We start from the raw sequence: 115,343 nt of genomic DNA, 5'->3' as shown, positions 1-115,343 counted from the left end.
CTGTCCGTTTCTAAGCCCGGACAATATCCCTTCACCACTTAAACCGTGGCTATACACAAAGGTAGAAGGATCGCCATATAACGACGGTTCATTAGCTTTTGGGTTTCGCTCATGAGGCTGTAAGTGGCTGTCACTGCCACCCACTGCGGTAATTCGATGGCCGCAATTCCACATTTGCGTTAGCACCAGTAGCGCATCGTCGGTCGCTTTGGCTGAGGTAGACCAAGTGGGATCGCAACACACTTCAAAGGTAGAGACTTGCGCTAGGGCAATATCTTGATACTGCCAATGCCAAGGCTTCATCATGGGATGATTTAGACTTATCGAGCTATGCCCTTGGGTGGCGATATCCAAACCCGCCTGTAGGGTGGCAACACTGCTGTGTTCAATCGCCCTTAAATCTAATGAGCTAGTCGGCCCATGCACATTAAAATGCCCCAGATCGGTAGTGACTTCGATTGCAGGTAAAAAGAGGCACTGCTTAGATATAGGCAGTTTCGGCTGACAAATGTTGTGTTCAGTGAAAAAGAAGAAATCAAGACCTTGCGCTTCGACAATATCGTTCGCCGCTTGCAAGCTATTGTGCCCGTCCGAAAGTTGAGTATGGGCATGCAAATCACCTCGATACCAGCGTGACTCAGAACAAAGCAGATTTGAATAATCAAAATCAATGTCGTGCGCTGACGTCACAACAGAAGCCAGTTGTAAATGTTCGGCATAGCCTTGTGCTTGGGCGGCATAGCTCGTGGTATCGGTATCGGTATCGGTATTTTCAGCATCACTAATACACTGCACCGCTACCTGATATTGCATGGCACGTTCAGAGCGAAATTCGCCCTCTAAGTTATACAATTCCAAATACCATTCGCCTGCGCTGATCTCACCATCAATTGCGCCGAAACCTGAGTTTTGGGATTGGATAAGCAAAGATTTGTGCGATTTTTCAAACAACACTTTGCCACGAAAAGCATGCTTTGCATCGTACACCGCAGCGTATAAGAATCCCTTAGTCACCGTGGTACCGGTAATTCTTACCAAATCAGTGTCAACAGGCACGTCAAAAAGCATGCGCTGTCTGCCAAATGTGACTTCACCTGTAAATAAGGTCATTATGTTCACCAAGTTCATCTAGGTTAAATAAAGGGCAATTAAAAATGGCCCACCCTAAAGTGGACCACTTCTGTATGCTAAATCTATGTGCTCAGTACGTTAGACGCACATAGATAATTAAGCCGTGACTAAGAGCGGTTGGCTCTATCTAGTGCACGTTGTGCTCTCTTAGCCGCTTGCTGCAGTGCTTTTTCCGCAGGCACGTTTTGGATTTGCACCTGATCGGCGGCCAACTTCAATGCGTCCATGATCTGGCCGTTGGTTGGGTCTAAGAAGTCTTTAGTTGCCGTGTTCGCCTGCTTCAAAGGAATCAAAGCTTGCGGGTTTTGCTGAGTAAACTCTTGGTATTCTGATACTTCAGAAACGCTGTTACGCACTGGAATGTAACCAGTGAACATTGACCAAGCCGCCGTGTTTTTCGCATTGGTGTAGAACTCAACAAATTCAAACGCCCCTTTTGCCGCTAGGTCGTCAGTGCCTTTTGGCATTACGTACACCAAAGCACCTGCTTGTGGCGCAGCTGGATGTGAACCCCAACCTGGCTGAGTTGTTGCGCTGAGCTTAGTAAAATCAAGGTCACCCTGATCGCCTGATGAACCGGTATAACCCAGAGCTTTGTCTTTCATGACGTCATCAATGGTTTTGTACCAGTATTCCCAGCCTTGACCACCGTAATGAATGCGCATGATTTGATCGTCATGAATCCATTTGCGGAAGCTATCCCACACTTCAACCCACTGCGCAGAATCAATCAGCACGGTTTTGCCATCGTCACTGATGATCTTCGCGCCATTTGAAAATGCAGCATCAATTAGGTTGTCAGCGCCCCACATTGGCTCCCAGCCGTAAAACGTCACGTCACCTTTCGCATCACGCTGAGTGACTTTTTCTGCGACTTTTGCCACGCCTTGCCACGTGCTGAGATCTTTTTCAGTAAAACCGTTATCAGCCAATACTTGCTTGTTGTAGTAAAACACTTGCGTAGTGCCGTATGCAGGCAAACCAATCACAGAGCCATCTTCTGCGGTAACTTGATCTTTAAATGCGCCAATGAAGTCAGAGAAATTAAATTCTGCATCCATAAAGCTAGTCAAATCACGGCTCAGACCACGGTTATGCATTGCCACCGCGCGACCAGAATCTAGCAGTACCAACTCTGGCGCCGTTTTAGAGGCTAAACCTGCTTGTAGTTTTTGGTACGTTTCTGAATAGTTACCCTGCAACGCCCCTTTAACCACATACTGGTCTTGGCTCGCATTAAACTCTGCAATTAACTCATTCATCATCTTCTGTGGTTTAGTACCACCTGAGTACCAGAAGTTAACTTCTGTAGCAGCCAGAACATTGCTAGAAAACATTGCAACGGTTGCTGCGCTTGCGCACACGAGTGCTAAGGTTTTTAGTTTCATTTCTATTTACTCTTTTACGCCGTTATCGGCGATACCTGAAAGAATCGTCTTTTGACAAATGACGAATAAAATTAACAAAGGCAATACGGCTATGGTGCTGGCGGCCATAATTTGCGACCAGTTCAAGCCGTAGTTACCCTCGGCAATAAAGTAGTGACGAATCCCGGTGGCAATCAGGTTTAATTCCTGAGAGGTAATCACCAAGCTTGGCCACATATAACTGTTGTAGTTAGTAATAAAAGTGATCAGAAACAGCGTTGCCACTGCCGCTTTACATTGCGGTAAGATGATTGCCCATAAAATTTTAAGCTCACCTGCACCATCAATTCTTGCCGCCTCAATTAAAGACGGATGAACTTTGATAAACACTTGTCGTAGATAAAACACGCCAAATACTGAGGCGGCGTTAGAGGCAATCAAGCCCAAGTGCGAATCAATCAAACCCAATTTTGCCAAAGTGATGTATGACGGAATGTAAGTCACTGCGCCGGGCAGCATGTAACAGCCCATCACCACAAAATAGAGCACGGTTTTGCTGCGAAACTTTAGCTGTGTCAGCGCATAGGCAAACATCGCTGAGTTGACAATCACCAACAAAGTGGTGAACAGCGCCACGCTAAAACTGTTAAAAATATACAAACCAAACGGCGCACTATGGAACGTCTCGACAAAGGTTTCCCAGCGAAACTGCGCCGGAATTAAATCCAACGGATTGGCAAAGATTTCGTCATTGGTTTTTAACGAACCCGATAGCATCCACAAAAACGGGAACACCATAATGGTTCCGCATACCAACAAGAACAGATGCTTGGCTAACGCCAGAAACGACAGACGCTGTGCCTGCAATGCCCACCCTTGAGTTGTACCCATCCATAACGACTTTATTCTTTTGTTGAGTGCGATGTGACGGAGCTCTTCACTTGCCTCTAACACTTGCGTGCTCATAATTTCGTCCTCAAAAATTGTTTAGTAATACACCCAGCGTTTACCGATATAGGTATTCGCCAGTGCCAGTAATCCAGTAATCAAGAAGATGACTAATGACGTTGCCGCCGCAGGCCCCATTTCATATCGCTCAAACGCTTGTTGATAGAACAAATACAGCAGTGTTCTGGTTTCGCCGCCCGGGCCGCCTTGAGTCAGTATTTGAAACTGATCAAACGCCTGCATGGCAGTGATGATGTTAACCACCACCAAAAAGAACGTGGTCGGTGATATCAGTGGCAACGTGATTTTTAAGAAACGCGTCAAACTGCTGCACCCATCAATCAAAGACGCTTCATATAAAGAATGCGGGATCTTGTTCAGGGCGCTGATATAGAACAGCATGGTCCAACCTATCGCCTGCCATACTGTCACGATAATGACCGCCACCAACGCTGTATTGCCGTTTTCTAACCACGGAATGGCGCTAAATCCCATCGACTCTAAAAGATGATTTGCCAGCCCTGATTTGGTCTCAAACACCCATGACCAAACAATCGATACCGCCACAGTTGGCGTGATCCAAGGAGAAAAGATCACCGCGCGATAGAACTGACTACCATGAAAATTTTTGTGTAGTAACAGCGCAAAAACCAAACCTAAAATGATGGTCGGAATCACGACACCAAGGGAAAACCAAAAGGTATTCAGCGCCGCTTGCACAAACTCAAAATCCTCGACCATGTACTCATAGTTTTCTAAACCAATGAATGAGTAGTTAGGCGAAATGTAGTCCCAATCAGTGAAGCTGATATAAATTGAATACCCAAATGGCATCAGCCAAAAAGTAAACAATGGCACCAGCAATGGCGCAGTAAATAACAGCACCTTTAAGCGATTTTTCAGTGGTTCAGAGAAAGCACTCATGGTGACCTCGTTCTTGTTTCGTATGCATACAAATTACATTTTGTTTGTGACAACTTCGTAGAAGCGCCTTTCATTTTTTTTATGGGTATCCATAAGAAAATCTTTACTCGGCCTCTCCCTCTTGCATTTGGTGATACAGCCAATCACAGAAGAAATTTACTTTGGCATTACGGCGGTTTTTGGTGATTAAGTAGTGGGCAGACTCAGCGGGCATGCTTGAATCACAGGCCAGCACTAGCTCACCTTTATCGAGCAATTGCGATACCACCAGCGAGCGCACCAATAACATGCCAATGCCGTGCTTGACCGCTTCTAAGGCATGCAAAGAATTGCTCACCTCTAACAGAACCTTCGGCATCGTCATTTCAAATTGATTGTGGCTTAGCCATTGCAGCCAGTTTTCTCGATAGCCCTTCACCTGCACGGTGGCCAGTGAGGAAAAGTCATGCTGACTCAACTGCTGCTGATGTTGCGCTTTAAAAGCAGGACTGCACACCAACTGCCAATGCTCTTGAAACAAGCGTTCGCAATGGGTGTCTTCACTTTCGACTTTGCCATTGGTCAATTCAATATCAACGCTCTGGCAAGGCGTTGTTGAAGGCCAGTCAACTTGCTGAATATCTAAACGAATAAACGGATACTTTTTATAAAAAGAAGGTAAGCGAGGCAGCAGCCAGCTATGACAAAAGGTATGGTTGACGCGCAAACTCAGGACATCCGTTTCTTTTTCGCCAAACAGTATTTGAGTTTGTAATTTAAGATGGGCAAGTGACCCCGACACAATCGGCTGATATTGCTGCGCCGATGAGGTCAGCTTTACCCCTTTTGAACTGCGTTCAAATAAGGTTGTATCTAGAAAGGCTTCTAAACTTTTAAGTTGCTGACTGACGGCGGCTTGAGTGACGCAAAGTTCACGAGCAGCAGCGCCAATAGAGCCAAGACGGGCAACCGCATCAAATGCGACCAAAGCGCGCAGTGGAGGTAACATAGCTTTACCTAATCGAAATAAAAGAAGAAATTACTTCAATTAGGTTGCATAAATTTGCCACTTTAATGACAGAAAGATGAATGGTACGGTTAAGTAAGGTGTATCCAGCAAGGCAAAGCCGCCATTGCTAGCACTTAAAAAAGCGTTTTATCAATGAGTGACCGAGTTAGAGAACACATTGATGATCACGGTTCCCGTTAATATAAAACCAATACCCACTACCGCATAAATATCTAATTTTTGCCCGTAAAACATCCATGCGATAGAAGCCACTAATACCATGCCTGAGCCACACCAAATCGCATACGCAACACCAAGTGACATGCTTTTGACGGTCAAAGACAACAAATAAAAGGCACAGCCGTAACTGCCCAAGACCGCTAGCGTAGTGGGTAGAGAAGTGAATTGGTTGGTTTTCGGTAATAAAGAAGTGGCAACCACCTCTAATACAATAGCCAAAGACAAAGCAAATAAAGGAGGGAGAGAGGACAGCATTGGGTTTCCATGAAATAAAAAACTGGGACGCACTTAACTTACACTAGCTTTATGTCGAAATGATGCCACAGGTAATTAGAGAATATTATTACTCTCTATAGATTTCATAATTCATCAAGCATCTGCAATTTCAATCTAGCCATAACCGTCTCGATTTCACCCTTCCCCCCCCTTACCCTTTCCCTTACAATGAGCTCATTAATGGACTGAGTTGTATAAAATAACGTTATGAATTACTTCACCAATTTCCTCAAAGGGTTGGCTATGGGTGCAGCCGATGTTGTACCTGGTGTTTCCGGTGGTACGGTTGCCTTTATTACTGGCATTTATGAGACCTTGTTAGAGAGCATCCGACGCGTCAATCCTTCACTGATTGGCGTATTGCGCTCGAAGGGAATAAAAGGCGCCTTTGAACATATCAACGGCCTGTTCTTAATCTCTCTATTCGCAGGCATTCTCACTAGCGTATTAACGCTGGCAAAATTGATCTCATGGCTACTGGTCACTCACCCAGTGCCTCTTTGGTCATTCTTCTTTGGCCTTATCTTAGTTTCTGTTTGGCATATTATGCGCCAGATACATTCTTTTGAGCTCAGTCGATGGATTGGGTTTATATTGGGTGTGGGCTTGGCATACGCCATGACGGTACTGAATCCTCTGCATCTTGAACCTACAGCCATCAACATTGTCTTGTCGGGTGCCGTGGCTATTTGTGCGATGATTTTACCGGGCATCTCGGGCAGCTTTATTTTGCTATTGATCGGTATGTACAGCCCTGTTTTAGGAGCGTTAAAAGGTCTAGATATTGGCTTTTTGGCGTTGTTTATTGGAGGCTGTCTATGCGGTTTACTAAGCTTTTCACACCTCCTTTCTTGGCTATTAAACCGCTTTCGAGACATTACCTTAATGTTTCTGATGGGATTGATGGTCGGCACCTTGCCAAAAATTTGGCCTTGGAAACAAACGCTTAGCTGGCGTGTGAATTCCAGTGGTGAACAGGTTCCCCTGTTACAAAAAAACCTAATGCCTCACAGTTTTGAGTCGATAACGGGGACTTCGTCACAACTTGTACTCGCAGTTATCATGATGTTGCTCGCGATTGGTTTAGTATTGGCTTTGGAGAAATTTGCCGAAGACAAGTAATGAACAAATTATTAAAAAGCCTAGCGGTGCTGTTGGCGCTTGGACTAGGCTTTTTTTCTCAAGATATCTACCGTTCGATCCAATCAATGGTCGCTGACTCAGACCACTTTGCTAATCACCAAGCTAGTCACCTAGACATTCACAATATCTGTCCACTCTCTAGCGCCCCTTGCGTCGTCAATGACGTCAGCATAATACTTGGGAAAGACGTGGTCTCGCCCATGCAACCGACCACACTAGAAGTGAATTGGCCCCACAATACTGAACCTCAATTGCTGGTCGAGTTAGAAGGCAAAGAAATGTCGATGGGCGTGGCAAAATTTGTACTGACTAATCAAGGTGACGGCATATTTAGCGGTACATTATTACTGCCAGTTTGCCACAGCGATGCAATGACGTGGATTGGCTCTATTCAATCAGAAACAGAACAACTTCCCATCTCAGTAAGGATGCAAAGATGAACCGGAATTGGCTACTGACTCTCATTATCGCTGCCGCGCTGGGGTTTGCAGTGAAAAGCTACCTTGATGCACAAACGCAAAAACAAGCACGGCTACTCAGTGAGCAAACCAGCAATCCGTTAGTGACCGGAAAAGAGAATAAACAAACGCACTTATTTCACCCAACCGACCCGCGTATTAATGTCATCTACTTTGGCTTTACCCGTTGCCCTGATGTCTGTCCGACGTCATTGGCGATGCTCAGCGCTGCCCTTAATCAGGTCTCAGCCCAAGCGCGCAATAAAATCCGTCCAATTTTAATTACTCTAGATCCCGAGCGAGATACCGGTGACGACGTTGCACAATACGCCCAGTATTTTCACAAAAATTTTGAAGGCTATAGAGTCGAGCCTGATATCCTGGACGCACTGGCCCAAAAGTACGGTGTTATTCATATAAAAACCGAACTGGAAGGCTCAGCCCTTGAATATACCGTCGATCACAGTTCTTATTTTTATTTTCTCGCTCCTGATGGCACAGAAATAACCAAAGTGCCTCATACCCTAACCCCAGCACCACTGATTAAAGTCATCAACGACATCACAACGGAGACACAACCATGATTGCCAGAATTTCTACTTTTATCCTATTGCTACTTTCACCATTAGTGTATGCGCACAATACCATCACAGTGTCCGATGCGTATGTCAAAGAAATACCACCAACATCAACGACCAGTGCCATCTTCTTAACAATTGATAATCCCACCAGTGAAGACCGTGCGCTGGTTTCAGCAAGTACGCCAGCGGCTAAGGTGACAGAGTTGCACACTCACGCCATGGTTGACGGTGTCATGAAGATGCGTCAACTTGAGCGTATTCAGCTTCCAGCAAAAACTGAAACGGTATTAAAACCACACAGCCTGCACATTATGCTGTTTAATATTACAGAGCCACTTAAAGAAGGCACTGTCATTCCTCTAACATTAACCTTTGATAGCGGACGTACTTTGAACCTATCAGTGCCGGTTAAAAAAATGAAAATGATGAAACACTAATGAATCTACAAACTCTCGGCTGGCAGCCATTTTTTCAGCAACAATTGACCCTAGATGATTACGACACGTCGGTTGTTGCTAGGGTAAGTGCCCACCATCGCTCGGGGTATCAATTACTCACTGAAGACAGAGAAGTGACTCTTGCGGTGCACGACTCATTGCCTTCGATGACGGTGGGAGATTGGGTGGTCCTCGATAAGCAGATGCAGTTTAAACGCTGTCTTGATAGAAGCTCACAGTTTTCTCGTAAAGCAGCAGGTTCTAAATTAGCCGAGCAGAAAATAGCCGCCAATATCGACACGGTTTTTATTGTGATGTCTTTAAACGATGACTTTAATTTAAGTCGTGTTGAGCGCTACTTAGCTTTAACGAATGAGGCTCAAGTGGAGGCAGTGATTGTATTGACCAAAGCCGATCTTTGCGAGGACAGCTACGCCTTGGCACAGCAAGTACAATCGCTTGATGCCATGCTAATGGTCGAAACGGTCAATGCATTAGACCCTAGCAGTGTTCAAGCACTGGCCCCTTGGTGCAAAACAGGAAAAACCGTGGCCTTTCTTGGTTCATCGGGCGTCGGTAAATCCACTTTAGTGAATACGCTACTGCAAGATGACACTCAAGAAACCGGTGGTATTCGCGAAGACGACAGTAAAGGTCGTCACACCACGACAGGGCGTACCCTACACACAATGCCCAGTGGCGGGGTCTTACTCGACACTCCGGGAATGCGAGAACTGCAATTAGCGAATGTCTCTCAAGGACTCAGTGATACCTTTGCAGAAATTGAAGCGCTTGCCGCTCAATGCCGTTTTTCTGATTGCTCTCATCAAAATGAACCGGGCTGCGCCATTCAAAAAGCGCTACAGCAAGGCCAATTAGATGAAAGACGATTAAATAACTACCTCAAGTTACAACGGGAACAAGCGAGAAATAGCGCATCACTCGCCCAACTACGTTCTCAAGACAAACAGCTAGGTAAGATGATCCGCTCTGTACAAAGTGAAAACCGAGCACGTAAAAATAAGTAGCGCTAGACAAGTGAATGCCACAATCGCATTCACTTGTTTTTCTTCCTATCACAATATCAAAGGAGGCTACGGCGCCACAAAGCAGCAATACCCTTTTGCTGGCACAGAAAACGTCAATTGACCATCAATAAGATCGCACCCTTGCTGACTCACTAAATCAAACATTGGTTTATCCCAACGTAGGGTAACCTGTTTTTCCTTTGCCGATTTATTAATCGCCACTAAACCGCGCTCACCACGACAAAACACAATATGGTCATCACTAGCCTCTAGTACCACCATAGAGAGACTATGGACATAATTGTGGAAATCAATCAGCACTTTCATTCGCGGATCTTGCCATGCATTCATCCAGCGCGGATGCCCCGCTCTATCTAAAATACCGCTGGTATTTAAATCGGTATACACCAAGGGGACGCCCCCGTCACGGCACAAAATATAGCAATAGCCTAACCACTCATCGTCCTCGTCCATGACCAAATCTCGAAACACATCATTGTTTGGAATGTCATGGGTGATAACAAAAGTAATCGCTCTCTGTCGCTTTAACGCTTCGCCATAGTTATAGGGGTCTATTAACGTCGACATGCGCCCTTGCCCCTGCAACGCATGATTGAGAGTATTAAACAAAGGGAAATCGTAAGCGCCCAGTTTGGTTTTATTTAAATAAGGCTTAAGAAACAGCTCATACTCTTGCTTTGTGGAGCCGCCATCTGTGATGATTTCACCAAAAATATGTACGCCTTCGGTGATCTCTTTAGTCCACACTTTACGTAGCTGCTCAATGGAGATGTGCTTTGCCGCATCAATGCGAAACCCTTTCACGCCGAGCGCTTTCATCGCCAGTAAGTACGCACGCTGCTGCAAAATAACATGCTCACAATCGCGAAGCGTCGGCAAGCCCGCATCATGGGGGCCTCCGGTAATCCGGCCATTTTGCACTTGCCATTTATCACGCCAATCTTCAATGCCAAAAGCTTCAACAAAATCATCTTCAGTAAACAACGCACAACTGAGATCGCCAAACAATTTCAGTGATTCATAATAATCTGAATGTTGCGCATAACTCTCTAGCTCTTGCTGACTAGGGTATTGCAAATCGGAGCGTAGATAGGCTTCATTTGCCATATGGTTGAATACCACATCCACATAGACGCGAATACCGCAATCCTTCAAACGGGCCATCATAGACTTAAAATCCAGTGTATTACCCAGTTCATTATCGATGATGCGGTAATCTTGTGGCTGATAACGCTGCCACCAAGCTGTGCCACTGTCATGCTTCAGCGATTTCATTGGAGGAGACACCAACACAGTCTTATAACCCAGTTGACGAATTTGCTCCGCACAACTCGCAATCTTGCTATAGGGCCAATCAAACGCGTGCAAAATAACGTCTGTAGCCTGCGTGGCATTGTTATTCAAAGTCAGGGGGTTCAACATAAAACACCTTTTACAACTTAAGCGATTTGCAACCAATCACTATACCCTACTCGATGCATGCCATCTCGAAAATCATCCTAAATTCATTCTTGTTAGGGAGGAAGAGTGGCGATAAGGGGGGTAGGAGAAACGCGCAGATTTATGACAAGAACCGATTTATAGGGCTGAGTTAGGATATTAATCCTTAAATTCTCTCATTTTAAGTGAGACTACTACGTTCGTTCACTACAAATCAGAGCATAATATCACGGGGAAACTGTCGTGTTTTAACACCCTATTACCAAAGCTTATGATGATAAAGTGCAATTTTGTCATTACTATTAACGCCACGGAGCTTTTAAGGTGGGTTTTTTATTACTCGGCGCACTGGCAGGTTTTCCCCCTAGCTTTAATCCTAAATAATACATGTGTGCGGTCAACTCATTCACGCCGTCATCAATGCAAATTTGTTGAAACACTTTATCAGCCGCGTCTTTTTCCTCTGCGGGTAAATACTGGCAACGTAATAGTTGATATAGCGCATCATGAATTAATGAAGCACGCATATTTTGTGTCGTATCCACAACAGGGCCAGAAGGGCCATCCCACGCATATCCGGAACGAATAGTCAGCCAACCATCGACACTTAAGCGAATAAACTCCATTTCTATCGGTTGCGGAGGAAAGATCGCTAATTTAAACACACACTCTTCCGCTAATTGATACTTATAACCAGCACGATACAAAATATGATCTGACATGAAATTCATCCACTTTTATAAATACTGTATTAAATCTAGTGTATTTATTTGTATCTATCTTACTTCGATAGTCACTCTTTATATTCTGTTATACCAAGTACACTAAGTAATTCATCAGAATTAGCACAGGAATAATGCTCCAGAACAAAGCTGAATTTTTCGATAAGTCGTTATTTTACAATCAAAAATTCTAACGCCGTTATCGAGTATTTTAACACGCTAGAATGGCCCGTTATTTAGTACGATTGGTATTGTTTAATCCGTGATACAGATCAACATGCTTATTTCCGTCTATACTGGGAACACGAGATACAAAGGAGAAGCCTCATGATTCGTCTTGTTTGCCTGCTATTTTGTACCCTTAGTTTTAGCGTTTCTGCTAATGATTTACTCAAGCTGTATGAATCTGAAAATGAACTAGAATACAATGACTTAGTTATTAATATTAAAGGGTATAAAGTGCCTACCCGCGCCGCATTTAGAGGCTGGATGTTAATGAACGGGGCAGAAGATAGAGTAAAAGAAATCGCTCAGCACCTTAAAGACGCGGGCATTACCGAAGTTCCCCTAAAAACAATGCCAATGCACCTTATTCTTTTACAAGGTACCAATTGGGCGATGAATGGCACCTCAGTATTTACCATTCCTGATCGAAAACTAGTCCCTAATATGGTTCGTACGGTTAAGTTTATTCAACAGCACATTGAACCCATCACAGGCCCTTTAGTTCCCGTATCTGGCGATAGAACTCAGTATTATAATCAAACTTCAGGGGGGGCAACCAAAAGCAAGCACTTAAGCTTTTGCGCCTTAGATTTAGTGCCTATCAACAATATTAGTCGTGAAGAACTGCATAAAAAGCTATGGGGAATATACAAAAGCGAAGGTAAAAACAACAATATGGGGATGGGGCTTTATTCTGGTGTTCGTTTTCACATTGATACTTGCGGGTATCGACACTGGTAAGGCGTTAAGGTTAGTAAAACGTTAATCGTGATAACAAGTAGTCTGGATTTACGCGACCAAACATAAAGGCGGGTTCTTAATTTTAGAATCCGCCTTTAAGCGTTTAAGCAATGTTCAAATACTTATGAGTTTGCACAGATAAACGCCAATTGTTCTCGATACAAGTATCAATGCACAGCTTGGTTGCTCTCGGCTTTTGACTGATCGGCTGAAGCAACACCTCAGTCGCAGGCGAAAGTGGATGTGCAGCCAGTAGTGCCTTTAGCTCGTCAATATCAGACTCTTTTCCCACTGGGTGCTTGATTTCATTTGCTCTAGACATAGCGCTGGCTGCAATGGGTAATTTACCTTTCATGCCAATTTTAGGTGACACCGTTACCCAAGTCTCTGCTGTAGCCTGAACTTCAAACGTACCGCTGGTTTCAATCTGACAACGATAACCCTTTGCTTCTAGCTCTGATGTCAAAGGCAGCAAATCATACTGGCACGGTTCACCCCCAGTAATCACCACATGCTTAGCGCTGTAGTGAGCGATACAATAATCGACCAAATCCTTCGCCGAAGACTGACACCAGTACTCGTCATCCCCCGATTTAACAATGATAGTGCCAAAGTCGGTTTCTTTTTCTTCTAGTACATCCCAAGTTTGCTTGGTGTCACACCAAGCACAACCTACAGGACAACCTTGTAAGCGGATAAAAATAGACGGTACACCAGTGAAGAAGCCTTCACCTTGGATAGTTTCAAAAATCTCATTAACTTTGAACACGTTATTCGCCCGTATAAATACAGCCAGCAGTACAAGTTTCTTTGATTTCGACCTTAGTGAGCAATGGCAGTAAAGGCTTTGTTTGCTCGTAGACCCATTTTGCTAGAACTTCACTGGTTGGGTTTTCTAAACCTTCGATATCGTTTAGGTAATGGTGGTCAAGACGATCATAAATCGGCTTAAAGCTCTCTTTGACATCCCCAAAATCAATGATCCAACCGGTATGCTGATCCACCTCACCCGCTAGATAAAGGCGAACTAAAAATGAATGTCCATGCAAACGTCCACATTTGTGCCCTTCAGGAACGTGAGGTAATTTGTGGGCTGCTTCAAACATAAATTCTTTGTAGATTTCAGTAGTCATTTGGGTCTTCTGTGCGTTGGGTCAATATGACCAAAAAGAGAAAGGCGCGGATTATACCAAAATTTGTTAAAACTCCCAATGGAAATTAACATTATGCAAGGCGCTGTAAATCAAAAATAGTGTGCCAAAAGAAAAGGCAGAGCCAATAAGCCCTGCCTTGGTTAGTGTTCTAAAAAAAAGAGTTATAGATAGTATCGAACACCAATCGCATAGCGATCATCATCATTTGAAACATCATCACCTAAATCAATTTGATAGGCGCCATATCCGACGAAAGTGGGCGTAAAGTTATACTCTACTTGCAATGCCATTTCGCTCTTCTCTGTTTCATTGCTGTCATCGTTTTCAACATTTTCGTAGTTCACCGAAAAGTTTAAACTATTTGCCAGCGCGTAAGCGATGATGGCTTCGGTATTGGTTGTATCAAAATCACCATAAAACTTACTGCCCATTTCGTACACGGCCGCTACGTATAAACCATCACCATAGCTACCGTATTTTGCAGAAAATAAGTTAGCCATCGCATCATCATTTTGTCCGGTTTTAGAGCCTGTACTAAAGCCATAACCTAACATGAATTTGTCAAAGCTCACCGATGCGGTTAACTGAGCACGGTCACCATAATTACCGTTCTCGCCCTGCCAACCAGCACCAAAGTCTAAGCCAAAGGAATCAAAATCAAAGCCTTTACGATACGAGAGCATTTTCTCAGCACGCGCCGTACCTAAGTTACCGCCATCAATGTACAAAAAGTCATTGGCAAACGCTATTGGCATATCGGCAACGCCACCCACATCATAATAAGGTGACCACTGCGTACCACCCACCATGCGGCCCCACATATCGTGTGAAACGCCGATGTAACCCAGTCTTGTACTAAAGGAATTGTCTCCGCCATCAAGCATATTCAATGTCCACTCACCTTTAGCATCTGCGGTAAATCCGCCACCAAGGTCTTGAGTTGCATTAAAGTTGATACGAGGTGATAAAGACTCTACCGCCAAATCATCGTCTGTGACATAAGGGTCATCGTCTTTGTCTGGGTTACCCAGCCCAACGGATACGTGACCGCCTATTGAGAAAGTAGTACCACTATTATTATACAATTCTACAGCGAAAGCTTGGCCGCTAAATGCGATGCCTGCAATAACACTTGCTAATACTGTCTTTTTCATAATGTCTTTCCGTTTACCTATGTGTATAAAATACGTATATAAAGTACGTGTATAAATAAGCTGTTCTAAAAATACTGTTATTATTAAAAGCTCAATCAATTAATTATTAGGTGCAAATCGTGAGTAAATCACTTGCATTTAGCCATTTATCGAAAAAGGGTAAATACCCGTTCACCTCCTTTAATATTGAATACATTTATATAACTCACATCTATATAACACTTGGAATTACAGATTTCCTTTTGTAATAGCGTAGTAATGATTTTTTAATAAACCAAATAAAAAGTGGGCATAGATCACATATTGTATAAATTACCAGAGTAGCCACTTCTTTAATTTGTGTAAGCGTTTCTATTAAAATTTAACTGTAAATAAAATAGAGATGGGTTAGAAAAGACTATTTAAGCGGATAAAATAGAAATATCAGCAATGTCATAAAGAGATAATGATAAAAATAATAACTATGAAAGAGTAATATTTATAAAGAAAAATACGTCTGATTTTATAAGGGAGTTTTTATCGATTGTAGGAAGCTAATATGAAAAATAGATATATTAATCATATGTTTATCTCAATGAATATCTAGAAGGCTTGTAGCATAAAAAGAGGAATAGGACTTACTATCTTCATAATCTATTGAGATAGAAGCCCTTAATTTGCAAGTTTACTTGTAGGCTACGCCCATAAGTACAGGTCTTGATGATCCATCAGCCATTTTAATCTCAAATGGGATAGAGATTTCAATATCGCAAAAACCTGCGCTATGCAGCATGCTGTGCGCCGACTCTTGAGTCAGTCCGTCGTCTGTATCGTCACTTAGCCAATCCCAGTGAACAAATATACCTTGCTCATCCAGTAGAGAATAAATAATGGTCGCAGTTTCTTGAAAACTTGCCACAAAACCACACACAGAAGAGGCAACAACAAGATCAAATTGTTTTCTAAAAGCAGGATGCTGTGCCACTAAACCGCGCGTTAAATGGTCGACCACAGGCTCGACGTTCGCTAATGTTTTCTTGTCTAACTCTTCAATCATTGCCTCAGATGCATCAAGAGCGACAATGCTACGAGCTAACGGAGCTATCTTTTGACTTAGTAAGCCAGTACCACAACCAAAGTCTAATACGTTTGCGCCCTTCAACGAGTGAAGCGCTTGTAACTCAGTAAATACTAGGTCTGAAAATTGAGCGGTGGCCGGGTTTGCTTCCCACTCAGTAGCATAATCATCCCAATTAAGCACCATGTGATTATCCATCCTTAAAACTGTTCTCTATGTTGAGTAAAGCAAATCTTGATAAAAAAAGATACCAAATTACCTTTAATACAAAGAGATATCAGCTTTAGATCATGCCTTGCTTGATTTTTCAGCGCTCAATCAGGTAGTTTGAATACTGATCAATTAACCGGCGAACTTTCATGAACCTTTCTCACATTGAAGCCTTTGTTCAAGTGGCGCAGCACGGCTCAGTCTCTGAAGCCGCTCGACAGCTAAACTGTAATCGAACCAAGTTAAGTATGGCGATTAAAGCCCTTGAGAAAGAGCTCGATACGCCACTCTTTGTACGCAGTGGCAATAACCTTGAGCTGTCAGAAGCAGGCAAAGCCGTCTTTAAAGATTGTGAATCTCTGTTGATCACCGCATCCCGCATTCAACAAACCTGCCAACATATTCGTGGCGATTTCACCGCGGAGGTTTGGATTGCCCGTGATGACGCTATTCCGGATGAAACTTGGCAACAACTTTCCCATCGTTTAAACAATAAATACCCAGCGACCACCTTTAATATTGTATTAGCATCCAGTGGCGATCTGTCTAATCTGGTTGAAACAAAGCAAGTGGATTTTGCATTCGGTATTGACTATGAGCGTGTTGATGATCCTAGAATCGAATTTACCCCGATAGCAAAGATACGCATGATGTCGGTGTGCAATGCCAATCACCCTTTAGGCCAGTTACGCCGAGTATCAGACGATAAACTGCGCAACGCAATGCAAGTCACCCTCGCCTACCTCAACGAAAAAGATAACCCTGAGCTATTGCCCTTTTCACTCAAACATATTGGCTTTTCAAGTTTCGACTATATCCTCAGCACCATACGCACTGAAGCAGCATGGGGAGTGCTGCCTGAACCACTGATCCGCCACCTACTCCGAGACGAAACACTGTCAGTGATTAAACACACCTACGGCCTAACCCAAGAAGAGTATTGCATGTTTTCCTCATCGGGTATGGAAGCACACCCCGGCATGCTTTGGCTATGCGATAAACTCAGTGACTATTTGTTCGACTTCTAACCACAGCAGTCACCGTCAATTTTACTGACACCAATAATGTCATTTAACTCATTGATATTAAAGAGGTTAATTGATTTACTATTCTAAGTATCAATAACCTAACGATTAGCACGTTGAAAATCCACGCTCGCTAACAAACAATGCTCACAACGGATTAACAAAAAGGTTCATTATGAGCAGTAAGAACACCCGCGCTGAACGTCGTATTCTTATCTATTCAGCCTTGTTAACCCTTGCTTTCGCAGTCGGAGGCATTGCCCTTGGGCACTGGGTAGGTTCAATGGTCATCCTCTTTGACGGTGCCTACTCTCTCATTAGCTTAGTGTTAACTTTATTGTCACTGCTTGCAGCAACCTTAATTGCACGCCCTTCATCACAACGCTTTCCTCGCGGTTTGGCAGCACTGGAACCCATAGTCATCGCCATTAAAGCCACTGTCATTCTTGGCTTAGTGTGTATTTCTATTTATTCTGCAATCATGGCTATATTGGATGGTGGTCGAGAGATTAATACTTTTGTCGCGACGCTCTTTGGCCTCATTAATGTCATTGGCTGCGCGTTTGGATGGGCACTGATCGCCAAGAAAAACCAGACCGTCGGCTCTGGACTCATTCAGGCTGAAGTACTGCAATGGCAAATGGATACCTTGATCAGCATTGCGGTGTTATTAGGCTTTATCAGTGCATGGGTACTCATACAAACACCACTAGCCGCATTTGCCGTATACGCCGATCCTGTGATGATGCTATTAATGGCTGGCTATTTTCTAAAAGTGCCGGTGTTGATGCTTAAGCAGGCTTTATCTGAATTACTTAACATGACCGCCGATCATTCGTTGTGCTCGCAAGTTCATCAGTGTGTCACCGAACTGCCTGCACACAAAGACGTTGACCTTACCGTTGCCGCGGTGACTAAAGTGGGCAGTGAACTGCGTATTGATATCGATATGCGTTTAGAACAGCAGCAGCTTATTGCGCCAAAAGACATCGAACAAACCCGAACTCAGTTAAATAAAAAGCTCAACCACCTGCCTTACAAATGTCAGCTACACCTCAGTTTAGTGGGCTAAAGCACAACTATACTTGCATTGTCTGCCACTCTATTTTAAAGTTGCATTAAATTTACACCTTTAAGGTTTTAGCATGTTAAACATTACCGACAAAGCAAAAGAAGAAGCAATCACCCCATTGCTAAGACTAGGGTTTCGTCCATTTTTTCTACTGGGCGCATTGTACGCCTTTATCGCTATCCCGGTTTGGATTTACGCGTATCAAAACGGACAGCCCGACGCACTTGCAGCGCCCGCGCTGTGGTGGCATGCCCACGAAATGCTGTTTGGATTCTCTATGGCGATAGTAGCTGGGTTCGTCCTTACTGCGGTACAAAACTGGACAGGCATCAACGGCACCAAAAGCACGCGCTTAGGGCTGATTGTGGCGTTGTGGTTGGCGCCGCGTATCTTGTTTTGGACGCCTACTCCGCTTTGGCTAATCTCGATTATTGAAAGTCTATTTTTACTTGCTGTTGCCTATGAAATCGCAATTCGTGTTGTAAAATCAAAAGGTTGGCGAAATCTATTCTTTGTGCCTCTCTTCATATTGGCGATCGTGGCAAACTTTGCCAGCTACGCCACTATTAAAGGCGTCGTCCCCTTTAGTGCCAGCGCGGTATGGCAAGCCATGTTATGGTGGTTTATGTTATTGCTGTCGGTAATGGGCGGACGTGTTATTCCTTTCTTTACTGCCCGCCGTTTGCAGTTTGATAAACCGCAACCGATATTTTGGCTAGAGATCGCCGCTAATCTGCCGCTTGTGCTGCTGTTTGTGCTGAGTTTCTTCCCTATTACTCTTAGTCAGCTAGAAACACCACTGTTCATTTGGGCAGGTCTATTACAACTGGTTAAAGTACTACGCTGGAAACCATGGACCACATTCGGTGAACCTCTTGTGTGGTCACTGCACGCCTCATATGCGTGTATTCCAGCCTATCTATTATTAAAAGGCTTCACCACAAACCCTTGGCTAGCACATACCTCACTGCACTTATTCGCCATCGGTGCACTTGCTGGTCTGATTCTGGCGATGATTACTCGCGTCACTATGGGGCATACTGGTAGAAATATTTATGAAGGCCCACAAATGCGCATTGCTTTTGCCTCATTGGTTTTATCGGCGCTGATCAGAAGCGTCGGTGTGGGACTATTCCCTCAATATATGATGCAATTGCTCGATGTCGCCACGGTTTTATGGATGCTAAGCTTTGGTATGTACCTATTCAAATTTGCCAAAATGCTCGCAACACCTCGTAAAGATGGGCACCCAGGATAAATCCAATAAAAAAGCACTGAACCCGCATTATGCTGATTCAGTGCTTTATCGCCATCACTCTAAAAGTACACCCGTACGAAAAGTGCCTAATGCTTAGTAATAACAATCAAAAGTTCTAACGCCGTTATAGAGTACAATTACTCTTGCACTTGGATAGACTTAAAAACCCCTCTTTCACGGGATCACTTTTCATAATTCGACCATGACCTAATCCTGTTGTTGCTACCAGCGTAACCTTTGGCGACTCCTCAGAAATACGCTTTGATACCACAAACGGAGTAAAACGATCGTCTTCGTCGTGCACAATGAGTGTCGGTGTCGACCTTGCTTTTAGTTTTGCATAAGGGTCAATCGTTGCAATAGGGTAATGGTATTGGGCACTCACCTCTTCAACCACTTCCTCAAACAGTTTCATTGAGTAGCCAGAACGTTTAACACTGCTAAACAAGTTATCCAAATATTCAAGTACAGGTGCAATCAATAGCAAAGGGCAATTCATCGCTTTTATGTGTTTACATTCTATGGTTGAGGCTGTCCCCATGCTGTGCGCAATAATGCCAGCCACCTCATCCACACTGTCTAAAATGGCGTCTAAACCTTCAACAAATGCAGGAATATGCCCATAAGCACCACCGCTACTACCATGAGCGGGTTGGTCGTATGCCAGAGCGGTAAAGCCAGACTGTGCCATAAACTCCATCAAAGGAAAAAACTGGTTCGCAGTACCCGACCAGCCATGGTTTAACACCCACAACGGACCTGTGCCTAACGTATAGGTAGTGAGATCTCCATGTGCAGATTTCACGATGCCCTTAACCATTGCCGGTGGCTGCGGGTTGTTGGGTTTACTGCGTACTGGCGTGAGCAGCAACTGTCTTGCAATCTGGCGAGCATGATTGGGGGCAACTCGATGATGAATACGCGTTCCAACATTAATTAAAGAGCGGCGCAGATTAAATTTTGCAGAAGTATTGAAGTAGATTTTGTCGCTCATAGTTGCTCATAATTTACAGACATAGTTTGTTCACTCTAACATAGACAGCAGTCACTCAGTGAACTTTAGCCACCTGACACAAAGGCTATTCAAACTCCCTATTTCTTTGCAAATCTCGAGCTAAAATCAGCGCCAAACCAAAGATTTGTAGAAATAGCGCGATATTTTTATAACGCGCTATTTTATGATCATTCAATGACATCTGTTCCATGAGATGCAGATTGTCTAAATAGTGTTTATCAATCCGGTTTCGTTGCTGAGTTTGCGCTTGATCCAGCATTGATGAAAGTGTGCTCAAATTCGCCAAAGAAAGCTCAGGAATGGGTTTTCCAAGCCAAACGGTGATTTGTTTGTTCAATTCAGCCAGCCGTGCCTGTTCAGCATCAAGATCAGAGCGATCTCTACCTGCCAATACCAGAAGTAGCAGCTCTTTTTTCCTTTCTATATTTTCAACTTTGTTCCATGCTTGTTGTATCAAGCGCAAATGGGCGTTTTGTCTGTCTTGCAACGCATTATTACTTTGCGAAAGTTCATCAAGCACCTGACTCGACAAGATTATCGCCAATACATTGAGCAGTAGACCTAAGAGCACTAATAGCCACGCAGGCGGCCATGTTATCTTCATCTTCTACTCCTCAAATCTTATCGGCTCACGCTTTACCCACCACGAAACCTACGCGACAGTCGCGCAAAGCACTTGAAATACATTCAATATCGCCAGTATTACAATGCTACTAAAAGTGGCAATCATGCCATACTTACGGCCTGGCATTACGCCATTTAATACCGCAAAACCATGCACCAATCGCCCCGCAACAAACACCACACCTAGCACATGAATAAGCCACATTGGCCCACCATTAAATTCAGCTAACATCAATAATAATAGACCGATTGGAATGTATTCGGTGGCATTGCTATGCGCACTGCGTGCAATAGTAAGATCTTCTATTTGCCCATCCGAATGGGAAACTTGATGTTTGCGACGCTGCTTAATAACTTGCACGGATAAATAGCAGATCCAGATAGCCAAGATGGCTGCATATAGGGAAGTGATCATAAGACTCCATTCTCAAAAAACACTGTATTGGGTGCGGATAAAAGACAACACCTGAACTGATAAGTTATTGCTAATCCTAATAGGAGTACTCTGTTACACCTCAAATAAAGGTTTTGTAAAAAGAACCCGCGATTAACAATTTACTCACACAATACTATCCTTTAAGAAACAATGAAATCAACCACATAATCGCCAATCGATAGAAAAATCATCGTCTTTATCCTGTATATAGACGAAAAAAATCTCGGATATTCACCTTGAATACCCGAGATTATAAACGAACCTTACATGCTCTCATCCGTGCTCAACAGCCAGAGCACAAAAAGCAAGAAAAGCGATGTGTTGCTATAGCCCGCTTGCCAACTTTATACCGTTTTCTTTTTATAAAAAACGGTCGCAAGTGGTGGCAGTACCATAGGAATGGATTGCGCTAAGCCTTGGCTTTGTACTTTTTCCGTTTTAATGCTCGTCGGCACTGCAACGTTCGCCCCGTGATATTTAGCATCATCGGTATTTAACAACAGCTCATAGCGAGACTCATCAGGAATGCCTAAACGGAAATCATGATGAGGTACTGGCGTAAAGTTAGAGACCACCAGCACGCGTTCGCCATTTTCATCAATACGCTCGTGTGCCAATACACTGGCTTCGGCTTCATCTTGCAGGCGCCACTCAAACCCTTTTGGATCAAAGTCTAATGCGTGCAAAGCCGCTTCTTGCTTGTAGAGCTTGTTCAAATCACGAGTAAGATTGAGTACGCCTTGATGACGTTCATAATCCAGTAAGAACCACTGCAATTGATCGTCATGGTTCCATTCGGCGGTTTGACCAAATTCAGCGCCCATGAAGTTCAGCTTTTTGCCCGGCTGAGCGTACATGTACCCCATATAAGCACGTAAATTCGCGGTTTTTTGCCACTCATCACCCGGCATTTTGTCGTGAATCGCGCCTTTGCCGTACACCACTTCATCATGCGACAACGACAATACGTAATTCTCGCTGTGTGCATACATCAGCGGGAAGGTTAGCGTGTTGTGATGATATTTGCGGTGAATAGGATCTTGCTGAATATAAGACAAGCTGTCGTGCATCCAGCCCATATTCCACTTAAAGCCGAAACCCAAACCGCCCAAGAAGGTCGGTGCTGATACCCCAGGGAAAGCCGTTGATTCTTCGGCGATGGTCATGGCATTCGGGAAGTGTTTGTACACTTCTTCGTTCATCCACTTCAAGGTCGCAATCGCATCGTAGTTCTCGTTACCACCGTCTTGGTTAGGTAGCCATTGATCGTGACTGCGTGAGTAATCCAAGTACAACATCGACGCCACTGCGTCCACTCGAATACCATCAATATGATAATGCTCAAACCAAAATAGTGCATTGGACACCATAAAGCGGCGTACATGTTCACGACCTAAATCATAAATGTACGAATTCCAATCTTGGTGCCAACCGCGACGCGGATCAGGATCATGATACAAAGGTGTACCGTCAAAGTTCGCCAAACCGTGATCATCGGATGGGAAGTGTGCCGGAACCCAGTCCAGTACCACACCTAAGCCTGCTTGGTGACACTGGTCGACAAAGTATTTGAAATCATCTGGCGTACCAAAACGGCTGGTCGGTGCAAATAGCCCGATAGGTTGGTAGCCCCAAGAACCGTAGAATGGATGTTCAGAAATCGGCATAAGTTCAACATGTGAATAGCCCAGATCCACCAAGTACGGAATCAACTGCTCAGCCAATTGACGGTAATTTAAAAACTCGCCATTTTCGCCGCGTTTCCAAGAGCCAGCATGCAGCTCATAAAAAGAAAGCGCTTCTTTACGTTTCTCCGTCACCGGACGTGTCTGCCACGCATCATCTTGCCATTGATACTTAGTTTGATCGTAAGTGACCGAGGCAAACGAAGGATGTTGTTCGTGCTGGAATCCCCACGGGTCTTGTTTATGAGGTAAGCCTTCCCCATTTGGACCTTTCATCTCAAACTTATATTGAGAACCTTCTGCCAGTTCAGGGACGAATAATCCCCAAATGCCATAATCAAGACGCTGCATTGGATGACGGCGTCCATCCCACAGGTTAAATCCACCAATTAGGCTGACGGCTTGAGCGTGAGGGGCGTATACAAGAAAGCGAGTACCAGAAATGCTTTTACCATCGCGCTCTAGCGTGATGAATTGAGCACCCATATATTTGTACATCTCTTTTGGAGTGTGCAAATGCTCAAACTCTTCATACAAAGCGTGATACTGATAGGGATCGTCAATGATCTGCTCAGCATCTCCCCAATCAACGGCCAATTTATAGTGAGTAAAAGTAAGATCGCGCGCTTGTGTCAACACAAACGCATCCATCTCATCACGAACTAACTCTATGCGTTCGTCACCAATAATCACTTCGACTCGATGAGCGCCCGGCATCCACACCGTTAAATAACGGCCTTCTTCCCTAATAAACGGGCCCAACAATGAAAAAGGGTCAGTTAATGCTGCCTGACTCAATTTCTGATAAGCACTTTTGATTTTATCTTGAGGCTTGTCCACGCCCAATCTCCTTCGATAATTTAATTCTATTTATAATTTTTGTAGAGAGAGCAGCCCGCCCTCATCCTAGCCATTTTTTATCCATCTTAACGATACTATGGTCACTAAGCTATATTCTTAACAAAAACATACACTTTAAAAACATTTGATGGATATTTATACCAATCGTACCAAAAAATTAGGCATTCTAGCTTGTTAAAATGCTTGATAACTGCGTTAGAATTTTTGATCGTAAAATAACGACTTATCGAAAAGTTCAGCCTTATTCTAGAACCTTGTGCTCAAGCATTTTTCCTGCGCAATTTCTGAATGCTTACTTAGTGTGATTGGTGGTATCCATTGCATATTGGCGACTTTTAGCCAAGCCACTCACTATGTGAGCCAAACCGTCGTGATTAAATGTGCAGAAACACAAAAATGCCCGCTGAAGTGCGGGCATTTCAGATAACTTGAAACAGTAACAAAATAACAAAAATGAAAGATTGAGCAGTGCGTAACTTTGAGCAATCAATGCTCATTCATTCGCCATCAGGCCCATTTTCAGCGGTTATCTAATTACTTTATGGACGCTTCATCACGAACTTCAGTCAGGCGTTTTGCGATATGATTCACATCGTCTCTACCAAACATTTCATCCAGATTCACCGATAGTTTGCGTCGCCAGTTAGGGTACTCGTCCACCGTTCCAGGAATGTTCACCGGTTTATCCATCTCTAGCCAGTCTTCCAACTGCACGCTCAGCAATGAAGATGAACCCGCCGCCACATGCAGCTGCATAGCTTGGGCAAGGAAACTATCCATTGGCACCCACGCAGCATTCTCACCAATACCAGAAGACAAAAACTGCGGGTTATTTTGACGAATCGTATTTAAGATGCCTTGTTTGCACGCCAGACGCTCATCAAACAAACGTGCTAATTGCTCATCGCTCGGATACAAGCCCAGCTCTTTGCCCAGCTTGAGGTCATCACAATGCCAGAAACCGCGCAAGGTAGGCATATCATGGGTGCACAATGCAGACATGGATTGCTCTGGGTATTGGGTCGGCTCAATAAAGTGCCCAGCATCGTTATCTTCAAAGAAGAATATTTTATACGAGTGCACGCCGGCATCACGCAAAATTGCCACAATTTCATCTGGCACAGTGCCTAAGTCTTCACCGATCACCGAACACTGGTAGCGATGAGATTCCAGAGCCAAAATCGCTAGCATGTCTTCGACTGGGTAGTAGACATACGCACCTTTAGTGGCATCCTCACCCTTTGGAATCCACCACAGACGCAATAGGCCCAATACATGGTCAATACGCAATGCGCCGCAATGCTTCATGTTGGCGCGAAGCAACTTAATAAAGGCATCATAGCCACTGGCTTGCAGCGTTTGTGGATTTAAAGGAGGCAATCCCCAGTTTTGTCCCAACGGGCCCAAAATATCTGGCGGCGCACCAATGCTGGCATCCAATATCAAGTTGCCATCATCAGCCCAAGTTTCAGAGCCTGAATCGGCAACGCCTACCGCTAAATCGCGATAAAGACCTAACGTCATACCCTTTTCTTGTGCGAGTGCTTGTGCTTCATTGATTTGCGTATCCGCAATCCACTGCAAGTACATGTAAAGATCCACAAGATCTTTGTGCTCTTTGATAAACCTTTGCGTACCGGCGCTACTAAAACGGCGATATTTTTCAGGGAATGCAGGCCAGCCCCACATTTGATCGTCTGAATCGTGTAAGGTTTTATGCACCGCATCAAAGGTCGCTTGATGCATCAAGCTTTCACCGCCCTCTTCAACAAAGCTCAAAAACGCTTGCGCGCGCTCAGTGTTGTTATCAAGGTGGCGCTGCTTAAACTCAGCAAACAGCAGCGGCAATACGCTCATTTTAAGTGCGCTGACTTCGCTGTAGTTTACGTGTTGTACTTCACGCGCTTTTTGCAAGCGCTGTTGAAACTCTGCACTGCCTACTTTTTGCTGTGCTTGTACGCTTAATGCAAACTCAGAGACTGAGCTCACATCAATGTACATAATGTTTAACCAACGACGTGAAGATGGGCTGTATGGACTTGCCCCTTCAGGGTTGGCTGGAAATAAAGAATGAATAGGGTTGAGCCCTACAAAATCACCGCCACGGGCAGCAATGTTACCCACTAACTGCTTAAGATCGCCAAAATCACCGATGCCCCAGTTGTGCGGAGTGCGCAGAGTGTAAAGCTGGATACTTGGACCCCACAGCTTTTTGCCTTGCTCAATGTCTGTTTGTTTAAAACACGCTTTAGGCGTAATGATCAAAGTCATCTCATAAGGTGCTTTGCGACGCTTACGTGTCACGAGCAATTTGTGATAACCCCATTGAATGTTTGCAGGTAACGCAAAGACCAGTGGACCACCGTTTTTACGCTCATCCCGTACAATTTGTGATTGCAAGTAACCCTCAAGGACTTCGCCTTGCTCAGTCTCTAAGCGCCATGCAAATTCACTTTCGCGAGCACTGACACCCAAATTTAGTTCCACTTCTACTGATTCGTCATCGCGAACCACCAGCACTGGCGCCAAAACGTCTTTTTTATGTTTTTTTTCTGCGGATTTAAGCAGAGCTTCGTCACTACTCGTATCGTAACCAAAAGCGGCAAGTAAGCGCTCAATAGTTTCATCTTCAACGCTGGCAGGTTCTCCCCACGCGCTGACATAGTGGTCGGCAATACGAGCCATTTCGGCGACTTTTTTTAATGCAGATTGTGTTTTCATCGCTCTCTCCGAAGACGAAACGCGCCTTCAAACATGTATATGTGTGGTTGAACATTACCGCACTCAGTCAGGCTGATAGCCTATGCTCAATGCGGTAATTTGTCCTAACTCAGCAAGTCACGATTGTGAGCTTGCCGAGCCAGAACGCGGATAGCAATTAACGGTGAACAGGCTCTAGTTTCCAGATATTGTTCACGTAATCACGAATTGAACGGTCTGAGCTGAACTTACCGACCAATGCGGTGTTCAATATCGCTTTTTTCGCCCAACCCGACTGGTCTTTATACTGCTCGCCCATCTCTTCGTGCGCTTTCACATAAGACGCGAAATCCGCAAGACATAAGTAAGGGTCACCGCCGTCAAGAAGGCTATCGAACGTGGCGCGCAACTTGCCAGGCTCACCCGGAGTAAACTCTTCACCCAGTAGCAGATCCATAGAAGCTTTGAGTAGGTGATCTGAGTTGTAGTAGTCAAACGGGTTGTAGCCCCGAGCACGAATGTCATTCACGCCGTCCACATCCAAACCGAAGATATAAATATTTTCATCACCGACTTCTTCACGGATTTCAACGTTTGCGCCATCCATCGTACCGATAGTCAGAGCACCGTTCAGCGCCATCTTCATGTTGCCCGTGCCCGATGCTTCTTTACCGGCAGTAGAGATTTGCTCAGACACGTCCGATGCTGGGATGATGATTTCAGCAAGGCTTACGCGGTAATCCGGCATAAACACCACTTTAAGTTTGTTGCCAATGCGAGCATCGTTATTGATCTTCTCAGCAATCTTGTTGATGGCGTAGATGATTTCTTTTGCTAGGTGGTAACCCGGCGCCGCTTTCGCTGCAAAGAACACCACGCGTGGCGCCATATCAAAATCAGGTTCGTTCAATAAACGATGGTACAAAGACAAGATGTGCAGCATGTTTAGGTGCTGACGCTTGTATTCGTGCAGACGCTTGATTTGCACATCAAAGATGGCATTGGTATCAAGCTCGATGTCCATGTTCTCTTTCACCCAAGTTGCAAGACGCTGTTTGTTCTCTTTCTTCACCGCCATATATTGCTTTTGGAAGGCTTTATCGTCTGCAAAACCTGAGATATCCGACAGCTGCTCTAAATGAGCAGGCCACTGATCGCCAATCTTTTCAGTGATCAAAGCTGATAGACCTGGGTTACAGAACTTCAACCAGCGACGCGGTGTGACACCGTTAGTCACATTGTGTAGACGCGTTGGATAGAGTTCATCAAACTCAGGGAACAAGTCTTTCTTAACCAAGCTTGAGTGCAATGCCGCTACGCCGTTGACTGCGTACGAACCGACAACACAGAGGTTTGCCATGCGAACCATGCGGTGGAAACCTTCTTGGATAATAGAAAGTTTACGTTGTTTCTCTACATCGCCCGGCCATTTCGCGCGCACTTCCATTAGGAATTCATGGTTAATGCGGTAGATGATTTCCATATGACGAGGAAGCAGACGTTGAATAAGTGACTCAGACCAAGTCTCTAGTGCTTCTGGAAGTAAGGTGTGGTTGGTGTAAGCAAACGTCTTGGTAGAGATAGACCATGCTTTGTCCCAACCAAACCCTTTCTCATCCACTAAAATGCGCATCAATTCAGGGATAGCGATAGTTGGGTGCGTATCGTTTAGCTGAACGGTTTCGTATTTAGGAAGATCAACCAGTGCGTGACCCGCTGCTTCGTGACGACGTAAAATATCGCGAATAGAGGCCGCTGAGTGGAAGTACTGCTGCATTAGACGCAGAGTTTTACCTTTCTCGTGGTTGTCGTTCGGGTACAGCACTTTAGTAATGTTGCCCGCATCAATCAGCGAGTGCTGAGCTTCAAAGTAATCACCGTTGTTAAAGCTTTCTAGAGAGAAAGGTGCGATAGCTTGGCATTCCCACAAGCGAAGTGGGTAAACCGTGTTTGATTCGTAACCCACGATTGGCAGATCCCAAGGCATAGCTTTAACCGTCATGCCCGGCACCCAGCGGCGTTTTTCTTCGCCGTTTTCCATCACCACTTCTACGTGACCGTAAAAACCAATCTCTTGTGCGATCTCAGGACGGACTAGTTCCCACGGATAACCTTCAATGCCACGCCACGCATCCGGCGCTTCTTGTTGAGCCCCCTCTTTAAACGATTGCTTGAATAGACCGTATTCATAGTGCAGACCGTAGCCCACCGTTGGGAATTCTTGAGCCGCACATGAATCCATGAAACAAGCGGCTAAACGACCTAAACCGCCATTACCTAGCGATGGGTCACGCTCTTCTTCAAGAAGATCAGTCAGGTTAAAGCCAAGCTCAGCCATGGCGTCCGTTACGTTTTCGTAAAGGCCCATGCTGATCAAGTTATTGCCCGTTAAACGGCCAATGAGGAATTCTAACGATAAGTAGTTAACGCTTTTTGCGTCCGTAATTTTCTTATCCGTTTCTGTTTGCAGAAGATCAAGAGTCGTAAATTCAGCAAGGGCTTGGCCCATCGCTAAATACCATTGACGAGTTGATGCGTTTTCTTCTGTTGTTGCGTAGGTCGCCGTCAGGTGTTTCTTGACGTTTGCTTGAAATTGCTTTTTATCAAATTTTTTTTGTTGAGCTGGCTTCATAAAGGAACTCTCATTGTTTTAGTAATTTCCGTCTGTAACCATCATCCTTTAACACCTGCAAGGCTTCATCCTCCTATTACAAGGAGGATAAGGAGGAGTATCAGGGGCGTAGAGGAGGAGAGAAAAATGACTTCTTGAGCAAGATCTCAATAGCAAGGGTCGATACCATACACAACAAGACGAGCATCACATATATCGTGCAAACAATACGCAATAGACAGCACCGATATGAGATCTTATGCATTTCAAGGATTAATAAAAATGAGACTCAAATCACACAGTGATTTTTAAATAACCTTCTTTTTATAAAATCTTGTGCAAGTTGAGCAATTCAGAAAGGCAAAAACAGGCCTAGATTCGATCTTCATCACAAATCTGAGGCGTAGAACGCAGAAATTAAGGAATCATGAACAAATAAGTAGCAGGATCGGCACATCAGGTTAATTTGTCGATATTAAAAGGTACGTAAACATGTGGATTCCATCGAAGCTCACTCGCCCCGGTCGCCTACACAATGCGATTGTTCGTCCGCGTGTTTTGGATTTACTGCAACAAGCCCCTTTTTATAAACTGGTCTTGCTTCGCTCTCCAGCAGGTTATGGCAAAACCACCATGGCCGCACAATGGTTGTCCGATAAAAACCATGTTGGTTGGTACAATCTTGATGAGAGCGATAATGACAGCAACCGCTTTATTAACTACTTCATCTTAGCCTTAAATAAAGCCACAAATAACGCTTGCAGCAACTCACAAGCATTGATCGAAAAACGACAATATTCATCGTTACACAGCTTATTTGGCGAGATCTTCGCCGAACTGACCAACAACCTACACGAATCTTATCTGGTGTTTGACGATTATCACTTAATCACCAATGAAGAAATCCACGAAGCCATGCGCTTTTTTATCAAGCACATGCCCGACAATCTCACCGTCGTCGTCACCAGTCGCTCTAACCCACCACTGGGCACCGCCAATTTACGCGTGCGCGATTTAATGATTGAAATTAACGACGATTTATTGGCGTTTGATTTAGAAGAGACCACCCGCTTTTTCAACTTGCGCATGAAAGAAGAGATTGACGAAACCACCGCTAACGAAGTGCGCACTTATGCCGAAGGTTGGCCCTCTGCCATGCAGTTAATTGCGGTACAAGCCTTACAGCAAAACAAGCCCATTCAGCAATCACTGGGGGGAATCAGCGAGTTCAACCACACCCATTTGTGGGATTACCTTGCCGAAGAAGTGTTTGATTTTGTTGATAGCGCCACCAAAGAGTTTTTAATGCAATGCTCAGTGCTCAATCACTTTAACGACGAGCTGATCATCAACGTCACCCAAAGAGATGATGCACTAGCTATGTTAAACAGCCTCAATAAGTTTGGGCTGTTTTTGACCACCTCATCGACGGAAAACAACTGGTATCGTTTTCATAATTTATTCAGTGAATTTCTCACCAATCAACGCCTAACACATATGCCGCAACGTGAAGTGCAGTTGCAAACCTTAGCCGCTCAATCTTGGCTCAAAATAGGCCGGCCAACCGAAGCGCTAGTGCATGCACAAAGAGCTAAAGACTCCACCTTGTGTTCCAACATCATGCAAGAGCACGGCTGGCGAATGTTCAACAATGGTGAACTCAGCACATTAGAAAAAGCCATTGCCGAACTCGATACCGAACAGCTATACAATACTGCGAAGCTGCCGCTATTGCGGGCTTGGCTTGCACAAAGCCAGCACCGATTTGCCATTGTGGGGGATTTGCTCTCAGAAGCAAAACAAGAACTGGCAAAACGTAACATAGAACTGTCCGTTAAAGACAAAGGGCAAGTCAACGCACTACGCGCGCAAGTGGCCATCAACAAAGGCAACCCCGAAGAAGCATTACAACTGGCTGAATTAGCCCTCAGCCAAATTGACAACAACGACTTTAGAAGCCGAATTGTTGGTACTTCGGTCATCGGTGAAGTCAACCATGTATTAGGACGCTTAGATCGCGCCCTACCTATGATGCAACAAACCGAAAAGCTAGCGCGTCAATATCAAGTCTATCACCATGTACTATGGGCACTGATTCAGCAAAGCGAGATTTTAACCGCGCAAGGTTACATCCAAGCCTCATTTGAGCTTCAAGACCAAGCCTTTAAAGTCATTGAAGAGCACCATTTTCAGCAAGTACCTTTACACGAACACCTATTACGAACCCGCGCTCATATTCTATGGTGTTGGAACCGACTTGATGAAGCCGAGCTATGTGCTTATAAAGGTATTGACGTCCTTGCAAATCAGCAAACACGTCACCTGCACAATTACGCCATCTTAACTCGCATCGCGCTAGGCAGAGGCGAGCTTGATAAAGCAGGACGCTTTGTAAAAAACATAGAAGAGCTGCTTGCCGAGTCCAACTACCACGTTGATTGGTCAGCCAGTGCGTCTTTTTCCCAACTGTTGTACTGGCAAGCATGTAACGACCGCGAAGCCATCGGAAACTGGCTAGCACAAACGGAACATCCGCAAAGTGCCAGCAACCACTTCAATCAACTACAGCTACGCAATATCGCACGCGCACAAATAGCCTGCGAGCGACTCGATGAAGCAAGCCGCACCATTGCGCGCCTACATCAACAAGCCCGCGAGCACCACTTAGTCACTGATACCAACCGCAACCTCATTGTCGAAGCGGTACTGAATATCAAGCAAAAAAACGAAGCACAAGCGTGCGATAACCTACAACAAGCCCTAAGCATGACCAATCAAACCGGCATGCTAGCCAACTTCATCATCGATGGCGCCTCCATAGGCAAACTGTTAGAAAAACTGGTCAACAAAGGCCACCTCGCCGATCTAGAACGCCACCGCGCTCTACAATTACTCAAAGAAATCGGCAACAAACAGCGCAGCCGCGCCGTGCACTTTGATGAAGACTTCGTCAACCAATTGGTCAACCACCCCAACATCCCTGAGCTGATCCGCACCAGCCCCCTCACCCAACGTGAATGGCAAGTGCTAAACTTAATCTATTCAGGCTTTAGTAATGAACAAATTGCTCAAGAGCTAGACGTAGCAGGGACGACGATTAAGACCCATATTCGGAATTTGTACCAGAAGTTGAATATTGCCAATAGGAAGGAAGCGATTGAGACGGCTGAGAATTTGTTGCGGTTAATGGGGTATTGAGTGGCTTCTAATCACACAGCCAAGTGAATATGAATTCATAGAATAGCCGCATAATATTCATGTAATCTTAGTCTGATAAGGAGTTGTTACATTCAAGCGATTGATAATTAACCACTGATCTGCAGACAACTGTAACGATAAACGTTAAGATAAACATTGGATTGTCATAAGATGCGCCTCAATGTTCAAACTTAAAACTATTTGGGATTTACCACGAGTCACTAAACGCACCATTAGTGTCGTAATTGACTCAATTTTCATTATCACTGCCTACTACGCCGCTCACTGGGCACGTTTGGGCGATTTGATGTGGCTTCCCAAATATGACAATCACAACGTACTGCTAGGTACGTTGGTCATTACTATTTTTGCATTTACTAAATTAGGGCTATACCGTGCTGTGCTAAGGTACCTTACCTTCCATGCTCTGTATGTCGTTAGTTTAGGAACGCTGATCTCTACCTTCTCTATAGGTTTACTTGCCTATTACTTCAATTCAGATGTACCACGTTCAGTCCCTGTTATTTACGGTGCGTTTCTCGCGCTATCATGTGGTGGTAGCCGATTAATTATTCGTGTTTTAGTTAGTCAGTCATTTGATAAAAACCGTAAAAATGTTCTTATTTACGGCGCAGGCTCTGCAGGCCGTCAACTAGCACTTGCCCTTCGCACATCCGAAACTCATAAAGTAGTGGGTTTTATCGATCAAGATAAAACCTTAGACAACACTATTTTGATGGGGCTTAAAGTACTTAAAACTGCACAAATTGAAAAACATATTGATCGACACAACGTCAAACAAATCCTATTAGCGATACCTAGTGCTTCTCGATCTCGCCGTAAACAAATCATTGATGAATTAGTTAACCTACCTGCCGAAGTCCTCACTATTCCAGACATGGGCGATATCGTGTCAGGCAAAGCGAAAATCGATGAGCTAAAAGACGTCGCCATCGAAGACTTACTTGGAAGAGACCCCGTTGCGCCTCAACAATCTTTAATGGAAGCAAACATTAAAGACAAGATTGTGATGGTTACTGGTGCAGGCGGTTCAATAGGCTCGGAGCTTTGCCGTCAAATATTAAAACAAAGACCCAAATCTATTATTTTATTTGAACTCTCTGAGTTCGGTCTTTATCAAATCGATAGAGAACTGCAACTACTCTGCAAAGAAAATGATTTAAACGTCGAGATAATCCCGCTTTTAGGATCAGTACAACGCATTAATCGCCTATCTGTGGTAATGCGAACCTTCAATATCCAAACGGTTTATCACGCAGCAGCCTACAAACACGTACCTTTAGTGGAATACAATACTGTAGAAGGCGTAAGAAACAACGTCTTTGGCACATACAACACCGCTAAAGCCGCAATTGAAGCCAAAGTAGAATCATTTGTGTTGATCTCTACAGACAAAGCCGTGCGCCCAACCAATACCATGGGTGCAAGCAAACGAATGGCAGAACTCTCTTTACAAGCCTTAGCGGCTGAATCCTCACATAACACCCGCTTCTGTATGGTGAGATTTGGTAACGTACTTGGTTCGTCCGGCTCAGTTATCCCGCTATTTAAAAAACAAATTGCAGCAGGTGGCCCAGTAACGGTTACCCACCCAGATATCATCCGCTACTTTATGACGATTCCCGAGGCCGCCCAACTGGTAATCCAAGCAGGCTCGATGGGCAAAGGGGGGGACGTATTTGTTTTGGATATGGGTGAACCCGTACGTATTGCTGACTTAGCTGAGAATTTAATTAACCTCTCAGGGTTAGAAGTTAAAAACGCAGAAAACCCACTGGGTGACATCGAAATTAATTACTCAGGCCTTAGACCTGGTGAAAAACTCTATGAAGAATTGCTCATTGGAGACAATGTAGGAAAAACCGCTCACGAAAGGATTATGACTGCAAACGAAGATTATTTAGCCCTAACTGAATATGATGCATTAGCGAAAATACTTGATAAGGCATGTCATGATTTTGACCATCAATCGATACGTCAAATTTTGTTAGATGCACCTACGCAGTTTAATCCTACTGATGGTATTGAAGATCTTGTTTGGAAATCCAAACAAATCATTTAGCATTATATTGAAGTTAAAACCCGTTACACCAATAAAGGTATTCAAGTGTATAAATATTTAGTCACTGGCGCTAACGGTTTTGTTGGTTCAGCTCTTATGGAGCGCCTATCTGATCAAGCAGTAGCGGCAGTTAGAACAGCCAGCAATTCAAAATTTATTAATACTAAACACATAGATGATATAAACTCAAACACTGACTGGAGCAACTGCCTAGAAGGTATTGACGTCGTAGTTCATTTAGCCGGTATTGCGAGCAAAAGTGGCTATTCGAGCGATGAATACAACGAGATCAATAATCTAGGAACAGTTAAATTAGCAAAAGATGCAGCAGAAAACGGTGTAAAAAGATTTATCTTTGTCAGTACTATTGCTGTCATGGGCCTAACAGGCACATTTACTGAAGAATCTGAGGTGAACCCTCAAAATGACTACGCAAAATCCAAATTAGCGGCGGAACAGGGGCTTCAACAATTAGCATCTGAAACTAACATGGAAATAGTCATTCTTAGACCCACCTTAGTTTATGGCGCCGGAGCAAAAGGTAATTTCGTTGTATTGCAAAAACTAACGGAGCGCCTACCTGTCTTGCCTTTCGCAATGACTAAGAATAAACGTAGCTTTATCTCACGTGAGAATCTCGTTGATTTAATCATAACCTGCGCGACAAAAGATGAAGCCGCAGGACAAACATTTTTAGCCTCTGAAGGGCCAGCACTCTCAACGAAAGAATTTACCAATGCAATCGCAAAAGGATTAAATTCTCGAGTGACTCAACTCCCCTTCCCTGGATCTATTGCTAAAATCTTATTTAAACTGATTAATCGTCCAACAATGTACAGTCAGCTATTTGAAGATCTAGAAGTAAAATCGACCAAATTAAAAGACATCCTTAACTGGACAGCACCAAAATCAATTGCGCAAAACATGGCAGAATTAAAAGAGACAAAACAATGATAAGAATATTCGACTTCCTATTTTCATTCTTTGGCCTGATATGCTTATCGCCAGTGCTAGCCATAGTGACTATCGCGGGTTACTTTGACACAGGTTCCCCAATTTTTATGCAAACTAGAATGGGCAAACACAAAAAGCCATTTACCTTAATAAAATTTCGCACCATGAATGTAGAGACGAAATCAGTCGCTAGCCATCTTGCAAGCAGCAGTTCCATTACAAAGTTTGGGCAGTTTTTAAGAAAAACCAAACTCGATGAACTACCACAATTAATCAATGTATTGAAAGGTGAAATGAGCCTGGTTGGCCCTAGACCAAATCTTATGACACAAGACGACCTTATCCAAGAAAGAGAGTCTAGAGGTGTTTATTTAACGCTTCCTGGTGTTACAGGGCTTGCACAGGTAAATAATATTGATATGTCTACGCCTCAACACTTAGCTGAGACAGACAAGAAAATGATTGAGGAAATGACAGTAAATAATTACTTTAAGTTTATTATTATGACGGCTACAGGTAAAGGAACGGGCGATGCTATTAAATAAACTATACCTACCACTGAAACCAAACAAATATCGCCATCACACGAGGTTTCCAAATAAGGCTTTAACAACTGTCATTTAGTGAATGTTCTTTTTGAGATGTCTCTAAACTCGATAAAAAATTGACTCATAGCCAGACGACAGCAATAAATGGACCTTATCCATTTATTGCTGTCGTCTTTGATTACTAGAGAAACCATTTCGTTGCGGCCTGATCGTTTGATAAGATCTTCCGCTTCTGTAGTGTCCTGCGAATTATACTGTTAAGAGAATCAATGCTATGATTATACACTCATCAAAGCTCGCGTTCTGCAAATAGGAGGTATCCACCACCAAAAATTGCGAATTAAATTCTCAGATTATATCCAGGTTGTTAATAGGAAAATTATCTAACTATTATTATTCCTAAATTATGACAGTAAATTTCTATAAAACTCGTTATTCTGGCAAATAATTGAATCATTAGTAAATCGGTCTAAAACCAGATTTCTCCCTTCTAATCCATAACTATATGCAACGTCATCATTTGATATAATAGTCTCTATAGCATTAGCTAAAGATGAAATATCACCTGGCCTACAAGTATTACCGTTCAAGTTATCTATACAGATATCTTTACAACCACCAAGGCTAGTGGTAACAATAGGACGACCACATGATGCAGCTTCGATCAATATACGTGGAACTCCCTCACCATAAGTCGTTGGAAGCGCTACGAGTGTGGACCTTTGAATCAGATTTGGTATATCATCTCTTTTTCCAAGCCATACAATATCTCCACGTTCACCTAATTTTTCTATCTCAGCTTTGGAGTAACCTGTTCGAGAGCCCTCATCCAGTATACCTGCGACGTGTAACTCTAATTTATACCCTTTTTGTAATAGCATATTTTTTGCTTGGATAAGTTCGGATAAGCCTTTATCTTTTAAAAGCCTAGCCGCAAATAAAATAATCTTAGGACCAACTTCAGAGGGAGGATGGTAAATATACCGGTCTATATCGACACCTGCACCATACACTCGTACTGCCTTACTACTTGTCACAACACTATCATTAACCAATCGATCCAAGTCATCTTGACTTTCAAATAAAGCTAAATATCCCTTGGTTTTTGATCTTATTTTTATCAATCTTTTCAGTATATCAAAATAAATACGATACTTGATATCAGTACTAGTACTCAACATCCCAAGACCAGCAAAACTTGAAACTAGTGGTATATTAAGGAATCTTGAAATTAGGCCGACGTAAACGTTTGGCTTGATAGTTACAGAGTGTAATAAGTTCGGTTCAATTTGTTTAATAACTTTATATATTTGATAAAAAGAAACTATTTCATTTTTTATAGAAACTGAACTTCTTGATAGAGAAATACTGTGATATATCAATCCACTATTTATTATCTCCTCTTTATACTTATCATCGGTAGATGATAGAATTACGTGGACTTCAAATTCGTCCAAAGCAGATATAGCACGATCAAGCCAATGTAATGAAAAGTACCAATCGACATTACATACGAATACTAATTTATTTTTTTTCATAAGACTTAAAAACCCTTATCTTCAAAAATTCAATAAAAGACCTTGGTATAAACAATAAATTAATCGTTTTAAATAAACCAAAGTAGCTATATAAAGATAAATAATCAAAATTAACACACTGAGCTTTTAAAACTGATTTAAGTTGCAATTTTCGGTTTGTTAATGATAGACCTTCAAATCTAACTAAACACTTAGTTACGATAGCATCAACATTTCCTGTTGGAAAAAATTTTGTTACTCTTAAAAAGAGTTCATAATCTTCTGCATGTTGATATTTACTTGAATAAAGAAAATCTAATTTCAATTTTCCTAAGTCAAGTAAAACTGTAGGATGAACAAAACAAGTGCGATACTTTTGTTTTGCCGCTATTTCGTCGGATACTAATGGCGGTCTTAAAAACAACTTTTCTGATTTATCTTCACTGAAATATTCCACTCCTCCACCAACTAAAGCAAGGTCTAGTGACTGCAGAAGGTTTAGTTGTTTCTCGAATCTGCCTTTAACATTAATATCGCATGCATCGAGACGAAATACAAACCGTATCCCTTCAGTATAGGAGAACTTCAGACCAGTATTTAATGCTTTGATAATTCCTTGGTTTTCATGCAACGTAATCACTACTATATTCTGTGAAAAACTATGAGATGACAATAGATCTACGACAGGTTGTTTACTACCATCATCAACTATCAAAACGTTGAGTTCTATTTCATCATTTAGACTTTCTAACGTAGCAACTAATCCTTTATTATCATTATAGCTAGGAATTAACACTACTGAATCAATGCTTCTATCTAGCGTTCCAAATATTGATCTCATCTTATATATTTCACCATTTATATGAAAAGTAAAAATTAAATTATTATAAACAATGTTAGTTAATAATATAGCTTATAACAAGCTGAAGTAATATATACCACAATTAAATGGACGACTAACATTCTTACAATAAGAATATAAACTACTATCTAATTTATAAAAATGACGTAGCTAAATCTAAATACTGTATTCTATATCCCCAAAAATCTAATAAAAACCTAATGATGATTACTAGTATTAAAAACCACTCAGTAAACGTCCCTTTTAACTTTCCATTCCACTTAACTACAACCAACGAAAACATAAAGTATAATGCTAATGGTTCAAAGCGGTCTGACAACTGCCCAAAACATGCAGTCACTGCGAGATAAAGCAAAAATAAAACAACGAACCGATCTAATAGATGTCGATAGTTTAGCTTAAAGTTTACTATGAAAGCTAAAAATGCAGTATATGTAAGAATTTTTTTAATTAAATAAGCACTTTTACCACTGAAGGGTAAACGTGCATAGTACCCACTTCCCCAATCCCCAAAGAAATAAACCTCATAGTGAGAACCAATCAAACGTTCAACGCCAAGATGTTGTACGAAAAATATTAATTTATCTTGAAAGTAAGGAGTGATAAAAGACAGCGTTAATAACAAACAAAATAATAATGTCGCTATGTTTCTTTTAATAACAAGATAGTTAGCTAACAAAAGAATAAATATTGGAATTATAAATGTTACATGAACAATTATTGAACAAAAGAATAAAATAATTGACTTTATTTTGTTCGCATAAATTAATTGATAACAACCAAAAATAAAAAAAGCGGTAGATATACCGAACCTTACTCCACTAACTAAAATAAAATAGGGTAAAATAATCAAGGATATGAAAACCAAGAATAGTGATGATAGCTTCTTGATTTGGATATATCTAGTAGCAATAGATGACATCGACAAAATTACCAGGAAACTAGTTAGGACTGCTAATATTTGTTTAGGTAAACCAAGAGTAACAAATGAATAAATTAATAATGATAACCCCTTATACTCTGCCAAATAATTGAAGTCATTTGTTGATGCAAAAGCTTCGTATCGCCAATAGTGTCTAAACAAGTCTTCAGCAGAACCAGGATCATAACTAAAAAACGGTAAGGAGATCAGAAGAGCCAGAAGAACAAATACACTATATTTTTTTGAAATTTTCATTATAAAAATCTTTTTATGACTTCTAGATATTCTGTTCTAGCCTTAGATTCGGAAAAACGAGTTGTCGCATCCATCCAAATAAGATCGCGATCATAAGAATACTCTTTAAATCTGACTAAATTTTGGACAAGCTCGTCAGTATCTCTAAAAACCCTTCCATTAGTATCATTAATTATTTCATTTACACCGCCTTTGCAATCTACACTCCATACAGGTACACCATATGACAAAGTCTCAATCATTGCATTAGGAAACCCCTCATGTAACGATGACAAAATAAATAAATCATATTCATTGATAATACTCATTACTTTATCGTCGTAACCTTTAAAGTTTACCCTATATCCACAATTTAGATCTTTAGCCAATTTTTCTAAGCTCTCACTTTCAGAACCAGTACCATAAATATCTAATTTTAATTCAAATCCGCTATAAAAATTTTGAATAGATTTTATTAATCTATCAAATCCTTTCTGTTTTTCTAATCTACCAATACAGATCAAATTTAATGTATCTAACTCTTTCTTTTTCATTTTAGGTCGATCAACTACCGAATCTACGCAATTATTTATAATTTTATAATTGTCTAGATTACTGACCTTAATAGCGTCTTCCAACATATCAATAGACTGGAATACCTTAAAATCAGATACTTTCAATGATAGTTTATACAACCACAAATAATAAAAAGGGTAATTATTAGTTTTGAATTCTTCTGTGATAACATTTGTTTCTCTACTAATTAAAACAAAGTTTTTAGAAACTAACTTAATTAATGATAACATTATATTAAGTTGTGTAATCGTACTGAAGACTATATCGGGCTTATAGTCTTTTATATATCTCTTTACTTTAATAATTGAACGAAAAATACTTTTAATATCTAATACGTCAATATGAATATGCGGCCTAATTTTACTGTAATTGATTCCTTTACTACTAATTAATAATACCCTAATATCAACATCAACAAAGTGCTCATCAACCCAGTTGACTACTTTAATGAACATCCTTTCAGCTCCACCCCCACCTAGTGATGGAATAATGAACAGAATCTTTTTCATATTAATAAACCCAATATTTACCTAACCAAAAATCATACTCTCGATGATTAAATTTCTCTAAACCACTTCCATGAGCAAAGGTAATTTCTCCAAAAATTATTTCTCCATCAATATTATAAAAATCAACTCTAACGTAGTCAAAATCTAAAGAGAGTTGGCGTGCAAGTTTCAACATTTCATCAAAATTACGAGGTTTTGCAATATCTGTCTTTACAATTGGATATTCAGTTGTAAAAGGTATCCATCGAAAATTTTCATCATAGAAAGAACGACTATGATGAGTATTTCGTTCAAAATCAACTTGTACAAATGTTTTCACTTTACCTTTATTTCTGAATACGTGAAATTTATAATCAAGTATGTCATTATTATTTTTATCTACGAGTTTCTTCTCTAGTAATATTTTTCTTTCTATTTTTGAATACCAACGCTCTTGGTTTATACTTCCAAAATCAATATTCATTTGCTTATTGATACTATCAACTATAATTTCTAACTCTCTGTCTGTAGTGTGCTCACCAATACCAAATACTGGACCAGAGTTATGATTAGCCTTTATAAACATATCACCAAAACTATCAATTTTTGATTTGAGCTCTTTTACAGTGATATTTTCATATACGGCTATATTTTTATTTACGTACTCCTCTCCAATGAGATCTGCCACATACTCCTTTACCTTAACTTTATCACTAAGCTCTACATATCTCTGATCTGACCAATGCATTTTTCTATACATTAATTTTTCGCTGAAAGATGAAGGGTTTTTCGTATTAAATTTATAACCATGATATTTAAAGAAAATCATCTTCATATATAGCTTTGGAAAAAGTTTGCGAATTGCAGTTTTTATAAACACGATTATTACCTTTAAATTAATCAGAATTTTCATCTACATAAAAAATATCTAATGAAACTACCATACATGTAGTTAGGATCAAACATTCGACTTCATATTAAATAATTCGCCAATTTCTTTGATTCTATGTGAAATAAGATGTCTATCGAGAATTAATTGTCTTCCATTTTCTCTTACCTTAAGGTACTTTTCAGGATTATGTCTATACTCTTCAATTATTTTATTAAAATTGGCTTTCTCAAAAATAACCATGTTTGAACTATTGAAACCAAGGCTATCAAGGTCTTTACAACTCTGCCCAATAAGCAACGAACCAACAGCAGCTATCTCAAGATATTTTGGAGTTACTAAATCATATTGAGGATCTGTCGATCCAGCGGCAATAACGGCATCATACTGACTAATCCACTGAAAGAACTCTTCATCAGAAAACTTTTTATTCTCAACGCCTGAGTTTTCAAAGCTAGTAATGTTTTTTTGATCTCTACACCAGTTTCGAACATCATAAGCTGGAGATTTTTTTCCTCCAAATATGATGACTTCGTTACCAACACATTTAATATTCCCTTCATAAATAAACTCATCAGGTACAGCCCAAGGATAATGAATAAATTTATTTTTAGGAAATTTAGGAAAATGATAGAAGAAAGGAGCATTATATTGAGACAATACATATGTAACATTATTATCAATTACATATTTTTCTAACCATTTTTTTTTGCTGTGAGGATCACTAAGAAAAAATGCTATTTTATGCTCAAGACTATTATCGTAATTTATTTTTGGTGCAGCCCATCCTGGCTCCATAGAAACTATATACTTTATTTTTTTCTTAAGCAGATTATACTCTAGTTGTGAACTTATTATAATTGGATTATATTCTCTTATAAAGGCATTTACATAATATGGAGCAAATATACTAACCCATTTATTTTTTTGATGAAAACTCCAGTTCAACACTAGAGCAATTTCACTTGTATTTTTTAAGTTACTTCTAAATTTTTCAAACATATTTTACCTATTTTTTAATAACCTAGCCATAGAAAACACAATATTAAGAGACCTAAGTTTCATAATGAATATCTCTCTAGTTTCTTTAAAAATTGCATCATAAAAAAATCCAGTAACCGCATAAGAAATTAAAGTGCTGTATGCAGCACCTATTATTCCCATTCTTTCAATCAAATAAATATTTAAAATCACATTAACTACCGCACCTAATGCATATCTATACATAGAATGCATAGTCAAATTTTCGACTAATAACCATTTTCCACTTACAGCAGTCATTCCAACAAATATTCCAGCCCAAATATGTATAACTAAAACAGATGAAGAGGTAGAAAACGCGTCTCCATATAATAGAGCTATGATTCTATCAGAAACTAATACTGTAAATATAGAAACAATAAAACCTAATACTACCATTACGTCGAATAGCTTTTGAATTAATTTTAAGTATTTATCTTCAGATATATCTTTCGCCTTCATTATTAGAGGAAAAATTGACGACGTTATGATTAACGGTACAAAATACCAAGACTCACTTAATCTTGCCGCAGCAGCATAATTACCAACGGCATCTAAACTCAACATTTCTTTGATCATAACTTGATCAACTTTCATGTAGATTGAATAGGCAATCCCACTAAGTATTAAAGGCCATGAGTCCTTTAGTAATCTACGTGCAACTGTAGGATCAAATTTGAATTTTGAAAAATTAAGATTATTTTTACTTGTGACAAAAAAGTAGATAAAGCCTAACGATAAAACGAAGCTATCAACAACTAATACATAAATAAAATAGCTTAAATTCCCTGACGACATAATTAAGTATATTTTTAAAATACTACTAATAAATAACATAATTAAGTTCGCATACACAGAATATCTCGACAAAACATGAGCTTGGAAATAAAGATCTGGTACTGTAAAAGCATGAAATAAAACAGATATTCCCGCAATAAATATTAAACTTTTGACATACGGGTCACTAGATGTAAATTGTATAGCAATAGCTATCATAACTAACACGAAGAATGAAGCAACTATTTTTAGTGTAAAACTAGTTCCAACTATTACTTCATTTGATTTGTCATTTTTAACAAGCTCTCGAATGACTACTCCATCAAGCCCCAAGGTTGCTATGACAGTAAATAAACCAATAAAACTTTGCGCATATGAATATGTCCCAAAGTCTTTAGGCCCCAAATACCTGGCAATCCAAATACCTATAAAAAGTGCAACAACTAGTCTGAGAATTTTTTCGACAAGAAGCCACATGGTATTCTTCACATATTTTAAGGTAGCTTCATTTTTAGCTATTTTCATTATTCACTCAATCCAATAGATTTAAAAATCTAATGTCATATACTTTAATATATAAAGGTTATTATAATAAGTTAACGTATTACAGTTATAAATTAACATAAATATTACTAATATAAACAAATTTCATCGCTGCTTTCCTAACATGTTAGTTAAGTAATTTTAATCCATCATACACGTCATTCGTTTTCTATTAATATTAACCTTGAATCTGTTCTACTTACTTCAATTTAAAAAAGTTTGCCTAGTTTTTACTAATGACTATAACCGAACATCCATTCTTTACCAAGGCAAGCACCCTATCTAAAGTTCATAAATAGTTAAGACATATTATAAATCCAAGCTTTAGATAACTATGAAATAAAACATAAAATAATCGTAAATTCTTATTCTTTTATTTAACTATACCAAAACAAAGTCCAAAAAATACAAGGCTAGTCTTATGTTTATCTAAACTCTTTAAATAAGAGCATCTTTGTGCTACTCGCCTAACACGCTACCGCCCAGAGGATTATTCGAAATTCCACTATTCGTTCATGTTCTATTAATTAAATTTTTAAATAAGTATGTTAGTTATAAACATTGAACATCAAATTGTTACATAGCAATCAAGATTTGATAAGGAAACAATAGAAATCTTTATAGCTCCTTTTGTAACCAGACTTTTCCAATTGTACATGACTTACATCACAAATAGAAATACCTTATAAGGGTTCTATCTACCAAGAACTCAATGTACCACGAACCGGCCACAGCTAGGCCTTGATCGAAAAGCCCTTTTCGTTCGTTAACGCACCTTGTTTGGGGGGGGGGGTACAATCTGATTTAAGAAAAAAAGCCCTCAAAGAATCAATTCTTTGAGGGCTTTTAAACGTTCAACAAAAACCAAATACAACTTAGTTATCACCAAATGTCATTTTCAAGGCCTGACCCCACTTTTCCACTTTCTAACTATCTTCGCCATCTGAAACGAGTGTGTCATCCAGTAGGTATGGAATAAGAAGCAACCGACAATGGTGTAGAACATCACGTATTCTGGTACGTAGAAGTATTCGCCAAGTAAGCCTATGGCTGAGTAGATTATTTGAGTGACGCAGATCACGACTAACGCTTCGCGTGGGGTGAAACCGATGCGCTGCATAATATGGTGAAAGTGCTCACGGTCAGGGTGAAACGGTGAGTGTCCCTTGCGGATACGGCGGATCATAATGGCCATCATATCAATCAATGGAACCGCTATAAGCCAAAGTGCAGTTACCGGCCGAATCACATAGTGACCGACGTCACCTTGCGTTCCACCAATCAAGATCCAAATTACAGTGAAGCCGATCATCATACTACCAGCATCCCCCATAAAAACTTTACGTACTTTACCGAAATAACCTAGATTAAATAAAATAAAAGGAATCAAAATAACAATAAATACAACGCAGAAATAGGCAGCTTTAGTAAGACCGTGGCTATAAAAGACAATACTAAGTGATGCAAACACGACGGTGGTTAACCCACCCAACAAACCGTCAATTCCATCGACCATATTAAAGGCATTAATAGCTCCAATTACGGCAAACATGGTCACAACAATGTCAACATAAGGAGGAAACTGCCACGTACCAAATCCGAGAGCATTACCAATATGCGACAATGTGATACCGGTGTAATGAATCATCACTAGAGTAAGTATTGCTTGAATTCCCATACGCAATTTATAACTAATATCAAAGCGATCATCCAACACCCCAATAATCACCAAAAGGGTCAAACAGGTTGCGAAGATACCCGGGTGTTGCAATTCATCAGCATTGACATACAAGAAATACAGCACGGTAATACTAATTGAAACTCCACCGACTAAAGGGACAACCCCCTGGTGAAGCTTACGTGCATTTGGTTTATCAACTAAGCCTATTAGATATCCCACTTTGCGCATGCAATAAAGCACCGCAAGTGATAAAAAGAAGAACATCGAGAGTTCGATGATGTACTCAAAAACTGACATGACAGAAGGCCTATCTTGAATGATTAAAAAGAGGTAAAAAAGATTTTTTGTAAACTTAAAGGTGTAGAGATTTAGCTTATGCGGTGTCAAAAAACAGAGGGATTATCCTTCATTTAGCGACAAAAAATGGGGGTAAAACAACAAATAAAACCAATGCAAAGCTATGATGACCAAAATACATGCTAAGAAAGCAGATAATGCCCCAAGTAAACATTCACTGCTAAACATAAATATTATTAAGGGCTTATTTAGCAAGAATAAAGCGATAAGCCCTTGCAACAAGAAAATCTTATCTTAAACTTTCTTGGTAGAAGAGCGGTCGATTTTCACTTTACTGCCTTTTAAATAAACATTCTGATAGCAATAGTTAGTAGCTTCGATATAACCTTCCACACTTCCGCAGTCAAAACGCTTACCTTTAAACTTATACGCAATCACGCAGCCACTTTTCGCTTGCTCTAGCAATGCATCGGTGATCTGGATCTCACCACCTTTACCGGGCTTAGTATCTTGCAAAATATCAAAGATATCAGGAGTTAAAATATAGCGACCAATAATAGCCAGATTACTTGGCGCTGTACCTTGTTCTGGTTTTTCAACCATGTCGGTAATACGAATTAAGTCATCACTTAAATGCTCACCTGCAATCACACCGTATTTATGTGTTTCTGATTCAGGCACTTCTTCAACCGCAACAATAGAACAGCGGAACTGACGATATAACGCAGCCATTTGTGCTAAAACACCTTCCTGCTCACTGATACACAAGTCATCAGCCAAAACCACCGCAAAAGGATTATCGCCCACCAATTCTTTGCCGGTTAAGATTGCATGCCCTAACCCTTTCATCTCGCGTTGGCGGATAAATGTATACTGCGCAGAATCAATCAAAGAACGAATATCATCTAATAGGGGTTCTTTGTTGGTACCTTGAATTTGATGCTCTAATTCATAATTCTTATCGAAGTGATCCATCAATGAGCTTTTACCACGGCCTGTAACCACCGCCATGCTAGACATACCCGCTTGAATCGCCTCATCAACACCGTATTCAATAAGTGGTTTATTGACGATAGGCATCATTTCTTTTGGCATTGATTTTGTGGCAGGTAAAAAACGTGTGCCGTAGCCAGCGGCAGGGAATAAACAGTGTTTAATCATGTTTGTTATCTTTCTATGACGTTGAGGAAGTGTTAGTTAAAAGCTCTAGCGACTTGGCCTTTGGATTTTAATGTGTAGGCATTTGCGTAAGCTGGGATGAAAAGAGATTCACCTTTATTTAGGGTGATAGATTCACCTGAAGAGTGAATCACTGTTGCTTGGCAATCTATGGCAAACAATATTTCTGCACTATTAACCGGCACGCTTTCGTTTTCAGGTTTTATAAAGCAATTGAATTTAAAATCAGGCACAGGGACAGCATAACTCTGTTTGTTGCCTTGGATGTTTGGCTCAAGTAACAAGGTGTTTTTGTTCTTTTCTTCAAATAAAGTGCAACTGGCTAATTCTTTAATATCAATATGCTTCGGCGTTAACCCTGCTCGTAGTACATTGTCAGAATTGGCCATAATCTCCAATGCTGTTCCTTTCAAATATGCATGCGGAGTACGAGCATCGAGGTACATTACCTCACCAGGTTGTAAGGTTAATACGTTTAGCATCAATGGAGCAAACAAGCCGATATCATTGGAATAACTTTTAGAAAGTTCAATAATAAGTGCAGGTAAGTCGTTAGGTATCTCTACGTTTTGATTAGCCTCACAATAACGTAGCAATTGCTCAAGTGAGCGATATTTTTCTTCACTTTCAAGCGATAGAACACCTAGAAAGAAACACTCTAAGCCATCTGAATCTGGATTAGCGATAAACTCAGCAAGTAGTGTTTCAATTACAGGAATATCAATGCTATGAACCAATTCTGAAAATAGCTCGATGATATTATCAAAAGCTCGGAAGCCATTCATGGCTTGGTATGGTGTTAAAGCATACACTAACTCAGGCTTATGATTAGAATCCCGATAATTTCTAGTAGGGCATTTTTTTTCAATACCTTCAGCGTTCTCACGGGCAAAGCCAACTTCAGCTTCGTGTTTATTTGGATGAACCTGAATAGAAAGTCCCTTTCCTGCTGCCAATACTTTAAATAAATAAGGCAATTCACCAAACTTTTCAGCTGTAACTGGTGAAAGAATCGACTTTGGATTTGAAGCAATAAACTCTGACAGTAGCGTCACTTGTTCATCGACCACTATTTTTGAACACCCATTAGCGTGAGCACCCATCCAAATTTCTGCTTGTGGTTCTTGTCGTGGGTTATCGATATCAAATAACTCTTGAATCGACGTTTTACTTCCCCACGGATAGTTTTGAATCACATTGGATAGCTTAAATAGGTATTTTGACATAAATCTAATCCTGACATTGCTTAGTACAATCAACCAAACAATGTCTTATATTTCTCATCTACAGCTTTTGAACTGCTGCAAGCACTTTTGTTACAAGGTCTGAAGCATGTTTCGTGTCACTGGCTTCAGTATAACAACGCAACTCAGGTGCATTACCTGAAGGACGTAAATGTACAATGGTATTATCAGATAGCGTCAGCCTCAAACCATCAACAGTGTTAACATCAACGACAGATAAACCATCTAAATTTAGTTTATTGATGAGCTGTTGAGGATTTAGTTTACCATCCTCTAAAATACCGACACTCTTAGCGGTAGCAAAGTTCTGAATACGATCACTATGAGTAAAACGCTTTGGCAATGCGTCCACAAGAGAAACAATACTTGAACACTTACTAGCCGATAACAGCATAATAGCCGGCAATACTGCATCACGAGTTGGTAACGCTTTCAGTGTTTGTGCATTGATTTCAATATCACTACCAAGCAAAAAACCACCGTTTGCTTCAAAGCCAGCCACACTTGAGTAATGACTATTAAGCTCTGCAAATTCCGCAACCACATACGGAGAACCAATTTTAGTTTTTGATACACTCTTAAAGCTCTTAGACTGCTCAATAATAGTATTACAACTAACTGGTATAGCTAATGCTTCTACATTCATCGCTTCAGCGCATAGTAAACCAAGAATATCACCTCTTAACCATACACCATTTTCATCCGCAACAAGTGGGCGGTCACCATCACCATCGGTTGAAAAAATAAAGTCTAAGTTATACTGACTTGACCAATTTTTCGCTTTTACTTTATCAACTTCGGCAACTGCTTCAGTATCGATAGGCACAAACTCATCGGTACGTTCCAATGAAATTACATCTGCGCCCAATGCTTCGAACAATCCTTGGTACAAATCTCGCCCAGCACTAGAATGCTCATAAATACCAATGCGTTTACCTAGTAGTAGGTCTGACTTAAATAAATCAGTATAACGAGCTACATACTGCTCAGCCGCTTTATTTGAAACTGTTAACGGCTTAAAAGTAGGCTCTTCGAACCCGACTTCTGCATTAATGATCGACTGTTCATCAGCTTTAGTGATTTCGCCATCTGGTCGGTAAAACTTAATTCCATTTCTATCAAAAGGAATGTGACTACCAGTGATCATGATACAAGGGATATCTTCCTGCATTGCCGAATAAGCAAGTGCCGGAGTTGGAACTACGCCATAATATATTGGCTCTAAGCCCATTGATTCTATGGCCGAAATTGTAGCTTGCGCCATAGCAGGGCTACTAGGTCGATTATCAATGGCAACCGCAACCTTACGAAAACTAAACGAATCTTGAATACCATTTAAAAAGGCGTGTGCAAACGCCGCACATACACTGGGAGTAAACTGCTCAACCAAGCCACGTGCACCACTAGTGCCAAATTGAATTCCAGATTCAGCGATTACTTTGTTAGAAACAAACATAGGTTACCTTTTAAAAAACTGAGGGATTTTTGAAATATTCTTAATTACTAATGCTGTTGGCCAAAATAATTGGTTGTTTTTTAGCGCTTGAATATCTTCTTTAGTTTTCTCAAAAATGTTTTTAAGACTGCGATTACTCGCACCACCAACGCGCATTTTAGTGACCACTTTAGGTAAATAAGTAGCCTTGATTTTATTACTCCAAAGGTAACGAAGCAAAGAATCATAATCAGCAGCAATCTTCAAACTTAAATCAAACTGGCCATGCTTTAGATACAATTCTTTTTTCATAAAGAAAGTAGGATGTGGTGGCATCCACCCAAAGCGCAATTTCTGTTGATCATACTCACCCGAAACCCATTTACGAATGACCTTAGTAGTATCATCCTTAGATACATACTCCAAATCTGCATAAACAGCCTGAGCATTGTTTCTCACCAAAGTATCGACTAAATCTTTAACCGCGTCGGGATAAGCAAACAAATCATCCGAATGTAAAAAACCAACAACATCGCCTGAAGCGTTCGCAATACCTTTGTTTAGAGCATCATAAATCCCATTATCAGGTTCAGACACAATAGTAGTAACACGCGCACAATTCTGTTGAATCACAGATACAGTATCATCTGAAGATCCACCATCAATGACTATATATTCAATATCCTCATAGGTTTGTTCATCTAGTGACTTGAGTGTATCAAGCACTGTCGCACTGCTGTTATACGTTGCAGTTACAATTGAAACCTTCACTAGTAACCTACTCCGTACTCTTCTAAGCGAACAATATCATCTTCTTCTAAGTAATTACCTGAGCGAACTTCAATGAGATGAAGCATCATCTTACCTGGGTTCTCTATTCTATGTGGAGAGCCTAACGGAATATAGGTCGATTCGTTCTCGCTTAATAAATAAGATTTTTCACCGTTAGTCACTTTAGCCGTACCTTGTACTACTACCCAGTGTTCAGCACGATGATGATGCAATTGAAGTGCCGTTTTTTCACCCGGTTTAACCCTTAAGTGCTTCACATGATAGCGATTACCTTGCGCTATCTCGTCGTGAGAGCCCCAAGGACGATATACCTCTCGATGCTGTTTAGCTTCGCAACGTCCGTTAGCTTTCAACGCATTCACTATACTCTTTACATCTTGTACTTTATCTTTATCCGCAACAAGAACCGCATCTTTAGTTTCAATAACGACTAAATTATTAACGCCCACAGTAGACACTAATTTATTTTGCGAATAGATATAACTATTTTCAGTTTGTTCAGTAAGGACATCGCCAGTAGTCACATTACCTTGTGCATTTTTTTCAGAGACTTCCCAGAGCGCACTAAAAGATCCTACGTCACTCCAACCAGCGTCCATAGGCACAACCAATGCATCCGAAGTCTGCTCCATTACCGCATAGTCAACAGACTCATCAGGACATGCTAAAAACGCTTGTTCATCAAGACGGATAAAGTCTAAATCGTTGCGCGAACCCTTCATAGCAGCTTCACATGCACTTAAAATGTCAGGACGATATTTTTTCAGCTCTTCAATGTATCGAGATGCTTGGAATAAAAACATACCACTATTCCAATAATACTCACCACTTTCTAAATAAGTATTAGCTGTAGCTAAGTCTGGCTTTTCTACAAACTGCGCAACTTGATAGGCATCCCCTTCGGCATCACCTTGTTTAATATACCCATAGCCTGTTTCTGGCTTGGTTGGTACTATACCAAAAGTGACAAGCTTACCTGATTTTGCTGACTTAACAGCGGTTTGTACTGATGCCACAAAGGCTGACGTATCTTGAATAACATGATCAGCAGCAAGTACCAATAACAAAGGGTCATTGCCATCTTTAACCGCTTCAAGCGCAGCTAAAGCTATCGCAGGCGCCGTATTTCGTCCTGTAGGTTCTAAAATAATGCCATTAGATTCAACCGCTTGCTGACGCAACTGTTCCGCCACCAAGAATCGATGTTCTTCGTTGCAAATCAGCATAGGATTGCTATGTTCAAGCCCATCGAGGCGTTGCATAGTTTCTTGCAGCATAGTCAAGTCACTGGCTAAACTAATAAACTGTTTTGGGAATAAGCTGCGCGAAAGTGGCCATAAGCGACTGCCTGAGCCACCTGCCATGATTACAGGTAAAATCATTATTAAAACCTAACTGAAATTTTTATTTATAGTTATATGATAAACGAAATTGGGCTCGATGTGGTTAAACTTAAAATGCATAAGGCAAATAGATTATGCAGAGGCACATCAATGCGGGGACAACTTGAAATGTTCTACTTTTTTAGAAAATAGTCTTTGGTGTTTTGATGTACCTTATCTGATTTTAATAAGGCCTCAACACTCCACCATTGGTATGCTTGATGCTGATCTCTCGGCAGTGCTTCTATAGCAACATCCAAAATCACTTCATACCCAAGAACAACGTAATGAGTAGAAAATTCATCCTCAGAAAAATTGTCAGTATAATGATGTTCATAAGGCCCTAAAAACCGAGCGTCTGACAACATCAGTTCTACCCCAAGCTCTGCATGGGTCAAACGTTTAAATGCGGCATCAAACGTTTCGTCTTTAAGGATTCGACCGCCAGGTACAAACCAATAGCCTTGAGCTGGCCGATTGGTGCGCTCACCAAGCAAAACATCCCCACTGGCATTTCGCACTACCAAATCCATAGAGATAAGCGGTGTAGCAGCAACGACCGTTTTAAAAGTAGTAATATCTAATCGAGTATTTTCCATAGTGTGTTCGGAACAATAATGCTCTGACAATTCAGAGCATTATTCCTTACCCTCTAAAACTGTCTTGGTTCTCTAAGAACCATTGATAGGTAACAGATAAACCTTCTTCTAGGCTCACCTGATACTGCCAACCTAAATCAGCTAATCGCGACACATCCATCAACTTGCGTGGTGTACCATCAGGTTTGGTAGTATCAAAGGCAATATCACCTTCAAAACCTACCACTTTGGCCATGGTTTCTGCCATCTCTCGAATTGTGCAATCTAAACCCGTTCCCACATTGATATGTGACAGCATAGGTTGAGTGTTAACTTGATAGGTCTCATCATCGAGTTCCATTACATGTACACTAGCCGCAGCCATATCATCTACATACAAGAACTCGCGCATTGGCGTGCCCGTACCCCACACCACTACTTCTTTATCACCATTAAGCTTCGCCTCATGGAAGCGGCGCATAATAGCTGGGATAACATGCGAATTTGCAGGGTGGAAGTTGTCATTCATTCCATACAAATTGGTTGGCATCACAGAGCGATAGTTACGACCGTATTGACGGTTGTACGACTCACATAACTTAATTCCAGCAATTTTTGAAATTGCGTACGGCTCATTAGTTTCTTCCAAAAGACCTGTAAGTAAAGCAGATTCTGTCATCGGCTGCTCTGCAAGCTTTGGATAGATACAAGATGAACCTAAGAAAAGAAGGTTTTGAACACCATTTACATGCGCGGCATGGATAATGTTGCTTTCAATCATTAAGTTTTGATAAATGAATTCTGCTGGATACGTATTATTGGCATGAATACCGCCAACCTTAGCTGCCGCTAAATAGACTTCGTCAATACCCTGCTCTGCAAAAAACTCGCCGACCGCCTTCTGATTGGTTAAATCAAGCTCCGAAGAAGTGCGCATCACCAACTCAATGTCATCACGATTTTCTAATTGACGCACAATTGCAGAGCCGACCATCCCTCGATGGCCAGCAACAAAAACACGTTTTTGTTTAGTTACAGACATAATAATTAGCTCTCAACCGAAATAGACACATCAAAACCATTCGCTTTCAGTAGCGCATGTTGTTTTGCTTTATTCAAATCTGATTGGACCATTTCAGCGCACATCTCTTCAACCGTAATTTCAGGAACCCAGCCCAGTTTCTCTTTAGCTTTAGTTGGGTCACCAAGTAGCGTCTCAACTTCTGCAGGGCGGAAGAATTTCGGATTTACTTTCACAATCACGTCACCCACAGAGACCGCTGGTGCTTTGTCTGAGTCAACCGCAACAACAGTCGCAATTTCTTCCACACCTTCGCCAGTGAACTCAAGTTCAATACCCGCTTCTTGCGCTGACATACGTACAAACTCACGTACAGAAATTTGTTTGCCCGTAGCAATGACAAAGTCATCAGCAACATCTTGTTGCAGCATCATCCACTGCATACGAACGTAGTCTTTCGCATGGCCCCAGTCACGCAGTGCGTCCATGTTACCCAGTTGCAACGCAGACTCTAGGCCTTGTGAAATGTTTGCAATCGTGCGAGTAATCTTGCGTGTTACAAACGTCTCGCCACGGCGAGGAGATTCGTGGTTAAACAAAATACCATTACACGCGTACATGCCGTAGGACTCACGGTAGTTCACCGTAATCCAATACGCATACATCTTAGCCACTGCATAAGGAGAACGAGGATAAAAAGGAGTCGTTTCACGTTGTGGGATTTCGCGTACTTCACCGTAAAGCTCTGACGTTGATGCTTGGTAGAAACGGGTCTTCTTTTCTAGACCGTTAATGCGAATAGCCTCAAGCAAACGAATGGTGCCCATCGCATCCACGTCTGCCGCGTATTCAGGCGACTCAAACGACACTGCTACATGAGACATTGCCCCTAAGTTATAAATTTCGTCAGGCTGGATTTCTTTAACAAGACGGATAAGGTTTGAACTGTCTGTCAAATCGCCATAATGAAGGTGGATGTTGTCACTGCCTTCGATAGCACCATCAATACGTTCGGTATTAAACGAAGAAGCGCGACGGATAAGACCATGTACCTCATAGCCTTTTTCTACTAATAGTTCGGCTAAATAAGAGCCATCTTGGCCTGTAATACCTGTAATAAACGCTTTTTTCATGAAATAACTCTCTCTTTTATTTTTATTGCTGGATTACCTTGATAAATACCAAGCTGATCCAAATTTTTTGTGGCTATAGAACCGACAGTAAGAATCGCCCCTCGACCTAAAGTAACCCCAGGGCAAACGACTGATTGAGCACCGACCCATGCTTCATTCTGAATATCAATCTTATCAATCATAAGATCAAAATTCTGTGTGGTAAAATCATGGTTCCCGGTGAGCAAATAACAACCTTGAGATAAACAACAGTTATCACCCACTTTGACAATATCGAGGTTGTCAATCCATACACCTTCACCGACCCAAGTATTATTACCTAATACAAGGTTCCATGGATATTTGATATTAACGTTTGGTTTAATTATCACACCATCGCCTATCTTTGCACCAAACACTCTCAGGATGATTAATTTAACCGGTATAGGTATGGGTAATAATGTGCGGAAAAAAATTGCATTGACGAATATCCAGAGAGCAATCTTAGTTTTATTCCCCGGCTGAAACCAACTATTATCATAATTCTTTAATGATACTTTACTCAAAATTCAATCCCATAGTCTTCTTTAAGAACCCTTTGAATATTGTACTTTTCTTTGCCAGCCTTCAAATATATCTCATTTATTTTCGCGTCAACCAAAAACCTATACCAGAAACCTTGTAAAAAATGCCATATCAACCCTTTTTTGCCATCTAAAAAACCAAGCTTAATAAAGTAACGAAAAATGAAATAGATAAAAGGTCTCAAGAACAAAGGCATTCCTGCATATAAGTGCTTAAGCTTTCGTTTACGTTGCTCCTGAGTCCCAAACAAGTTGGGTTTGACTTCATCATAGTTTTTAAAGCTATATATAGTATTCAGTATATCTACGGCTTCTTTGGTGGAATAGTTATTATGTTTTGTTGTCCACCACGTAAGGTCATTTTTATTATCATCAACAATATCATTTTGAAACTGGATCGTATTGCCAGAAGTAAGCTTAATATGTTCGTCCATCCAACGTTGTTCCATAACACCATCTTTGTATCGCCATATTCTAAGCAACCATGTCGGATAATAGCCACCATGCTTAATCCAACGCCCCATAAAGTTCACACGGCGCTTAATATAGATCCCTGAGCTTTCTGTTTCAATAAGTGAAATTCGTGAGTTAATTTCATCAGCTAATTCTGGCAAAATGAATTCGTCAGCATCCATTTTCATAACCCATTCAGTATCAACTGGACAATGTTCTAGCCCCCATTGAAATTGTTTAGCGTGGTTACCAGGCCAGGGGTTCTGATAAACCCTAGCACCAAGAGACTCTGCAATCTGTACTGTTGCATCTGTAGAAAATGAATCTACAATGAAAATATCACTGGTAATTGGGAGTAAAGATTTAATACAACGCTCAATGTGCTTTTCTTCATTAAAGGTTAAAATAATTACAGATATGCTTTTTTTCATTATAAACCAACCATATTTTCATATACTTTTTTGAATTGTACCGCGACATTCTTCCAATCATACTTTTCTGCCAAAGTTTTAGCGTTTCTTCTCATAGTTTCGCGATCTTTACTTAGCATCTTCATCATTGCATGCGATGTTTCTTTAATGCTATTTGGCACCCATTTCCCACAGTCGGCATCTTCAACCTCACACCACGGAGTGTTGGTACTTGCAACTATCGGAGTTCCTACCGCTAAGCTTTCAACATATACATTGCCAAAATTCTCATTATGGGAAGGTAAAACAAACAAATCAGCGTTAGATAAAAAGTCAATCTTATCCTGACCTGAAATAGGTCCAATGAAAAAAACGAATTCAGTTAACTTAAGGTTATTGACAAGAGATAAGAGTTTAGTTAACTCACCTTCATTTTCACCTGCTATTAACAATTTAGATTCAGGATATTCATTCAAAACATCGACAAATGAATTAATCAAAATATCGAACCCTTTTTTTTTCTGGATTCGACCCATTGAGACCACTATTTTTTCGGCGTCAGCATCCAAATTTAAAAACTTTTCAATGTATTGTTTCGAGGTTAATGGATTGTAATTTTGAAACTTTCCATACTCTATTCCATTAGGGATTATTTCAACTCTTGCTGTTGGAAATATTTTAAGTATCTCGTTCTTTTCTTGCTGTGCAGTCGAATGCCAAATAACATCATTCAAAAATGGGGCAATTGCATATTTCAACCAGTATGATTTGAATCTATTACCATTTTCCAAACACCACTCACCGAGGGATCCCCTTGGAGATAATATGACTTTTTTCTTGAGTATTTTTGCGTAAATTAATGAAATAGGTGTTGGAGTATTGAAAATGGATTGAATGTGCACTAAATCTGCTTGTTTAATATCTCTCCAGACATTAAAAGCGAGTGATAACGAAAATTTGTCAATGATTGTTTCGTTATAATACTTGACTCGGAAGTTTTTTAAATACAACCATTTATTAGTCTCCACATTTAACTTAGATCTCATATTTGTATTGGTAGTAGAGACTTGAATATCAATATCATGTAACATTGCCAATTCACTACATGTATGGTATGTTGAAAAAATGGGGCCACCATATACGACCGCGGGATAGAAAGATGGTATTATCAGAGATACTCTCATCGCGTCAATAATCCTTTAATTATTCTCCTAATATACATACCAATAAAAAATGGAGTATAACACAGATATTTTCTAGGTCCGAATAACTCTAAAAAAACCTTTCTATATTCTTGTTGATTTAATTTATTGCGCTGAGCACTCAAACCGCCAAGGGAATAATTCACCACAGGAAAACCAAGTTTGTATGGTTTAAATATAGATTTTCTTGATATTTCTACCAAATGCTTCCATTCTGCTTTCAACACTAGCGACTCGTCATATGGATGAAGAATATTCTTATGATAAAAAATTGCTTGATGACAAACTTTCATACCTTTTACAATACTTTTGTCACCTGTAAAGTCGACAGCTTTTATCATTCTCTTTTTTCCGCTCTCTTCTTTGGCGTATATATCACCATATATCAGGTTATATTCATTCAAATCTCTATTAAATATTTTACTAATAGTATCCGAATCCGCAAATGTATCACCAGCATTTAGGAAGTTAACATAGTCTCCTGTAGCTAACTTTATCCCCTTGTTCATCGCGTTGTAAATCCCAGTATCAGGACCGGATATTAAGTTGTTTACAGAGTTTTTAAATCTAGAAATAATCGACATCGTATTGTCATTAGATTGACCATCAACGACAATATACTGAATATTTGTATAACTTTGAGAAGATACACTTTTTAGCGTCTCTTCTATAAACTCTTCGCCGTTGTAAACAACCGTTATAACAGATACTAATGGGCTTTCATGCATAGAGCTAACATCCTTTAATAGAATTTGAGTATTTTAAACAAAACAAATTAAATGCCAATATTACTTGAAACAAATACACTTCCAACACATTTGTAGAAAGCATAGTCAAAATAACCAACAAAAATATAACAACAGCTAGCCTTCCTATTTTAATACAGGTAAACAAAAAGAAAGTTGTTAATAGAAAAAGAATAACTAAACCAACTAGACCTTGCCTAAGAAGAAAATATTGAATTGTACCATCAGTCCAAAGGTAAAATGGATTCATTCCAGATTCATAGTACATTGAAATAAAGGGAGAACTACCATAACCTAATCCTTTACCAAATAATAGTGGTATCATCCCATCATTCAGTAGTGAATTATATAATCCAATTAACACCGATATCCGTCCACCATGAGATTGGTCTAGCACATCACCTCTACCACTGACATCACTGACGAAGTTTAAAGAAATATATACAACTAGAGCAAGAAAGAACAAAGAACAAAAGTAAATTGCTAACCTCTTCTCTCTCGCTATGTTTTTTATAAGACTTATGGTTATGATTAAGACAAAGAAAAGAATACAACCAAATAAAGCAGTACGCGTACCACTGAGAAAGATGGCAATTATTATTATTGACGATAAAAATACTACTTGTGTACGACTAAATAAACTATAAACACTCCAACCAGTATAAAGAGTCACGAGCGATGCCAACATTATATAACCATTCATTTGAGAGTTCGTGAACATACCCATTAGTCGCACATTCATATTAAACCCTAAAAAATAAAACTGAAAAATAGTTACAACTGCGCTTATACAAGATAGAAAAACTATTAACTTTAAAGTTAAATGTTGATAGTAATCAACATCGTAGTTTGACTCCATATCTAACAGTGCATATATTCCAACAAATGACAGAATAGATAACAACACTCTAATATCAAAAATAACCAAAAATACAGAAAACAACTCTAAATTAGTTATAGAGCCAATAATCATGTATATTATTAAGCACGATAATAGTATCGTCACCCATCGGCATTTAGCTTTAAGTCTGTATATCCAATACATATTCCAGACAATCATCATTACATCTCGAAAGTATAACAATGGTGAAGACGATATTATTTTTATGACATGGTATGGGAATGTGCGATTGACTAGGAAGTATTCTGTCACAATCACCGCATCTCTTAAATAACAACTAAGAATAAATAGCATTAATATAACATAGGTTACTTTATACGTTCTATAATTTAATCTCATTCTATGCAACAACTACATCCAATATTTCACTCAACTGATTGTTGTAATGTTCAAGATTAAACTTATCCCGAACAAAAGCACTATTATAGTCATACATATCTATCAATTTATCATCGTCAAGCGAAACAATACTCAATAAATTTTCTTTTATATCGTTAACTTTGTAACTATGAAGAGTAAATTTTTTGATGCCATGTGGGATACCACAAGATATGGTAGTTATCGGTATAAGGCCTGACTTTATCCCTGTGAGCACTCCTGTAGCTACGCCTTCAGAACAAGAAGCTAATGCAATAAAATCACAATCATCCAAAATCCCTTCGAAATAGCTACTATTTACATCAACTAAACCATGTACAATAATTTTTTCACTAATCTGACAAATTTTCTTTAGTTCTTTTTTATTTACACCACACACATGAAGATTCACACTATTATGTGAGCTATTTACAGCTTCTATTAGAACGTCTAAACCTTTATGTACAAGACCATTAGAACCTAGCCAAAGTATATTTCTTTTTCCAGAAAATTTACTCTTAACTTTACCCTGAATAGCAGTCGGTGTTATATCAAAAAGTCTATTACGCGGTATATTGAGATTATCAATTATATACTCTTGATTATGGGACCCCATACAAACACAGTAGTCCGCGATAAGGTAATCACTTGCCGAATAATATATCCCGCTTCTAACTATATTGACTTTTTTATTGTGCCTATCTTTATAATAATTAACTCTTTCGAGTTCATTTATTAACGATGCTTCAGGGTGGCCTTCTGTACAATATAGGACTCTCTTTCCTATTTTCTTTAACTTAGCATTTCTGTAACCTGCTCCAAAGCCAAACACAAGGTCATATTCTTCATTTGATTCAAAATTATCATTACAAGAAACAATATCAACGATGAAACCATATTCTAAGAATTTATTTACTATAGACATACATTCAAGTCTGTTTGTGTTATATTTAAATGATGTGCTTTTTGCATAAAAGGCATCTGTTAAATAACATATCAAAGCCCTGGGTTTATCTGTACCATCACAACCAACATTGAATATGCTTGCACTTTTTTTTGGCATATACTTTTTAATTAACTTTTTCATTAACTTTTTCATAAAGCATTCTTTTGATAGATTGTATTTTCTTCATTATATAATTCAATGAAATGTAGTTATTGATTTTTAGAAAGATAACATATTTTAGACTAGCTGGTTTGGTGTAATTTTTATCGATGGTTTCACCCTCTAAAAGAACAGTAAACAAATACTTATTAATTAGGCATCTAAGTAAGTTCTGGTCTTTTGGTAGGAAAAATCTGACCATATCTATTCTCATACGAATTGAAGATAAATAAAACTCCAAGTTCTTATCTTTGTTGTTGCTATGAGAAGCTGAGTTCTCAAAAACTCGATATACAGCTGTTGTACGGCTAATTGAACTCGATCTACCTCTCAACAGAAGGAACAACCATAAAGGATAGTCCCCCATCCTCCATTTATTTGAGCCTGGTATCAGTTTATATTTACTATAAAACTCATCAATATATTTAGACCTAAGCATCACAGTTAATGTCGCTATATAATTATTTTTTATCAGTGTCTCAAAATTTATATCAATATTTGTATTATCAACTAATTTGTAGGAATCTGAGTCAACATGATAATAATTACATGCCGTATATACTAGCGAAACATCGCTATTTCTAAGTAGTACTTCATATTGATCATTTAATTTGTAGGGATCTACCCAAAAATCATCGCCTTCACAAAAAGATATACATTCACCACAGGCAAATCTAGAAGCATACATTAACGGCCTGAATCCACCTTTAGAGTATTGGTTTTCTTTCTGAATAATTACTCTGATTAAAGATGGATACTTCGTCTCAAAGTCTTTTATTATTTCTGTTGTTCGGTCCGTCGATGCATCGTCATGTATAATAATTTCAAATCTATAGTCTGTTATCTGTTCGAGAAAGCTGTTAATTGCGTCTGAGATATATAACTCTTGATTATATGTCGTACACACTACTGAAATATATACTTTATCAGCATATCTCCAAGATTCAGTAATTTCATTTTCAGATTTTTCACACAATGATTTACTAAGCATCATTTACCTTTAGAAACTTGGCCGGTACACCAACATGAATATGATTGTCGGGGATATCTTTAGTAACTATCGATCCAGCACCAACTATACAGTCTTTGCCTACTTTTATGTCTGGCAGTATAACTGCACCCGCACCAACTTGGCTAAAATCACCGATTTCACACCTACCCATAATTTTTGCTCCAGGTGATATTTCCACGAATTTGCCTATTTTTACATCATGACTTATCGTTACCCCTTTATTAATTAGTGTGCCATTCCCAATGCTTACACTAATTGTAATTTCACTACCAGATAAGATTACAGCGCTCTTTGAAATCTTATTATCCAACTTACCTATATGTGCTCTATTTGATATAAATCCGAAGGGCGTAAAGTCATTAAGCTCAAGAAAATTATAAATTTTCCCCCGATTTCTTGGCCCTCCAACTGCAATAATAACTTCACTTTTTCTAAACTCTTCTAGTTCGTTATTTGTTTTTAGTATTCTAAAATTGTCTGATATAAACTCGTCATGCACTTTAGAAATATTGTCAAAGAAAACGACATTATAACATTGATAATCGTGATCAATATGATTGAGTAGTTCCTTTGCTAATCCTTTTGCGCCATACAATATGAACTTTTTCATAGTATATCTCTTAGCTCTAATAGAACCTTTTTAATATCAACTTTTTGTAAATGAGCATGCATTGGCAAACACAAAATTCGTTCTGATGCCGAAGTGCTGTTTTTAGAACCATAATTATGGCTGTCTACGAAGATTTTATCTAGCGACGGTTCAAAGTAGTGCCTTGATTGTATATTTCGCTCCAATAATCCTTTTGTTACTACACTCAATTCCTCTTTGCTTTGTAGGAGTATTGGCATGTAAGCTCCATTTGCATTAGCCTCTGGGTGCCACAAGGGCAGATCTACTATATCTTTTAAGCCTTCGCAGTACATGTGGAAAAGCTCAGCGCGATGGGACAGTATATTGTCAATTTCTTCCAAGTTTACTAAGCCAACTGCAGCTTGATATTCGTTCATTTTAGCGTTAATTCCGACATCCACCACGCCACGCCCCGGACGAATTCCAAAATTAATTATTTCTTCAGCTTTTTCAAAGTTGCTTCTGTCTTTAAAAACTATGGCACCACCTTCAACTGTATGAAATATCTTCGTCGCGTGAAAACTCAATGTACTAGCGTCTCCATATTTCAATACAGAATCGTTACCTAACTTAATACCAAAAGCATGCGCAGCGTCATAAATGATTTGAAAATTGTTTTCCTCACTAAGTTTATCCAAAGCCTCGACATCACAAGGGTTGCCGTATACATGAGTCGCTACCAATGTATCCGCTTTACATCCCTTCCGATACGCAAGCCGCACAGACTCTGGTGAGAGATTTAACGATTGTTTATCAACATCGGCAAAAGCAAGCTCGTCTTTTTGCCATTTAAAAGCACTTACTGTCGCAACGAAACTAAATGGTGTTGAAAGTATAGAGTTTGACCCAATAGCATGAGCCGCCACTTGAAGTGCTGAGGTGCCATTATTTGTCAAAAGTAAATTTTTGACACCCAAGTAATCTTCAAGCTTTTCAGTTAGTTCTTGGTGAAGTGGTCCAAAATTTGTGTACCAACCGTTTTCGTTAATCTGCTCAAGTAGATTGGCTAGTTTCTTTAGATTAGGTTTGACTGGACTGTTTAAGGCAATCATTTATGCACCCTTCAATAATGTTCTTACTTCGATGATTAGTGACTTTTGAAAAGTCACCATTAATATTGCATAACACAATAATTCAGCGGTTAGCATAGTGATAATCGATAACCAGTTCTCCATTATACCCGCCCCAAACTGATAGCCTATAACAGCCGAAATGGTTGTGATTATAACAATTGGTAACAATGTCGAAAGTTGCATAAACTGAGTGATAGTTGACAACTTTGCCGTGTAGTAGGTGTTAATAATCAATGCAAAGTATGAAGTCAATACCATCCCAATACAGATTGCTTTTATACCTATTGGTACAGTGATAAATAACATCATCGTCACGTTAATTTTTTTTATTATTTCAAGTTTAAGAAAAAGATCAGAACGGCCTTTTACTTGTAGCATATTTAGATTAATTACTTGAATTGGATATAGTACGAATCCTAAAGTTAAAATGCTTATTAGTGGTGCAGTTTCCTGCCATTTTTCTCCCAACAAAAGACTGATCAATGGTTCAGCACTTATACAAAGTCCAAACATTATAGGAAAAATAATCAGGCAAGAAATTTGAAGTGATTTTAAGTATGCGTTATCTAATTTAGCGCTATCTCCTTGCATAGCACTCAGCATTGGGAAAGTTACCTTTTGAATAACACTAGTAATGGTCCCGGCGGGTAATAAGGATAACGTTTTTGCTTGGTTGAAAACACCCAACTGCGACGCACTAAACAACTTACCAATAATTAGTCCGTATATGTTGTTATATATGGTATCAAGTAGTCCGGATAGCAATAATTTATAACCAAAACCAAACAAATCTATAAATGATTCCTTGCAAGCCTTTTCCACTGGACGCCAAGGAGACAACAAATTCAACATGAATACGCTTATCGTTGCGGATACTATTTGCTGTGAGACCAAAGCCCATACACCAAATCCACTGAACGCCATTACCAAGCCTACGCCACCACTACAAATAAGTGCTGTCACATTTGCCTTAGCTTGGCTTTTAAAATTGAGCGCTACCGTTAGTTTAGTCCTCGGTATAATAGCAAACGTGTTGATAATGATAGTTAGAGCTATCACTCTCGTTAAACTTACTAACCCTGATTGCTGGTAAAAGTTAGCAATCAGCGGCGCAGATATAAATAACAAACCATAACAGATAAACGATATGACCAAAGAAAAGTAAAAAGTGGTTGAATAATCTTTCTCGGTTCTATCTACCTTGCGGATTAACGCCGCGTTGAATCCACTATTCACAAATACACCAGCAACAGCAATAAAAATGGCTAGCATCGCCACTAAACCATAGTCTGTCGGTCCTAGTATATTCGCTAGAGTTAAGCTGATAACGACACCGATGGCCTGATTACCAAAATTATCTATCGCGCTCCAAAAAAAGCCTGACTTAACTTGTTGCTTACTGTGACTCATCTATTTTCCACAAGGTCTAATAAATACCGGCCATACTCGTTCTTACACATAGGTTGTGCAAGTTCTGCAACTTGCTCTGAAGTCAACCAACCATTACGCCAAGCTATCTCTTCCAAACTTGCAATCTTTAACCCTTGAACATGTTGAATAGTTTGTACAAAGTTCGAGGCTTCGTTAAGGCTCTCATGAGTGCCAGTGTCTAACCAAGCAAATCCACGACCTAAAAGCTCAACATTCAATGTGTTTTCATTCAAATACATCTGATTAATGCTCGTTATTTCTAACTCACCTCTCTCAGAAGGCTGTACTTTTTTAGCTTTACTGACCACAGAGTTGTCATAAAAATACAAACCTGTCACTGCATAATTTGATTTTGGAGTTTCAGGCTTTTCTTCAATCGAGAGTGCTCGCTTTTGTTTATCAAATTCAACTACTCCAAACCGCTCTGGGTCTTTCACGTGGTAGCCAAATACCGTCGCACCTTGCTTACGAGCGATATCACCTGCATTTGTTAAAATTTCAGGAAATCCTTGCCCGTAAAATATGTTATCTCCTAAAACCAAGCACACCGGTGAGCCATCAATGAACTCTTCACCAATAATAAATGCTTGAGCTAATCCTTCAGGGCTCGGTTGCACCGCAAAGCTTAGGTTAATACCAAAATCACTCCCATCACCCAAAATACGCTTAAAACCTTGTTGATCTTCTGGCGTAGTGATGATCAGAATGTCTCGTATGCCTGCAAGCATCAAGGTTGATATTGGGTAATACACCATTGGTTTATCGTAAAGCGGCAGCAACTGCTTAGACACACCGCGAGTAATTGGGTACAGACGTGTGCCTGAACCTCCTGCAAGAACAATACCTTTCATGTTATTTGTTCACTCCTAAACGCTCGCCCGCGTATGAGCCATCAAGCACTCGGCTCCACCACTCTTTGTTGTTTAAGTACCATTCGACGGTTTTACGAATGCCCGATTCAAATGTCTCTTCTGGCGTCCAGCCTAACTCACGCTCAATTTTAGAAGCGTCTATCGCGTAGCGCGCATCGTGTCCTGGACGGTCGGTTACGTAGGTGATCAGAGATTCGAACCCACCAAGATTCCCGCCTGCGCGGGAATGACAATTGGTCGGTACTAGTTCTTCTAAAAGTGAACAAATGGTTTTCACTACTTCAATGTTGGCTTTTTCGTTATGACCGCCGATGTTGTAAGTTTCACCTACCACACCTTCCGTAACCACTTTGTATAGCGCTCTCGCATGATCTTCAACAAACAACCAATCACGGATTTGCATGCCATCGCCATAAACCGGCAAGGCTTTGCCATCTAACGCATTTAGAATCATTAGAGGAATGAGTTTTTCTGGGAAGTGATACGGACCGTAGTTATTCGAGCAGTTCGTTACGATTGTCGGCAGTCCATAAGTACGAAGCCAAGCACGAACTAAATGATCACTCGAAGCTTTTGATGCCGAGTAAGGACTTGATGGTTCATAAGAGGTAGTTTCTGTGAACAAGTCATCAGTACCTTCTAAATCACCGTACACTTCATCGGTTGAGATGTGGTGGAAGCGAAATGCTGTTTTGTCTGCTTCATCTAATCCATTCCAATAAGCACGAGTGGCTTCAAGCAAGGTGTAGGTGCCCACAATGTTGGTTTCGATAAATGCCGCTGGACCATCAATTGAACGGTCGACATGAGACTCGGCGGCAAGGTGCATCACCGCATCCGGTTTGTGCTCGGCGAACACTCGATCCAATTGTGAGCGATCACAAATGTTCACTTGTTCAAAAGCGTAACGCTCATTGGAATCGACGTCCTGAAGTGACTCTAGATTACCTGCGTAAGTGAGGCTGTCTACGTTGATCACGCTGTCAGACGTGTTTTGAATGATGTGGCGAACCACGGCGGATCCAATAAAGCCAGCACCGCCAGTGACGAGTATTTTCATGGAATTTCTCTTATGATTGTATTTTTTGACCATCGCCACGAGCGTGGCGATAGGTTAAATAGTGGGTTTTTTCTGACGAAAGTGTCTCAGTTATTTTAATGCCACTGAGACACTTTTTATCCATTTTGAGACAGCCGATTTTACGCTAGCCCTTGCAAACCCTAGATTTCACTTACTTTATGAAACTAGCCCCAATAGGTCCCTGTAAATATCTATAGTGATATGCGTCTGAGTTTTTAGTAGGCTACAAACTATCTAGCCAACTCGTTACACTTCACCGTATTAAGGGGTCTCACCGTATTAAGGGGTCGTTGCCACTAAGATCCCGGATAATTGCTACGCAACTTCCGGGATGACAGCTTGTATAAAGTCGAGCGTAAATATCTATATCAACTAGAATATAACGTTACTATGCCGAGGGTTTAAATACTTGGTATTATGCGTCACTCTTGTACGCATAGTTGTAATACCCATACGTGTAGTAACTTGACGCAGTTTTCTCAACAGCATTCAAAATAACACCTTTAGTTTCAACACCTGCTTGCTCTAAGCGATCAGCTGCTACTTCAAGTTCTTTAGTCGATGTAATACCAAATCGAGACACCATCAAAGTTGTACCACTATGGCGGCCCACAATTGCAGCATCCGTTACAGCAAGTACAGGCGGTGTATCAATAAGAACGATATCGTAGTTCTCGCTTGCCCACTCTACTAATTCAGTAAATCTACCGTGCATTAGCAGCTCTGATGGATTTGGTGGTGTTTTACCTTTTGTAATAAGGTCAAGATTATCCGCGATACCGTAGTGAATCACGTCTTCAATTTTATGTGTATTCGCTAGGCAGCCTGAAAGACCGTGGGTATGTTCTAAAGCAACGCTATATCCGATGTGGCCTTTTCGTAAGTCAGCATCGATAATAAGTACCTTTTGACCACTGCTAGCGATAACAGCAGCGAAATTACTAGCAACGAATGATTTACCTATACCTGGTGATGGGCCGGTGATCATGATTACGTTGTTTTTTGCTTCCATCATTGCAAAGTGCAAACTAGTGCGCAGGGAGCGCAGGGCTTCGATTGATAAATCAGCCGGGTTTACCAGTGATAAAAAGGCTTGTTCAGCACTGCGTTTTTTACCTGATTTTCTTAGTTTTCGATAAGACTTATCAATTTTATCTTGTTGTTCTGATTTTGGAATGGTGGCATAAACCGACATACCAATTTCTTCAATTTGGTCTGGGCTTTCTACGCCGCGGTGGAATGCAGCGCGAAGTAATACAAATGCTACGCTTAACATGCCGCCAAGAAGAGTGGCTAATACTGCAATTAGTGGTTTCTTCGGTTTAACCGCTAAGCCATTTGAAGCGGCTTTATCAAGAATGCGCACGTTGCCTACAGTACTTGCTTTAACAATGGCAAGTTCTTGAGATTTGTTAAGCAACTGGACATAAATTTCTTGGTTTACTTGCACGTCACGAGTTAAACGCAGTACTTCACGCTGGGTTTTTGGAAGCTTTTTGATTTTTGCTTCTAGCTGATGTTTTTGTTTAAGCAACGTTTGACGTTTTTCTAGTACCGCAACATAAGCAGGGTGTTGTTTGGTAAAGCGCTGTGCTAGTTCACTTTCTTTGAATGTCAGTTCATTAAGTTGTGATTCTAGTTCAACCATCACTTTTAAGGTTGATTGCGCTTCTAGGCCTAAATCTACAGATTCGTTGTCTTGGCGATATTTATTTAGCGCATCTTCATTAATGGTTAGTTGCTGTTTAATTTCAGGCAGTTTCGTTTTTAGGAACTTGAGGCTGTTTTCAGCTTCGGCTGCGTTTCTATCTACGTTTTGTAGGAAATAATTAGTTGCAACGTCATTTAGTAGATCAATGTTTTGTTGAGAGTCAGGGCCTTCAAAGCCAAAGGATAAAATACCAGATTGTTTACCGCGTTCAGACACTGACAAATTAGACGCTAGCCAATTAATAGCAGTGAGTTTAGAGCGTTGTGATAAGTTGAAAACCTGACCTTGTTTACCAGAAAGGTATGAAACAAAGATAGAGAATGCGGCTTGATCGCCTGTTGCTGAGACTTGAGAAGATTTAGCTAACTCCCCTACTTTCCCTTTTAGAATCAGTTTTTCGTTAGCATCGACTAGTGAATACTCACCAGTTTGTGCATTATCGAGGGTAAGTTGATAGCCGCCCGTTTCAGCATATTCAGGGATGTTAAATCGTTCTACTTTTATGTAGGCTTCTTTACCTAAGCGCATAGCTAAGCCTTTACCAATAACTGGTAAGTAATCAGGCTTTGCAACCGTAGTTAGGTTAAATTTATCTACAGTTTTGCTCAAAACCATACGAGATTTGATAATCTCAATTTCAGTGGCAGCGTTAGACTCTTGAGCAAACATGTCGCTCAAGCCTTCGCTCAGGGCTGGCATACCGCTGTTTTTCTGTTCTACTTGAATTAATGCGTCTGCTTTATAAATTGGGGTCGCCAATAGCGCATAGGTCACGCCTAATGCAGCAAAGATGAAAGTAGTAACAATGATGATCCACTTACCATCAAGCAACAGGCCAAGCAATTTACCAAGATCGATTACGTCAGGTTGTGGAGTTTGTTGTGAACGATTTGCACGAGTGTTTTGGGTCATGAGAAATAGGTTCTAGCTCAGGTAAGTAAATTAGTAAATTTAGGTTTGAGTGGCGTGCGTTACAGGCGTTTTATCCACTCTTTTGCTGACTTATCAATTAAGCCATACACGTGTTCAAATGCTTCTCGACTTTGCTTGTAAGGATCAGGGATTTCTTTGTTTATCCAATGTCCATAAAGCATGGTTTTTCCGCGAGCAGCTGGGGCTAATTTGGTAATGGCATCAATGTGACCTTTTTCCATAACTAAAATAAGGTCGTTGTCTGCAATCATTTTAGTCGTTATTTGGCGCGCAACATGGTTAGTTAAGTCTAAATCGTTGTTTGCTGATACTGTGACAGAGTTTTCATCAGCTGGTTTATCAACCAATGCACCCAATCCAGCCGAAGTGACCTTTTTTGCTGGCAATGCCTGCTTTAGAATCTCTTCGCCAATGGGGCTACGGCAAATGTTACCAATGCACACTACCAATATGTTGTTGAACATGAATTTAGTCCTGTTGCGCTGATTTATTACCAGTTATGAATTCTGACTGCTAGCTCAGTTAGGTCATTTAAACCGCTGATGGTAGGCAACAATTGACTAACCACACGGTTGTATTGCACGATTGGCGCCGCCGTTACATACACCACATCATAGGGCTCAAGCTCAAATTCTGTGCCTGTCACCAATGCGGTTGCGTCACTGATATCCAATTGGTATACGTTTGCGACGATATGTTCAGGTCTTGATTGTTTACCTTGCTCAGCAAGTTGTTGATTTTTTGCTTCAAGGTCGCGCTTTTCTTCATCAGTTAAAGCTTGATCACGAACTTGCGCAAGATACGCTTCGTGCGCTTTATCGCGCTGGCCACTACGCACAACAAATACGCCTGTTGCGTTAGCCGCTAGTTCATTAATGCCACCCACTTCACTAAGTGCTTCAGTCAGTGTCATACCAGAACGATCAATTTTAAGCAGTTTAGGATCTTTTACTTCGCCAAGCACGAATACCTTCTGCGCATCGTTACGAGGCACATGAATAATATCGCCTTTTCTTAACAAACGGTTTTGGGTTAAATCGCCATTTTGCATTAGATCATGCAAAGACAGTGTTTCTGATTTACCTTGACGCGTTAAGGTGACGTTGCGCCAATCTGCCTCGCCGGTTAAACCACCCGCTTGGTTGATTGCATCCAAGAAAGTTAATGGGATATTGGTAATTGGCTGATAACCAGGAGTGTCAACTTCACCTGTTACATACGCTTTTTGCGAGCGGAATGCTGCAATGTTAACTTCAATTTGAGGGCTTTCGATATATTTAGCAATGCGCTTAGTGATGTCTTTGCGCACTTGTGAGGTAGTTTTACCTGCTACTTCTACGAAACCAATATAAGGATAGAAGATTGTGCCATCGGCACGAACCCAGTGCCCTGCTTCTTCTGCACTTCGGTATGAGCCTGATGGGATCGTTAATTCTGGATGATCCCAAACTGTGATATTTAGAATATCGCCACGGCCAATAATGTACTCATAATTAGCTGCTTCTGCATCTAACACAGGGTTGCTAAGAGAATGAGCTTCCACGGCAGCAAACGACGCGTAACGATTCACAAAAGAGGGAGATAAAGGATATACGTTAACGACGTTGACTGGTGTTTGTGCCAGCTCTTGCTCAGACATGTTTGATTCGTCTGGCGTAGTGTTAATTACTTGCTTATTGTCTAAATCGACAGTTGAGCCCGGCATAGTACAGCCTGAGATGGCTAGCAATGTTGCCAAAGGCAAGACTGTTTTAAAGATTGGTTTCATAATTAATGGCTTACAGGCAGATAAGTCTATTTCGGGTTGCGATATAGTACAGGAAAAATGACAGTTTGGGTACGCTACCGCCCGGAGGATTATTCGAAATTCCACGATTCGGTAGTGTTATTAAATTGTTGTATTAACTACTTGATTTTTTGTATGGCCATTGCTTTAGCTATTTGTAACACAAATAAGCCAAATACCCACACAGTTGCATAAACGCTATTTTATGCGATTAAGAATAAACACGAAGTTCATCTCAACACTATAAACAAAAATATATGCGCCAGTAACGAATAATTATTCGTAAGTGGCTTTTCATCAAGCTTAGGTCTCTTCCATATGAGACTTTTCATGCTTATATTGGCATGAACTCTTTAGAATAGGTCTCATTGCTTCAATAAATATTCAATAGTCAACATTTCATTTAAGCGCGGAATTCTACGAAAAGGATGTGACAAAAAAATGACGGCATCACAATTAGTAATACTTATTAGGTAGCAGTCTACCTCTAAAACAACGTCCATTTCAACAAAACTCGTAAAGTTACAAAAAAGCCCACAAGAAATTGATTTGTAGATCACAAAATGCAACATTCACAACAACGATCCCCTAATCATACCGAGTATCTACTTGTCTTTTTAAGAGTAAATTTTTATTACAAATCTCATTTTTTATGAAACTCAATAGCAATTATCTCGGCTCAACCGCTACCTTGGCATAACGATTTGCCAAAATGGCACAGTAAAAGATTTGCAAAGGGTGATAGAGCATTATGGGCAATAGAATCATGCCTAGGTTGGGGTTATGAGCAAAAATCACTTTTGCCATCGGAATACCTGCGGCGAGGGTTTTCTTTGAACCACAAAATACCGCGGTCACTTCATCTTGATGATGAAAGCCGACTTTTTTAGCGCCCCATTGTATGCTGTGCACCATAACCACCAGCACGAGAAAACAAAGCACAATCGAAGCGATTAGCAGGGGAAGCGAGAAGTCACTCCATATCCCGTGTTCAATGGAGTCACAAAATGCACTATAGACGATAGTAAGGATGACATACTTATCTAGCTTGTTGACCACGCTTTTATGCTTTTGTGTCCACTCTAACAACCAAGGGCGTAGCAGTTGGCCTAAGATCATAGGTAACAGCAGCATCTTAGAAATTGAGATAACGGAATCTAATAGGTTTAGGTCTGCCCCTTCCATTCCCATAAAAGCTTGAATAAGCAAGGGCGTGATAAATACGCCTAAGATGCTAGACAACGAAGCATTAAAGATGGCGCCGGGGAGATTGCCTTTACCTATCGCGGTCATGGCAACGGAAGAGGAAATGGTGCTCGGTAGTACAAATAGATAGCAAAAGCCGAAAGCTAATGCTGCGGGCATGTAAGCTAGCATTTCTTTGCCGAACACTAACCATAACAATGGATAAGCGACAAAGGTGGAGCACTGCACATAGATATGAAGCTTCCAATTGCTGACACCATCAGCTATCGCTTTTGGTGATAAGCCTAAGCCATGCAAAAAGAACACTAGCGCAATGCCTAGAACGGTAAGGGTATCAAGGTGCAGCACTCCGCCGCTTTTTCCCCAGTTAGGTGTCAGTATCGCTAGCGCGATGGCCAACACCATACCCACTAAAAACCACTCTTTCTTAAGCTTGCTCAGTAAGTCCATTTTGCACATCTCAATTTGCTGATTGTATGAAGACGTACAAGATGCTAACTATTTTTATAGGGTTAAGCTACACATAGTAGCAAAATTATTGAGTGCTCAGATGCCAGGTTACACACCAACGCGGTGTTCGTATTCCACCACCACTTGGTTACCGTCTACATACACATTGCGAATGTCACCATCTACCGACATTCTTGAGCATAAAGTAATGACGCTGTTTTCTACGGTCACGTTCGCACGCAGTGAAGGAATCGCATAAGCGGCATCCACTTTTAAATATTCGCAAAAACGAGTGACAAACGGATAAGACAGCGGCGCTCTTCCACGCAGTAATTGTCCAAATTCGGCCTGTGATACCCCTAGCTTTCTTGAAATATCCATTTGTGTGAGGCGCATTTTGGCTTTTTGCGACATCCAAGTGTCATAGAGGGCGGTGCGGTCTTGTTCGGTAAATTCCATGGCATTGTTCAGAGTCTAGTTCAGTTAGCAGTAGTGTCTCTTATGCACAAAGTTGATTGTCAAATCAGCGTTAGCTTAGTGTAAGGGGAAACCAAGAGATGATTTGATTTGTTTTAATTTGATAGAAGAATAGAAAGTGGATTCTGGAAAACAGAACACATTACCCAGAATCCATCTCAAAGCTATAAAAGACGCTTAGATTTTCGTCTTTTTCTCTTGATACGCTGCCATCACTTGCGTCGCATTCTGTTGATAATCCGTCAACCCTTTGGCTCTCAGATCGCAAGCCGGACAATCCCCACAACCCGAACCGACAATGCCGTTGTAGCAAGTTAGAGTGTGGTCTCGCACCAGTTCAAGTGCATTGTAGCTATCGGCCATCGCCCAAGTTTCAGCTTTGTTCAGCCACATCAGTGGCGTATTAACCTGTAACGGGTAATCCATACCTTGCGCCAACGCTGAGTTCATGGTTTTTACAAACTCATCTCGGCAATCTGGGTAGCCCGAAAAATCGGTTTCACAAACGCCAGTAATGAGCGTTTTCGCGCCCACTTGATAGGCGTAGATACCCGCCAAAGTCAAAAACAGAATATTGCGTCCCGGTACAAATGAGTTTGGCAGGCCATTTTCAGCCAGTTCATGAGACACAGGAATATCATCGCGCGTTAATGAACTCACAGCCAGTTCGTTAAGTAGGGTGACGTCCATAACCTTATGCGCTTTCACCCCTAACTGTTTTGCTAGGCATTTCGCCACTTCAATTTCTTGACGGTGACGCTGGCCGTAGTCGTAAGTAATGGCATGCACTTCATCATATTGAGTTAAGGCTTGCACTAGGCACGTGGTTGAGTCTTGGCCTCCACTGAAAATTACGACGGCTTTGTTCATGATCTGTTTTCCTGCTGATATTGTGTCAATCGCGCACAATCTAACAAATTTGTGTGATAAAACAAATTTATACTTCTACCTCACAATGTCAATCCGACTAATGGTAGACTCTAATTAAAATAATAAACATTAGGTAACGACACCATGGAAAAAACAACCCGCACCATGAACAAGCGAAAGCAGGTTGCGCTTGTGGCTCACGACCACTACAAACAAGAGCTGCTACAGTGGACTATTGAAAACAAAGAAAAATTAACCAAGCATTCATTGTACGCGACGGGGACTACTGGCAATTTGTTACACCGCGAAACGGGGCTTGAAATCCAAAGTTTAATGAGTGGCCCTATGGGTGGCGATCAACAGTTGGGCGCATTAATTGCCGAAGGTAACATTGATGTCATGATCTTTTTCTGGGACCCACTAAACGCCGCTCCCCATGATCCTGATGTGAAAGCTCTGCTACGTATTGCCAGTGTTTGGAATATCCCTGTTGCCACAAACCGCGCCACGGCTCGCTTCTTGTTTGACTCGTCTTTGATTGACGAAGAAGTTGAGATTAAGATCCCGGATTACCAAAGCTATTTGGCAAAACGTACTTAAGCGAAACACCCTTCAGCTCTAGTACGCGACAGTTCAAATCAGAAAATAAAAAACCTCGGAAATGACTCCATTATTAAGGAAGCGATTTTCGAGGTTATTTTTTTGCTTTGTTCGCCTTTGTTTTACTCACAGCATCTAAACAGTGGGTCTTATCCCTAAAAGCTGTCCTTACTACTCAACAAAAATATTGGCATCAATTTCTGTATCTTCTTCATAAGGTTCAGGCACTGATTTTTTGCGTCTTTTATCGTTACTGGTACCTGCGCGATTTTCGGCTATTTCGGTGCTAAAGGTGCCAATCACGAAGCTTTTAAACGCGTACATTGAAGACAAATGACCGCGATAGCCCAAGTAAGCAATGCCAAGGGCTACCGAGAGCAGCAGTATCACTTTTAGATTCATCGTTTCCTCCGAACTACACTCCGGTTGCTGTTACACCTTATAGTGTAGTCTTTGGTGGCCATTAACCGAAATCATGGACTGGATAGCGAATCTAGAGACTAAAGGTTACTTTTTCTTTACTGCGTAGTTTCCTTCTAGCAGTTCCGTCGCAAACACCGACGGCTGTAAATCGTAACTCACGATCACTTCTTGCTTAGCACGAGTTAATGCCACGTAGAATAAACGGCGCTCTTCGGCAAATGGGAAACTATCGTTGCTGGATTTCAGCGCAACATCCAAATGCGGAGCTCGTTCTTTTTGTGGAAAGTTGTTTTCATTTACGCCCATGATCAACACTACGTCCGCTTCTTTACCTTTACTGGCGTGACAGGTTATGAAAGTGAGTTGTAAGTTGTCGTAGTGACTCTGCCACTGTTCAAGTAATGCCGGCTGGTCTTTATGCGTACGCCCAAGCACTAACACCGACAAAGGTTTGTGTGTGTTGTTGATGCGTTGCAGCGTTTTCTCAAGCTTAGATTCGGCAATCACCGACACCGCTTTTTGTTTTTGTTGTTTGTGCGCGGTTAATGTTTTAGGTAACTGCTGTGGATTTTGCGCAATAAACTCACCCGCGACATCGGCGATCTGTGAGTTAAAACGATAAGTGGTATCCAAGAAATGGGTACTGGCGTGTGGGAAACGTTCCATAAAGCGCGTGGTTAAATTAACGTCTGATCCGGCAAATTGATAAATCGACTGCCAGTCATCCCCTACCGCAAATAATGAACGTCGCTCATCGTTGTCACAAGGCTGATTCACAATCGCTTCAATAAGGGCCAAACGCGCAGGTGAAATATCTTGATATTCGTCCACCATCAAATAACGCCACGGCGCTTTAAAGCGGTTTTTGCTCACATAGCCCGTGGCCTTTTCAATCATCGAGTGAAAATCAAGCTCACCTTGGTCTTTCAAATATTGCTTCCACGCTTGATAGCACGGCCACGCCAGTTGCAACTCGCTGTTTAGGCGCGAATATTCTGGGTGCTCCACCAGCTGTTGCTGAATGGTTTTCTTAGTCACGCTCATCGCGCACAATTGATCCACTTGCTGATCAAGCCAAGCAATCAATTTTGGATTTTCAAACTGATCATGCAGATCGACATCGCCCTTTAAAAAGGCAATCGGCCATAGGGATAAATGTTTTTTCCAGCGATTAAAGTTGGTGCTGTTGGTCCAGTGCTCTTTTAGCCACATCGCGCACCACTGCTGTTTTTGATTGGCTTCATAGGCCAAAGACGTCACTTTAGCGGGCTGCCCATCCACTTGTTCAATGATTTGCAGCGCCATTTTATGGAAGGTACTGACATTGACCTTTTGTGAGGTGACGCCAATCTTATCGGACAAACGCTCGGAAATTTCTGTCGCAGCGTCTTTGCCAAAGGCCAGCAAGGCAATTTCTTCAGCTTGAGCTTGGTGACTTTGCAATAAATACGCCACTCTGGCCATTAATACACTGGTTTTACCGGTGCCTGCGCCCGCTAATACTAGGTTATGATCGTTGTTCAGCAATACTGAAATTTGTTGTGATTGGTTGAGTGGCGCACTTTCGATTTGATTAAACAGCACTTGCCAATTTTTCACTTCATTCACTAACCAGTGCTGATTGCGCTCTTTGACCACCTCACCATCCGGTGCTAGCCATGCATTGATCTCTTGCATGCCATCGGCCATACGTTGCGTCGCATCCGTTAAGCTGATGTCCATTTCCACTAAATCGTTACGCACCATCTCTTGCCAAGCTAGCCACTGAGAATTGGCTAAATAAGCGGGTTGTTTTAATAGCAGTTGCAGCTTTTGATGCCACTTAGGCAAATATAGGTTTAATTGGCGACATTGCAGGCGGTGCCATTTTTCATAATATTGCACTGCGGTACGACCAAACGCTTTTGCTTTCCCCCAAGGTAAGCCTTGGATTTGCCAGGCGTTTTGCCAAGTGTCACCGTTCTCATCTTCTTGCTCGTGACCAAAGAAGGTAAGGCTGCCCAATATCACACTGCGTTTCATTGCGGTTTTACCGCTCCACTCAGAAAAAGGGATAGATGTTTGATTCTCTTTAGATGTCAGGATCAACTGATCTTTTTCTAGTTTGATATCAAAATATTCATCTTGTAGAAAAAACTGAGCTGATGGGGTCGCTTGCAACTGCATGTGAACTTTCTTGTCCTTGAGAGTGTGTTGAACCGCTCCAGTTTACTATGTTTCTGTGATATTTATCCAGAGAGATACTAGATTGCAAATTAGGTTGTAATATCTGGTAGCCCATACTTTAGTCAATGGCTGGCCTCAAGAGACAAAAACCTGCCTAAGCGAACCTATTTGTTGAAGTCATAGCGAGGCGACTGCTGAACTTATCAGCAAGGTGCTTTTTCAAGACGGTTGGCTGGCTATTTGTAATGACTTAGTCATAGCGATTAGATAAAGTATGTCTACATAACAAAAGGTTAGCCTTAATGCCAACACAGACACTACGCACATTCCGCCAAGTTTGGGCGAGTAAAACCATCAATTACAGCTTACTGATTCTAGTAACAATGCTGGGGGTGGTCGTGCCTTGTTGGTATATGCAGCAATATACCGCCATCACCCCTTTGGTATTAGGGGTCATTGCCGCAGCGCTAGCAGAAACCGATGACAACTTTTGGGGACGCTTTAAAGCCTTACTGTTAACCTTTATTTGCTTTGCCATTGCCAGTCTCTCTATTGAGATTTTATACCCCTACCCTTGGCTGTTTGCCATTGGCCTATTTTGCTCCACTTTTGGTTTTATTATGTTGGGCGCGATTGGCCCTCGCTATGCCAGCATTGCATTTGGGTCGTTACTGATTGCGATTTACACCATGCTGGGTGCCAGTGAAAGTACTCATATTTTGACTCAGCCGATATTGCTGCTAAGTGGCGCGGCTTGGTATTATTTGCTGTCGTTAATTTGGCAAAGCCTATGGCCAATGCAGCCGATGCAATTGAGTTTGGCGCAAACCTTTCAGCAACTTTCATTTTACTTAGAAGCCAAAAGCAGCCGTTTTCATCCTTCTATTGGCAATCACTCTCAATCCATGCGCCTTGAAGAAGCAAGGCTCAACGCCAATATCGTTGAGGCTTTAGAGCTGTGCCGAAATACCTTTATCAAACGCTCTAAAAAAGGGCAGGTCAACGGCGCTAACGATCGTTTTTTACGTATCTATTTTCTGGCGCAAGATATCCATGAAAGACTGACCTCTAGCCACTACCGTTATCACGATTTGGCCTCCCATTTTGAGCGCTCGGATGTGCTGTTTCGATTTAAACATTTACTGCAAACGTACGCCCAAGAGTGCCAAGATATTGCCAATGCTACTCGCTTAAATCAGCCATATGTGCGACGTGAAAATGCCGTGTTTGCGCTTGATGAACTGCAAGGGGCAATGACCCACCTCAAACAACAAAATAACCCAAAATGGCAACAGCCATTGCGCCAACTGCAATACCTATTTGATAACTTGTGCACTGTTGATCGACTGCTAAACAACATCAATAATCCAGAGGCACAATTAAGCGACAATGTACTGGACGACAAAACCGCACACACCGCCAAGCAAATGTGGCGACGAGTCCGTGACAATTTGTCACCCTCTTCAATCTTGTTTCGTCACGCAACGCGAATGTCGATTGCCCTAACCTTGGGTTACAGCATTATTGAGCTATTTTCTATTGAACACGGCTTTTGGATTCTGCTCACCACCTTATTTGTCTGTCAGCCCAATTTTCGCTCTACTAAACAAAAACTGTTCCACCGTATCAGCGGTACTTTTGCGGGGTTAATCATTGGCGTGATCATGCTGACCTTAATACCCGACGTACAAGGTCAGTTATTTGTTATCGTGCTCTCCAGTGTGCTGTTTTTTGCCTTTCGACTGCAAAATTACGCTTATGCGACCGCCGTTATTACCGTTTTAGTGCTGTTTTTGTTTTCCCAGCTCGGCGCAGGCTACGCGGTGATTTTACCGCGCCTGATTGATACGTTAATCGGTAGTGTTCTGGCGGTAGGTGCGGTGTATTTTATTTTGCCCGATTGGCAAGCAAAGAAAATCCCATCACTCATGGCAAACTCAGTTGCGGCCAATAATCACTATCTTGGGCAAATTATTGCTCAGTATCGAGTAGGCAAAACCGACGACCTTAGCTATCGCATTGCACGGCGCGCAGCCCACAGCCACGATGCAAGCCTTAGCGCAGCCATCAGTAATATGCTGGCCGAACCGGGGAAATATCGATACGCCGTGGACGAAAGCTTTCGCTTTTTGACCCTCAGTCATGCCTTGCTCAGCTATGTTTCAGCTCTTGGCGCGCATCGCACCTTAATCAACGATGCCACTACCCATAAACTGGTTATAGATGCATATCAGGAGATTCATGTTAAGCTCGATGCGATTGATAAAGCACTGCGCGGCGAAACGTATAACCCACAAGTGTTCGAAACCAATCACATTCAACATAAATTGTCGCAATGGCGTGAGAGCGACGGCACATCTGCACAGATGATCTTGCAACAATTGCATTTGATCCACAGAATGTTGCCAGAGATAAAAACTCTCAGCCAAACATTTTCAAAATCCAAATAGGTTTGATACCTAAAAACTATAGAGAAGCTCTATGTACAAGAAAATTTTGCTAACTGGACTAGCACTATCATTTACAGCTCCTGTGCTAGCAGACGTTAAAATCGCCCTACCAGAGCACGTAGATTTACTGCTGGTCAATGGCGCCGAGCCAAATGTAGATGGTGGATTTTTCTCGTCGAGCTCTACTGCTGTTTTGCCTGACGGCGAGAACCAAATTGTATTTCGTTACGAGCCGACCTTCAAAAAAGGTCAAGAGTTTGAAAAAATGAGTTCAGACGTCATCGTGGCCAAATTTACTGCCAAAGACCAACAGCTGACATTTCAATTTCCAAAATATCGCAACCTTCGTGAAGCAAGACAATTCGATAAACACCCAGATTGGGCACTCATTGATAAGTCAGGCAATAAAGTGGCCTATGCTCAAGACAAGCTGATTCACCATGGCGTGCAGTTTGGTCGTGATTATCAAGCAGAAGTAATGAAGTTTAATACCACGGGCAGTGCCGCTGCGATTGAAACAAACAGCGCCTTAGCTTACGCCGCAGTGACCGCAGCACAAGCCGCTGGTACAGAAGTGGCAGTGGTTCCAGTGAGCCCATCAGCAACAGACAATGCTGCGTCAAATAACAGCGCTAACACTAGCGCCAATGCCACAACCGCAGAAGAAATGCTGATGTTTTGGTACAACAAAGCCGACGACGCCACCAAAGCGCGCTTCAAAGCATACGTAAACAGCCAAAAATAGAGACCTTTCTCGCACTTCTAGGCGAAATTTTACTCAATGGTTAAATTTCGCCTTATACACCTTCTTTCATACTATTGAAATATCTTAAGATTATCTTAATACTCGCGCCGTCGAATCTATGTAGGCGCATGATTTTCTAGGATAAAACGAATGAACTCAACCAATACCGCTGCCAATACTGAGGCACTAGAATCCCTGCCTATTCTCGATATTATTATTGTCGGTGGTGGCATCAATGGTGTCGGTATTGCCGCCGATGCGGTCTCTAGAGGCTTGTCTACTGCGCTGTTTGAAGCCAAAGATTTTGCCAGTGCCACCTCATCAGCCAGCTCAAAGCTCATTCATGGCGGACTTCGTTACCTAGAACATTATGAATTTCGACTGGTTTCAGAAGCCCTTGCTGAGCGGGAAGTCATTTTAAAAAAAGCACCACATATCGCCAAACCGATGCGCTTTCGTCTGCCACATCGCCCATATCTTCGTCCAGCATGGATGATACGTGCAGGTATGTATCTTTATGATTCTCTTGGGAAGCGAAACTCACTGCCCGCCTCACATAAAATCTCTTTTCGCGATGAACACGTGCTGCATGAGCAGTTTAAAGTAGGATTTGAGTATTCAGATTGTTGGGTCGACGATGCAAGGCTAGTAGTGCTGAATGCGATGCAAGCACAGCAATCTGGCGCTGAAATTAACAACTATTGCACGGTTGTTTGTGCCTCACAAAGTGACGGTATTTGGACGGTGAAAGTACAAGATAGCCGAACTGGGCAGACATTGATTCGCCGCAGCCGAGCCTTGGTGAACGCATGTGGACCTTGGGTTAAATCATTTATTACCGACACCGTACAAAGCGCTTCGCCAATGGGCATTCGCTTGATCAAGGGCTCACATATCATCGTGCCGCAAATCTATCCTCAAGATCATGCTTACATATTGCAAAATCAAGATGATCGTATTGTGTTCACCATACCCTATTTAGACAAATACTCTCTAATAGGTACGACCGATGAGGAATACCACGGCAACCCGCGACACGTGGCCATTACCAATGCCGAAATAGAGTATTTATTAAATGTCGTAAAAGAGCATTTCATTGAAGCGCCCAACAAGCAAGATATCGTCGCGACCTTTAGTGGTGTAAGGCCGCTGTGTGATGATGAGTCCGATTCGCCGCAAGCCATTACCCGTGACTACACGTTAACCTTGCAACCCAACGCTCCCCAGCCAACCAAAAACACCGCAAATGCCCCGTTATTGTCGGTATTTGGCGGCAAGCTCACTACCTATCGCAAACTGGCAAATGCCGCGCTAGAAAAACTCACCCCTTTTCTGCCAACAATGTCACAGAGCACCACCCAAACCAGCCTACTTCCTGGCGCTGAATCTTTTGACCCATCGCTACTGTTGCGCCAGCTACAAAAAAAATGGCCTTTAGCACCAAAACAAATGTTACAGCGTTGGTTAAGTGCCTATGGTTCACGCGCTCTTATGATTGGCGACTCGTCCCCCGATCTCGGACAACGCTTTTCCAAGCAACTATTTGCGGTTGAAGTGGACTACCTCATTAAGCACGAATTTGCTTATTGCAGTGACGATATCCTGTATCGCCGCAGTAAGTTATATCTTGAAATGACGCCCAACGAGATAAAAGCGCTCGAAGATTATCTAAGCTATACATAAAAATTCAACTGTTCTATCGCTGGGTTTTCACACGATTAAGTAAACGAAATAGCCCAGCCTTCCCTTCTTGAAATTATGCTAATACCCGCCATGATTCTACGATAGTGCGAAGCATCAATGAGCCACACACACTTTCGCTTTCCATCAATAAAATTACTTTAATCATCAGAGACTAAGCAATAATTCTAAGAGTGACTATTATTGTGTAAGGTTGCGCACCGTTCATGCTTATAGTCAAGGTCCCGAGACGCTAATTTCTGGTGCAGAAATTAAAAGTAAGTGTGCACATTTTCGCATATGAAACATGAAAACTAGAGCTTATAGTCTAACCTCTAAAATTCTCATCGATATTTAACACTATTGAACTGGATGGTCATGAAGAAATATATCAAAGGTTATATTACCGCTATCATTTTACTTGCTGTTGCAGGTGGGCTTGCATATTACTGGCATTACAGCGATCTTCACCCGTCTACTGACAACGCCTACGTACACGGAAAAACCGTTTCTATTGCCCCTCTTGTACAAGGCCGCATCACCAAAATTTCAGTGGATGACTTTCAATTTGTTCACACCGGTGATCACTTAATTTCGGTTGATTCACAGCCTTATCAAATTGCAGTAAAAGAAGCGCAAGCCGCTTACCAATCGGCCCTGCAACAAAATAAATCGCAAGAATCAGGCGTTAACGCTGCCATTGCTCAACTTAATGAAGCAAAAGCGAATCTACTGAACGCCCAAAAAACCTATAAACGTACTCAAGTTTTAGTGCAAAAACGCTTAGTGCCGGTTCAACAAGCCGACACTGACCGAACTAAACTTGCCGACGCTCAAGCTCGATTGCACGCCGCTCAAGCCTCATTACAACAAGCGATTGATACCCAAGGCGGAAAAGGCGAAGCATCCGCTGTAGTACAACAAGCGGCCGCTCGCTTAGCAAAAGCCGAACTTGACTTAAGCTACACCGAGATTAGCGCTCCTTTTGATGGCTATGTGGGTGATGTGAAAATTCACTTAGGCACCTTTGTCTCTACTGGACAGCCACTGTTTCCAGTTGTGAAGCAATACAGCCAATGGGTGCAAGCTAACTTTAAAGAATCTCAAATGCCTCGCCTTGTAGAAGGTCAGCCTGTTGAGATTACGGTAGATATGTACCCTGATGAAGTTTGGCATGGCAAGCTGGTAAAAATCTCTCCAGCGAGTGGTACAAGCTTCTCTCTACTTCCTCCAGAAAATGCCACCGGTAACTGGGTGAAAATAGGTCAACGCTTCCCCGTTAAAATTGAAATTACCGATGACTTAACCAACAAACCTATCTTAAGAATTGGTTCTAGTACCCAAGTTACTGTGGATACAACGACTGGAGAATAGTCGTGGAGAATATCACGCCCTTTAAACGCACTATGATCGTGATTGCGGTAATGACTTCCGCAATCATGGTATTGCTGGATATGACCATTGCCAACGTTGCCTTGCCACAAATGCAAGGCGCACTTGGCGCAACCTCAGACACCATCACTTGGGTGCTGACTGCCTACACCATGGCAGAGGCGATTTTTATTCCCTTAACCAGCTATTTTTCTAGCAAACTGGGTGAGCGTCGCCTAATGCTAGTGGCCGTATCGGGCTTTATGGTCTCCTCCATTTTGTGTGGTCAAGCACAATCGATCGAAGCTATGGTATTTTTCCGCATCATCCAAGGTATGTTTGGTGCAGTCGTGATTCCTATGTCTCAGTCATTGCTGATTGCAGTTTTTTCTGAGAAAGAGCGCGGCAAAGCCATGTCGATCTTTAGTATTGGTATTTTACTTGGCCCAATCTTAGGCCCTACCTTAGGTGGTTTAATTACACAAAATATGAGCTGGCGCTGGGTATTTTATGTCAACGTGCCAGTCGGTCTATTTTGTTTAACCATGATTTACCTGTTTGTAAAAACATCCAACAAACGTACCACTGTCATTGATTGGCCAACCATGCTCTCAATGGCGATTGGTATTGGCATGCTGCAAATGGTGTTAGACCAAGGTAACCAATTAGACTGGTTTGAGTCACGCACGATTCAAGCCAGCTTGATCCTCGCTTTCGTCGGATTGGCGTTCTTTGTCCATCGCAGTTTTAAAACCCGTAGTCCGGTTGCGCCCATTTGGATACTCAGCAATCGCAACTTGGCGTTAGGCTCTTTAATGATGGCCATTTTTGCCAGTGCGCTATTTGGCTTAACGGCTCAACTGCCAATGATGCTAGAAGGGGTACTGAATTACCCAGTAGACACGACGGGGTTATTAATGGCTCCGCGAGGCATCGCTGCGGCAATCACCTTGATTGCGACGGCTAAATTTATGACCAATAGCCGTTTAAAATGGATGGTAGGTACAGGGGCACTATTGTGTGGTATTGCTGGGCTTATCATGTCGCAATATTCAGAAAACATTGATTTTTATTGGTTAATTCTGCCAGCACTGATCCAAGGTTGTGGGATGGGTTTAGTCTTTTCTAGCCTTTCTGCCATAGCTTATACCACTCTCAAGCCTGAACACGGGGTTGCTGGGGCCAGTATTTTCAACCTATTTAGAACCATAGGTAGCTCTTTTGGTATTTCGATTGCGACCACCTATCAATTTAGAAGCTCGCAAGAAGAGTGGAACTCATTGGGTCAGGCTGTTAACCCATACAACCCTAACCTCCAGCAATGGCTATCGGATACGGGGCAAACACTCTCCGACCCAACCACACAAACCATCTTACAAGAACAGGTGCAGAAACAGGCCGAGATCATCGCCTTTATCCATACCTTTACCTTTATTACGGCGTTGTTTGTGTTGATCATACCTTTGCTGTTTTTGCTTAAGATCCCTAAGCAAAGCACCAATACCGCCAGTGGAGCACCAGCGCACTAAGGGTTTTGCGAACGAATACAAAACCTGTGAACGCTTAATCTATCCACGCGCTTATAGACTATTGATGTTGATAAACAGCCTTGAAAAGCGATAAAAGCCCCTTTAATGGGGCTTTTTTGTTACACAGTCTGCTACCATGGCAACCGTCATTATTTGATTCCTACAATCGTAAAGGTCTCTATGAAAGAATCTATCTTAATCACAGGTTGCAGTAGTGGTATTGGTTATCATTGCGCGGTGCAGCTGCATCAAGCGGGTTATAAGGTTATAGCAAGTTGTCGCCATCTTGCCGATGTAGAGCGTTTACAAGCGCAGGGGCTGCACTGCGTACAACTTGATGTGACCGACAGTGTGTCTATTCATCAAGCGATAGAGCAGGCATTATTACTGGGTGATGGCAAAATTGATGTGCTGTTTAATAACGCAGCCTATGGTCAATGTGGCGCGCTGGAAGATTTGCCAACTCATGCACTGCGTGCGCAACTGGAAACCAATCTGTTTGGCTGGCATGAATTAACCAAAGCGATTATTCCGCTAATGCTTGGCCAAGGCAGAGGGAAAATCATCCAAAACAGCTCTGTGCTCGGTTTGGTCGCAATGAAATATCGCGGCGCTTATAACACCAGCAAATTTGCCTTAGAAGGTTATACCGATACTCTGCGTTTAGAATTGATGGATACGCCGATTTCTGTGAGTTTGATAGAGCCGGGGCCAATTGTCAGTAAATTTCGAGAAAATGCGTTGCATGCTTTTGAAAATACAATTGATATTGCCCACTCTCGCCATCAGAAAAGCTATCAAAATACCATTGATAGATTGGGCAAAGCATCGCCGAGCAATCGCTTTACTCTACCGCCAGAGGCGGTGCTTAAACCGGTACAAAAAATACTAAACAGTGCGAAGCCAAAGGCGCGCTATTACGTCACTCAGCCCACCTATATATTTGGTTTTCTGCGCCGCATTTTACCCGCAGCATGGCTCGATAAACTATTGGTGAAAAGCGACTGATTACAACTCGAGCGAGTTATTCGCCCAACCATAACTGCTGATTAGGATCGTCTTGCTCACACCAGTTAACGTCTTGCCTTGCTTCTAAATACAGTTGCACTCCATGATAAAGCTGAAAGGCAAGTACGCCGCCTAGATGTTCATGCTCATCAAAAAACGCATCTTCGCATTGTTGCAACTGAGCAAGAGTGCGAATATTGCGATTCATCAGCCATGCAATCGCCTCTGGCTGTGCGGTTTCACCATTGATCTCCACTTTGCTGATGCGCTCAGTGGGTACTTGCAAACTCCCTTCCAATGGTGCCCTTTGGTGATTGTCGTGCAAAATACGCTCTCTGTCGGATTGTTGCTGGCCTATTTCCGCGAGTATTTGCTCAGCTTTGCGCTTACTCACTGACGGGTACAAACGGGCAATACGTAACGCATACGCCAATTGACTCTGACCTAACAGCGCCACAAGTTCGTCTAACAGATATTTATTTAATGATTCCGACTTTTGGTAAAAATCGACCGCAGTCTGAAAATTAATGAAGCGCGCCCCGTCAAATTCAAACCCATAACTGTCATCGATAATATCAAGGGGCAGTCCATGAATAGCCAAAGGCCAGCCCGTAAACTCCACTCGCCCTTTGGCAATCTCATACATCATCCAAGCGCTCTCGGTAAAACCTTTAAAAGCGGTGCCTTCTAACTGAGTTTCAGCCAACTCTTGCTCAGTCCAATTGACGCCTATACCTAGATGCTTTGCGTAGCGCTTCATCAGTGCATTTGTCACTTGCAGTCGTAAATCCCAAATAGAATCGGTGACACAAGTATTGGCGATCGTTTTACATTCTTGGCATGTTGGCAGCTGCAATGGTGGGTGCACAAATACCGCAGAAGCTTTCCTTGGAAAATTCACCGTCACATGGCTTGGTTCGCCGCAAAACCAACACTGATGTCGGTAATTAAATGGGATGTCGATAGCCTGGTAATCTAGCATGACCTTGTTTCCATAACCTGTTGTAATACTTGTAAAAACTTATCTTCTAAGATCGGCTTAACCAATACGGCATTCGCACCTGCCGCAATAAATGCCTGCTCAGTCGATTGGTAACCATCGGCGGTACATGCCACGATGGGTGTGGTGAGTTTTAATTCCTCACGCAGTATTTTCGTCACGTCAATACCATCCATTTTTGGCATTTGATTGTCCATCAAAATCACATCGTAATCGTGAGACTTCACCTTAGCAATGGCTTGCAGCCCATCAGTCACCCAATCAAAGTACAGTCCATGCTTTTTGCCTAGCGCTTGAATCACAAAGGCATTGGTTTTGTTGTCCTCCACCAGCAATACTCGTAAGTTTTGCATCCATTGCGAAGGCTTGCTGTCCTCAATCTGAGTATTCTCGGGTACAGAGGCAGACGGGTCGGCTTTTATTGACAATGCGTCAATAGACAATGCTTCAGCAGGCAGTATCTCAATCGGTAAGACCACAGAAAAACAGCTGCCGTTACCCAGCTGACTGTCCACTTTGATAGTGCCATTAAGATGCCCTACTAAGCTTTTAACAATACTCAGCCCTAGCCCACTACCCCCATATTCTCGACTGATGTTGACGTCAGCTTGAGTAAAAGATGAAAATACGCTTTCTAAATGATTTTGTGCAATGCCAATTCCGGTATCTGTGACGGAAAAGTACAACAAGGCTCTGCTCTCTAAGCGATTGCGTAACTCGACATCCACGACCACGGCACCTTTGGCGGTAAACTTAATAGCATTGGTCAGCAGGTTGAGAAAAATTTGCGTCAAGCGCATACGATCGCTTTTTATATAAATGTCGTCAGAAAAATGCTTATTCACACTAAAGCTCAGCTGCTTTTGTTGGCAACTGGGCGCGGCAAAAGAAGTCACTGTTTCTAACACATGATTTAAAGAGAAATCCGTGTATTCGATGATCTCTCCGCCTTTATCAATTCGGGAGAAATCCAAAATATCGTTCAGAAGATTAAGTAAGTGTTCACTACTTTGATACAGCACGCGCGTTTGCTGTTTTTGTTCATCGTTATGCGCATTTTCTTTAAGCAGTTGCGCCATACCTAAAATACCATTGAGTGGCGTGCGAATTTCATGGCTCACTTTTGCCAAAAACTCGGCGCGAGCTACCGCGGTTTGCTCGGCCTCTTTACGCGCCCGCTCACTTTGGCGCTCCGCTTCTACAAATTGAGTAATGCTACGCCCTTGAATCACCAATGTCGGCGCAACGCCATCAACCAAAATAGGCGCAATACTCCAGCGATAGATTTGGTCGCCCACATAGCTGTCGACTTCAACCATTTTTTGCGTATCTAGCACCAAATCCAGTTGCTTATCTAAATGCCTTTTTAGGGTCATGGCGCTTCGGTCATTGGCAAAGGCTTCTATGGCCGCCGGATTCAGCTCCAAAATTCGTTTTTCATTGCTCAGTAACACGGTCGGCAATACGGAAAAGTCGAACAGGTTTTTAAAGGAGGTCTCTTTGTGCCGCTCACGCTGAATACTCTCTAATAGAGTGTTTCCTAATCGGTCGAACTCGGCGATATTTGAGCCTTTAAAGTCGACGTTTTTTTTCGCGCTATCGAAGCTATCGGCTAAGTACATCACCCCCTCTATCTCACGCTCAACTCTACGCTGTATCAATTTGGTGATCACCACCGCCAAAAACGACACCGTCAGCAGGGCAAATAACAATGAGGCGGCGTAGCTTACTTCCACCCGCTTTAACTTGGTCGTATCTTGCAAAAAAACCACTTTGAGAGGGGTTTTTATTCCGCCAATGACCAAATCCACCTGGTGAATGACTTCAGACCCAAAATAGCGATGCTCGGTCAGCTTTACGGTTTGTTGCTGCAACTTGAGGTTCACTTCAGGTGAAGACGAAGCAATAATATCCTCTCCTTCAACCAGCATTACCTCGCTGATATTGGCATCAGCAATCATATCTTGTAAAAGACTGAGGTTGTTGTCCATGACCAAGCCAACGTAATAGTAGCCAATCAATTCGCCATTTTTTGAGTTAATTAATGACGATCGCCTGACCATAATATGCTTATCGCCCAAGGCTTTAGAGGGCGCTAGGAAATACCAATTATTGTTAAAACTAATTTCACTCTCTAGCGCTAATACCCGCTGGCGATTCAGACCGTAAAGCGATGCGTGCCCGTCATCCCACACCAAATCGCCGTAGCGAAACATAAAACGAAAATCGGATACGCCATGCGGATCCACTTCTTCCAGCTCATACATATAGTGGTCTATGGCTTGGTAATCTTCGGCATCAAACAGCTCGATAAGCGTATGCGAGCGGGAGGTAATATCTTGAGTCACCTGAATAGTTTGCAATCGATTTTCCATCAACTGCTTGGCAATCCGCGCCGTTTGATTAAAATTTCTCTCTAACTCAGCTTCAAAGGCTTTGGTACTTAAGTGATAGTTATATAAGAAAAAACCAATAATGACGGCAAACCAAGACAGCCAAGCTGTCCTGACAATATGTCCGGTTAGCGATTCCTTTCTCTGTGTTTGTTTCATAGTGACCTAATCAAGTGTGAGGTGATAACCCGTTAACGATCGGAATAACGAAACGCTCTGCGTTTCAAAGCGTCGACTTTTTCAATGTCGTCGTCTTTAGTCAAAATTTCGTAATCACCGGAGAACACTTGTGGCACGGGTTCATTTTGTAAATCCAGCTTAATCGCCTCCGCCATGGCGATGCCGGTATCATCGGTCATACGCACCACTGTAAAGTCAATCTCGCCTTCTTGTACTGCTTGGATCTCTGAACCGCCCCCCCAGCCGTTGACCATCACATCACGCCTATCAAGCTTTTCTAATGCTTGAGAAACACCAAGGGCGACATCCGTTGAACTGGCATAGATAAAATCGAGATTTTGCTCCTTTTCCATCATAGATAAGGTGGCGGTATACGCAGATTCTCGATTGGCATTAGTGAAATAAGCGCTTTTTAAAGTGTAATCACCGAATGTTTTCATCGTTTTGATAAACGTATCGCCTCGCGCTTCGCTGATATAGCCCGGCGAGAAATACATCAATCCAAAATTGGCTTCTTCGGGAAATAACTTTTGGTATTGTTTTGCCAGCAAGCGAGTACCCACTACATGGTCAAAACCGACATATAACAAGGGTTGCTGAGCTTTCCAGTGTTTGATTGGCGTAGTGATGTTAATAAGAATCAGCTTGGTCTTGCCACCACTGTTTAATATATTTTCGGCAAACTTTTTATGGCGACTGGTATCAACGGTAAAGATAAGATAATCCGGGGGATTTTTCAGCACAGCCTGCAAGCTTTCGGTCTCACGGCGATAATCCATATTGGGGCGAGAAGAATACTTTCGCAGTCGATAATCCACCCCCAGCTCCGTCAACCGTAACTCTAACGCTTTAATGTTTCGCCACCAATAATCAGACAGCTGCGTGCCCGGATAAACAATATCAATCGTAACGGGCTTTTGTTGTCGGATAGTTAATGGGACGGGAGCTTGATAGATGCGCTGAAACATCTCTTGGGTCAACACTTTCTGTGTTGGGTGTTTCTCTAAATAAACATCATATTCCCAGTAATCCAATAACACACTGCTGGCTAAACAGGGCGTAATGTAAAACCAAGAAAAAATGATAATTAAGGTATATCGCATAGCATAGACTCCAACTGTAAGGTGCTGTTGCTTATCACCAAACATTCCTTTTGTTTCTTGCTTAACTGCTTGATTTTATACTCTAGCTTGAGTGCTCTCGATTTGCTGTCAACTTGTGTGGACCACTCTAAAGTGAGCGGCCCTTTTCCTCGTAACGCTTTTGCGCCTGTTCCTTTGGCGTGTTGTTCAAAGCGTCGTGACAAGTTGTTCGTTACCCCACAATACAATGCGTTGTAACGTGTCCGAATAAGATAAACTGACCACAAGTTATCCGGCGGCATTGTCACAGATTCCGCTACAGTACCGACTCGATTAGGGCTCTTAATTCGGCCACTTCTTGTTTTAGTTCACTCACCTGTTGCTCTAGAGCATGAATTTTCTCACTGGTGGGCGTTGTCACAGCCGCGGCAGGTGTCGCTGACGCGAGTGCTTGTACATCCACTTCGCCACAGAACAAATGCTGATAACGAGATTCACGCTTGCCCGGCTCTCTTGCCAGTTTGACCACGACGGGTGAACTCAAGGTGGCTAACTTATCCAGCGTCGCTTCCACTTCTTTGACATCGGCAAATTGTGCTAAACGGTTGGTGCGAGTACGCAACTCTCCGGGCGTTTGCGCGCCGCGAAGTAACATCACACACACAATGGCCTTATCTTGAGCACTCAATTGCAGATCGCCAAATTCGGTATTACAAAATCGGTGACGATATTTAGCAGTGCGGCTGTTAAATGCGCTTTCATCACTCACTAAATGACGATCAATGAGTGCATTTATCCCATCTTGTACTTCAGCGTCACTCAACTCCATAACGGGATCACGATTGCTTTTTTGGTTGCAGGCCGTGGTTAAACTATTGAGACTCAAAGGATAATAATCAGGTGTTGTGACTTCTTTTTCGATTAAACAACCAATGATGCGAGCTTCTAGGGGAGATAATTGCAATAACATTCTCAAATTCCATCTTCATATTTTCTTTACTAAGATTGTATGCAAGTATTGATTAGGTTGCGATAGCTAGTCTACCAATTTATGCCCGTTTTGCTCTGAATGTAAAAAAAGCGCACAACAGTTAAAATAGCGGGCTCTTCTCACTGTATGTTTAGTAAAGCTTGTGGTTTAATTTCCTCAGTTAATATTCGTTTAGAAGGATACAAAATGAACAACGTATACGAAATTGTAAATTTGGCTCGTCAAAAAAATAAACTAAAACGTGAAATTCTGGATCACGAAAAGAAAATCCGTGACAACCGCAAACGTGCAGACCTTTTAGACAATCTAATGGACTACATCAAACCAGACATGAGCCATGATGAGATCATCGGTATCGTGAAAAACATGAAAGCAGATTATGAAGATCGCGTTGATGACCACATCATCACAAGTGCTGAGATTTCAAAAACTCGTCGCGATCTAAGTCGTAAAATCCGTGAACTTACTGAAGTAGACAAGCAAGCAAACGGTAAAAAATAATACCTCGAAGCTGAGTGCCTATCTTTAGGTGCTCAGTCTCTTCCCCCCTCTCGGAATTGTATTTTGAAAAGCAATCAGCAGTATTACGACACCTCTTTTAGTAAACTTTCTCTCACCTGCGCAGAATTTAATGACATCGAATTTGAAGAGTGTGAGTTTGTTGACTGTGACTTATCAGAAGCAAAGTTTGCCCACTGTCGCTTTATTAATTGCTCGTTTGTGCGCTGTAATTTAAGCCTGCTTAAAATACCCAATAGTCGTTGGTTTCAGATCTCTTTTAGCGAAAGTAAACTGGTGGGAATAGACTGGACGACCGCCTATTGGCCCAGCTTTCATGTGGATTGCGAGTTGGAATTTAAACAGTGCATTCTTAACGATTGCTCTTGGTTTGGCTTAACCCTGCAACAGCTAAAATTAGAAGAGTGCAAACTGCATGATGCCGACTTACGAGAAGGCGACTTTTCTGGCTCAAGCATGACGTATTGCGATTTTAGTCATAGCCTATTTATGCGCACCAACCTTGAGCGGGTAGATTTTACCGAATCAAGTCACCTTGCGATTGACCTTAACCATAACCGTCTCTCTGGCGCTAAATTCTCTCGTTTTGCCGCGTTAAGTTTACTCGAAAGCTTAGATATTGAGTTGGTCGATTAAGCCTTATATAAAGCTTTATAATTTGGAATATGGCTTTCCCAAATTGCTGGCTTACCAATATGTTGTTCAACATAATCGATAAATTCACTGACCAATAAGGTTTTCTTTCGATGTGGGTAAATAGCGTAAATGCCCGTATCCATCGTCGAAAGTTGATGATCCGTAAGCAAAGGTACCAATTTTGATTCGGCTATCGGTCTATCCAGATTGAACAAGTCAATTAAGGCATACCCTAAGCCATCTTTTACCGCTCCCATCATGGTACGTACATCGCTGATTTTGTAGTTCCCTTGCATACGTAATGTCACCATATTGGAAGAATGCGCGTTTTCGCTGATCCTCATTCTGTCTAAGGTTACATTACCATTGCTGTACACCACCGCAGGTAGCTCGACTAATTGTTGTGGCGTTTTGGGCATGCCATATTGCTGTACAAACTGCTCTGAGGCGACAAGAGCAAAGTTGGTTTTAGCAATTTGTTTGGCAATCAGGTTCGACTCTTTTAATTTACCCACCCTAAATGCAAGGTCGAAGTGATCGGCAATAATATCCACTCGCTTGTCATCCAATGAAAGATTGACCTGCACATCTGGGTATTGCTTCATAAATCGAGTGACTACAGGTTGCAAATATTCCTGACCAAAAAATATCGGAGAGGTAATGCGCAGGGTACCTTTTGGCTCACTATGATAGGAGTCAGCTATGCTTCGAATGTGAGTTAAGGTATCCAACAGTATATGAGTCTGCTCAAGGATCTCCTCTCCAGCCGAAGTTAAAGCAATTGAGCGCGTAGAGCGATTAAGCAATTGCACTTCTAAAGTCGCTTCTAATTTTTTGATCTGTTTAGACAATAATGAATTGTCCATGTCATGCAAAGCGGCAGCTTTGGAAAACGAACCTTGCTGCACCACATCTCGAAACAGTGCTAATTGTACGGTCAATGACATGACCTTCTCCTAGTGTTGGCACTCGTCATAGAGGCTTATCATTAAAAACAGTGCTCTATTTCTAGATAACGTTGGCGAATATGTTCAATCAGTAGCCGAACTTTATTCGGCGGCTGACGTGTAAAAGGATACACCGCATAGATGCCCAACTTTTTACCCACCTGATCAGGGAAGATATCAATTAAATCCCCATTGATAAAGTCTTGATAAACCAAGCATCTAGGCACGTAAGCTAGCCCATGTCCGCCAATCGCCGAGCGGCGTAATGCCGATGCATTGTTGGTCGAGAACCCACCGGACACTTTGATAATATAGTGGCCCTGATCTCCCTTAAACTCCCACTCGCACGCCCCAGTGGTTTGATAAGCGTATTGCAGGCAGTTGTGGTTAATCAGCTCTCTGGGGTGATTCAACTTGCCATTTTTTGCAATATAAGTGGGAGAAGCGCACACCACCCATTGTGAATCAATGATATGGCGGGCAATTAAACTCGAATCTTCTAAGTATCCCGTTCTGATCACTAAATCATAGCCACCAGCGATCAGATCCACAAAGCGATTATCTAACGACATATCGATAGATAAGCCTGTGTTTTTATTACAAAATTCTGCGACCGCATCCGCTAACACTAATTCACCCGAAATAGTAGGCACTGACATTTTGATGCGTCCTGTGATGTTTTCGCCAAATCCAGACACTGCCTCCTTGGCTTCCTCGGTGGCTTGTGTCACATTTTTCGCTTTATTTAACAGTATCTTACCTGCTTCTGTCAGGCTTAATTTACGCGTAGTTCGATACAGTAATTGCGTGCCTGCATTTTGCTCTAATCTGGCAATTCTTTTGCTAACTACCGAATTTGTAAGGTTATTTTTCTCAGCAACCTTGCTAAAACTGCCCAGTTCTATTACCTGAGAAAATAAAATTAAATCGTCTGCCTTCATACCATTACATCATTTTTGGAAAGAATCATTTTCATTATTTCCCTATATCAACAAAAAATAAAGAGATAAATTCACGCTCGATTAACAAAAACATTACAAGATACTTTCGCTTTATGACGAGAAGGCTCTTTCATAAAGTGCAAACGTACGAGGAAGTATACCTATGAGTGAAACCCTACTGGCCTTAGTGGCCTTCTCCCCGATTGTCGTCGCGGCAATCTTACTGGTTGGCCTTAACTGGCCAGCAAAAAAAGCAATGCCTGTGGCGTTTGCCTTAACTGTCGTCATCGCACTGGTGTTTTGGGACATGTCGGCCAACCGCGTTATCGCGTCTATATTTCAAGGTCTAGGCATTACTGTCTCAGTACTTTGGATTGTATTCGGTGCTATCTTCTTATTGAACACTCTCAAGCACACCGGAGCCATCACCGTTATTCGTAATGGCTTTACGGATATTTCCAGTGACCGCCGCATCCAAGCGATTATTATCGCGTGGTGTTTTGGCTCGTTCATTGAAGGTGCATCAGGCTTTGGTACGCCAGCGGCCATCGCTGCGCCTCTGTTAGTCGCCATCGGCTTCCCTGCATTAGCCGCGGTATTAATGGGAATGATGATCCAATCGACGCCTGTTTCTTTTGGCGCGGTCGGTACACCGATTATTGTCGGGGTAAACCGCGGTTTAGATACCCACAATATCGGTGAATCACTGCTTGCCAATGGCTCAACATGGGACATTTACCTACAGCAAATCACCTCTAGCGTTGCGATTGTTCATGCCATTGTCGGTACGCTAATTCCGGTACTGATGGCGGTGATGCTGACTCGCTTCTTTGGTAAAAACCGCAGCTGGAAAGAAGGCTTAGACATTCTGCCATTTGCCCTATTTGCTGGTCTTTCTTTCACTATTCCTTACGCGCTCACCGGTGTGTTCCTTGGCCCTGAATTCCCATCTCTGATTGGTGGCATGATTGGTCTAGCCATTGTAGTAACAGCGGCGAAAAAAGGCTTCCTAGTACCGAAAACTAAGTGGGACTTTGAAAACGAAGATAAGTGGCCAGCCGAATGGTTAGGCTCACTCAAAGTGGATCTAAAAGAGAAAACTATTGGTAAGCCGATGAGCTTAACCAAAGCGTGGGCACCGTATGTGATATTAGCGGTTGTGTTAGTGGCAAGCCGCGTTAGCCCTACATTTAAAGGCATGCTGACTGACGTTAAAGTGTCGTTTGCCAACATCCTTGGCGAAGTGGGTATCAGCACTGCGTTCCAACCCTTGTATCTACCTGGTGGCATTTTAGTGTTTGTAGCGCTAGTTGCGGTTATCTTGCAAGGCGGCGGGCTAAAACCACTGCGCAATGCCTTTGGTGAATCTAGTAAGACCTTAATTGGTGCGGGCTTTGTACTGCTGTTTACCATCCCTATGGTACGTATTTTCATCAACTCAGGTATCAACGGCGCCGATCTTGCCAGTATGCCCGTGACAACCGCAAACTTTGCCTCTGACATTGTGGGTGCGGCCTTCCCTATGCTCAGTGCCACAGTCGGTGCGTTAGGTGCCTTTATTGCAGGTTCAAACACAGTATCGAACATGATGTTCAGTCAGTTCCAGTTTGAAGTGGCGCAGACCTTAAACATCTCAAGTGTGATTGTGGTGGCGTTGCAAGCAGTTGGCGCAGCGGCAGGTAACATGATTGCCATTCATAACGTGGTAGCGGCTTCGGCAACAGTGGGACTGCTAGGACGTGAAGGTGCGGTGCTACGTAAGACCATCATCCCGACGTTCTACTACTTGGTCATGACCGGCATCATCGGATTAGTTGTGGTGTATGGTTTGGGCTTCACCGATGTATTAATGAAATAACACCCAGTAAGCAAGAGCGCCGTAAATGGCGCTCTTTAAATCCACTCTTCTAACAATCAATCTTCCATTTTCTCAACACGAAGATACGGGTATTCCAATTATGATCATCTCTTCATCAAACGATTATCGCGCTGTCGCAAAAAAGAAGCTCCCTCCTTTTTTGTTTCACTACATTGACGGCGGCTCTTACGACGAGCGCACTCTCAAAAATAACACCCAAGATCTTGGCGATGTTGCCCTAAGACAGCGCGTACTCAACAACATGTCCGATCTTAATCTGGAAACAGAGCTGTTCGGCGAAAAACTGGCGATGCCGATTGCTCTTGCCCCCGTTGGCTTAACAGGCATGTACGCTCGCAGAGGCGAAGTACAAGCGGCAAAAGCGGCGGCCAACAAAGGCATTCCATTTACCCTTTCTACGGTTTCGGTTTGCCCAATCGAAGAAGTAGCGCCTGCAATTGATAGACCAATGTGGTTTCAGTTATACGTGCTAAAAGACCGCGGCTTTATGAAAAACGTTTTGCAACGTGCTAAAGAAGCAGGCGTAAAAACGCTCGTTTTCACTGTAGATATGCCGGTTCCCGGTGCGCGCTATCGTGACATGCATTCAGGCATGAGCGGACCGTATGCCAATATTCGTCGCATCGCGCAATCTATGCGTCACCCAAGTTGGGCGCTCGATGTCGGTGTATTGGGCAAACCGCACGATCTGGGCAACATCTCTACCTATCGCGGCGAACCGACTAAACTTGAAGACTATATCGGCTGGCTAGGCGCTAACTTTGACCCTTCCATTTCATGGAAAGATCTGGAGTGGATCAGAGACAGTTGGGATGGCTCGATGATCATCAAAGGCATCCTTGATGAAGAAGATGCAAGAGATGCCGTGCGATTTGGCGCGGACGGCATTGTGGTCTCCAACCACGGCGGCCGACAATTAGACGGCGTGCTATCAACGGCAAAAGCACTGCCTTCAATTGCCGATGCAGTGAAGGGCGATCTTAAAATTTTGGTCGATTCAGGTATTCGCACCGGACTGGATGTGGTTCGCATGTTGGCGCTCGGCGCAGATTGTACTTTGCTGGGCCGTTCATTTGTTTATGCACTGGCAGCTGAAGGCGGCGCTGGAGTAGAAAACTTATTAGACCTTTATGACAAAGAGATGCGCGTTGCTATGACCTTAACCGGAGCAAAATCCATCAGCGATCTGTCGCGTGATTCTCTGATTAGTCCGCTGTAGACGAACACCTTAACAGCGCACCGTCATCATTTTTTTATTAGGAAGCATTCATGGCCAAGACTCTTTCATCAGCCACCTATCAACAACTTGAAACGCGACTGGCGTCGAAGATCGATGCTGAGCGCATTGTCACCCAAGAAGCAAAGCGACTCGCCTACGGCACCGACGCCAGCTTTTACCGACTGGTTCCAAAAATTGTTCTGCGATTAAAAAACCTCGAAGAAGTGACCTTTGCCATCAATAGCTGTCGCGAATTTAATGTGCACTGCACTTTTCGCGCCGCCGGCACTAGCTTATCAGGGCAGGCGCTGTCCGATTCGGTATTAATTACCTTAACCGACGATTGGCGCGACCATGAAATTGTCGATGGTGGCAATAAGATCATTCTGCAACCGGGCGTGATTGGCGCGGATGCCAATAAATATCTCGCCCCTTACCAACGTAAAATCGGCCCAGATCCGGCTTCAATCAACACTTGTAAAATTGGTGGTATTGCGGCCAATAACGCCAGTGGCATGTGCTGTGGTACGGCGCAAAACTCCTATAAAACTGTTGATAGCATGAAGCTCATTTTCAGCGATGGTGCGCACCTTGATACAGGTTCACAGCAAAGCATTGATGCCTTTGTTGCCGCTAAACCTGAGTTGATTCAAGGGGTCAAAGACTTGTGCGCAAGCGTGACACAAAACCCCGAGCTATCACAAAAAATCAAACATAAGTACCGTTTGAAAAACACCACAGGTTACGCTCTGAATGCTTTGGTGGATTATCACGATCCAATAGATGTCATTCAACACTTGATGGTCGGCTCTGAAGGCACTCTCGGATTTATTGCTGAAATCACTTACAACACGGTCATTGAACACGCTAATAAAGCCTCTGCGCTATTGGTGTTCTCCACCATTGAAGAAGCCAGCCTTGCAGTCACCGCTTTGTCTAAACTGCCTGTTGCGGCGGTTGAATTAATGGACGGGCGCGCAATGCGCTCGGTGGCAGACAAAGCCGGAATGCCTGAGTTCATTAAAGAGCTGGATCTAGATGCCACGGCAATTTTGATTGAATCACACGCTTGCAGTCAAAGCACGTTAGATGAGCAATGCGCGGTGGTGATGAGTGCGCTCGCCAACTACACCATTACCCACTCCATTCCGTTTACTAGCGACGCTAAAACCGTTGCCACGCTATGGGGCATTCGCAAAGGCATGTTCCCAGCCGTCGGCGCAGTGCGTGAAGTGGGCACGACAGTAATCATTGAAGATGTGGCTTTCCCGGTAGAAAATCTCGCCAACGGCATTCGTGACCTGCAAGCCTTATTTGATAAATACCACTACAGCGAAGCGATTATTTTTGGGCATGCACTAGAGGGCAACTTGCACTTTGTGTTTACCCAAGGCTTTGATCAGCAAACGGAAATTGACCGCTACGGCAAGTTTATGGACGAAGTGGCAGATTTGGTGGCGGTAAAATACCAAGGCTCGCTCAAAGCAGAGCACGGCACAGGGCGCAATATGGCGCCGTATGTTGAGCTAGAATGGGGCAAAGAAGGCTATGCCTTAATGCAACAAATCAAAGCGCTGTTTGATCCGAACGGTTTATTTAACCCCGGCGTTATCATCAACGATAACCCGCACTCACACATCGAAAATCTAAAACCAATGCCTGCGGCAGATTCCATTGTCGACCGTTGCATCGAATGTGGCTTTTGCGAGCCTGTGTGCCCTTCTCGCACACTTACCTTATCACCACGACAACGTATCGTGCTGTATAGAGAATTACAGCGCAGACGCGCTGCGGGCGAGCAAACGCAAGCCTCTGAACTGGAAGAGATTTTCAACTACCAAGGCATTGATACCTGCGCCGCTACTGGCTTGTGCGCCGACCGTTGCCCGGTTGGAATCAACACCGGCGATCTGGTCAAACAATTGCGTACGGCAAAATATCAAAAATTCACCCCTATTGCGAAATGGACAGCCAATCACTTTGCTACCACCACTACGCTGACTAAAGCGGGCTTATCGGCCAATCAATTCGCCACCAAGGTGATAGGTAATAATGGCGTGGGTAAATTGACCAATGGTTTGCGTAAAATCAGCAAAAACCGCACGCCAATTTGGCTGAAAGAGTACCCGCAAGCAAACCGTTTTGATGTTGAGAAACACGCATCGGTCAATGCTGCTTCGCACGCCGACGCGCAGAAAAAAGTGGTTTACATGCCCTCTTGCGCCAGTCGCAGTATGGGGCAGCAAAATGACGCGCCAGATCAAAGACCGCTCACCGAAGTCACTTTATCTCTACTAGAAAAAGCCGGTTTTGAAGTGATTATGCCATCGCAACTTAACGAGCAATGTTGCGGAATGCCTTACGATAGCAAAGGCATGAATGAGCTAGCACAATCGAAAGCCCAGCAGTTAGAAGCGGTGCTTTGGCAAGCCAGTGAGCAAGGTAAATACCCTGTGCTGATGGATACTAGTCCGTGTGCTAAACGCAGTATTGAGCAATTCACTAAGCCTTTAGAAATTTTAGAACCAACTGGGTTTGCGGAAGCTTATTTACTAGAGCATTTAACTCTTGCTCCTCTTGATGAACCTGTCATGCTGCACATTACTTGCAGTTCAAGACGTATGGGGCTTGAGCAAACCATGCAAAATATTGCCAAAGCCTGTACTTCGCAGGTGATTGTGCCAGAACACATACAGTGTTGCGGCTGGGCAGGCGATAAAGGCTTCACCACCCCAGAGCTTAATGAAGCGGCGGTGCACCCGCTAAAAGAGCAAGTGCCAGCAGGGTGCTCTCGCGGCTTTAGTAACAGTAAAACCTGTGAGATTGGGCTATCGCACCATAGCGGTATTCCGTATCAATCTATTTTGTATTTGTTGGATGAAGTGGCTGTTGCTAAATAGTTAGCTTTTATCAGCTCCTTCAATAGAAAAGGGTCATGCACATTCGCGCATGACCCTTTTGTTTTCTCTAAGTATTAGCAATAACCTAACAGATACTATTCATCATCAAGATCCACCAGCTTAGTACTGCCACCGTGCGCTTTTTCACGCAGTCTTTGAATCATGGCGTAAAAGCCCGGAATCAATAATGTACCTGCTAGTAGCACACATAACAGACCACCAATCAATGAAATACCTAATGAGTTCTGGCTAATATGACCTGCGCCCGAGGCAAACACCAACGGGAAAATACCTAAGATAAACGACCATGAGGTCATGTTCACCGCTCTAAAGCGTAATTTACCGCCCATTACCGCCGCTTTATCCAGTTCTAGCTCATTTTCTTCGCGTTCATTTTTGGCAAACTCTACAATCAAGATCGCATTTTTTGCCGCCAATGCTATCAGCAAAACCAAGCCTATCTGCGCATACAAATTTAACGGAATACCGGCTAAGTTCAGTGCTAAGAAAGAACCTAACGTGGCAATTGGCACCACCAAGATAATGGCAATCGGAATGGTCCAACTCTCGTATTGCGCCACCATAAATAGGTAGATAAAGATAAGCGCGAGAGCAAAGGCAAAGATTGCCTGATTACCGGCCATCTTTTCTTGATACGCCATGCCTGTCCACTCGTACTGATAACCTTGCGGCAGTATTTCGGCGGCGACTCTCTCCATCGCCTCAATCGCATCGCCACTGGAGAATCCCGGTGCAGGTTGCCCTTGAATAACCGCTGAGCGATACATGTTGTAACGCCACGCCACATCAGGTTCAAACACTTGCTCGTAAGTAATCAAGGTGCTTAACGGCACCATGACCCCTTCATTACTGCGCACAAAAAAGCGTTCCAAATCGTCCATCGACGAGCGGTATTCGCTATCCGCTTGCATGGTCACCCTAAAGTTTTTACCCAGCATAGTGAAATCATTCACGTACATTGAGCCTAAGTTGCCTTGTAGGGTTTGGAAGATATCCGTGAGCGAAATGCCTAATTGTTTGGCTTTGGTTCTGTCGATATCCACATAATAGTGCGGCACATTGGCGCGGAAGGTACTAAAGGTGTAAGCGATCTCTGGCTGTTTATTGGCTTCTTGAATCACATCATTCATCAATTGCGCCAAATCGGTGCGATTACGACCTAATGTATCTTCCAATACAAACTCAAAACCCGAAGCTGAGCCCATGCCCGGCACTGCCGGAGGCCCCATGGCAAATACCATTGCATCTGGAATTTGCGCCGCTGCAGCGCCGTTAATTCGATTTGAAATGGCAAACGATGAATGATCGCCATCAAGCTGAGCACGTTCATCCCAAGTTTTTAGTTTCACGAACAGCGAAGCACCGTTTGATGCCGCCGCGCCTGTCATAAAGGCATAGCCTGTGGCTACAGTAACGCCTTCGACTCCGGGCTCATTTTCAAACAGCCCGACTAGATCTTCCACCACAGCTTCGGTGCGAGACAGCGATGCTGAGTCAGGTAACTGCACATTGGTCAGCAAAATGCCTTTGTCTTCTTGCGGCACAAACGCGGTGGATGTGGTTTTGCCAAAGTAAGTCACCATTGCCACTGCCACAAGGAAGAACGCCACTAACAACAGACCTTTCTTAACCAAGAAACCCGCCAAGCGCCCGTAACCTGAAGTCACTTTATCCAAACCTCGGTTAAAGGCTTTAAACCAACCGGCGGTATTGCCTCCGCCTTGTTTTAGCACCAGCGAACATAGCGCAGGAGATAAGGTCAGTGCGTTAATGGATGAAATCACTACTGAAATACAGATGGTTAAAGCAAATTGGCGATACATGATCCCCGTAATGCCCGGCAACATCGCCACTGGCAAAAATACCGCCAGCAATACCAATGTAGAAGTAACAATTGGGCCCGTTACCTCTTTCATCGCGATTAAGGTGGCTTTTCTTGGTGTCAATGATGGGTTTTTCGCCATAGTGGTATCGACATTTTCGATAACCAAAATCGCATCATCCACTACAATACCTATGGCAAGGATCAAGCCAAATAGCGTGACTGTATTAATGGTAAAGCCCGTAATTTGCATCACCGCAAAGGTACCAATTAACGATACAGGAATTGCCACCACAGGAATTAACGTGGCACGCGCACTGCCTAAAAATAGGTAGGTCACGGCAATCACCAATAAGATGGCTTCAATCAGCGTTTTGACTACCCCTTTTATCGATTCCTCAACAAACAAAGTGGTGTCGTAACTGCTCTCATAGGCCAGACCATCAGGGAAGTTAACGCTTAACTTCTCTAAGGTGCTCATCACCAACTCGCCACTTTCTAGGGCGTTCGCGTCAGATTGAAGATTTAAGATAACAATCGACGCATCTTCACCGCGAAACTGACCCGTACCGTCGTAGAATTTTTTACCTAGCTCAACCCTCGCCACGTCCTTTAGATACACCGCCGAACCATTGTGATTGGCGCGCAGCATGACGTTTTCAAATTCTTCAACGCTGTCTAAACGCCCTTTAGTCACTAGGTTAAAGGTCACGTCTGTCGCCGCATCATACGGCGGAGCCCCCACTTTACCGGCCGCCACCTGAATGTTTTGCTCACTTAACGCGGCATACACATCCGAGGTGGTCAGCCCTAAACTGGCAAGCTTTTCCGGATCAAGCCATACGCGCATGGCAAATTCACCGCCGCCGACGACGTTGACTTCACTAATGCCGCGCACGCGAGTGAGCTGATCTTTGATATTTAAGTTAACGTAGTTAACCAAGAACTGATCATCATAGCGTCCGTCAGGCGAATAGAAGTTCAATACCATCAGCATATCAGGCGAACGTTTTTTCACCGTTACCCCGACCGAACGCACCTCTGGCGGCAGCTTAGATTCGATTTGCGTAACGCGGTTTTGTACGTTGACCTGAGCCATATCGGGATCAGTACCCACTTCAAAGGTCACATTCAAATTATACGAACCGTCATTGGCACTTTTTGATGACATGTAAATCATGCCTTCAACGCCATTGACCGAGGTTTCTATCGGATCGGCAATCGCCTGCTCGACGGTTTCAGCGCTAGCCCCTGTGTAGTAAGCGGTTACACTCACCGATGGCGGGCTGATTCTTGGGTATTCTGAGACAGGCAATACCGCCAAAGAAATCACACCTGCCAAGGTCAAAATAATAGAAATCACCAGCGCAAATTTGGGGCGCTGGATAAAGAATCGACTTAGCATATGATTACTCCGCCGCTTCTGGTTTAGATTCGGCTTTAGCTGGCGCTACCTGCACAGGTAAGCCATTGCGCACACGCTGTAATCCGCCAACGATGATTTTATCGCCCTCGCCTAATCCAGTGTGCACAATCACTCCATTTTCAGTCTGTGCACCTAGCTCAACATTGCGTCGCTCCGCTACGTTGCCCTCACTCATTAGCATCACAAAATCACCCGCGACATCGGTTTGTACGGCGCGACGAGGGATTGCCACCGCATCTTGGGTATTGGTTGAAGCGATCACGACATTGATGTGCTGGCCCGGCAATAAAGTATGCTGTTCATTCGGCACTAAAGCGCGCACGGCTAATGTTCCTGTGGTTAAATCAATGCGGTTGCCTACAAAGTCTAAAGTGCCTTTTTGTGGATGTTGCTGACCATTTTCCAGCTCCAACGTCACTTCAACGCCGCCACTATTGGACTCACCACTATTTGATTCGCCATCGCCTTGGTATTTATCAAAACCAAACGCTAAGCGCTCTCTTTCACTAAGCTGAAATGACGCGTGCACAGGATCAAGGCTGACTAAAGTGGTCAATGTGCCCGATGACGGAGAAAGTAGATCACCAGTGCTGACTTTAGTATCTGAAATACGGCCGGTAAACGGCGCGGTAATTTGGGTATATGAGAGGTTTACTTGTGCTAGCAATAACTGCGCATTGGCCGCTTGCAATTGCGCATCAGCGCCCAGTTTCTCGGCTTGTTTGGTATCAAATTCAGACTGAGAAATACTGCCTCTAGGGAGCAGGTTTTTTGCACGCAGATAATCGTTTTCGGCACGTTTTAAGTGCGCACTTGCTTGGGCAACAGAGGCTTTGGCGCTGGCAACTTGAGCTTCAAAAGAAGAAGGCTCTATCGTATATAGCAATTGGCCTTTTTCGACAATTTGACCTTCTTTAAAGTGACGTTGTTTAAGATAACCCGTCACTTGCGCAGTGATATCAACATCTTCCACCGCCTCAATGCGACCCACATAAGCTTTGCTTGGCTGATACGCGACAATGGCAACAGGTTCGACGATAACAGTAGGAGCGACTGCGGTTTGTTGTGGCTTTTGCGACTCCCCACAACCTGCAAGCATCAAAGCACTCACCAGACTCACTACTTGTAACGACTTCTTCATTAATACACCTTTTAAAAATCAAAACTCTCTTGCACAAAGACGCGTTTTTCGCCCTCGCAAAAGATGGATAATCAATAAGTGTATTCGTGAAAATCAGCAGTATTAATAAAACAAATGTAACTAAAATTTACAAAACTAGTTTCATAACAAGTATTAGCCAAAGTATGACAATCACAAAAGCTAATTCAATCTAAAAACACCTAATTGTGTTGCATATTGACCTTGCTCTGACATCTTCCCTCACTCAATTTGCAGCTCTTTGACTAACTCTAGCCACTCTTTGATTTCTTCACGAAAGTGTCGCTTTTGCGCATCGGAAACCGTGCCAAGTATGCTGACAATGCTTTGATTGGCAAGCTGGCGATTACGTTCTAGTTTGAGGGTAAGCCGCTCTGGATACACCTGCTCTGGTTCATTGACTAAAAAGGTCAGCTCTTTTTGATAAAAGAACGGATCGTCACGGCGCGCAAACATAGTGTGAATGCGATCGCGCATAGTAATTCGATACAAGACCCACTCTTTATGTGAACGCTCTATGTTATTAACCCAGGTTTCGACAATCACTTGCTGTTCATCGGATACAGAGCCTAGCCAGCGATGTAAATTTTTCTCAATTCGTTCTTGGTAGTAACGCTTGGCTTGCTGATCGCTTTTACTGGCGAATTTTTTTGTGAACATCTCATGCTTTAGAGTCAAATTCTCGATAAATTCGTCAATTTGCCCTTTGCTAAGGGAGCGAGACAACGAATACACATCTGGCGTGGCCTTATTAGATAAGCGACGAATATGCGCCCGAAACACCTCTTGCTGTTGCTGTAAAAACGCCACATCCACCGCAGAGAGTTCGGCATCATATAAGGTTTGTAATTGCGCTTGGTAGTGAGGTAATTCTTCGGTTTTGTGCCACAGCGCCAATTGTTGTAAACGCTGATCGAGTATCTCTTCTTGTATCCCCGTTAAGGTGACGTAATCTTCCACATACTCAAGCACCACCCAATCTAAATTGCGATAGACCATCTTTGCGGTACACGCCGTTAATGTCAGTAGCAATGCCCCCAGTATTACGCCTTTTATTTGCCATCGTTTTAATTGCCATCGTTTGAGCATCAATAATTTGACTGACTGCCATCTTGTCACCTGTATGGTCATCGCAATTCCTACTATTCCCTGTCAATGCCAAGTATTGTTGAACCTTGCGAAATTGGCGAGTTGCATGAGAAAAAATTGCCATGCTGTTTTGTCACAATCTATTGTTGATAACGCGATCCATATTGCGAAAAAGAAATGGCTCGGACATAGCACGAATGATAATCTATTTTATGTAGATCAATGGATTTACCCCCTCATCTTGATATAGCTAAAGCAGGATAAACACAGTTATCGATGTCGCGCTGTATCCAAATATTGTCTCTAATTATCAATGAGAGACGCACAAGGAGTTATTAGAATGTCTTTAGTGTTGTACTACGCACCCGGCGCATGTTCTGGCGTGACCATCACAGCGATGATTGAGTTAGGACTTGAATGCGAATTTATCAAAGTTGATTTAGCATCTGGCGAGCAAAAAACACCGGCTTATCAGCAGATTAATCCATACGGTAAAGTGCCTGCGGTGACGGTAAACGGACAACTCCTAACAGAAAATCCTGCCATTTTGATCTACCTAAATTCACTAGCAACGTCATCGAAGTTAATACCCGATACTGACTGTGCTTTTCAGCGCTCACAGTACTATTCCGATCTCATGTGGCTGTCTAGTTCGGTACATCCATCGGTGCGACATGTGTGCATGCCGTCGTATTATACCCAGAGTAGTGATACCGACGATGTTGTCGCCAAAGGAATCAAACAACTGACCCTTTACTTCACTATGGCTAATCAGCGTTTACAGAACTCGACATGGTGGTATGGCGAGCAGTGGTCTATTTTTGATACCTATTTGCATTGGTGTTATACCCGCGCTCTGCGAGGGGGATTCGCTTTAGATTCATTCCCCGCGCTGCTGTCTCATCAACAGCGTCTTGAGGCAAGACCGAGCTTTGCCATTCGACAACAAATAGAACAGCGCTAACCGCCCGCTGACCAAATGTACAATTAACTCAGGTCGATGTTGTTATGGTGCCAAGTAAAATTATTCCCAAAGGCCGCGGGGCGAAAGTGCTCAATATACAAGGCCATGAGCCAGATGGCATTTGGCTACCGCACCGCCACGATTACTATGAAGTGATGTGGTCGCTAGAAAGTCACGGGCACCATAGCATCGACTTTATCCAATACCCATTAGCCAAAAATCGCGTCTTTCTTATCTCTCCCGATCAGGTACACGATGCTCGGCAGTTAAAGGGAGGGTTGCGTGTTGTCGCCTTCAAAAGTGAGCTTTTTGAACACACTACTCGCCAACAAGCGACCATGTTTACTTTGGGTTTTGATAAAGCCTTTCAGGTGCCTTATTTAGATTTAGACGAACAAGGTGCACTACAACTCAACAAATTGTGGCAACTGCTTGAAGAAGCGGATCAGGAACAAAATAGCGCACTATTGGAATCGTTACTGTCTAGTTACTTGCTATACCTGTGCCGTTATAAACAAGATACGAGCTTATCATCCGAACCCCGCGCTCTTGATCCTCGGGTGTTAAAGATAGAGTCGCTGATCGAGCAACATTATCGAAGCTATAAACGTTGCGATTTTTACGCGGCAACCATCAACCTCACCGCCAAGCGCACCAATGAGTTAATGAGAAATAGCCGAGGCAGAACCGTCACCACCAGCATCATTAATCGGGTCTGTTTAGAAGCAAAGCGAGAGCTGACTTTTACCACTAAACCTGTGCAAACCATCGCTCAGCAATTGGGTTATGAAGACAGTTCCTATTTTAGTCGCTTATTTAAAAACCAAGAGGGTTGCTCGCCCACCGACTATCGCTTGAAAATGTTCAAATAGTCCTAACACTCCGGTCTATTGTGAATACCTGCATCACATTATTTAGCGCATAATTTGGGTTCTACTCTCAAAAGTACAAAGCCGTTTCTGCAATTTTGTACCTCAAAGCATGTGACTAAATAATGACAGCCAATAACTCTAAGCCCATATTTCACCTAACGCTAGCGATGATGCTCACCCTTGGCGCTATCTCGGGGCTAACGCCTCTTTCTATGGATATGTACTTGCCGGCAATGCCAATCATGGCAACCGATCTCGCCAGTAGTATCAACAGTATCCAATTCACTTTAACCATCTATATGGCAGGCTTTGCCATAGGACAAATTATCCATGGGCCGCTCTCCGACAGCTATGGCCGAAAATCAGTATTAATGATAGGTATCGCGCTGTTTGGCATCTCGTCACTGACCAGCGTATTTGTCGATTCAGTGTTTGCATTGACACTTTCACGTTTGTGTCAGGGACTGAGCGGCGCCACAGGCGCAGTTGTGCTGATGGCGTTAATTCGCGACATGTTTAATCGCGAGGCGTTTTCTCGGGTGATGTCTCTGGTCAGTTTGATCATGACCATAGCCCCACTCGTTGCCCCTTTAATTGGCGGCTACCTTACTGTGTGGTTTGGCTGGCGCTCCATCTTTATATTATTAGCTAGCTTATCTGTAGTGATGATTCTGCTTATTGCTAAGCAGCTGCCAGAAACACTTCCCGTAGAAAAACGTCAACCTCTTAGATTTCGCTCCATATTCCTAAATTACATACAGGTTTTGCGCAATAAAAAATCCCTTGGGCTCATCGCTTGTGACTCACTTGCCTTTACCGGAATGTTTTCATTCTTGACCGTAGGTTCGTTTGTTTATATCGATATTTTTGGAGTGAAGGTTGAGCACTTTGGCTACCTGTTTGGTCTGAACGTGATTACCATGACCTTATTAACTATGGTCAATGCAAGGTGGGTAGTGAGCATTGGCGTACACAGCTTATTGCGTGCTGGTTTGGCACTCATCGCTCTGGCAAGCATTGGTTTAGTTAATGTGTGGTACTTTGATTTAGGTATTGTCGGATTGGTTCCGTGCATCATGGTGTATGTGGGGTCAATTGGGCTGATTAATAGCAATTGTATGGCGCTGTTACTCAACAACTACTCTTCTTTAGCAGGCACGGCATCGGCACTAGCAGGGACCATGCGTTTTGGTATGAGTGCGATACTCGGCTCCATTGTGGCAGGTTCGCCACATAATCCGACCTTTACCTTGGTATTGAGTATGGCGCTGTGCGCGTTAGGTGCAACTTGCGCTTATGTTTATACGGCTCGCAACGCTTAATTTAAATAGCGCATCAACTTTTCTGTAAGCATCTAAAATAAACAAAAATGGCTTAGTTGTTCGCAACTAAGCCATTTCTCGTTAAGTATCTTTGCTTTTTATGTATTGCCTACGGCACACCATGGCCTTTCGACGCCACCCACACTCGATACCATTGCTCGTTAGTCATATCCAGTTTAAGTGCTTCCACCGCTGAGGTTACGCGCTCTATCTTGCCTGAACCAATAATTGGCAGTGGTTTTGATGGCAGTTTTCTGACCCAAGCATAAATCACTTGATCAATGCTGCATGCCCCTAACTCTTCTTTTAATGCTTCGAGTTCACCTCGAACGCGCTGTGCTTGCTCGGTATCACCACTGAAAATAGCGCCACCAGCTAGACACGACCAAGCCATAGGGCGAGTGCGTAAGGTTTGCATGAGATCGAGTGTGCCGTCATCGGCAACATCAAAGTTTAATGGGTTAATTTCCACTTGGTTAGTCACCAAAGGTGCATCTAAGCGCGATTGCAGTAACTCAAAGCCGCGCGGAGTAAAGTTTGAAACGCCAAAGTGCGAAACCTTACCTGACGCTTTTAAGGTTGCAAAAGCTTGCGCCACTTCATCAGCGTCCATCAAGGCATCTGCGCGGTGGAGCAATAATACATCGATATTGTCGACTTGCAGGTTACGTAGCGAGTTCTCTACCGAAGCAATGATATGTTGCTGTGATGAGTTGTAGTGATTGATTTTGCGTTGCGGGGTTTTGTCGCCGCAGAGCATGATATTGCACTTAGTGACAATTTGAATTTGCTGGCGAATACTTTTATCCAATGCCAGTGCTTCGCCAAACAAGCGCTCACACTCGTAGTTGCCATAGATGTCAGCGTGATCGACGGTGGTCACGCCTAGCTCTACGTGCTGACGCAAAAATGCAAGACGTTGCTCTGGGGTCATATGCCAATCAGCTACACGCCAATATCCTTGTACTAACTCCGATAACTGCGGTCCCTGTGGGGCGAGAATCACTTTCTGTACCATTAACTACTCCAAGTTTTGTCGGTCGAGTAAGTCATCATCCTATGTGCTGGGTTGGCATTGCTCAATTAGCGAGTATTTAAATTGCATCGCTTAAGCTTAAAACTGCGAGATTCGGCACACATTGCAGGGCAAGGTATAACCGTTTATCGCCTTATTAGTGAGGATTGAACGGTAAATTTGTCAGCGAATAGACCAGTTGAATGCCGTTTTTATCACTTGTCCATTCTACCAAGTGTTGCCGGTCGGCAGTTTGCCACAGCAATAGTCTTGGCTCACTGGCTCGATAACGCTGCAAAAACTGCTGTACTTGTTTATCAACCAAAGTAGCTGGGGCTTTGCTTAATGCTTTTTCTATATCCAATGACTCACCCCCTAGCTCAATATTGACTAACTGAAAGCCATCGCTTCTTAAACCCAATTGCAACTGATTAAAGTGCACCAAGCTAAAGTCACTACTTAATGTCAGCGTGGGGCTGAGTGTGGGGCTGTGATTGCTCGCAAATGACACCAACGCATACATAGGCGTTCGGTGTATCACTATTTTATCGCTGCAAAATAGTGGCGCGTTATTTTTGGCGTCATCTGCGGCATCCTCTTCAGCACAATCAAACCAATCACCCGATTGAGCAAACTCTTTTGCGGACCACAGCGCAAATTGTGACGAAATAAAAGGCGAAAACCACAGCGGGTGAGCAGCGGCAAAAAGTTTAGTGGGCAACAGAGCCCACAGCATCAATCCACCAACTAAAAGCCACTTTTTCCTAGGCATCATATCTGTGATCTCTGCGACATAAGGTGTTGAAGATTCGAATAAAACATAGTGTTTACTGTACTCCATTAGCTTTGCGCAGTTGATGATCTTCACTGCAAATTCCCATCAAGCTGTTTGAGCTACATGCTGAGTTTGGTCATTCTAAAGTGAGTTTATTTACGACCAAGGGAACCTTTATGACGATAAGAAAAAGCCTCGCTTATAACGCCGTACTCAGCTCTTTTACTTTAAATGCACTTGCTTTAAATGCATTTGCTTTGAGTGCCATTACTTTAAGCACGCTCGCATTAAGTACGCAGCTCGCCTACGCCGCAGGCCCAAATATCTCTATCGCCACTTCAACCACAGCGCGAGATTTCCCTCTTAGCGCCAGTGAGCCTTTGGTCGTTACCTTAAATAAGAACCAATATACCTTCATCGTCACTGGATTAAACGGAGATTGTGCATCTGACTCATCGCAGAAAATACGGTTTAATACCCCACTTGCACTCAATTGTCATACGCAAACTGAACTGCCGTTTAATATTCGATTTTCTGGTGACTACGCTATTTTCTATGACAATCAGCAACACACTCTGCTAATCAAACGCCAACCAACACAATCGAAAAAACAAACCTTTGTCCGTCCTTTACCTAAAATCGGTTGTGAAGTTTATAGCGATATGCCAGCACAAATTAATGTCGCTGACACATTTGCTGACGGTACGCGCCTAAAAGAAGCCTTTAGTGGGCAAGTGGCGACAGTGAACAATGGTGTGGTGGTGTTTAACCCCACTCGCAACACGGGAAGCGTGATGCTCATTGAACAAGCCTCCCCTGCACCTCAACCTCACACCGCAAAATCGTTAGATTGGCGCAATGCCAATATCTACTTTGTGATGGTAGACAGATTCAATAATGGTGATAGCAGTAATGATCATAGCTATGGGCGTCAGCACGATGGCAAGCAAGAGATTGGCACCTTTCATGGCGGTGACTTACAAGGTGTAATCAACAAACTTGATTATATTCAATCTCTTGGCACCGATGCAATTTGGCTCTCCCCTATTGTGGAGCAAGTGCATGGCTTTGTCGGTGGTGGCGATAAAGGCTCTTTTCCTTTCTATGCTTATCACGGTTATTGGTCACGAGATTTCACCAAGATTGATGAAAACTTTGGTAATGACAACGACCTGAAAACATTGGTCGAGCAAGCGCACAAACGCGGCATCAAGGTAATGTTAGATGCGGTGATCAATCACCCAGGTTACGCCACCTTAGCCGATCTTGAATTTGATCACATTGATGTCCTCAAAGCGGCCGCCAAAGGCCAAGATCTCACTAAATGGCAACCAAAATCAGGTAAAAACTGGCACTCCTCTCATGAACTAATCGACTACCAAAGTCAAAATTGGTCGCAGTGGTGGGGCGCAGATTGGGTGCGCTCAGGTCTGCCGGGATACGATAAACCCGGTAGCAGTGACAAAACATTAACGCTGGCTGGATTGCCTGATTTTAAAACCGAATCAGATAAATTTGTCACACCACCGCAGTGGCTGTTGGATAACCCCGGCACACATGTAGTGGCAAAAGAGCATTATCGCGTTGCCGACTATCTGGTCGAGTGGCAAACCGACTGGGTGAAACGTTTTGGCATCGATGCTTTTCGTGTCGACACGGTGAAGCACGTAGAAGGTGATGTTTGGCTAGATCTAAAAGCGCAAGCCAGTGAAAAATTAGCGCAATGGCAAAAAGAGAATCAACGTCCACAACAACCGTTTTGGATGATGGGGGAAGTATGGGCGCACTCGGCTTACCGCTCACCGTATGCCGATGAAGGCTTTGACGCCCTAATTAACTTTGATATGCAAAAACAATTGGATAGAGGGGCGACCTGTTTCTCAGACATGCGTAAGACTTATGCCAATTACAGCGCCGAAATTCAGCAAAATCCGGGATACACGCCTGTTAGCTATATGTCTTCGCACGATACCGAGCTGTTCTTTTCACGCTTTAAATCTTTTGAGATGCAACGCAATGCGGCCAATGCTTTATTGCTATCACCGGGCGCAATCCAAATTTATTATGGCGACGAAATCGCCAGAGAAATTGGCCCGTATGCGGACGATTTTCATCAAGGCACACGCTCAGATATGTTGTGGAAGCTCGATGCACAGCGAGAGGATTTGTTAGAGCACTGGCAAACACTGGGGCAATTTCGTCAGCGCCACCCAGCAATTGGCGGCGGCGTACATAAAGATCTCAAGCAGAGCAGAGGTTACGCTTTCTCTCGCACCCTCGATGATGATGCGGTAATCGTGTATTACTCAGGTCGATAGCAGAAATGAATCAGCAAGCTCCGCTTATGCTATGAAGTATGTAAAATGGAGCTTGCTGGTTTAATTGTTTAAAAACTACAACCCCACATTATTCATGCGCTTCGGCATCTTGTTTTTTCAATACTTTATGTCCGTCTTCTGCAATGCCCTCTTTCCAATAACTGCTGATATAAATGGCATCTTTCGGGATGTTTTTATCGTTTCTAAAGTATTGGCGCAGCTCACGCATAGAATCAAAATCACTCGCCACCCAAACAAAAGGAGAGCCCTCCAGCCACGGCAATGCTTGCACTGTTTTACTTAATGGCTCATCTGTAATCCAAGTAACTTGCATATTGCTCGGGAGCGAAAGGGGTTGAATATCATCTTGGTGAGTGACTTTGATCACCACATACCCTATAGCTTGCTTGGGCAATGTTTGCACCTTGGCTGATAAAGCAGGTAAACCTGTCATATCCGCCACCATAAAAAACCAATCGGCATCAGTATTGATGGGCGCGATTGCACCCGGCCCCATCAAGCTGATTTCATCGCCAACTTGCGCGGCATCGGCCCAACGAGTCGCAAAACCGCTGTCTGGGTCTTGAGTAATATGACGTACAAAATCGACTTCGATAGCGGCAGTATCTGGCATAAAACGTCGAATGCTATAAGTGCGCAGAATTGGGCGTGAATCTGCGGCTATCTCAGAAATGGTATTGCCTTGCGCATCAAACAGAAACTTAACATAGCTCGCTGCGCAATCTTCAGGGAAATTAGCCAGTGCCTCGCCTTGTAACACCAGCCTTTGCATATTAGGAGAAATGCGCTGCGTACTAATAACGGTCACTCGCTTAGGTGTTGGTTTTTTTCGACTCATATTCCCTGCCTTATTTATTTGTCCTTTATTTAGATTAGAAGTGTTCACTTAAACAGGCGAGTAATTACCCTGAAAATAGAACTGTATTATCTAAATGATAATCATTTGTGTTTACGACAACAAAATAAGATTGTCGATATGACAACGACACTAACCGGTAAATTATAAGCAGCTGAAATTTAAGGGTTTGTTTTTTGGCACGGCAATTGCTCTATATAAAGTATCAAATAGATAACCAAACCGATAAGGGACCATCATGTATCAGATGTTTTTAGAAAACCAAACTGCAGAGACTTACATTGAGGAGCTTCAATGCCAATCCGCACACTGCTTTGCAAAAGAGCGTAACTCTTCTGCCAGTTTGCTTTTTAAAGGCATTCATAATGCTGTGCACTCTATCTGGTCTTCACTGCTAAAAAATACTGTGTTGCCGAATCTCAATCAATCTCAACACTCTATCGCAAAGCCGTCTACCGTAACCTTTACATCAATCGCACCAAAGGGTGTGTAGGAGAAAAATTATGAGCCATTTAAGAATCCCAAAAAACTGGACTATCCAACGTTCTACTCCATTTTTCACTAAAGACAGCGTGCCACAAGCTTTGCTTACTCATCACAACACTGCGGCAGAAGTATTTGGTCAGCTTGTTGTAATGGAAGGTACTGTAACTTACTACGGTTTTGCTGATGGCGATGCGACAGAACCAGAAGTCACTGTAGTGATCAATGCAGGTCAATTTGCCACTAGCCCACCGCAGTACTGGCACCGCATTGAAATGTCGGATGATGCGCAATTCAACATCAACTTCTGGTCTGATTCAGACAAGCGTAACGAAAAAATGTTTAACGTTAAAAAATAACCGCAGAACAAGCGTTATACCAATCAC

The 115,343-nt window shown here is 42.4% G+C and carries 98 protein-coding genes (1 of these 98 running past the window's edge); 31 read left to right on the top strand and 67 right to left on the bottom strand.

The genetic code is table 11. The features are described 5' to 3' along the window. The 6 genes from VEZ01S_RS07380 to VEZ01S_RS07355 all read right to left on the bottom strand — a co-directional run. Positions 1–1,110, bottom strand: partial view of a CehA/McbA family metallohydrolase gene (locus VEZ01S_RS07380; protein WP_021713394.1) — the 5' portion only. 408 nt of this gene lie to the left of the window's left edge; 1,110 of the gene's 1,518 nt are visible here — the first part of the coding sequence; its start codon is at positions 1,108–1,110; the stop codon falls past the left edge of the window. A 128-nt stretch (positions 1,111–1,238) separates the two neighbouring features. Then, positions 1,239–2,519, bottom strand: coding sequence for an extracellular solute-binding protein (locus VEZ01S_RS07375; RefSeq protein WP_021713393.1), 1,281 nt, complete (start codon positions 2,517–2,519; stop codon positions 1,239–1,241). A gap of 6 nt (positions 2,520–2,525) precedes the next feature. Beyond that, a complete protein-coding gene (locus tag VEZ01S_RS07370; protein WP_373277883.1) occupies positions 2,526–3,389 on the bottom strand; it encodes a carbohydrate ABC transporter permease in 864 nt (287 codons plus the stop codon). Between the two features lie 96 nt (positions 3,390–3,485). Further along, entirely contained in the window at positions 3,486–4,370 is an 885-nt protein-coding gene (locus VEZ01S_RS07365; protein ID WP_021713391.1) for a carbohydrate ABC transporter permease, read from the bottom strand. A 103-nt stretch (positions 4,371–4,473) separates the two neighbouring features. Beyond that, complete coding sequence (locus VEZ01S_RS07360) at positions 4,474–5,358, bottom strand: LysR substrate-binding domain-containing protein (protein ID WP_021713390.1); 885 nt, start codon at positions 5,356–5,358, stop codon at positions 4,474–4,476. Between the two features lie 150 nt (positions 5,359–5,508). Then, positions 5,509–5,853 carry a DMT family transporter gene (locus VEZ01S_RS07355; RefSeq protein WP_021713389.1) on the bottom strand — a complete coding sequence of 115 codons (345 nt, stop codon included), beginning with the start codon at positions 5,851–5,853 and terminating at the stop codon, positions 5,509–5,511. Positions 5,854–6,081: 228 nt separating this feature from the next. On the opposite strand from VEZ01S_RS07355, the gene VEZ01S_RS07350 reads away from it, so the two are divergent. The 5 genes from VEZ01S_RS07350 to rsgA are packed head-to-tail and all read left to right on the top strand — an operon-like array spanning position 6,082 to position 9,521. After that, entirely contained in the window at positions 6,082–6,996 is a 915-nt protein-coding gene (locus tag VEZ01S_RS07350; protein ID WP_040890401.1) for a polyprenyl-phosphate transporter, read from the top strand. Then, positions 6,996–7,457: a hypothetical protein gene (locus VEZ01S_RS07345; protein WP_021713387.1), complete on the top strand. Its 462-nt coding sequence runs from the start codon at positions 6,996–6,998 to the stop codon at positions 7,455–7,457. The genes VEZ01S_RS07350 and VEZ01S_RS07345 overlap by 1 nt, the downstream gene beginning before the upstream one ends. Continuing rightward, positions 7,454–8,059, top strand: coding sequence for an SCO family protein (locus VEZ01S_RS07340; protein ID WP_021713386.1), 606 nt, complete (start codon positions 7,454–7,456; stop codon positions 8,057–8,059). The genes VEZ01S_RS07345 and VEZ01S_RS07340 overlap by 4 nt, the downstream gene beginning before the upstream one ends. After that, on the top strand, positions 8,056–8,493 hold the full coding sequence (locus VEZ01S_RS07335) for a copper chaperone PCu(A)C (RefSeq protein ID WP_021713385.1): 438 nt from the start codon (positions 8,056–8,058) through the stop codon (positions 8,491–8,493). Before VEZ01S_RS07340 ends, VEZ01S_RS07335 begins: the two co-directional genes overlap by 4 nt. Continuing rightward, complete coding sequence (rsgA, locus tag VEZ01S_RS07330; RefSeq protein WP_021713384.1) at positions 8,493–9,521, top strand: ribosome small subunit-dependent GTPase A; 1,029 nt, start codon at positions 8,493–8,495, stop codon at positions 9,519–9,521. Before VEZ01S_RS07335 ends, rsgA begins: the two co-directional genes overlap by 1 nt. Positions 9,522–9,587: 66 nt before the next feature. Here rsgA and VEZ01S_RS07325 read toward each other — a convergent pair whose 3' ends face one another. Further along, positions 9,588–10,964: an alpha-amylase family glycosyl hydrolase gene (locus tag VEZ01S_RS07325; RefSeq protein WP_021713383.1), complete on the bottom strand. Its 1,377-nt coding sequence runs from the start codon at positions 10,962–10,964 to the stop codon at positions 9,588–9,590. Between the two features lie 320 nt (positions 10,965–11,284). After that, positions 11,285–11,704, bottom strand: a complete 420-nt coding sequence (locus VEZ01S_RS07320; protein ID WP_021713382.1) for a DUF1353 domain-containing protein — start codon at positions 11,702–11,704, stop codon at positions 11,285–11,287. Between the two features lie 327 nt (positions 11,705–12,031). On the opposite strand from VEZ01S_RS07320, the gene VEZ01S_RS07315 reads away from it, so the two are divergent. Further along, positions 12,032–12,670: a D-Ala-D-Ala carboxypeptidase family metallohydrolase gene (locus tag VEZ01S_RS07315; protein WP_021713381.1), complete on the top strand. Its 639-nt coding sequence runs from the start codon at positions 12,032–12,034 to the stop codon at positions 12,668–12,670. Between the two features lie 103 nt (positions 12,671–12,773). Here the strand turns inward: VEZ01S_RS07315 and queE are convergent, their stop codons facing one another. The 4 genes from queE to VEZ01S_RS07295 all read right to left on the bottom strand — a co-directional run bounded on the left by queE (position 12,774) and on the right by VEZ01S_RS07295 (position 16,221). Then, the gene (gene queE, locus VEZ01S_RS07310; RefSeq protein WP_021713380.1) at positions 12,774–13,439 is read right to left on the bottom strand and encodes a 7-carboxy-7-deazaguanine synthase QueE; all 666 of its coding nucleotides are present in this window, start codon (positions 13,437–13,439) and stop codon (positions 12,774–12,776) included. A 1-nt stretch (position 13,440) separates the two neighbouring features. Further along, the gene (gene queD, locus VEZ01S_RS07305; RefSeq protein ID WP_021713379.1) at positions 13,441–13,803 is read right to left on the bottom strand and encodes a 6-carboxytetrahydropterin synthase QueD; all 363 of its coding nucleotides are present in this window, start codon (positions 13,801–13,803) and stop codon (positions 13,441–13,443) included. A gap of 182 nt (positions 13,804–13,985) precedes the next feature. Further along, the gene (locus VEZ01S_RS07300; RefSeq protein WP_021713378.1) at positions 13,986–14,978 is read right to left on the bottom strand and encodes a porin; all 993 of its coding nucleotides are present in this window, start codon (positions 14,976–14,978) and stop codon (positions 13,986–13,988) included. Between the two features lie 664 nt (positions 14,979–15,642). Next, positions 15,643–16,221, bottom strand: coding sequence for a class I SAM-dependent DNA methyltransferase (locus VEZ01S_RS07295; protein WP_021713377.1), 579 nt, complete (start codon positions 16,219–16,221; stop codon positions 15,643–15,645). A 173-nt stretch (positions 16,222–16,394) separates the two neighbouring features. Here VEZ01S_RS07295 and VEZ01S_RS07290 point away from each other — a divergent pair, with 173 nt between their 5' ends. The 3 genes from VEZ01S_RS07290 to VEZ01S_RS07280 all read left to right on the top strand — a co-directional run bounded on the left by VEZ01S_RS07290 (position 16,395) and on the right by VEZ01S_RS07280 (position 19,600). Further along, a complete protein-coding gene (locus VEZ01S_RS07290) occupies positions 16,395–17,273 on the top strand; it encodes a LysR family transcriptional regulator (protein WP_021713376.1) in 879 nt (292 codons plus the stop codon). Positions 17,274–17,445: 172 nt separating this feature from the next. Continuing rightward, positions 17,446–18,342, top strand: coding sequence for a cation diffusion facilitator family transporter (locus VEZ01S_RS07285; RefSeq protein ID WP_021713375.1), 897 nt, complete (start codon positions 17,446–17,448; stop codon positions 18,340–18,342). 73 nt (positions 18,343–18,415) lie between these two features. Further along, the gene (locus tag VEZ01S_RS07280) at positions 18,416–19,600 is read left to right on the top strand and encodes an NnrS family protein (RefSeq protein WP_021713374.1); all 1,185 of its coding nucleotides are present in this window, start codon (positions 18,416–18,418) and stop codon (positions 19,598–19,600) included. 124 nt (positions 19,601–19,724) lie between these two features. Here the strand turns inward: VEZ01S_RS07280 and VEZ01S_RS07275 are convergent, their stop codons facing one another. The 6 genes from VEZ01S_RS07275 to VEZ01S_RS07250 all read right to left on the bottom strand — a co-directional run bounded on the left by VEZ01S_RS07275 (position 19,725) and on the right by VEZ01S_RS07250 (position 29,553). After that, positions 19,725–20,594 (bottom strand): alpha/beta hydrolase, encoded by an 870-nt coding sequence (locus VEZ01S_RS07275; RefSeq protein ID WP_021713373.1) that lies wholly within the window; start codon positions 20,592–20,594, stop codon positions 19,725–19,727. 85 nt (positions 20,595–20,679) lie between these two features. Then, positions 20,680–21,219 carry a hypothetical protein gene (locus VEZ01S_RS07270; protein ID WP_021713372.1) on the bottom strand — a complete coding sequence of 180 codons (540 nt, stop codon included), beginning with the start codon at positions 21,217–21,219 and terminating at the stop codon, positions 20,680–20,682. A gap of 48 nt (positions 21,220–21,267) precedes the next feature. Then, the gene (locus VEZ01S_RS07265) at positions 21,268–21,654 is read right to left on the bottom strand and encodes an MAPEG family protein (RefSeq protein ID WP_021713371.1); all 387 of its coding nucleotides are present in this window, start codon (positions 21,652–21,654) and stop codon (positions 21,268–21,270) included. Between the two features lie 365 nt (positions 21,655–22,019). After that, the gene (gene glgB / locus VEZ01S_RS07260) at positions 22,020–24,200 is read right to left on the bottom strand and encodes a 1,4-alpha-glucan branching protein GlgB (protein ID WP_021713370.1); all 2,181 of its coding nucleotides are present in this window, start codon (positions 24,198–24,200) and stop codon (positions 22,020–22,022) included. A 555-nt stretch (positions 24,201–24,755) separates the two neighbouring features. After that, positions 24,756–26,942 carry a 4-alpha-glucanotransferase gene (gene malQ, locus VEZ01S_RS07255; protein WP_021713369.1) on the bottom strand — a complete coding sequence of 729 codons (2,187 nt, stop codon included), beginning with the start codon at positions 26,940–26,942 and terminating at the stop codon, positions 24,756–24,758. A gap of 157 nt (positions 26,943–27,099) precedes the next feature. Beyond that, positions 27,100–29,553 carry a glycogen/starch/alpha-glucan phosphorylase gene (locus VEZ01S_RS07250; protein WP_021713368.1) on the bottom strand — a complete coding sequence of 818 codons (2,454 nt, stop codon included), beginning with the start codon at positions 29,551–29,553 and terminating at the stop codon, positions 27,100–27,102. A 471-nt stretch (positions 29,554–30,024) separates the two neighbouring features. On the opposite strand from VEZ01S_RS07250, the gene malT reads away from it, so the two are divergent. The 4 genes from malT to VEZ01S_RS07230 all read left to right on the top strand — a co-directional run bounded on the left by malT (position 30,025) and on the right by VEZ01S_RS07230 (position 36,312). After that, entirely contained in the window at positions 30,025–32,730 is a 2,706-nt protein-coding gene (malT, locus tag VEZ01S_RS07245) for an HTH-type transcriptional regulator MalT (RefSeq protein WP_021713367.1), read from the top strand. Positions 32,731–32,911: 181 nt separating this feature from the next. Then, positions 32,912–34,813: a polysaccharide biosynthesis protein gene (locus VEZ01S_RS07240; protein WP_021713366.1), complete on the top strand. Its 1,902-nt coding sequence runs from the start codon at positions 32,912–32,914 to the stop codon at positions 34,811–34,813. A 45-nt stretch (positions 34,814–34,858) separates the two neighbouring features. After that, the gene (locus tag VEZ01S_RS07235; RefSeq protein WP_021713365.1) at positions 34,859–35,767 is read left to right on the top strand and encodes an NAD-dependent epimerase/dehydratase family protein; all 909 of its coding nucleotides are present in this window, start codon (positions 34,859–34,861) and stop codon (positions 35,765–35,767) included. After that, a complete protein-coding gene (locus VEZ01S_RS07230) occupies positions 35,764–36,312 on the top strand; it encodes a sugar transferase (RefSeq protein ID WP_021713364.1) in 549 nt (182 codons plus the stop codon). Before VEZ01S_RS07235 ends, VEZ01S_RS07230 begins: the two co-directional genes overlap by 4 nt. 407 nt (positions 36,313–36,719) lie before the next feature. On the opposite strand, the gene VEZ01S_RS07225 is transcribed toward VEZ01S_RS07230, so the two are convergent. The 34 genes from VEZ01S_RS07225 to queC all read right to left on the bottom strand — a co-directional run bounded on the left by VEZ01S_RS07225 (position 36,720) and on the right by queC (position 74,155). Continuing rightward, complete coding sequence (locus VEZ01S_RS07225) at positions 36,720–37,853, bottom strand: glycosyltransferase family 4 protein (RefSeq protein ID WP_021713363.1); 1,134 nt, start codon at positions 37,851–37,853, stop codon at positions 36,720–36,722. Continuing rightward, entirely contained in the window at positions 37,840–38,673 is an 834-nt protein-coding gene (locus VEZ01S_RS07220) for a glycosyltransferase (RefSeq protein ID WP_021713362.1), read from the bottom strand. The genes VEZ01S_RS07225 and VEZ01S_RS07220 overlap by 14 nt, the downstream gene beginning before the upstream one ends. Positions 38,674–38,827: 154 nt before the next feature. After that, positions 38,828–39,871 (bottom strand): EpsG family protein, encoded by a 1,044-nt coding sequence (locus tag VEZ01S_RS07215; protein WP_040890399.1) that lies wholly within the window; start codon positions 39,869–39,871, stop codon positions 38,828–38,830. Next, the gene (locus tag VEZ01S_RS07210) at positions 39,871–40,935 is read right to left on the bottom strand and encodes a glycosyltransferase (RefSeq protein ID WP_040890398.1); all 1,065 of its coding nucleotides are present in this window, start codon (positions 40,933–40,935) and stop codon (positions 39,871–39,873) included. Before VEZ01S_RS07210 ends, VEZ01S_RS07215 begins: the two co-directional genes overlap by 1 nt. A 1-nt stretch (position 40,936) precedes the next feature. After that, positions 40,937–41,794 (bottom strand): ATP-grasp fold amidoligase family protein, encoded by an 858-nt coding sequence (locus VEZ01S_RS07205; RefSeq protein WP_162889460.1) that lies wholly within the window; start codon positions 41,792–41,794, stop codon positions 40,937–40,939. A 78-nt stretch (positions 41,795–41,872) separates the two neighbouring features. Then, entirely contained in the window at positions 41,873–42,805 is a 933-nt protein-coding gene (locus VEZ01S_RS07200) for a glycosyltransferase (RefSeq protein WP_021713358.1), read from the bottom strand. A 3-nt stretch (positions 42,806–42,808) separates the two neighbouring features. After that, positions 42,809–44,125 (bottom strand): flippase, encoded by a 1,317-nt coding sequence (locus VEZ01S_RS07195; RefSeq protein WP_021713357.1) that lies wholly within the window; start codon positions 44,123–44,125, stop codon positions 42,809–42,811. A gap of 916 nt (positions 44,126–45,041) precedes the next feature. Beyond that, the gene (gene wecA / locus VEZ01S_RS07190; protein ID WP_021713356.1) at positions 45,042–46,121 is read right to left on the bottom strand and encodes a UDP-N-acetylglucosamine--undecaprenyl-phosphate N-acetylglucosaminephosphotransferase; all 1,080 of its coding nucleotides are present in this window, start codon (positions 46,119–46,121) and stop codon (positions 45,042–45,044) included. A 294-nt stretch (positions 46,122–46,415) separates the two neighbouring features. Then, positions 46,416–47,282 (bottom strand): UTP--glucose-1-phosphate uridylyltransferase GalU, encoded by an 867-nt coding sequence (gene galU / locus VEZ01S_RS07185; RefSeq protein WP_021713355.1) that lies wholly within the window; start codon positions 47,280–47,282, stop codon positions 46,416–46,418. A 32-nt stretch (positions 47,283–47,314) separates the two neighbouring features. After that, complete coding sequence (gene manA / locus VEZ01S_RS07180; protein WP_021713354.1) at positions 47,315–48,526, bottom strand: mannose-6-phosphate isomerase, class I; 1,212 nt, start codon at positions 48,524–48,526, stop codon at positions 47,315–47,317. Positions 48,527–48,584: 58 nt separating this feature from the next. Continuing rightward, positions 48,585–50,000 carry a phosphomannomutase gene (locus tag VEZ01S_RS07175; RefSeq protein ID WP_021713353.1) on the bottom strand — a complete coding sequence of 472 codons (1,416 nt, stop codon included), beginning with the start codon at positions 49,998–50,000 and terminating at the stop codon, positions 48,585–48,587. 3 nt (positions 50,001–50,003) lie between these two features. After that, positions 50,004–50,750: a glycosyltransferase family 2 protein gene (locus VEZ01S_RS07170; RefSeq protein ID WP_021713352.1), complete on the bottom strand. Its 747-nt coding sequence runs from the start codon at positions 50,748–50,750 to the stop codon at positions 50,004–50,006. After that, positions 50,750–52,153, bottom strand: coding sequence for a mannose-1-phosphate guanylyltransferase/mannose-6-phosphate isomerase (locus tag VEZ01S_RS07165; RefSeq protein ID WP_021713351.1), 1,404 nt, complete (start codon positions 52,151–52,153; stop codon positions 50,750–50,752). Before VEZ01S_RS07165 ends, VEZ01S_RS07170 begins: the two co-directional genes overlap by 1 nt. Before the next feature lie 134 nt (positions 52,154–52,287). After that, positions 52,288–52,752: a GDP-mannose mannosyl hydrolase gene (locus VEZ01S_RS07160; RefSeq protein WP_040890389.1), complete on the bottom strand. Its 465-nt coding sequence runs from the start codon at positions 52,750–52,752 to the stop codon at positions 52,288–52,290. 46 nt (positions 52,753–52,798) lie between these two features. Then, positions 52,799–53,773, bottom strand: a complete 975-nt coding sequence (fcl, locus tag VEZ01S_RS07155) for a GDP-L-fucose synthase (RefSeq protein WP_021713349.1) — start codon at positions 53,771–53,773, stop codon at positions 52,799–52,801. 5 nt (positions 53,774–53,778) lie between these two features. Continuing rightward, positions 53,779–54,885 (bottom strand): GDP-mannose 4,6-dehydratase, encoded by a 1,107-nt coding sequence (gene gmd, locus VEZ01S_RS07150; protein WP_021713348.1) that lies wholly within the window; start codon positions 54,883–54,885, stop codon positions 53,779–53,781. After that, on the bottom strand, positions 54,882–55,430 hold the full coding sequence (locus tag VEZ01S_RS07145; RefSeq protein WP_021713347.1) for a WcaF family extracellular polysaccharide biosynthesis acetyltransferase: 549 nt from the start codon (positions 55,428–55,430) through the stop codon (positions 54,882–54,884). Before VEZ01S_RS07145 ends, gmd begins: the two co-directional genes overlap by 4 nt. Further along, complete coding sequence (locus VEZ01S_RS07140; protein ID WP_021713346.1) at positions 55,427–56,332, bottom strand: glycosyltransferase family 2 protein; 906 nt, start codon at positions 56,330–56,332, stop codon at positions 55,427–55,429. Before VEZ01S_RS07140 ends, VEZ01S_RS07145 begins: the two co-directional genes overlap by 4 nt. Beyond that, positions 56,332–57,402: a glycosyltransferase gene (locus VEZ01S_RS07135; RefSeq protein ID WP_021713345.1), complete on the bottom strand. Its 1,071-nt coding sequence runs from the start codon at positions 57,400–57,402 to the stop codon at positions 56,332–56,334. Before VEZ01S_RS07135 ends, VEZ01S_RS07140 begins: the two co-directional genes overlap by 1 nt. A gap of 89 nt (positions 57,403–57,491) precedes the next feature. Then, positions 57,492–58,241, bottom strand: a complete 750-nt coding sequence (locus VEZ01S_RS07130; RefSeq protein ID WP_021713344.1) for a glycosyltransferase family 2 protein — start codon at positions 58,239–58,241, stop codon at positions 57,492–57,494. 4 nt (positions 58,242–58,245) lie between these two features. Further along, positions 58,246–59,232, bottom strand: a complete 987-nt coding sequence (locus tag VEZ01S_RS07125) for a hypothetical protein (protein WP_021713343.1) — start codon at positions 59,230–59,232, stop codon at positions 58,246–58,248. A gap of 268 nt (positions 59,233–59,500) precedes the next feature. Next, positions 59,501–60,616, bottom strand: coding sequence for a glycosyltransferase (locus VEZ01S_RS07120; RefSeq protein ID WP_021713341.1), 1,116 nt, complete (start codon positions 60,614–60,616; stop codon positions 59,501–59,503). Next, a complete protein-coding gene (locus VEZ01S_RS07115) occupies positions 60,588–61,616 on the bottom strand; it encodes a glycosyltransferase (protein WP_084621680.1) in 1,029 nt (342 codons plus the stop codon). Before VEZ01S_RS07115 ends, VEZ01S_RS07120 begins: the two co-directional genes overlap by 29 nt. Further along, the gene (locus tag VEZ01S_RS07110) at positions 61,606–62,244 is read right to left on the bottom strand and encodes an acetyltransferase (protein WP_021713339.1); all 639 of its coding nucleotides are present in this window, start codon (positions 62,242–62,244) and stop codon (positions 61,606–61,608) included. The genes VEZ01S_RS07115 and VEZ01S_RS07110 overlap by 11 nt, the downstream gene beginning before the upstream one ends. After that, a complete protein-coding gene (locus VEZ01S_RS07105) occupies positions 62,241–63,317 on the bottom strand; it encodes a DegT/DnrJ/EryC1/StrS aminotransferase family protein (RefSeq protein ID WP_021713338.1) in 1,077 nt (358 codons plus the stop codon). The genes VEZ01S_RS07110 and VEZ01S_RS07105 overlap by 4 nt, the downstream gene beginning before the upstream one ends. Further along, positions 63,318–64,748, bottom strand: a complete 1,431-nt coding sequence (locus VEZ01S_RS07100; protein ID WP_021713337.1) for a lipopolysaccharide biosynthesis protein — start codon at positions 64,746–64,748, stop codon at positions 63,318–63,320. Further along, the gene (gene rfbA, locus VEZ01S_RS07095; protein WP_021713336.1) at positions 64,745–65,620 is read right to left on the bottom strand and encodes a glucose-1-phosphate thymidylyltransferase RfbA; all 876 of its coding nucleotides are present in this window, start codon (positions 65,618–65,620) and stop codon (positions 64,745–64,747) included. The genes VEZ01S_RS07100 and rfbA overlap by 4 nt, the downstream gene beginning before the upstream one ends. 1 nt (position 65,621) lies before the next feature. Further along, positions 65,622–66,701, bottom strand: coding sequence for a dTDP-glucose 4,6-dehydratase (gene rfbB, locus VEZ01S_RS07090; protein WP_021713335.1), 1,080 nt, complete (start codon positions 66,699–66,701; stop codon positions 65,622–65,624). Positions 66,702–67,137: 436 nt separating this feature from the next. Next, entirely contained in the window at positions 67,138–69,345 is a 2,208-nt protein-coding gene (locus VEZ01S_RS07085; RefSeq protein ID WP_021713334.1) for a polysaccharide biosynthesis tyrosine autokinase, read from the bottom strand. A gap of 59 nt (positions 69,346–69,404) precedes the next feature. Further along, on the bottom strand, positions 69,405–69,830 hold the full coding sequence (locus VEZ01S_RS07080; RefSeq protein WP_021713333.1) for an arsenate reductase/protein-tyrosine-phosphatase family protein: 426 nt from the start codon (positions 69,828–69,830) through the stop codon (positions 69,405–69,407). 26 nt (positions 69,831–69,856) lie between these two features. Further along, the gene (locus VEZ01S_RS07075; RefSeq protein WP_021713332.1) at positions 69,857–71,134 is read right to left on the bottom strand and encodes a polysaccharide export protein; all 1,278 of its coding nucleotides are present in this window, start codon (positions 71,132–71,134) and stop codon (positions 69,857–69,859) included. 687 nt (positions 71,135–71,821) lie between these two features. Continuing rightward, the gene (locus VEZ01S_RS07070) at positions 71,822–72,808 is read right to left on the bottom strand and encodes a bile acid:sodium symporter family protein (RefSeq protein ID WP_021713330.1); all 987 of its coding nucleotides are present in this window, start codon (positions 72,806–72,808) and stop codon (positions 71,822–71,824) included. 108 nt (positions 72,809–72,916) lie between these two features. Further along, positions 72,917–73,267: a helix-turn-helix domain-containing protein gene (locus VEZ01S_RS07065; protein WP_021713329.1), complete on the bottom strand. Its 351-nt coding sequence runs from the start codon at positions 73,265–73,267 to the stop codon at positions 72,917–72,919. Between the two features lie 195 nt (positions 73,268–73,462). Next, positions 73,463–74,155, bottom strand: a complete 693-nt coding sequence (queC, locus tag VEZ01S_RS07060; protein ID WP_021713328.1) for a 7-cyano-7-deazaguanine synthase QueC — start codon at positions 74,153–74,155, stop codon at positions 73,463–73,465. A 144-nt stretch (positions 74,156–74,299) separates the two neighbouring features. Here queC and VEZ01S_RS07055 point away from each other — a divergent pair, with 144 nt between their 5' ends. Further along, the gene (locus VEZ01S_RS07055; protein WP_021713327.1) at positions 74,300–74,755 is read left to right on the top strand and encodes a methylglyoxal synthase; all 456 of its coding nucleotides are present in this window, start codon (positions 74,300–74,302) and stop codon (positions 74,753–74,755) included. A gap of 171 nt (positions 74,756–74,926) precedes the next feature. Here the strand turns inward: VEZ01S_RS07055 and VEZ01S_RS07050 are convergent, their stop codons facing one another. Together VEZ01S_RS07050 and helD are read right to left on the bottom strand one after the other, a co-directional pair. Further along, complete coding sequence (locus tag VEZ01S_RS07050) at positions 74,927–75,157, bottom strand: hypothetical protein (protein WP_021713326.1); 231 nt, start codon at positions 75,155–75,157, stop codon at positions 74,927–74,929. A 105-nt stretch (positions 75,158–75,262) separates the two neighbouring features. Continuing rightward, the gene (gene helD, locus VEZ01S_RS07045) at positions 75,263–77,344 is read right to left on the bottom strand and encodes a DNA helicase IV (protein ID WP_021713325.1); all 2,082 of its coding nucleotides are present in this window, start codon (positions 77,342–77,344) and stop codon (positions 75,263–75,265) included. 302 nt (positions 77,345–77,646) lie between these two features. On the opposite strand from helD, the gene yccS reads away from it, so the two are divergent. The 6 genes from yccS to VEZ01S_RS07015 all read left to right on the top strand — a co-directional run bounded on the left by yccS (position 77,647) and on the right by VEZ01S_RS07015 (position 86,127). Continuing rightward, the gene (gene yccS, locus VEZ01S_RS07040) at positions 77,647–79,794 is read left to right on the top strand and encodes a YccS family putative transporter (RefSeq protein ID WP_021713324.1); all 2,148 of its coding nucleotides are present in this window, start codon (positions 77,647–77,649) and stop codon (positions 79,792–79,794) included. 31 nt (positions 79,795–79,825) lie between these two features. Next, positions 79,826–80,539 carry a DUF2057 family protein gene (locus VEZ01S_RS07035; protein WP_021713323.1) on the top strand — a complete coding sequence of 238 codons (714 nt, stop codon included), beginning with the start codon at positions 79,826–79,828 and terminating at the stop codon, positions 80,537–80,539. Between the two features lie 150 nt (positions 80,540–80,689). Continuing rightward, positions 80,690–82,222 carry a glycerol-3-phosphate dehydrogenase gene (glpD, locus tag VEZ01S_RS07030; RefSeq protein WP_021713322.1) on the top strand — a complete coding sequence of 511 codons (1,533 nt, stop codon included), beginning with the start codon at positions 80,690–80,692 and terminating at the stop codon, positions 82,220–82,222. 375 nt (positions 82,223–82,597) lie between these two features. Continuing rightward, positions 82,598–83,593 carry an HlyD family secretion protein gene (locus VEZ01S_RS07025; protein WP_021713321.1) on the top strand — a complete coding sequence of 332 codons (996 nt, stop codon included), beginning with the start codon at positions 82,598–82,600 and terminating at the stop codon, positions 83,591–83,593. Between the two features lie 32 nt (positions 83,594–83,625). After that, a complete protein-coding gene (locus tag VEZ01S_RS07020) occupies positions 83,626–85,119 on the top strand; it encodes a DHA2 family efflux MFS transporter permease subunit (protein WP_040890413.1) in 1,494 nt (497 codons plus the stop codon). A gap of 180 nt (positions 85,120–85,299) precedes the next feature. Continuing rightward, positions 85,300–86,127: an SDR family oxidoreductase gene (locus VEZ01S_RS07015; RefSeq protein WP_040890381.1), complete on the top strand. Its 828-nt coding sequence runs from the start codon at positions 85,300–85,302 to the stop codon at positions 86,125–86,127. A 16-nt stretch (positions 86,128–86,143) separates the two neighbouring features. Here VEZ01S_RS07015 and VEZ01S_RS07010 read toward each other — a convergent pair whose 3' ends face one another. The 5 genes from VEZ01S_RS07010 to VEZ01S_RS06995 are packed head-to-tail and all read right to left on the bottom strand — an operon-like array spanning position 86,144 to position 91,752. Next, positions 86,144–87,109, bottom strand: coding sequence for a hypothetical protein (locus VEZ01S_RS07010; protein ID WP_021713318.1), 966 nt, complete (start codon positions 87,107–87,109; stop codon positions 86,144–86,146). Further along, a complete protein-coding gene (locus VEZ01S_RS07005) occupies positions 87,103–89,679 on the bottom strand; it encodes a LuxQ periplasmic sensor domain-containing protein (RefSeq protein WP_021713317.1) in 2,577 nt (858 codons plus the stop codon). The genes VEZ01S_RS07010 and VEZ01S_RS07005 overlap by 7 nt, the downstream gene beginning before the upstream one ends. Positions 89,680–89,711: 32 nt before the next feature. After that, positions 89,712–90,803 carry a substrate-binding domain-containing protein gene (locus VEZ01S_RS07000; RefSeq protein WP_021713316.1) on the bottom strand — a complete coding sequence of 364 codons (1,092 nt, stop codon included), beginning with the start codon at positions 90,801–90,803 and terminating at the stop codon, positions 89,712–89,714. Further along, the gene (locus VEZ01S_RS16520) at positions 90,788–91,084 is read right to left on the bottom strand and encodes a GIY-YIG nuclease family protein (RefSeq protein ID WP_084621679.1); all 297 of its coding nucleotides are present in this window, start codon (positions 91,082–91,084) and stop codon (positions 90,788–90,790) included. Before VEZ01S_RS16520 ends, VEZ01S_RS07000 begins: the two co-directional genes overlap by 16 nt. A 14-nt stretch (positions 91,085–91,098) precedes the next feature. After that, positions 91,099–91,752, bottom strand: a complete 654-nt coding sequence (locus VEZ01S_RS06995) for a YceH family protein (RefSeq protein ID WP_021713315.1) — start codon at positions 91,750–91,752, stop codon at positions 91,099–91,101. Between the two features lie 207 nt (positions 91,753–91,959). Here VEZ01S_RS06995 and VEZ01S_RS06990 point away from each other — a divergent pair, with 207 nt between their 5' ends. Next, on the top strand, positions 91,960–92,274 hold the full coding sequence (locus tag VEZ01S_RS06990) for a DUF496 family protein (protein ID WP_021713314.1): 315 nt from the start codon (positions 91,960–91,962) through the stop codon (positions 92,272–92,274). Positions 92,275–92,337: 63 nt separating this feature from the next. Further along, positions 92,338–92,928, top strand: a complete 591-nt coding sequence (locus VEZ01S_RS06985; protein ID WP_021713313.1) for a pentapeptide repeat-containing protein — start codon at positions 92,338–92,340, stop codon at positions 92,926–92,928. On the opposite strand, the gene VEZ01S_RS06980 is transcribed toward VEZ01S_RS06985, so the two are convergent. Beyond that, entirely contained in the window at positions 92,925–93,875 is a 951-nt protein-coding gene (locus tag VEZ01S_RS06980) for a LysR family transcriptional regulator (protein ID WP_021713312.1), read from the bottom strand. The genes VEZ01S_RS06985 and VEZ01S_RS06980 overlap by 4 nt on opposite strands. Positions 93,876–93,916: 41 nt before the next feature. Continuing rightward, positions 93,917–94,816, bottom strand: a complete 900-nt coding sequence (locus VEZ01S_RS06975; protein WP_021713311.1) for a LysR family transcriptional regulator — start codon at positions 94,814–94,816, stop codon at positions 93,917–93,919. 163 nt (positions 94,817–94,979) lie between these two features. Between VEZ01S_RS06975 and VEZ01S_RS06970 the strand changes: the two genes are divergently transcribed. The 3 genes from VEZ01S_RS06970 (at position 94,980) to VEZ01S_RS06960 (ending at position 100,814) form a co-directional block, all read left to right on the top strand. Then, positions 94,980–96,674 (top strand): L-lactate permease, encoded by a 1,695-nt coding sequence (locus VEZ01S_RS06970; protein ID WP_021713310.1) that lies wholly within the window; start codon positions 94,980–94,982, stop codon positions 96,672–96,674. A 100-nt stretch (positions 96,675–96,774) separates the two neighbouring features. Continuing rightward, positions 96,775–97,914 (top strand): FMN-dependent L-lactate dehydrogenase LldD, encoded by a 1,140-nt coding sequence (lldD, locus tag VEZ01S_RS06965; RefSeq protein ID WP_021713309.1) that lies wholly within the window; start codon positions 96,775–96,777, stop codon positions 97,912–97,914. Positions 97,915–97,964: 50 nt separating this feature from the next. Further along, on the top strand, positions 97,965–100,814 hold the full coding sequence (locus VEZ01S_RS06960; RefSeq protein WP_021713308.1) for an FAD-binding and (Fe-S)-binding domain-containing protein: 2,850 nt from the start codon (positions 97,965–97,967) through the stop codon (positions 100,812–100,814). 95 nt (positions 100,815–100,909) lie between these two features. Here VEZ01S_RS06960 and VEZ01S_RS06955 read toward each other — a convergent pair whose 3' ends face one another. The 3 genes from VEZ01S_RS06955 to VEZ01S_RS06945 form a co-directional block, all read right to left on the bottom strand. Further along, the gene (locus tag VEZ01S_RS06955) at positions 100,910–104,062 is read right to left on the bottom strand and encodes an efflux RND transporter permease subunit (protein WP_021713307.1); all 3,153 of its coding nucleotides are present in this window, start codon (positions 104,060–104,062) and stop codon (positions 100,910–100,912) included. 4 nt (positions 104,063–104,066) lie between these two features. Then, a complete protein-coding gene (locus VEZ01S_RS06950) occupies positions 104,067–105,224 on the bottom strand; it encodes an efflux RND transporter periplasmic adaptor subunit (RefSeq protein ID WP_021713306.1) in 1,158 nt (385 codons plus the stop codon). Positions 105,225–105,464: 240 nt separating this feature from the next. Beyond that, entirely contained in the window at positions 105,465–106,373 is a 909-nt protein-coding gene (locus tag VEZ01S_RS06945; protein ID WP_040890378.1) for a DUF6279 family lipoprotein, read from the bottom strand. 298 nt (positions 106,374–106,671) lie between these two features. On the opposite strand from VEZ01S_RS06945, the gene VEZ01S_RS16340 reads away from it, so the two are divergent. From VEZ01S_RS16340 to VEZ01S_RS06930, 3 genes are all read left to right on the top strand, one after another. After that, positions 106,672–107,295, top strand: coding sequence for a glutathione S-transferase family protein (locus VEZ01S_RS16340; protein ID WP_021713304.1), 624 nt, complete (start codon positions 106,672–106,674; stop codon positions 107,293–107,295). Between the two features lie 44 nt (positions 107,296–107,339). Further along, positions 107,340–108,167, top strand: a complete 828-nt coding sequence (locus tag VEZ01S_RS06935) for an AraC family transcriptional regulator (protein ID WP_021713303.1) — start codon at positions 107,340–107,342, stop codon at positions 108,165–108,167. 122 nt (positions 108,168–108,289) lie between these two features. Further along, the gene (locus VEZ01S_RS06930) at positions 108,290–109,489 is read left to right on the top strand and encodes a Bcr/CflA family multidrug efflux MFS transporter (protein ID WP_021713302.1); all 1,200 of its coding nucleotides are present in this window, start codon (positions 108,290–108,292) and stop codon (positions 109,487–109,489) included. 109 nt (positions 109,490–109,598) lie between these two features. Here VEZ01S_RS06930 and VEZ01S_RS06925 read toward each other — a convergent pair whose 3' ends face one another. Both VEZ01S_RS06925 and VEZ01S_RS06920 read right to left on the bottom strand, forming a co-directional pair. Continuing rightward, positions 109,599–110,507 carry an aldo/keto reductase gene (locus VEZ01S_RS06925; protein ID WP_021713301.1) on the bottom strand — a complete coding sequence of 303 codons (909 nt, stop codon included), beginning with the start codon at positions 110,505–110,507 and terminating at the stop codon, positions 109,599–109,601. A 154-nt stretch (positions 110,508–110,661) separates the two neighbouring features. Continuing rightward, positions 110,662–111,372 (bottom strand): hypothetical protein, encoded by a 711-nt coding sequence (locus VEZ01S_RS06920; protein ID WP_021713300.1) that lies wholly within the window; start codon positions 111,370–111,372, stop codon positions 110,662–110,664. Between the two features lie 83 nt (positions 111,373–111,455). On the opposite strand from VEZ01S_RS06920, the gene VEZ01S_RS06915 reads away from it, so the two are divergent. After that, a complete protein-coding gene (locus VEZ01S_RS06915; protein WP_040890375.1) occupies positions 111,456–113,597 on the top strand; it encodes an alpha-amylase in 2,142 nt (713 codons plus the stop codon). 88 nt (positions 113,598–113,685) lie between these two features. Here VEZ01S_RS06915 and VEZ01S_RS06910 read toward each other — a convergent pair whose 3' ends face one another. After that, positions 113,686–114,456: a siderophore-interacting protein gene (locus tag VEZ01S_RS06910; RefSeq protein WP_021713298.1), complete on the bottom strand. Its 771-nt coding sequence runs from the start codon at positions 114,454–114,456 to the stop codon at positions 113,686–113,688. Between the two features lie 256 nt (positions 114,457–114,712). Between VEZ01S_RS06910 and VEZ01S_RS06905 the strand changes: the two genes are divergently transcribed. Together VEZ01S_RS06905 and VEZ01S_RS06900 are read left to right on the top strand one after the other, a co-directional pair. Continuing rightward, positions 114,713–114,967 (top strand): hypothetical protein, encoded by a 255-nt coding sequence (locus tag VEZ01S_RS06905; protein ID WP_021713297.1) that lies wholly within the window; start codon positions 114,713–114,715, stop codon positions 114,965–114,967. A gap of 10 nt (positions 114,968–114,977) precedes the next feature. After that, positions 114,978–115,316 (top strand): TehB family protein, encoded by a 339-nt coding sequence (locus VEZ01S_RS06900; protein WP_021713296.1) that lies wholly within the window; start codon positions 114,978–114,980, stop codon positions 115,314–115,316. Positions 115,317–115,343: the final 27 nt, after the last annotated feature.

This window comes from Vibrio ezurae NBRC 102218, from assembly GCF_000467185.1.
GTDB lineage: Bacteria > Pseudomonadota > Gammaproteobacteria > Enterobacterales > Vibrionaceae > Vibrio > Vibrio ezurae.
This window is presented reverse-complemented; position numbering and strand designations above follow the sequence as displayed.

Bases quoted from the DNA above. Each gene is read 5' to 3' on its own strand.
- VEZ01S_RS07375 (WP_021713393.1), bottom strand. From the start codon at position 2,519: ATGAAACTAAAAACCTTAGCACTCGTGTGCGCAAGCGCAGCAACCGTT.
- VEZ01S_RS07370 (WP_373277883.1), bottom strand. From the start codon at position 3,389: ATGGGTACAACTCAAGGGTGGGCATTGCAGGCACAGCGTCTGTCGTTT.
- VEZ01S_RS07365 (WP_021713391.1), bottom strand. From the start codon at position 4,370: ATGAGTGCTTTCTCTGAACCACTGAAAAATCGCTTAAAGGTGCTGTTA.
- VEZ01S_RS07360 (WP_021713390.1), bottom strand. From the start codon at position 5,358: ATGTTACCTCCACTGCGCGCTTTGGTCGCATTTGATGCGGTTGCCCGT.
- VEZ01S_RS07355 (WP_021713389.1), bottom strand. From the start codon at position 5,853: ATGCTGTCCTCTCTCCCTCCTTTATTTGCTTTGTCTTTGGCTATTGTA.
- VEZ01S_RS07350 (WP_040890401.1), top strand. From the start codon at position 6,082: ATGAATTACTTCACCAATTTCCTCAAAGGGTTGGCTATGGGTGCAGCC.
- VEZ01S_RS07345 (WP_021713387.1), top strand. From the start codon at position 6,996: ATGAACAAATTATTAAAAAGCCTAGCGGTGCTGTTGGCGCTTGGACTA.
- VEZ01S_RS07340 (WP_021713386.1), top strand. From the start codon at position 7,454: ATGAACCGGAATTGGCTACTGACTCTCATTATCGCTGCCGCGCTGGGG.
- VEZ01S_RS07335 (WP_021713385.1), top strand. From the start codon at position 8,056: ATGATTGCCAGAATTTCTACTTTTATCCTATTGCTACTTTCACCATTA.
- rsgA (WP_021713384.1), top strand. From the start codon at position 8,493: ATGAATCTACAAACTCTCGGCTGGCAGCCATTTTTTCAGCAACAATTG.
- VEZ01S_RS07325 (WP_021713383.1), bottom strand. From the start codon at position 10,964: ATGTTGAACCCCCTGACTTTGAATAACAATGCCACGCAGGCTACAGAC.
- VEZ01S_RS07320 (WP_021713382.1), bottom strand. From the start codon at position 11,704: ATGTCAGATCATATTTTGTATCGTGCTGGTTATAAGTATCAATTAGCG.
- VEZ01S_RS07315 (WP_021713381.1), top strand. From the start codon at position 12,032: ATGATTCGTCTTGTTTGCCTGCTATTTTGTACCCTTAGTTTTAGCGTT.
- queD (WP_021713379.1), bottom strand. From the start codon at position 13,803: ATGACTACTGAAATCTACAAAGAATTTATGTTTGAAGCAGCCCACAAA.
- VEZ01S_RS07300 (WP_021713378.1), bottom strand. From the start codon at position 14,978: ATGAAAAAGACAGTATTAGCAAGTGTTATTGCAGGCATCGCATTTAGC.
- VEZ01S_RS07295 (WP_021713377.1), bottom strand. From the start codon at position 16,221: ATGGTGCTTAATTGGGATGATTATGCTACTGAGTGGGAAGCAAACCCG.
- VEZ01S_RS07290 (WP_021713376.1), top strand. From the start codon at position 16,395: ATGAACCTTTCTCACATTGAAGCCTTTGTTCAAGTGGCGCAGCACGGC.
- VEZ01S_RS07285 (WP_021713375.1), top strand. From the start codon at position 17,446: ATGAGCAGTAAGAACACCCGCGCTGAACGTCGTATTCTTATCTATTCA.
- VEZ01S_RS07280 (WP_021713374.1), top strand. From the start codon at position 18,416: ATGTTAAACATTACCGACAAAGCAAAAGAAGAAGCAATCACCCCATTG.
- VEZ01S_RS07275 (WP_021713373.1), bottom strand. From the start codon at position 20,594: ATGAGCGACAAAATCTACTTCAATACTTCTGCAAAATTTAATCTGCGC.
- VEZ01S_RS07270 (WP_021713372.1), bottom strand. From the start codon at position 21,219: ATGAAGATAACATGGCCGCCTGCGTGGCTATTAGTGCTCTTAGGTCTA.
- VEZ01S_RS07265 (WP_021713371.1), bottom strand. From the start codon at position 21,654: ATGATCACTTCCCTATATGCAGCCATCTTGGCTATCTGGATCTGCTAT.
- malQ (WP_021713369.1), bottom strand. From the start codon at position 26,942: ATGAAAACACAATCTGCATTAAAAAAAGTCGCCGAAATGGCTCGTATT.
- VEZ01S_RS07250 (WP_021713368.1), bottom strand. From the start codon at position 29,553: ATGAAGCCAGCTCAACAAAAAAAATTTGATAAAAAGCAATTTCAAGCA.
- malT (WP_021713367.1), top strand. From the start codon at position 30,025: ATGTGGATTCCATCGAAGCTCACTCGCCCCGGTCGCCTACACAATGCG.
- VEZ01S_RS07240 (WP_021713366.1), top strand. From the start codon at position 32,912: ATGTTCAAACTTAAAACTATTTGGGATTTACCACGAGTCACTAAACGC.
- VEZ01S_RS07230 (WP_021713364.1), top strand. From the start codon at position 35,764: ATGATAAGAATATTCGACTTCCTATTTTCATTCTTTGGCCTGATATGC.
- VEZ01S_RS07225 (WP_021713363.1), bottom strand. From the start codon at position 37,853: ATGAAAAAAAATAAATTAGTATTCGTATGTAATGTCGATTGGTACTTT.
- VEZ01S_RS07220 (WP_021713362.1), bottom strand. From the start codon at position 38,673: ATGAGATCAATATTTGGAACGCTAGATAGAAGCATTGATTCAGTAGTG.
- VEZ01S_RS07215 (WP_040890399.1), bottom strand. From the start codon at position 39,871: ATGAAAATTTCAAAAAAATATAGTGTATTTGTTCTTCTGGCTCTTCTG.
- VEZ01S_RS07210 (WP_040890398.1), bottom strand. From the start codon at position 40,935: ATGAAAAAGATTCTGTTCATTATTCCATCACTAGGTGGGGGTGGAGCT.
- VEZ01S_RS07200 (WP_021713358.1), bottom strand. From the start codon at position 42,805: ATGTTTGAAAAATTTAGAAGTAACTTAAAAAATACAAGTGAAATTGCT.
- VEZ01S_RS07195 (WP_021713357.1), bottom strand. From the start codon at position 44,125: ATGAAAATAGCTAAAAATGAAGCTACCTTAAAATATGTGAAGAATACC.
- wecA (WP_021713356.1), bottom strand. From the start codon at position 46,121: ATGTCAGTTTTTGAGTACATCATCGAACTCTCGATGTTCTTCTTTTTA.
- galU (WP_021713355.1), bottom strand. From the start codon at position 47,282: ATGATTAAACACTGTTTATTCCCTGCCGCTGGCTACGGCACACGTTTT.
- manA (WP_021713354.1), bottom strand. From the start codon at position 48,526: ATGTCAAAATACCTATTTAAGCTATCCAATGTGATTCAAAACTATCCG.
- VEZ01S_RS07175 (WP_021713353.1), bottom strand. From the start codon at position 50,000: ATGTTTGTTTCTAACAAAGTAATCGCTGAATCTGGAATTCAATTTGGC.
- VEZ01S_RS07165 (WP_021713351.1), bottom strand. From the start codon at position 52,153: ATGATTTTACCTGTAATCATGGCAGGTGGCTCAGGCAGTCGCTTATGG.
- VEZ01S_RS07160 (WP_040890389.1), bottom strand. From the start codon at position 52,752: ATGGAAAATACTCGATTAGATATTACTACTTTTAAAACGGTCGTTGCT.
- fcl (WP_021713349.1), bottom strand. From the start codon at position 53,773: ATGTCTGTAACTAAACAAAAACGTGTTTTTGTTGCTGGCCATCGAGGG.
- gmd (WP_021713348.1), bottom strand. From the start codon at position 54,885: ATGAAAAAAGCGTTTATTACAGGTATTACAGGCCAAGATGGCTCTTAT.
- VEZ01S_RS07140 (WP_021713346.1), bottom strand. From the start codon at position 56,332: ATGAAAAAAAGCATATCTGTAATTATTTTAACCTTTAATGAAGAAAAG.
- VEZ01S_RS07135 (WP_021713345.1), bottom strand. From the start codon at position 57,402: ATGTTACATGATATTGATATTCAAGTCTCTACTACCAATACAAATATG.
- VEZ01S_RS07130 (WP_021713344.1), bottom strand. From the start codon at position 58,241: ATGCATGAAAGCCCATTAGTATCTGTTATAACGGTTGTTTACAACGGC.
- VEZ01S_RS07125 (WP_021713343.1), bottom strand. From the start codon at position 59,232: ATGATTATTGGCTCTATAACTAATTTAGAGTTGTTTTCTGTATTTTTG.
- VEZ01S_RS07120 (WP_021713341.1), bottom strand. From the start codon at position 60,616: ATGAAAAAGTTAATGAAAAAGTTAATTAAAAAGTATATGCCAAAAAAA.
- VEZ01S_RS07115 (WP_084621680.1), bottom strand. From the start codon at position 61,616: ATGATGCTTAGTAAATCATTGTGTGAAAAATCTGAAAATGAAATTACT.
- VEZ01S_RS07110 (WP_021713339.1), bottom strand. From the start codon at position 62,244: ATGAAAAAGTTCATATTGTATGGCGCAAAAGGATTAGCAAAGGAACTA.
- VEZ01S_RS07105 (WP_021713338.1), bottom strand. From the start codon at position 63,317: ATGATTGCCTTAAACAGTCCAGTCAAACCTAATCTAAAGAAACTAGCC.
- VEZ01S_RS07100 (WP_021713337.1), bottom strand. From the start codon at position 64,748: ATGAGTCACAGTAAGCAACAAGTTAAGTCAGGCTTTTTTTGGAGCGCG.
- rfbA (WP_021713336.1), bottom strand. From the start codon at position 65,620: ATGAAAGGTATTGTTCTTGCAGGAGGTTCAGGCACACGTCTGTACCCA.
- rfbB (WP_021713335.1), bottom strand. From the start codon at position 66,701: ATGAAAATACTCGTCACTGGCGGTGCTGGCTTTATTGGATCCGCCGTG.
- VEZ01S_RS07085 (WP_021713334.1), bottom strand. From the start codon at position 69,345: ATGACCCAAAACACTCGTGCAAATCGTTCACAACAAACTCCACAACCT.
- VEZ01S_RS07080 (WP_021713333.1), bottom strand. From the start codon at position 69,830: ATGTTCAACAACATATTGGTAGTGTGCATTGGTAACATTTGCCGTAGC.
- VEZ01S_RS07075 (WP_021713332.1), bottom strand. From the start codon at position 71,134: ATGAAACCAATCTTTAAAACAGTCTTGCCTTTGGCAACATTGCTAGCC.
- VEZ01S_RS07070 (WP_021713330.1), bottom strand. From the start codon at position 72,808: ATGGACTTACTGAGCAAGCTTAAGAAAGAGTGGTTTTTAGTGGGTATG.
- VEZ01S_RS07065 (WP_021713329.1), bottom strand. From the start codon at position 73,267: ATGGAATTTACCGAACAAGACCGCACCGCCCTCTATGACACTTGGATG.
- queC (WP_021713328.1), bottom strand. From the start codon at position 74,155: ATGAACAAAGCCGTCGTAATTTTCAGTGGAGGCCAAGACTCAACCACG.
- VEZ01S_RS07055 (WP_021713327.1), top strand. From the start codon at position 74,300: ATGGAAAAAACAACCCGCACCATGAACAAGCGAAAGCAGGTTGCGCTT.
- VEZ01S_RS07050 (WP_021713326.1), bottom strand. From the start codon at position 75,157: ATGAATCTAAAAGTGATACTGCTGCTCTCGGTAGCCCTTGGCATTGCT.
- helD (WP_021713325.1), bottom strand. From the start codon at position 77,344: ATGCAGTTGCAAGCGACCCCATCAGCTCAGTTTTTTCTACAAGATGAA.
- yccS (WP_021713324.1), top strand. From the start codon at position 77,647: ATGCCAACACAGACACTACGCACATTCCGCCAAGTTTGGGCGAGTAAA.
- VEZ01S_RS07035 (WP_021713323.1), top strand. From the start codon at position 79,826: ATGTACAAGAAAATTTTGCTAACTGGACTAGCACTATCATTTACAGCT.
- glpD (WP_021713322.1), top strand. From the start codon at position 80,690: ATGAACTCAACCAATACCGCTGCCAATACTGAGGCACTAGAATCCCTG.
- VEZ01S_RS07025 (WP_021713321.1), top strand. From the start codon at position 82,598: ATGAAGAAATATATCAAAGGTTATATTACCGCTATCATTTTACTTGCT.
- VEZ01S_RS07020 (WP_040890413.1), top strand. From the start codon at position 83,626: ATGATCGTGATTGCGGTAATGACTTCCGCAATCATGGTATTGCTGGAT.
- VEZ01S_RS07015 (WP_040890381.1), top strand. From the start codon at position 85,300: ATGAAAGAATCTATCTTAATCACAGGTTGCAGTAGTGGTATTGGTTAT.
- VEZ01S_RS07010 (WP_021713318.1), bottom strand. From the start codon at position 87,109: ATGCTAGATTACCAGGCTATCGACATCCCATTTAATTACCGACATCAG.
- VEZ01S_RS07005 (WP_021713317.1), bottom strand. From the start codon at position 89,679: ATGAAACAAACACAGAGAAAGGAATCGCTAACCGGACATATTGTCAGG.
- VEZ01S_RS07000 (WP_021713316.1), bottom strand. From the start codon at position 90,803: ATGCGATATACCTTAATTATCATTTTTTCTTGGTTTTACATTACGCCC.
- VEZ01S_RS16520 (WP_084621679.1), bottom strand. From the start codon at position 91,084: ATGCCGCCGGATAACTTGTGGTCAGTTTATCTTATTCGGACACGTTAC.
- VEZ01S_RS06995 (WP_021713315.1), bottom strand. From the start codon at position 91,752: ATGTTATTGCAATTATCTCCCCTAGAAGCTCGCATCATTGGTTGTTTA.
- VEZ01S_RS06990 (WP_021713314.1), top strand. From the start codon at position 91,960: ATGAACAACGTATACGAAATTGTAAATTTGGCTCGTCAAAAAAATAAA.
- VEZ01S_RS06980 (WP_021713312.1), bottom strand. From the start codon at position 93,875: ATGTCATTGACCGTACAATTAGCACTGTTTCGAGATGTGGTGCAGCAA.
- VEZ01S_RS06975 (WP_021713311.1), bottom strand. From the start codon at position 94,816: ATGAAGGCAGACGATTTAATTTTATTTTCTCAGGTAATAGAACTGGGC.
- VEZ01S_RS06970 (WP_021713310.1), top strand. From the start codon at position 94,980: ATGAGTGAAACCCTACTGGCCTTAGTGGCCTTCTCCCCGATTGTCGTC.
- lldD (WP_021713309.1), top strand. From the start codon at position 96,775: ATGATCATCTCTTCATCAAACGATTATCGCGCTGTCGCAAAAAAGAAG.
- VEZ01S_RS06960 (WP_021713308.1), top strand. From the start codon at position 97,965: ATGGCCAAGACTCTTTCATCAGCCACCTATCAACAACTTGAAACGCGA.
- VEZ01S_RS06955 (WP_021713307.1), bottom strand. From the start codon at position 104,062: ATGCTAAGTCGATTCTTTATCCAGCGCCCCAAATTTGCGCTGGTGATT.
- VEZ01S_RS06950 (WP_021713306.1), bottom strand. From the start codon at position 105,224: ATGAAGAAGTCGTTACAAGTAGTGAGTCTGGTGAGTGCTTTGATGCTT.
- VEZ01S_RS06945 (WP_040890378.1), bottom strand. From the start codon at position 106,373: ATGACCATACAGGTGACAAGATGGCAGTCAGTCAAATTATTGATGCTC.
- VEZ01S_RS16340 (WP_021713304.1), top strand. From the start codon at position 106,672: ATGTCTTTAGTGTTGTACTACGCACCCGGCGCATGTTCTGGCGTGACC.
- VEZ01S_RS06935 (WP_021713303.1), top strand. From the start codon at position 107,340: ATGGTGCCAAGTAAAATTATTCCCAAAGGCCGCGGGGCGAAAGTGCTC.
- VEZ01S_RS06930 (WP_021713302.1), top strand. From the start codon at position 108,290: ATGACAGCCAATAACTCTAAGCCCATATTTCACCTAACGCTAGCGATG.
- VEZ01S_RS06925 (WP_021713301.1), bottom strand. From the start codon at position 110,507: ATGGTACAGAAAGTGATTCTCGCCCCACAGGGACCGCAGTTATCGGAG.
- VEZ01S_RS06915 (WP_040890375.1), top strand. From the start codon at position 111,456: ATGACGATAAGAAAAAGCCTCGCTTATAACGCCGTACTCAGCTCTTTT.
- VEZ01S_RS06910 (WP_021713298.1), bottom strand. From the start codon at position 114,456: ATGAGTCGAAAAAAACCAACACCTAAGCGAGTGACCGTTATTAGTACG.
- VEZ01S_RS06905 (WP_021713297.1), top strand. From the start codon at position 114,713: ATGTATCAGATGTTTTTAGAAAACCAAACTGCAGAGACTTACATTGAG.
- VEZ01S_RS06900 (WP_021713296.1), top strand. From the start codon at position 114,978: ATGAGCCATTTAAGAATCCCAAAAAACTGGACTATCCAACGTTCTACT.